97 protein-coding genes (2 of these 97 cut by a window edge) are annotated in these 115343 nt (G+C 60.1%); 53 read left to right on the top strand and 44 right to left on the bottom strand.

The window, feature by feature from the left end:
- From HV782_RS08575 to HV782_RS08520, 13 genes are all read right to left on the bottom strand, one after another.
- A protein-coding gene (locus HV782_RS08575) for a dTDP-4-dehydrorhamnose 3,5-epimerase family protein (RefSeq protein ID WP_186748313.1) crosses the window boundary here: on the bottom strand, window positions 1-258 show its start. Its footprint begins 303 nt before the window's first position; the window shows 258 of its 561 coding nt (coding positions 1-258); it begins with the start codon at window positions 256-258; its stop codon lies beyond the left edge, outside the window.
- Window positions 255-1337 (bottom strand): CDP-glucose 4,6-dehydratase, encoded by a 1083-nt coding sequence (rfbG, locus tag HV782_RS08570; RefSeq protein ID WP_123465706.1) that lies wholly within the window; start codon window positions 1335-1337, stop codon window positions 255-257. The genes HV782_RS08575 and rfbG overlap by 4 nt, the downstream gene beginning before the upstream one ends.
- Window positions 1319-2092, bottom strand: a complete 774-nt coding sequence (rfbF, locus tag HV782_RS08565; protein WP_123465704.1) for a glucose-1-phosphate cytidylyltransferase — start codon at window positions 2090-2092, stop codon at window positions 1319-1321. Before rfbF ends, rfbG begins: the two co-directional genes overlap by 19 nt.
- A gap of 238 nt (window positions 2093-2330) precedes the next feature.
- On the bottom strand, window positions 2331-2456 hold the full coding sequence (locus tag HV782_RS28735) for a hypothetical protein (RefSeq protein WP_259741327.1): 126 nt from the start codon (window positions 2454-2456) through the stop codon (window positions 2331-2333).
- 144 nt (window positions 2457-2600) lie between these two features.
- Window positions 2601-6161 (bottom strand): glycosyltransferase, encoded by a 3561-nt coding sequence (locus HV782_RS08560; protein WP_186748312.1) that lies wholly within the window; start codon window positions 6159-6161, stop codon window positions 2601-2603.
- Between the two features lie 96 nt (window positions 6162-6257).
- Window positions 6258-7823: a flagellar hook-associated protein 3 gene (locus HV782_RS08555; RefSeq protein ID WP_123465700.1), complete on the bottom strand. Its 1566-nt coding sequence runs from the start codon at window positions 7821-7823 to the stop codon at window positions 6258-6260.
- Window positions 7824-7836: 13 nt separating this feature from the next.
- Complete coding sequence (gene flgK / locus HV782_RS08550) at window positions 7837-9897, bottom strand: flagellar hook-associated protein FlgK (RefSeq protein ID WP_123465698.1); 2061 nt, start codon at window positions 9895-9897, stop codon at window positions 7837-7839.
- A gap of 22 nt (window positions 9898-9919) precedes the next feature.
- Window positions 9920-11212 (bottom strand): flagellar assembly peptidoglycan hydrolase FlgJ, encoded by a 1293-nt coding sequence (gene flgJ / locus HV782_RS08545; protein ID WP_123465695.1) that lies wholly within the window; start codon window positions 11210-11212, stop codon window positions 9920-9922.
- Between the two features lie 11 nt (window positions 11213-11223).
- A complete protein-coding gene (locus HV782_RS08540) occupies window positions 11224-12312 on the bottom strand; it encodes a flagellar basal body P-ring protein FlgI (RefSeq protein WP_161794916.1) in 1089 nt (362 codons plus the stop codon).
- Window positions 12313-12339: 27 nt separating this feature from the next.
- The gene (gene flgH, locus HV782_RS08535; RefSeq protein ID WP_007965503.1) at window positions 12340-13035 is read right to left on the bottom strand and encodes a flagellar basal body L-ring protein FlgH; all 696 of its coding nucleotides are present in this window, start codon (window positions 13033-13035) and stop codon (window positions 12340-12342) included.
- Window positions 13036-13087: 52 nt separating this feature from the next.
- Window positions 13088-13873 carry a flagellar basal-body rod protein FlgG gene (gene flgG / locus HV782_RS08530; RefSeq protein WP_123465693.1) on the bottom strand — a complete coding sequence of 262 codons (786 nt, stop codon included), beginning with the start codon at window positions 13871-13873 and terminating at the stop codon, window positions 13088-13090.
- Between the two features lie 45 nt (window positions 13874-13918).
- Window positions 13919-14659, bottom strand: coding sequence for a flagellar basal body rod protein FlgF (locus HV782_RS08525; RefSeq protein ID WP_093439577.1), 741 nt, complete (start codon window positions 14657-14659; stop codon window positions 13919-13921).
- Between the two features lie 362 nt (window positions 14660-15021).
- Complete coding sequence (locus tag HV782_RS08520) at window positions 15022-16584, bottom strand: sigma-54-dependent transcriptional regulator (RefSeq protein ID WP_186748311.1); 1563 nt, start codon at window positions 16582-16584, stop codon at window positions 15022-15024.
- A gap of 374 nt (window positions 16585-16958) precedes the next feature.
- Between HV782_RS08520 and phhA the strand changes: the two genes are divergently transcribed.
- From phhA to HV782_RS08495, 6 genes are all read left to right on the top strand, one after another.
- The gene (gene phhA, locus HV782_RS08515; protein ID WP_123465689.1) at window positions 16959-17750 is read left to right on the top strand and encodes a phenylalanine 4-monooxygenase; all 792 of its coding nucleotides are present in this window, start codon (window positions 16959-16961) and stop codon (window positions 17748-17750) included.
- Window positions 17751-17867: 117 nt separating this feature from the next.
- Window positions 17868-18224: a 4a-hydroxytetrahydrobiopterin dehydratase gene (locus tag HV782_RS08510; RefSeq protein ID WP_003222798.1), complete on the top strand. Its 357-nt coding sequence runs from the start codon at window positions 17868-17870 to the stop codon at window positions 18222-18224.
- Window positions 18224-19417: an amino acid aminotransferase gene (locus HV782_RS08505; RefSeq protein WP_186748310.1), complete on the top strand. Its 1194-nt coding sequence runs from the start codon at window positions 18224-18226 to the stop codon at window positions 19415-19417. Before HV782_RS08510 ends, HV782_RS08505 begins: the two co-directional genes overlap by 1 nt.
- 267 nt (window positions 19418-19684) lie before the next feature.
- The gene (locus HV782_RS28730) at window positions 19685-19816 is read left to right on the top strand and encodes a hypothetical protein (RefSeq protein WP_264082516.1); all 132 of its coding nucleotides are present in this window, start codon (window positions 19685-19687) and stop codon (window positions 19814-19816) included.
- Between the two features lie 69 nt (window positions 19817-19885).
- Window positions 19886-20068: a hypothetical protein gene (locus HV782_RS08500; RefSeq protein WP_123465685.1), complete on the top strand. Its 183-nt coding sequence runs from the start codon at window positions 19886-19888 to the stop codon at window positions 20066-20068.
- Window positions 20069-20183: 115 nt separating this feature from the next.
- Window positions 20184-21371, top strand: coding sequence for an MFS transporter (locus HV782_RS08495; protein WP_186748333.1), 1188 nt, complete (start codon window positions 20184-20186; stop codon window positions 21369-21371).
- On the opposite strand, the gene arfB is transcribed toward HV782_RS08495, so the two are convergent.
- Window positions 21368-21781, bottom strand: a complete 414-nt coding sequence (gene arfB, locus HV782_RS08490; protein ID WP_095050152.1) for an alternative ribosome rescue aminoacyl-tRNA hydrolase ArfB — start codon at window positions 21779-21781, stop codon at window positions 21368-21370. The two genes, HV782_RS08495 and arfB, sit on opposite strands and share 4 nt — an antisense overlap.
- Window positions 21782-22238: 457 nt before the next feature.
- On the opposite strand from arfB, the gene HV782_RS08485 reads away from it, so the two are divergent.
- From HV782_RS08485 to queC, 5 genes are all read left to right on the top strand, one after another.
- Window positions 22239-22502, top strand: coding sequence for a PAAR domain-containing protein (locus HV782_RS08485; RefSeq protein WP_186748309.1), 264 nt, complete (start codon window positions 22239-22241; stop codon window positions 22500-22502).
- Between the two features lie 116 nt (window positions 22503-22618).
- The gene (locus HV782_RS08480; RefSeq protein ID WP_217890340.1) at window positions 22619-27310 is read left to right on the top strand and encodes an RHS repeat-associated core domain-containing protein; all 4692 of its coding nucleotides are present in this window, start codon (window positions 22619-22621) and stop codon (window positions 27308-27310) included.
- Window positions 27311-27318: 8 nt separating this feature from the next.
- The gene (locus HV782_RS08475) at window positions 27319-27915 is read left to right on the top strand and encodes a hypothetical protein (protein WP_128613655.1); all 597 of its coding nucleotides are present in this window, start codon (window positions 27319-27321) and stop codon (window positions 27913-27915) included.
- Window positions 27916-28094: 179 nt separating this feature from the next.
- On the top strand, window positions 28095-28562 hold the full coding sequence (locus HV782_RS08470) for an SUKH-3 domain-containing protein (RefSeq protein ID WP_128613654.1): 468 nt from the start codon (window positions 28095-28097) through the stop codon (window positions 28560-28562).
- A gap of 196 nt (window positions 28563-28758) precedes the next feature.
- Window positions 28759-29457, top strand: a complete 699-nt coding sequence (gene queC / locus HV782_RS08465; RefSeq protein WP_186748517.1) for a 7-cyano-7-deazaguanine synthase QueC — start codon at window positions 28759-28761, stop codon at window positions 29455-29457.
- A gap of 53 nt (window positions 29458-29510) precedes the next feature.
- Here the strand turns inward: queC and HV782_RS08460 are convergent, their stop codons facing one another.
- Together HV782_RS08460 and HV782_RS08455 are read right to left on the bottom strand one after the other, a co-directional pair.
- Window positions 29511-30389 (bottom strand): queuosine precursor transporter, encoded by an 879-nt coding sequence (locus HV782_RS08460; RefSeq protein WP_064119579.1) that lies wholly within the window; start codon window positions 30387-30389, stop codon window positions 29511-29513.
- Window positions 30373-30978, bottom strand: a complete 606-nt coding sequence (locus HV782_RS08455) for a helix-turn-helix transcriptional regulator (protein ID WP_128613656.1) — start codon at window positions 30976-30978, stop codon at window positions 30373-30375. Before HV782_RS08455 ends, HV782_RS08460 begins: the two co-directional genes overlap by 17 nt.
- Window positions 30979-31510: 532 nt before the next feature.
- Here HV782_RS08455 and glyA point away from each other — a divergent pair.
- Window positions 31511-32860: a serine hydroxymethyltransferase gene (glyA, locus tag HV782_RS08450; RefSeq protein WP_186748516.1), complete on the top strand. Its 1350-nt coding sequence runs from the start codon at window positions 31511-31513 to the stop codon at window positions 32858-32860.
- 73 nt (window positions 32861-32933) lie between these two features.
- On the opposite strand, the gene HV782_RS08445 is transcribed toward glyA, so the two are convergent.
- Window positions 32934-34352: an amino acid permease gene (locus HV782_RS08445; RefSeq protein ID WP_123465671.1), complete on the bottom strand. Its 1419-nt coding sequence runs from the start codon at window positions 34350-34352 to the stop codon at window positions 32934-32936.
- 893 nt (window positions 34353-35245) lie between these two features.
- Here HV782_RS08445 and HV782_RS08440 point away from each other — a divergent pair.
- Both HV782_RS08440 and HV782_RS08435 read left to right on the top strand, forming a co-directional pair.
- Entirely contained in the window at window positions 35246-35383 is a 138-nt protein-coding gene (locus tag HV782_RS08440; protein WP_003222780.1) for a hypothetical protein, read from the top strand.
- Window positions 35384-35453: 70 nt separating this feature from the next.
- Complete coding sequence (locus tag HV782_RS08435; protein WP_123465669.1) at window positions 35454-36419, top strand: M29 family metallopeptidase; 966 nt, start codon at window positions 35454-35456, stop codon at window positions 36417-36419.
- Between the two features lie 229 nt (window positions 36420-36648).
- Here HV782_RS08435 and rluB read toward each other — a convergent pair whose 3' ends face one another.
- From rluB to HV782_RS08405, 6 genes are all read right to left on the bottom strand, one after another.
- Entirely contained in the window at window positions 36649-37863 is a 1215-nt protein-coding gene (rluB, locus tag HV782_RS08430; protein ID WP_123465667.1) for a 23S rRNA pseudouridine(2605) synthase RluB, read from the bottom strand.
- 143 nt (window positions 37864-38006) lie between these two features.
- On the bottom strand, window positions 38007-38198 hold the full coding sequence (locus HV782_RS08425; RefSeq protein WP_186748515.1) for a DUF1289 domain-containing protein: 192 nt from the start codon (window positions 38196-38198) through the stop codon (window positions 38007-38009).
- 144 nt (window positions 38199-38342) lie between these two features.
- Entirely contained in the window at window positions 38343-39344 is a 1002-nt protein-coding gene (gene scpB / locus HV782_RS08420; protein ID WP_186748514.1) for an SMC-Scp complex subunit ScpB, read from the bottom strand.
- Between the two features lie 11 nt (window positions 39345-39355).
- On the bottom strand, window positions 39356-40177 hold the full coding sequence (locus tag HV782_RS08415; protein WP_024012074.1) for a segregation and condensation protein A: 822 nt from the start codon (window positions 40175-40177) through the stop codon (window positions 39356-39358).
- Entirely contained in the window at window positions 40178-40807 is a 630-nt protein-coding gene (locus HV782_RS08410; protein ID WP_007966016.1) for an L-threonylcarbamoyladenylate synthase, read from the bottom strand. It abuts the gene before it with no gap.
- 13 nt (window positions 40808-40820) lie between these two features.
- Window positions 40821-41684: a PHP domain-containing protein gene (locus HV782_RS08405; RefSeq protein WP_186748513.1), complete on the bottom strand. Its 864-nt coding sequence runs from the start codon at window positions 41682-41684 to the stop codon at window positions 40821-40823.
- An 87-nt stretch (window positions 41685-41771) separates the two neighbouring features.
- On the opposite strand from HV782_RS08405, the gene HV782_RS08400 reads away from it, so the two are divergent.
- The 6 genes from HV782_RS08400 to HV782_RS08375 all read left to right on the top strand — a co-directional run bounded on the left by HV782_RS08400 (window position 41772) and on the right by HV782_RS08375 (window position 46243).
- A complete protein-coding gene (locus HV782_RS08400; protein WP_123452630.1) occupies window positions 41772-42368 on the top strand; it encodes a septation protein A in 597 nt (198 codons plus the stop codon).
- Between the two features lies 1 nt (window position 42369).
- Window positions 42370-42669 (top strand): YciI family protein, encoded by a 300-nt coding sequence (locus tag HV782_RS08395; RefSeq protein ID WP_016987935.1) that lies wholly within the window; start codon window positions 42370-42372, stop codon window positions 42667-42669.
- A gap of 278 nt (window positions 42670-42947) precedes the next feature.
- Window positions 42948-43358, top strand: a complete 411-nt coding sequence (locus tag HV782_RS08390; RefSeq protein WP_123465659.1) for an SH3 domain-containing protein — start codon at window positions 42948-42950, stop codon at window positions 43356-43358.
- Window positions 43359-43365: 7 nt separating this feature from the next.
- The gene (locus HV782_RS08385) at window positions 43366-44043 is read left to right on the top strand and encodes a response regulator transcription factor (protein WP_123465657.1); all 678 of its coding nucleotides are present in this window, start codon (window positions 43366-43368) and stop codon (window positions 44041-44043) included.
- A gap of 233 nt (window positions 44044-44276) precedes the next feature.
- Window positions 44277-44726 (top strand): LTXXQ domain protein, encoded by a 450-nt coding sequence (locus tag HV782_RS08380; protein ID WP_128616258.1) that lies wholly within the window; start codon window positions 44277-44279, stop codon window positions 44724-44726.
- 176 nt (window positions 44727-44902) lie between these two features.
- On the top strand, window positions 44903-46243 hold the full coding sequence (locus HV782_RS08375) for a sensor histidine kinase (protein ID WP_128616257.1): 1341 nt from the start codon (window positions 44903-44905) through the stop codon (window positions 46241-46243).
- Window positions 46244-46489: 246 nt separating this feature from the next.
- Here HV782_RS08375 and HV782_RS08370 read toward each other — a convergent pair whose 3' ends face one another.
- Window positions 46490-47056 carry a nitroreductase family protein gene (locus tag HV782_RS08370; RefSeq protein WP_186748512.1) on the bottom strand — a complete coding sequence of 189 codons (567 nt, stop codon included), beginning with the start codon at window positions 47054-47056 and terminating at the stop codon, window positions 46490-46492.
- 121 nt (window positions 47057-47177) lie between these two features.
- Here HV782_RS08370 and HV782_RS08365 point away from each other — a divergent pair, with 121 nt between their 5' ends.
- Window positions 47178-48632, top strand: a complete 1455-nt coding sequence (locus HV782_RS08365; protein ID WP_123465649.1) for a TrkH family potassium uptake protein — start codon at window positions 47178-47180, stop codon at window positions 48630-48632.
- Here the strand turns inward: HV782_RS08365 and HV782_RS08360 are convergent.
- A complete protein-coding gene (locus tag HV782_RS08360) occupies window positions 48589-49650 on the bottom strand; it encodes an AraC family transcriptional regulator (protein ID WP_202894582.1) in 1062 nt (353 codons plus the stop codon). The genes HV782_RS08365 and HV782_RS08360 overlap by 44 nt on opposite strands.
- A gap of 164 nt (window positions 49651-49814) precedes the next feature.
- Between HV782_RS08360 and HV782_RS08355 the strand changes: the two genes are divergently transcribed.
- Together HV782_RS08355 and HV782_RS08350 are read left to right on the top strand one after the other, a co-directional pair.
- Window positions 49815-50126, top strand: coding sequence for an Mpo1-like protein (locus HV782_RS08355; protein ID WP_123465645.1), 312 nt, complete (start codon window positions 49815-49817; stop codon window positions 50124-50126).
- A 21-nt stretch (window positions 50127-50147) separates the two neighbouring features.
- The gene (locus HV782_RS08350; RefSeq protein WP_186748511.1) at window positions 50148-50741 is read left to right on the top strand and encodes an HD domain-containing protein; all 594 of its coding nucleotides are present in this window, start codon (window positions 50148-50150) and stop codon (window positions 50739-50741) included.
- 114 nt (window positions 50742-50855) lie between these two features.
- Here HV782_RS08350 and HV782_RS08345 read toward each other — a convergent pair whose 3' ends face one another.
- The gene (locus tag HV782_RS08345) at window positions 50856-51671 is read right to left on the bottom strand and encodes a UDP-2,3-diacylglucosamine diphosphatase (RefSeq protein WP_123465641.1); all 816 of its coding nucleotides are present in this window, start codon (window positions 51669-51671) and stop codon (window positions 50856-50858) included.
- Window positions 51672-51806: 135 nt separating this feature from the next.
- On the opposite strand from HV782_RS08345, the gene HV782_RS08340 reads away from it, so the two are divergent.
- Window positions 51807-52571, top strand: a complete 765-nt coding sequence (locus HV782_RS08340) for an AraC family transcriptional regulator (RefSeq protein WP_128616254.1) — start codon at window positions 51807-51809, stop codon at window positions 52569-52571.
- A gap of 97 nt (window positions 52572-52668) precedes the next feature.
- Window positions 52669-53562: a DMT family transporter gene (locus HV782_RS08335; protein WP_128616253.1), complete on the top strand. Its 894-nt coding sequence runs from the start codon at window positions 52669-52671 to the stop codon at window positions 53560-53562.
- Here the strand turns inward: HV782_RS08335 and HV782_RS08330 are convergent.
- Window positions 53556-53843, bottom strand: a complete 288-nt coding sequence (locus HV782_RS08330) for an Rdx family protein (RefSeq protein WP_128616252.1) — start codon at window positions 53841-53843, stop codon at window positions 53556-53558. The two genes, HV782_RS08335 and HV782_RS08330, sit on opposite strands and share 7 nt — an antisense overlap.
- A gap of 71 nt (window positions 53844-53914) precedes the next feature.
- Here HV782_RS08330 and HV782_RS08325 point away from each other — a divergent pair, with 71 nt between their 5' ends.
- Window positions 53915-56116, top strand: a complete 2202-nt coding sequence (locus HV782_RS08325) for a patatin-like phospholipase family protein (RefSeq protein ID WP_186748510.1) — start codon at window positions 53915-53917, stop codon at window positions 56114-56116.
- Window positions 56117-56188: 72 nt separating this feature from the next.
- On the opposite strand, the gene HV782_RS08320 is transcribed toward HV782_RS08325, so the two are convergent.
- The 3 genes from HV782_RS08320 to recQ all read right to left on the bottom strand — a co-directional run bounded on the left by HV782_RS08320 (window position 56189) and on the right by recQ (window position 60792).
- Window positions 56189-57967 carry a motility hub landmark protein FimV gene (locus HV782_RS08320; RefSeq protein ID WP_186748509.1) on the bottom strand — a complete coding sequence of 593 codons (1779 nt, stop codon included), beginning with the start codon at window positions 57965-57967 and terminating at the stop codon, window positions 56189-56191.
- Between the two features lie 127 nt (window positions 57968-58094).
- On the bottom strand, window positions 58095-58529 hold the full coding sequence (locus tag HV782_RS08315; protein ID WP_027613988.1) for a MarR family transcriptional regulator: 435 nt from the start codon (window positions 58527-58529) through the stop codon (window positions 58095-58097).
- 133 nt (window positions 58530-58662) lie between these two features.
- The gene (gene recQ / locus HV782_RS08310) at window positions 58663-60792 is read right to left on the bottom strand and encodes a DNA helicase RecQ (RefSeq protein ID WP_186748508.1); all 2130 of its coding nucleotides are present in this window, start codon (window positions 60790-60792) and stop codon (window positions 58663-58665) included.
- A 309-nt stretch (window positions 60793-61101) separates the two neighbouring features.
- Between recQ and HV782_RS08305 the strand changes: the two genes are divergently transcribed.
- The 4 genes from HV782_RS08305 (at window position 61102) to HV782_RS08290 (ending at window position 70167) form a co-directional block, all read left to right on the top strand.
- Complete coding sequence (locus HV782_RS08305) at window positions 61102-61689, top strand: UPF0149 family protein (protein ID WP_123465629.1); 588 nt, start codon at window positions 61102-61104, stop codon at window positions 61687-61689.
- A gap of 10 nt (window positions 61690-61699) precedes the next feature.
- Entirely contained in the window at window positions 61700-62086 is a 387-nt protein-coding gene (locus HV782_RS08300) for a YbaN family protein (protein ID WP_128614159.1), read from the top strand.
- A gap of 148 nt (window positions 62087-62234) precedes the next feature.
- Complete coding sequence (locus HV782_RS08295) at window positions 62235-66185, top strand: Ig-like domain repeat protein (protein WP_186748507.1); 3951 nt, start codon at window positions 62235-62237, stop codon at window positions 66183-66185.
- 217 nt (window positions 66186-66402) lie between these two features.
- Window positions 66403-70167, top strand: coding sequence for a hypothetical protein (locus HV782_RS08290; RefSeq protein ID WP_217890339.1), 3765 nt, complete (start codon window positions 66403-66405; stop codon window positions 70165-70167).
- 116 nt (window positions 70168-70283) lie between these two features.
- Here HV782_RS08290 and HV782_RS08285 read toward each other — a convergent pair whose 3' ends face one another.
- Window positions 70284-80360 (bottom strand): retention module-containing protein, encoded by a 10077-nt coding sequence (locus HV782_RS08285; RefSeq protein WP_217890338.1) that lies wholly within the window; start codon window positions 80358-80360, stop codon window positions 70284-70286.
- Window positions 80361-80892: 532 nt separating this feature from the next.
- Here HV782_RS08285 and HV782_RS08280 point away from each other — a divergent pair.
- The 3 genes from HV782_RS08280 (at window position 80893) to HV782_RS08270 (ending at window position 85936) form a co-directional block, all read left to right on the top strand.
- Window positions 80893-82251 carry a TolC family outer membrane protein gene (locus tag HV782_RS08280; protein ID WP_186744659.1) on the top strand — a complete coding sequence of 453 codons (1359 nt, stop codon included), beginning with the start codon at window positions 80893-80895 and terminating at the stop codon, window positions 82249-82251.
- 154 nt (window positions 82252-82405) lie between these two features.
- Window positions 82406-84565, top strand: coding sequence for a type I secretion system permease/ATPase (locus tag HV782_RS08275; protein WP_186744657.1), 2160 nt, complete (start codon window positions 82406-82408; stop codon window positions 84563-84565).
- 9 nt (window positions 84566-84574) lie between these two features.
- Entirely contained in the window at window positions 84575-85936 is a 1362-nt protein-coding gene (locus HV782_RS08270; RefSeq protein ID WP_128615231.1) for an HlyD family type I secretion periplasmic adaptor subunit, read from the top strand.
- A 144-nt stretch (window positions 85937-86080) separates the two neighbouring features.
- Here the strand turns inward: HV782_RS08270 and HV782_RS08265 are convergent, their stop codons facing one another.
- Together HV782_RS08265 and HV782_RS08260 are read right to left on the bottom strand one after the other, a co-directional pair.
- The gene (locus HV782_RS08265) at window positions 86081-86677 is read right to left on the bottom strand and encodes a tRNA-uridine aminocarboxypropyltransferase (protein WP_186744655.1); all 597 of its coding nucleotides are present in this window, start codon (window positions 86675-86677) and stop codon (window positions 86081-86083) included.
- 2 nt (window positions 86678-86679) lie between these two features.
- Window positions 86680-87573, bottom strand: a complete 894-nt coding sequence (locus HV782_RS08260; protein ID WP_007956593.1) for a LysR family transcriptional regulator — start codon at window positions 87571-87573, stop codon at window positions 86680-86682.
- A 396-nt stretch (window positions 87574-87969) separates the two neighbouring features.
- Between HV782_RS08260 and speB the strand changes: the two genes are divergently transcribed.
- From speB to HV782_RS08230, 6 genes are all read left to right on the top strand, one after another.
- A complete protein-coding gene (gene speB, locus HV782_RS08255; RefSeq protein ID WP_003222717.1) occupies window positions 87970-88920 on the top strand; it encodes an agmatinase in 951 nt (316 codons plus the stop codon).
- A gap of 10 nt (window positions 88921-88930) precedes the next feature.
- Window positions 88931-89353: a YybH family protein gene (locus tag HV782_RS08250; RefSeq protein ID WP_186744652.1), complete on the top strand. Its 423-nt coding sequence runs from the start codon at window positions 88931-88933 to the stop codon at window positions 89351-89353.
- A gap of 56 nt (window positions 89354-89409) precedes the next feature.
- A complete protein-coding gene (locus HV782_RS08245; RefSeq protein ID WP_123465607.1) occupies window positions 89410-90912 on the top strand; it encodes a purine-cytosine permease family protein in 1503 nt (500 codons plus the stop codon).
- A gap of 169 nt (window positions 90913-91081) precedes the next feature.
- On the top strand, window positions 91082-92461 hold the full coding sequence (locus tag HV782_RS08240; protein WP_186744650.1) for a sodium:solute symporter family protein: 1380 nt from the start codon (window positions 91082-91084) through the stop codon (window positions 92459-92461).
- Window positions 92462-92548: 87 nt separating this feature from the next.
- Window positions 92549-93274 carry an MBL fold metallo-hydrolase gene (locus tag HV782_RS08235; protein ID WP_128615125.1) on the top strand — a complete coding sequence of 242 codons (726 nt, stop codon included), beginning with the start codon at window positions 92549-92551 and terminating at the stop codon, window positions 93272-93274.
- A 43-nt stretch (window positions 93275-93317) separates the two neighbouring features.
- Window positions 93318-93566: an acyl carrier protein gene (locus tag HV782_RS08230; protein ID WP_128615124.1), complete on the top strand. Its 249-nt coding sequence runs from the start codon at window positions 93318-93320 to the stop codon at window positions 93564-93566.
- Between the two features lie 188 nt (window positions 93567-93754).
- Here the strand turns inward: HV782_RS08230 and HV782_RS28725 are convergent, their stop codons facing one another.
- Complete coding sequence (locus HV782_RS28725) at window positions 93755-93883, bottom strand: PA1414 family protein (protein ID WP_007914492.1); 129 nt, start codon at window positions 93881-93883, stop codon at window positions 93755-93757.
- Window positions 93884-94025: 142 nt separating this feature from the next.
- Window positions 94026-94919, bottom strand: coding sequence for a putrescine utilization regulator PtrR (gene ptrR, locus HV782_RS08225; RefSeq protein WP_123465599.1), 894 nt, complete (start codon window positions 94917-94919; stop codon window positions 94026-94028).
- Window positions 94920-95023: 104 nt separating this feature from the next.
- On the opposite strand from ptrR, the gene HV782_RS08220 reads away from it, so the two are divergent.
- Window positions 95024-96205, top strand: a complete 1182-nt coding sequence (locus tag HV782_RS08220) for an MFS transporter (RefSeq protein WP_186744648.1) — start codon at window positions 95024-95026, stop codon at window positions 96203-96205.
- On the opposite strand, the gene HV782_RS08215 is transcribed toward HV782_RS08220, so the two are convergent.
- The 3 genes from HV782_RS08215 to HV782_RS08205 all read right to left on the bottom strand — a co-directional run bounded on the left by HV782_RS08215 (window position 96150) and on the right by HV782_RS08205 (window position 98636).
- On the bottom strand, window positions 96150-97082 hold the full coding sequence (locus tag HV782_RS08215) for a DMT family transporter (protein WP_128615122.1): 933 nt from the start codon (window positions 97080-97082) through the stop codon (window positions 96150-96152). The genes HV782_RS08220 and HV782_RS08215 overlap by 56 nt on opposite strands.
- Window positions 97083-97349: 267 nt before the next feature.
- A complete protein-coding gene (locus HV782_RS08210) occupies window positions 97350-97754 on the bottom strand; it encodes a DUF2177 family protein (RefSeq protein WP_123465593.1) in 405 nt (134 codons plus the stop codon).
- Between the two features lie 45 nt (window positions 97755-97799).
- Window positions 97800-98636, bottom strand: coding sequence for a CvfB family protein (locus tag HV782_RS08205; protein WP_123465591.1), 837 nt, complete (start codon window positions 98634-98636; stop codon window positions 97800-97802).
- Window positions 98637-98976: 340 nt separating this feature from the next.
- On the opposite strand from HV782_RS08205, the gene HV782_RS08200 reads away from it, so the two are divergent.
- From HV782_RS08200 to HV782_RS08190, 3 genes are all read left to right on the top strand, one after another.
- The gene (locus HV782_RS08200) at window positions 98977-99165 is read left to right on the top strand and encodes a PFL_1563 family small protein (RefSeq protein WP_016985943.1); all 189 of its coding nucleotides are present in this window, start codon (window positions 98977-98979) and stop codon (window positions 99163-99165) included.
- A 216-nt stretch (window positions 99166-99381) separates the two neighbouring features.
- Window positions 99382-100098, top strand: coding sequence for a TorF family putative porin (locus HV782_RS08195; protein WP_123465589.1), 717 nt, complete (start codon window positions 99382-99384; stop codon window positions 100096-100098).
- A gap of 77 nt (window positions 100099-100175) precedes the next feature.
- Entirely contained in the window at window positions 100176-101045 is an 870-nt protein-coding gene (locus HV782_RS08190) for a DUF6279 family lipoprotein (protein ID WP_186744646.1), read from the top strand.
- Window positions 101046-101097: 52 nt separating this feature from the next.
- Here the strand turns inward: HV782_RS08190 and HV782_RS08185 are convergent, their stop codons facing one another.
- The gene (locus HV782_RS08185; RefSeq protein WP_128615120.1) at window positions 101098-101490 is read right to left on the bottom strand and encodes a transcriptional regulator; all 393 of its coding nucleotides are present in this window, start codon (window positions 101488-101490) and stop codon (window positions 101098-101100) included.
- A gap of 175 nt (window positions 101491-101665) precedes the next feature.
- On the opposite strand from HV782_RS08185, the gene HV782_RS08180 reads away from it, so the two are divergent.
- The 4 genes from HV782_RS08180 (at window position 101666) to HV782_RS08165 (ending at window position 104206) form a co-directional block, all read left to right on the top strand.
- Window positions 101666-102400, top strand: a complete 735-nt coding sequence (locus HV782_RS08180) for a DUF899 domain-containing protein (RefSeq protein ID WP_128615119.1) — start codon at window positions 101666-101668, stop codon at window positions 102398-102400.
- Between the two features lie 81 nt (window positions 102401-102481).
- Entirely contained in the window at window positions 102482-102757 is a 276-nt protein-coding gene (locus tag HV782_RS08175) for a hypothetical protein (protein WP_186744644.1), read from the top strand.
- 254 nt (window positions 102758-103011) lie between these two features.
- The gene (locus tag HV782_RS08170; RefSeq protein WP_186744642.1) at window positions 103012-103593 is read left to right on the top strand and encodes a C39 family peptidase; all 582 of its coding nucleotides are present in this window, start codon (window positions 103012-103014) and stop codon (window positions 103591-103593) included.
- A gap of 13 nt (window positions 103594-103606) precedes the next feature.
- On the top strand, window positions 103607-104206 hold the full coding sequence (locus tag HV782_RS08165; RefSeq protein WP_186744640.1) for a hypothetical protein: 600 nt from the start codon (window positions 103607-103609) through the stop codon (window positions 104204-104206).
- Window positions 104207-104269: 63 nt separating this feature from the next.
- On the opposite strand, the gene HV782_RS08160 is transcribed toward HV782_RS08165, so the two are convergent.
- Window positions 104270-105610 carry a DEAD/DEAH box helicase gene (locus tag HV782_RS08160; protein WP_123465575.1) on the bottom strand — a complete coding sequence of 447 codons (1341 nt, stop codon included), beginning with the start codon at window positions 105608-105610 and terminating at the stop codon, window positions 104270-104272.
- Between the two features lie 191 nt (window positions 105611-105801).
- On the opposite strand from HV782_RS08160, the gene HV782_RS08155 reads away from it, so the two are divergent.
- Window positions 105802-107100, top strand: coding sequence for a mechanosensitive ion channel family protein (locus HV782_RS08155; protein ID WP_186744638.1), 1299 nt, complete (start codon window positions 105802-105804; stop codon window positions 107098-107100).
- A 69-nt stretch (window positions 107101-107169) separates the two neighbouring features.
- On the opposite strand, the gene HV782_RS08150 is transcribed toward HV782_RS08155, so the two are convergent.
- Complete coding sequence (locus HV782_RS08150; protein ID WP_123465571.1) at window positions 107170-107814, bottom strand: hydrolase; 645 nt, start codon at window positions 107812-107814, stop codon at window positions 107170-107172.
- A gap of 174 nt (window positions 107815-107988) precedes the next feature.
- Here HV782_RS08150 and HV782_RS08145 point away from each other — a divergent pair, with 174 nt between their 5' ends.
- Window positions 107989-108876, top strand: a complete 888-nt coding sequence (locus tag HV782_RS08145; protein WP_186744636.1) for a LysR family transcriptional regulator — start codon at window positions 107989-107991, stop codon at window positions 108874-108876.
- Between the two features lie 19 nt (window positions 108877-108895).
- Here the strand turns inward: HV782_RS08145 and HV782_RS08140 are convergent, their stop codons facing one another.
- From HV782_RS08140 to HV782_RS08130, 3 genes are all read right to left on the bottom strand, one after another.
- Window positions 108896-109753 (bottom strand): carboxylate/amino acid/amine transporter, encoded by an 858-nt coding sequence (locus tag HV782_RS08140; RefSeq protein WP_123465567.1) that lies wholly within the window; start codon window positions 109751-109753, stop codon window positions 108896-108898.
- A gap of 282 nt (window positions 109754-110035) precedes the next feature.
- Entirely contained in the window at window positions 110036-110635 is a 600-nt protein-coding gene (locus HV782_RS08135; RefSeq protein ID WP_123465565.1) for an FMN-dependent NADH-azoreductase, read from the bottom strand.
- 227 nt (window positions 110636-110862) lie between these two features.
- Window positions 110863-111177 (bottom strand): hypothetical protein, encoded by a 315-nt coding sequence (locus HV782_RS08130; protein ID WP_016985956.1) that lies wholly within the window; start codon window positions 111175-111177, stop codon window positions 110863-110865.
- Between the two features lie 49 nt (window positions 111178-111226).
- Here HV782_RS08130 and HV782_RS08125 point away from each other — a divergent pair, with 49 nt between their 5' ends.
- The 4 genes from HV782_RS08125 to HV782_RS08110 form a co-directional block, all read left to right on the top strand.
- Window positions 111227-112150: a PA3225 family LysR-type transcriptional regulator gene (locus tag HV782_RS08125; RefSeq protein WP_123465563.1), complete on the top strand. Its 924-nt coding sequence runs from the start codon at window positions 111227-111229 to the stop codon at window positions 112148-112150.
- Window positions 112151-112164: 14 nt separating this feature from the next.
- Window positions 112165-112968, top strand: a complete 804-nt coding sequence (locus tag HV782_RS08120; RefSeq protein ID WP_186744634.1) for an alpha/beta fold hydrolase — start codon at window positions 112165-112167, stop codon at window positions 112966-112968.
- Window positions 112969-112971: 3 nt separating this feature from the next.
- On the top strand, window positions 112972-113535 hold the full coding sequence (locus tag HV782_RS08115) for a peptidylprolyl isomerase (RefSeq protein ID WP_186744632.1): 564 nt from the start codon (window positions 112972-112974) through the stop codon (window positions 113533-113535).
- A gap of 87 nt (window positions 113536-113622) precedes the next feature.
- Window positions 113623-115343: the 5' portion of an ABC transporter ATP-binding protein gene (locus tag HV782_RS08110; RefSeq protein ID WP_123465557.1), read on the top strand. 112 nt of this gene lie beyond the right edge of the window; only the first 1721 of its 1833 coding nucleotides appear in the window; it begins with the start codon at window positions 113623-113625; its stop codon lies beyond the right edge, outside the window.

Here is a 115343-nt window from a genome sequence, read left to right as displayed (position 1 = left end):
GTCCCACACTTCACCGCGCAGACAGGTGATCAGTTTGGCTTCCGGCGCATTGGCATTCTGATAATGCAGACCGCGCACACTGCCCTGCTCGCGGGTGCAGGAATGGTTGATCTGGCGGATGTGAAATTCGCGGCCGAACGCGCTCAGGCTACCCTCGCAGAACAGCCGGGCGAAGTGCCCGCGCTGATCTTCGAAACGCTTGTGCTGGACGCTGAACAGTCCGGCCAGCGGCAATGCCTTCAGGGAAAACTCGCTCACAGCGCGCCTCGGTACAGGTTCAGTTGGCCAAGGGTCACGGCGCGCATGTCATCACCGTTCTGCCATGCCAGGTGCCAGTCGAGGGTCTGGGTCAGGCACTGCTGCAACGTCCAGCGCGGCTGCCAACCCAGTACTTGGCGGGCGCGGCTGCTGTCCAGGCGCAGCAGGCCGGCTTCGTGCAATTCGCTTTTTTCGATGCGCAGACCGCGCGCCTGCGGCCAGCGGCTGGCGAGCAGTTCGACCACTTCGCCGACGCTGCACATGTCCGCCTCGCCCGGGCCGAAGTTCCATGCCCCGGCGTATTCCGGGCCTTGTTCGTAGAGACCGGCAGCCAGTTGCAGGTAACCGGCCAGCGGCTCCAGCGCGTGCTGCCACGGGCGCACGGCTTGCGGGTAGCGCAGGGTCACTGGCTCGTCTGCCGTCCAGGCTCTGAGCACATCGGGAATCAGGCGTTCAGGGGCGAAATCGCCGCCACCGAGGACGTTGCCGGCGCGCGCGGTGGCCAGGGCCAGACCGTGCTCGGCGTACTTGTCGGCCGGGAAAAACGAGGCTGCGTAAGACTGCGCCAACAGTTCGCAGCAAGCCTTGCTGCTGCTGTAAGGATCATGCCCGCCGAGGGCTTCGTCTTCGCGGTATGGCCACAGCCATTCCTTGTTGGCGTAGACCTTGTCGGTGGTCACCAGCACGCAGGCGCGCACGCAACCGACCTGACGAATCGCTTCGAGCAGGTTCAACGTGCCCATGACGTTGCTGGAATAGGTGCCGAGCGGGTCGCGATAACCTTCGCGCACCAGTGGCTGCGCAGCCAGGTGCAGAACGATCTCCGGTTCGGTGTCGGCGATGATTTCCAGCAAGGCGCCAAGATCACGCAGATCGCCGCGCTGATCGTTGATGCCTTCGTGGACGCGCGCCAGTTCGAACAGGCTCGGTTCGGTCGACGGATCAAGGGCAAAACCGCTGACTTGTGCGCCGAGGCTTTGTAGCCACAGGGTCAGCCAACTGCCCTTGAAACCGGTGTGACCGGTAACCAGTACGCGCTTGCCGCGCCAGAAATCCGCACTCAGGCCCATTGCTTCCATGGGGCCTCCCCGTTCTGCCACAGCGCTTCGAGATGGTTCTTGTCGCGCAGGGTGTCCATCGGATGCCAGAACCCTTCGTGCTCGAAGGCTTTCAACTGTTCGTCCGCAGCCAGCCGCGCCAACGGCTCGGCTTCCCAAGTGGTGGAATCATCGGCTATGTACGGCAGCACTTTCGGCGACAGCACGAAGAACCCGCCATTGATCCAGCCACCGTCACCGCGCGGCTTTTCAGTGAAACCAAGCACCTGATCGCCTTGCCGCTCGAGGGCACCGTAACGGCCGGGCGGCTGCACGGCGGTGACGGTTGCCAGACGACCGTGGGCTTTGTGGTAATCGACGAGCTGAGCGATGTTGATGTCGGAAACGCCGTCGCCGTAGGTGAAGCAGAACGCCTCTTCATCTTGCAGATAACGTGCGGCACGCAGCAGACGGCCACCGGTCATGGTTTCCTCGCCGGTGTCGATCAGGGTGACGCTCCACGGCTCGCTGTAGTTCTGGTGCACGTCCATGCGGTTTTCGCGCATGTTGAAGGTGACGTCGGAGGTGTGCAGGAAGTAGTTGGCGAAGAAGTCCTTGATCGCATAGCCCTTGTAGCCCAGGCAGATCACGAAGTCGTGGATTCCGTGGGCGGAATACTGCTTCATGATGTGCCAGAGAATTGGCTTGCCGCCGATCTCGATCATCGGCTTGGGCTTGAGGTGCGACTCTTCACTGATGCGCGTGCCGAGGCCACCCGCCAAAATAACTGCCTTCATCGTCTCCCCTCTTGTTCTTCACCGGGTTCGACCCGCGTTTGCAGGCCTTCTGGCTAAACCTTTGCCTGACTGGGCGCGGCAAAATAGCTGCGAGCGCTCGTTTTATGGCGATTTGCGAGGGTCTTGCAGGAAACGCGCCAGCTCCGCAGACGTTGCGTCGCCGAGCTTCAGGCGCAAAAAAAAGGGATGAATCCGACAGTGGATTCATCCCTTCATCGCCTGTCAGGGTGTCAACACATCAACCGAACATGGCAAACGCATCGCCCGTCACCGGAAGATCGATCACGCCATTCATGACACCTACGTGCCCGACGGTGTTGAAACCGGCATACCAGTCATTGAACTGCACACCGTTGTCGGGCACGCCGCTCCCCGTGTCATTGACGCTGTGCAAACAGACGCTTGCGGCAAGTAGTACCTGTCGGCGAAATCACTTCCGCGAACAGTCTGGTTATCGCAATAACTGCCACCCTCGGCGAAACCGGCGCCCAAGTCCTGTGAACTCGGATCAATCCGGCAACCAGCCCCACAACCAGTGATTAAGGTTGTCACCGCGTAACATGAAATCACGGTGCACCGCTTCCTTCAGTTCGTCGCCCATGCGATAGCTGGCGTCCGGGTCGGCGAGATGCATGCGGATCGCCTGCAGCCATTCTGCGGTGCTGTTGCTGTAGACCTTGGTGCACGGCAGATGGCCACGATAGGCCTCGGTGTCGGTGCAGATCACCGGGTAGCCGCAGGCGCCGTATTCGAGCAGACGCAGGTTACTCTTGCAGTCGTTGAAGATGTGAAACTCCAGCGGTGCAAGGGCCAGATCGAGGTTCAGGCTGGCCAGTTTGAACGGGTAGCTTTGCAAGCTGATGGCCGAGTGGAATTCGTGGATATAGGGACGCAATTCCTCCGGGCACATGCCGAAGAATACCCACTCCACTTCGTTCGCCAGTTCACGCACCACATCGGCAATGATCTCCAGATCACCGGTGTGGCTGGTGCCGCCACCCCAGCCGACTCGAGGTTTGCTGGAGGTGCGTCGACGGCTGGTCAGCGTTGCCCACGGTTCCGGTGACAGCATGTTCGGCACAATGCGGATGTCGCTGTGCATGCTCGATAACGCATCCGCCAGCGGCTGCGTCGTCACCACCACGCGATCGCACAGGGCAATGCCCTCGCGCAGCATCTGCTCGGTGTTGACCGGCTTGTTGCGGGCATGGGTATTTTTCTTCGGTGCACTGACCACGTAGTCGTCGAGCTCGAAAATCCGCAGCGCACTGGAGTACTTTTTAATGCGCAGAATGTCGCTGACCGCACCTTCGCTGTAACGGCATTGCAGGATGATCGAGTCAGGCGCCAGACGCTCGATCTCGACCGTCGACGGCGACTCGTAGGCCCAGCGTCCGAGTGCCCGACCACTGCTTTCCAGCTCGGCCAAGGGTCCGGTCACGCGATAGTGGCCGACGGCCGAACTGTTTACCGGCAAGCCGAGGATCAGCGGCAACGCCCGACTGCAAAACGGGTTCCAGTTATTGCGCAGGGACGGTTCCAGACTGAAGCTCGACACGCCGAGACTGAGCGACGGGCTGTACGCCGGATCCTTGATGATTTTACTCATCCACTGCCGATGGAACGCCTCTTCCTCCTGTTCGGGCAGGATCACCGGCGCAGCCTCTGTCAGCGGCGCGATCACCACACTGGCGTAAGGCGTCCAGACCACCAGATAGCCTTCCTTGCCTGCACGCAGACACAGGTCGACGTCACTCAAGCCACGGGTGTAAGTCACCTCATCGAACCGGCCAAGCTCCTCGAAAACCTGCTTGCGCAGCATCAGGCACTGACTGCTGACCGCGCTCCAGTTCTGCGTCACATGTAAACGCTGCATGTAACCGCGACTGCTGGCCGCCTCGCCGGCAAAGGGCGCACCGACCGGCCCGGCCAGGCCCAGAATCAGGCCCGCGCTGACGATAGCCCCCTCGGGGCTGAGCAACCGCGCACCGACCACGGCGACTTCCGGACGCTGGGCATGATTGAGTAACTCATCGAGCCAGTCGCGTTCACAGATGACCGCTTGCGCGTCAAGCAACAGCAGATATTCGCCACGGGACTGCTCGGCGGCGAAGTTGCGGATCGCGGCAGGATTGTTGTCACCGGCGTAACGCAACACCCGCAACATCGACGCCCCGAGCTGGGCCATGGCGCTCAGCCATTCGAGCATCTGCGAATCAGTGACACCGGCATCGACGATGAGAATTTCGTAAAGGGTATAAGCCGTGCGCTCGATCAGGCTCTCGGTGCAGCGCTGCAAGGCGTGCAGCGAATCACCGGCCTGAATGATGATCGACACCTGCGGGCGCGCCGCATGCCGATAGTCGATGCGGTTGATCAGGGGCAATTCGTCATGACGCATGCGGTGATCGACCCCGATCCGCTGCAGATGCGCCGTCACGACGGCCGCGTTGTAGTCGATGACTGGCGGCAGCGACAGCCATTGCGCGTAGGTCAGGCTCGATTCCACCTGGACCTCGGCAATGTGCTCGATGGTTTGCGGACCGGCCTCTTCCACCAGGCGCCAGAGCAAATCATGCGGCGCCAGTTCGCCATGGACCGGATCAAATCCACCCAGCGCCATGAAACGCTGACGCTCGAACGCCAGCGCTCGCCCCACATACGGATAGGCGCGCATCAGATCGAGGTTGAAGTCAGGCTTGAACACTGGTTCGGTCGATTCGCCGTCGACTTGCGCGCCTTCGTCGCTGTAGGCGCACAACAAGCCCGGCGTGCCGGCGATACGCTCGGCCAGAATCAGCAGCGCCGAATCACGCAGGGTGTCGCCGGCCTGCAACAGGTAAAACCAGTGGGTGCCTTCCAGTTGCGGGATCACCGCGTTGAGCTGTTGTGCCCAATCGGCCTGAAACGGCAACTGCAGCGTGCGCTCATCAGCCTCGCACTGCGCATCCGACAGCACCACCACCGCCTGCGCCGGATAGAGTTGCGCCTTGATGCTCTGCAACGTCGTGGCCAGCGCAGCACTGTCGCCAGCGTTGTCGATCACAATCGGCACGATCTGCGGACGCATCGGCCAACTGGCAATGCGTTGCGGCATCAGCCGTTGCTCGACCTCGCTGAAGCGGCGAATCGACAACCACTCACGATAGAAGTCGGCGTAACTTTCGCTTTCGGCACCGACACGACCACTGACCACCGTGTTGCGGTTGCCGAGGATGCGCGTTACGCACAACTCCTGCCAGGCGTGCGGCAAGTCACCGGTATTGGCCAGATCAATGTAACGCACCCAGCCGGCGGCGGGCGCCGCTTCACCACTGCGGGCGGCGAGCATTTGCTTGAGCCAGTCCCATTCCACCTTGGCGGCCTTGAGCATTTCCGGGGTCTTGCTCAGACGCTCCGGATACAGGCGCTCGGTGCTCAGCACAGTGCTGAGCGAGACAAAATTGCCACGACGCATCAAGCACACGAACAAGGCAAAATCGAGCGTGGCGACGAAACCGGCGCCCTCCTGAATCAAGGCCGGCAGCAGTTCCAGCACATCGGCGCGACGCATCAGTGCCGCACTGAAATTACCGACGAAGTTCAGCGGCGTCGATTCGAAGATCGCCAGCATGTCATCGCCTTTGAACAAGGCATCGTTCGGGCTGAAACGGCAGTTCTCGACCCGCGGCGGCAAAAGGAAGTTGCCGGCGTCGCTGAGCATGCGCAGGGCGAACACCAGATTGGCATCGGCATGCTCGATCAGTGCCTGCGCCTGTAATGCGATGCTTGGTGCAAACAGCCGATCGTCATCGCACAACACCTTGATGAACTCGCCCCGCGCCGCTTCGACGCAGCGCAGCAGGTTCTTCTGCAAGCCCAGTCGCTGCGGATTGCGCAGGTAACGGATAGGATGGGCCGGCTCGGCGAAGGACTCGACGATCTCACGAATCCGTTCATCGGCCGAGTCATCGCATATGACGATCTCGACGTTTTCGTACGTCTGCGCGAGCGCACTCATCAGCGCCTGATCGAAGAAGCGCGGATTGAAGGCGGGGATGACGATACTGACGAGGGGGTGTTGATTCACGACGGGAAACTCTCGAGCGGCGGGTTCCTGCCCTCTTCAGGCAGGAACCCCGTAACCGCTTAGGAAAAGACGGTTGGCAGCTCGACAGGCACAGACTCAGATCTTGTTGAACAAGCCCAGTTGCGCAATCTTGCTGAAGGCCAGTTGCGAAGCCTGCAACATGGTTTGCTGCAGGGTCAGACGGGTCATGACTTCGGCCGGATCGGAATCGCGGATCGACGATTGTGTCTGTGCGTTAGCCAGTACCAGCGACTGATTGGTATCACTCTGGGTCATCAGCGACGAGCCACGACCACCGACCGAACTGATCGCGCTGGACAGCTGATCGGTACCGCTGGCGAGGTTGCCCAGACCGGAAGCCAGACCGGCCTGCAACTGCTGGATCGCCAGGGCATTGCCGTTGGTTGGCGTGTTGAGCACGTTTTTCAACTGGTTCACGCTGTCCAGAATGTTCTGGGTTTCGTGCGTGTTGACGGCAATGCTGAACTGATCGTTGGCCGCCGGCGTACCGCTGATGTTGAAGCTCACACCCGATGCAGTGGCGACGCCGGCGACCACGGTGCCGCTCGACACCGGTTTGCTGTCGGCAGTCAACGGCGCGGCGTACAGATCGAAGGCGGTAGCACTGGTAAATTTCATCACCGCCGAACCGGTCGGGAAACTGGCCTTGTAGTCCGTGGAGTTGGTCACGCTGCTGCCGGTGATCTGCGCCGACGACGGGTTACCCGGGCTGCGGGTACCGGTGAAGGTATCAGGCTTGGCCGCGAGGGTGAACGTATGACCTGGCAGAACGGTGCCCGGTACGTCGCCCGCTTGCAGGTTGATGTTCAGCGTCAGGTCTACGCCGCGAAAGCTTACCGTTTGACCAGCCGTGCTTGCCGGATCGAACGCGCCACCCTGGCTGGCTTCGGCAGTGACATCGTTACCGGCCGAGTCCGTGATCTTCAGTTGAGTGCCGCTGACGAACGACACGCTGTACGGTTCGCCACTGCGGAACTTGCTGTTGTAACTGACATTCGACGACACCTGACCGTTGGACAGCACCACACGGTTGTCATTGACCGCCGGCGCCGTCATGGTGACCTGGCTGCGGCTGGTATTGACGGCTTGCTGGAAGGCTTCCCAGCCGGTGGTGTTGGTGGCCATTTTCATGTTGTCGCCAATGGCCAGGTCGAGGGTCACCTGATCGCCGTTGTAGGCGTAGGTGCCATCGTCATTGCGCGTGAACGGCACGGTGTCGCCCTTGGAGCCGGCGAAAATGTATTTGCCGTTCTCGTCCTTGCTGTTCATCAGGCTGAGCAGTTGCTCTTCGATCTGACCGAGCTCGGAGGCAGTCGCCTGGCGGTCGGAGTCCGTGTAACCGGCGTTGCCGGCACTCACGGCCAGCTCTTTGGCACGCTGCAGCACGTTGTTGATGCTGGTCATCACCGCTTCAGCGGTACCCAGAGTGCCTTTGATCGTGGTGGCGTTGGCTTCGTACTGATCGAGCATCGAAGCCTGCTGACCCAATTGCAGCAGACGCGAGGCACCCACCGGATCGTCTGCCGCGGTGTTGACGCGAACCAGGCTGCTCGCCTCTTCGCTGCTCTTGACCACGTTGGCGAAGTTTTTCTGGTAGTTGGCTGCCGAGGACTCGTAAAACTGGCCAGTAGAAATGCGCATGGTTTACGACTCCTTAAAGACTGTTGATCAGTGTGCTGAAGGTTTCCTGCGCAGCCTTGATGATCTGCGAGGACGCGGTGTAGTACTGCTGGAACTTGACCAGGTTGCCGGTCTCTTCGTCGAGGTCGACACCGGACAGCGAGTCACGGGCGCCCTTGGCGTTGGCCAGAATCGCATCGGTGGCGGCACTGTCGAGCTTGCCCTGAGCGGCTTTGGCACCGACGCCTTCGACCAGTTTGCCGTAAGCATCGGTCAGCGAAATGCCTTTGCTGGCAGAGCCGGTGTCGACGGTTTGTTTGGTCTGCAGGTCAGCGAGGACACCGCCGTTGCGGTTGTCCAGCGTGCCCGGCTGGCTGAGGCTGACGTTGACCGCCGTGCCCTTGCCTGGCGAACCGGCAACGGTCATGTCGAAATTGACGGTGTACTGAGTGGCGGGCGCCGGTGGAATCGCCGCACCGGTCGAGTCCTTGAGCGGAATGCTCAGGCTCAGGGTGTTGGTCTGGCCCGGCTTGATGGTGCCGCTGCTGAGCACGCCACCCTTGGCGTCCAGCAGTTGATAGCCCTGGCTGGTGCCATCTGCCGACGGATCACCAAACACCACTTTGACCGGCGTCGAGTACTTCATGCCGTTCTGCATCGCAGTGGTGGTGGTCGGGTCGTAGATGTCGAACTTGGTGGTCAGGGTCGGCTGACCGCTGGCCGGAATAGTCAGCGTGCCGCTGCCTCCCGGAGCAATGGCGGCGCCCAACGGAGCGGCGATGGCCAGACGCTTGGAGTCGGTCATCTCGGTCTTGATGTTGGCTGCGGCATTGCGGGTCGGGGTGATCTTGAACGTGTCGCCCGCCGCTGCCGTGCCGCCAGTGAGATTCAGAGAGAAGCCGTCGATCACCGGAGCCGGGGTGGTGGTGGTGCTGAACGCGCCCATCGCAGTGCCTTCCGGCAGCCGCTGCACGGTGTAGTCCGTGGCGCTGGTGAAGGTCACCTTGTAATCGTTGATGGTCAGTTTGCCGGAGTCTTTGATGCTCACATCGAAGTTGCCGGAACCGGCACTGTTGCCAATGGTAGCGGTGCTGCGCGAAGCCATGCTGGCCGCGGTGTTGATGCTGTTGAACAGGTTGCCGCCGAAGTCACCGTTCTTGTCGATGCCCTGGCCCTGAATCGAGTTCATCTGATCGGCAACGACCAGCGCGACGCGGCCCAGTTCGTTCATCGCCGGGTCCAGCACGGTGCTGCGATAACGCAGCAGACCGCCGATTTCACCACCGGTAATGCCCGAGGTGATGTCGATGGAAGTCGAACCATTGTTGATCTGGATGCCCATGCGCGACGGGTCGGCCTTGGTTGGCGTGACTTCCAGTTTGCTGGCGGTGCCACCCATGACCAACGGCTGACCGTTGCCCAGGTAGATGTCCATGTTGCCGCCACGCTCGACCACCTGCGCACCGGTGAAGGTGGACAGCTGGCGAATGGTCTCGTTGCGCGCGTCGAGCAGTTCGTTGGGCTGGCCGCCGGCGTTGGAAATTTCGGAAATCTTCTGGTTCAACTGGGCCACGGTGGACGCCAGTTTGTTGACCTGATCGGCCATGCTCGACAGGTTGCCGTTGATGTCCTGGTTCTGCGCGTTCAACTGACTGGAAACCGAGTTGAAGCGAGCGCTCAGGGCCTGCGCATCGCTGAGCAGCAACTGCCGCGAAGCATCGTCACCCGGCTTGGCGTTGACGTTCTGCACCGAGGCGAAGAACTTGGTCAGTGCACCATTGAGGCCGGTGCCACTGTCGGACAGCAACTTGTCCAGCGGGGTGACCTGACCCAGGTACGCCGCGGCATCGCTGTTGAGCGAAGTGGTGGTCTGCAACTGGGCATCAATGTAGCTGTTGTACACCCGGCGCACGTCAGCCAGGGTGGTACCGGTGCCGATCCAGAGATTGCCACTCTGAATCGAGCCTTTTGAATTCTGCACGGTTTGCTGGCGCGAGTACCCGGCCGTATCGACGTTGGCAATGTTGTTGCCCGTCACCATCAAAGAAGATTGGCTAGCGGATAAACCCGACATCCCGATGTTGAGCAAACTCATGGTTCAAACCTTACTGTATGTTTTATAGAGGCGTTGTCGAAACGCCCGCCGCAGCGTAGTTCTGGTTAACGTTCATCTGCTTGGCAATCTGCGAAATCTTGCTCGCGTAGTTCGGGTCGGTGGCGTAACCGGCCTTTTGCAACTCGCGTACAAACTGTTCTGGGTTATCGGCCGACTTCAGCACATCTTGATAGCGATTATTGCTCTGCAGCAAAGTCACCAGATCGTGGAAGCTGTCCTTGTACGAAGCGTAGGAACGGAACTCGGCCGTCTCCTTGACCATCTCCCCGTTGCGGAATTCGCTGGTGATCGCCCGGGCCGAATCGCCCTTCCAGTTACTGCTGGCCTTGATACCAAACAGGTTGTGGCTGCTGCTGCCATCCTGGGCGCGCATGACCGATTTGCCCCAACCGGTTTCCAATGCCGCCTGCGCCACCAGATAGCGCGGATCGACGCCGATACGGTCGGCGGCTTCCTTGGCCATCGGCAGCATGGTGTTGACGAATTCGTCGGCAGAACTGAAGGCTTTTTTCGCCGGCGCCAAGGGAATCTGCGCCATTGCGCGGCCATAGACCTGCATCGACCCGCCGGAGGCTTTTTCGTTTTCGGCACGTGCCAGCCAGTCGCCGTTGTACAGCGGTCCGGCGCCGGTCGTGGCGGCGGTCGCGGCGCGTTGCGGCAATTGACTGGCGGCGGTCGGCGTGGCCGACGGCACCAGACCGGCCAGCAACCGATCGGCCAGTTTCGGCGGCAAGGCCAGACGACGCTGGTTGATCAGCGCCATGTCATTACGGTGAGAAATATCGGTGTTCGGCGCATTCACCGAACGCGATGCCCACAACGGACGTTCGCCATTGAGGCGTGACAACGGCCCGTGGGTGGCGACAGTGCCAGCAGCCACCGGTGTGACCACGGCGGCAGCCTTGGCTTTGGCTTCTTCCTGCTTGGCGGCGGACGCCGCTGCAGCCTCACCCGGCGCCATCGGTTTGTTCTTCGACATCTGGCGCATCAACACGTCGGCCAGGCCAATACCACCGCCCTCGCGCGACAACGACACCGCCAATTGCTGGTCGTACATTTCCTGATACTGCTTGGCTGCCGGCGTGTTGAGCGGGTTGTCCTGGCCCAGCGCTTCAGTGGCCGAACGCATCGACTTGAGCATTTCACCGAGGAACAGCGATTCGAATTCCTGCGCCACTTTGCGCATGTTCGCATCGCTGTTCTTGTCACCGACCTTGAGCTGGTTCAGGCGATTGAGGTCCGAGTACGAACCCGAATCGTTGCTGCTGACCAGACCGCTCTTGCGCATATCCATGAGTGTCGGCCTCAGATCACGATCAGGTCGGCTTGCAACGCGCCGGCCTGTTTCAGTGCTTCAAGAATGGCCATCAAGTCACCCGGTGCCGCGCCGACCTGGTTCACCGCCCGCACGATCTCGTCGAGGGTGGTGCCCGGACCGAACTTGAACATCGGCTTGGCTTCTTGCTGGGCATTGACCCGCGAACGCGGCACGACGGCGGTCTGGCCGTTGGACAACGGACCTGGCTGGCTGACGATCGGGTCTTCGGTGATGGTCACGGTCAGGCTGCCGTGGGTCACGGCGGCCGGCGAGACCTTCACGTTCTGGCCGATGACGATGGTGCCAGTACGCGAGTTGATGATGACTTTCGCCACGGCCTGGCCCGGATCGACCTCAAGGTTTTCCAGGATCGACAGGTAGTCGACGCGCTGGCTCGGATCAAGCGGTGCAGTGACGCGGATCGAACCGCCGTCGATGGCTTGCGCCACGCCAGGGCCGAGCATGTCGTTGATCTTGTCGACGATGCGCTTGGCGGTGGTGAAGTCGGAACGGTTGAGGTTCAGCGTCAGGCTGTTGCCCTGGTTGAAACCGCTCGGCACCGAACGCTCGACCGAAGCACCGCCGGGAATACGACCGGCCGACGGAACGTTGACGGTGATCTTCGAACCGTCGCGCCCTTCGGCGTCGAAACCACCGACCACCAGGTTGCCCTGAGCGATGGCGTAGACGTTACCGTCGATACCCTTGAGCGGGGTCAGCAACAGGGTGCCGCCGCGCAGGCTCTTGGAGTTACCGATGGACGACACGGTGATGTCGACCTGCTGACCCGGTTTGGCGAACGCCGGCAGATCGGCACTTACCGACACCGCCGCAACGTTTTTCAACTGCACGTTGCCCGATCCCGGCGGCACCTTGATGCCGAACTGCGAGAGCATGTTGTTGAAGGTCTGCAGGGTGAACGGGGTCTGTGTCGTCTGGTCGCCGGTGCCGTTAAGCCCGACCACCAGGCCGTAACCGATCAACTGGTTGGAACGCACGCCGGAAATGCTGGCGATATCTTTCAGCCGCTCGGCGTGGGCACCAAAGGCTGCGGACAACAGGGCCGCAGCCAGCATGAGGCTCTTGAAATTCAAAGTCGCCACCTAGAAAGGGAACAGCGGGCTGAGGAAGAAACGGTCGAACCAGCCTGGCTGACTCGCATCGGCAAACGAACCGGTGCCCGAGTAGGTGATACGCGCATCGGCGACACGGGTCGACGACACGGTGTTGTCGGTGGCAATGTCATCAGCGCGCACCAGACCTGCGATCCGCACCAACTCGTCGCCGGTGTTGAGGGTCATCCACTTCTCGCCGCGCACGGCGATGATGCCGTTGGGCAGCACGTCAGCCACGGTCACGGTGATCGAACCGGTCAGGGTGTTGCCCTGCGCCGCCTTGCTGTCGCCTTTGGTCGCACGGTCGCCGCTGTAGCCGACGTCCAGGCTCAGGTCGTTACCGCCCAACGGGTTGTTGGTGGTACCGCTGCCGCCGAACAACGACGTCAGGCCGATGCCGGTCTTGCTGTTCTTGGCCACTTGCGAGTTGGCGTTCTTGCTCGCCTGAGTCTTCTCGTTCAGCGTGATGGTGATGATGTCACCGACGCGGAACGCCTTGCGGTCGCTGTACAGGTTCTGCTCGAAGCCGGCCTGATAGATCGAGCCGTTGTTGGCCGCAGCCGGCAATGGCGTGCGCGGCAACACCGGGGCGTAGTAAGGGTCATTGGGCTTGGGCGTCGGCGCGACGCAGCCCGCGAGCGAGACGACCCCACCCAATGCCAGAACAGATACGAAGCGTTTCATGACCCTACCTCACGGTGTTGCTGGCGGCCTCATGGCCGCCTCATAGACTGGATTACAGATTCTGCGTTACGAACGAGAGCATCTGGTCGGCGGTGGAGATCACTTTGGAGTTCATCTCGTAGGCGCGCTGAGTGGTGATCATGTTGACCATCTCCTCAACAGTGCTGACGTTCGAGGTTTCCAGAGTGTTCTGCAGCATGGTGCCGAAACCGTTCAGGCCCGGGGTACCGACTTGCGGCGCACCGGAAGCGGCGGTTTCCAGGAACAGGTTGTTGCCCACCGCTTGCAGACCGGCCGGGTTGATGAAGTCGGCGGTTTGCAGGTTGCCGATCACCTGGGACGCCGGGTTGCCGGCAATGGTGATCGACACGGTGCCGTCGCGGCCTACGGTGAAGGTCTGGGCATCGTTCGGAATGACGATGGCCGGTTCCAGGGCGAAACCGCTGGCGTTGACGATCTGGCCATTGGAATCGAGGTGGAACGTACCGTCACGGGTGTAGGACGTGGTGCCGTCCGGCTGCAGGATCTGGAAGAAACCACGACCGTCGATGGCCATGTCCAGCGGCTGCTCGGTGGTTTGCAGGCTGCCGGCGGTGAAGTTTTTCTGCGTGCCGACGATGCGCACACCGGTACCCACCTGCAGACCGGACGGCAGTTCGCTGTCCTGGGTCGACTGGGCGCCTGGCTGACGCTTGATCTGATACAGCAGGTCCTGGAACTCGGCGCGGTCACGTTTGAAACCCGTGGTCGAGACGTTCGCCAGGTTGTTGGAAATGGTGGTCAGGTTGGTGTCCTGGGCGGACAGACCGGTTTTGGCAACCCATAGAGCCGGAAGCATTCGATTCTCCTCGTGCGCCTGTTTTACGGCGCGACGTTCTGATAATTAGCTGATCTGCAAGACCCGAGCCATGGCCTGGTCGTCGTCTTTGGCGGTGTTCATCATCTTGACGTGCAATTCGAACTGCTTGGCCAGGGCCAGCACCGAAGTCATTTCTTCCACGGCGTTGACGTTGCTCGACTCGAGGAAACCCGACACCAGTTTGACGTTGGCGTCGGCCGGCGCAGGCTGGCCGTCCTTGGTGTAAATCGAGCCGTCGAGGCCCTTGTTCATGTTCTTGATGTCCGGGTTGACCAGCTTGATCCGGTCGACTTCCGCCATGACGCGCGGGCCTTCGCCCATCGCACGAATACTGATGGTGCCGTCTTCGCCGACTTCGATCTGCTGCTCGGGCGGCACGGCGATCGGACCGCCATTGCCCATCACCGGCATGCCGTTGCCGGCGCGCAGCACGCCGAGGGCGTCGACGTTGAGGCTGCCGGTGCGCACGTAGCTTTCGCCGCCGTTCGGGTTCTGCACGGCGATCCAGCCATTGCCGGTGACGGCGACATCGAGGTCACGGCCGGTCTGTACCAGCGAGCCCGGGGTGAAATCCGTGGCCGGGCGTTCGCTCATGGCAAAGGCACGCGCCGGAAAGCTGTCACCGAACACCGGCATCGAACGCGCCTGCTCCAGGTCGCGCTGAAAACCGTTGGTGGAGATGTTCGCCAGGTTGTTGGCATGGGCCTTTTGCGCCAGTGCGTTCTGGCTGGCGCCGGTCATTGCCACATAAAGGTACTTGTCCACACTCTTTCCTCTGCATGCCGGACGTTTGCCGCCCACCGCTGTACTGCTGAGCCATAAGCAATTTGCAGACCAACTTTTTTCTGGCGGCTGGCAGCCCGATAAACAAAGGACTTGAGGGAATCAGAGGGGAAACTTGAAATGTATCGAAGTCGAAAAACCGGCGGTGTTATGCCGCTTGGCGGCAATCCCGATCTCTGCGGCTGAAGGAGAACTTGTGGTGAGGGGATTTATCCCCCGATGGGTGGCGAAGCCGCCCCGCTTTTCCTTCAGGACGACCTCATTCGTAGGTTTTGCGACTGCTACGCAGCCGATCGGGGATAAATCCCCTCGCCACAAAAGCGCTTAAAACCACAGCATTGCTGTTAGTTTTCGGGGTCTTTGCCCACTTCATATTCGCGCAGCTTGTTGGCAATCGTGGTGTGCGAAACCCCCAGCCGCTTGCCCAACTGCCGGCTGCTTGGATGTTCGGAATACAGTCGCTCCAGCACCGCTTTTTCGAAACGCCCGACAATCTCGTCCAGACCACCTTCAAGCGAGAAATCGCCAAGCGGCTGACGCACACCGTAATCCGGCAGGCGAATATGCTCAGCCTTCACCGTGCCGCCCTCGCACAGCGAAACCGCCTGGAACAGCACGTTCTCCAACTGCCGCACGTTACCCGGCCAATGGTAATGACTGAGACGATCCATCGCCGCCGGCGCCAGTTTCGGCAGCGAGCAACCGATCTGCCGACTGGCCTGATCGAGGAAGTGCTCCACCAGTGGCGTCAACCCGTCGAGGCATTCGCGCAAGGGCGGGATGTGCAGCGACAGCACATTCAAACGGTGATACAGATCCTGGCGAAACTCGCCGCGTGCGCACAGTTCGGACAAGTCCACCTGAGTCGCGCAGATCACCCGCACATCCAGATACACCTCTTCATCGCTGCCGACCCGCCGGAAGCAACCGTCCTGCAAAAAGCGCAGCAGTTTCACTTGAAGGCGCGGGCTCATCTCGCCAACGCCATCGAGAAACAGCGTACCGCCCGCCGTCAGTTCCAGCAGGCCGAGCTTGCCTTCGGCGCGCGCCCCTTCGAACGCGCCCGGCCCGTAACCGAACAGCTCGGTCTCGGCCATGGACTCCGGCAAGCCGGCGCAATTGAGCGCCATCAACGGCGATTGCCCACGCGGGCTGGCGAGATGGCAGGCACGCGCCAGCAACTCTTTGCCGGTGCCGGTCTCGCCTTCGATCAACAGCGGCGCATCCAGCGGCGCCATGCGCCGGGCTTCACGCACCACCGCCGCCATCACTTTCGAGCTCTGGAAGATGCTGTCGAAGCCGCGCAACTCCTGTTTGCGTACGTTGTAGATACGCTCGCCAACCCGGTCGGCACGGTGCAGTGTCAGCACCGCGCCGGCCATCGCTTCGCTGTCGTCATGCTCCGATTGCAGCGGCGCGATATCAGCCAGAAAGATGCCGCCCTTGACCTTGACCCGCATGCCATTGATGCGCGACTTGTTGGCGCGCACCAGTTCCGGCAGGTCGAAATCTTCGGCATAACGCGACAGCGGTATCCCCGGCACCTCATCGACGCGCACCCCGAGCAACTGCGCCGCCGCACGGTTGGCGGCGACAATCGAGCCGCCCATGTCGATCGACAACACCGGAAACTCCAGCGCACCGAGCAAGGCATTCAATTCCATGTGCCGACGCTCGCTCGGCATCAAACCGACACGCTTGACACCAAACACCCCGGCAATCGCCTCGAACTTCGGCCGCAGCGCCTGAAACTGGATGTTGATCAGGTTCGGGCAATGCAGATAGATCGCGTTGCCATGCTCGCCACCCACTTCACCGCGCGCCACGTTGATCCCGTAGGCGACCAGCAAGTTGAGAATGTCGCGCAGGATGCCGATGCGGTTCTGGCAATGGACTTTGATGCGCATAAAAATCGTCCGAATAAACGATAAAGAACCTGTAGGAGTGAGCCTGCTCGCGATAGCGGTTTATCAGGCTGTACTGAAGGTGAATGACACACCGCTTTCGCGAGCAGGCTCACTCCTACAGGGGGACTGCGCCAGACTTTTCTGTCGAGGCGCGCAGATAGTTGTCAAGATTATGTGACAGCCATCGACCTTTTCAAACCCACTAATGACCGTAAACGCGAGTTATCCTGCAAAGCGTAACGATTATTTTACGATTTAAAGAGAAATTTCCTACGCAGAGGCGTTTCAACCTGCTGCACATCAATGCGCTCTCGGGTAATCCTGAATCCATCGCTGGACATAACAAGAACGAATTCCCCTAGCAGGAGAGCAGTATGAAGCAGACGCAATACGTGGCCCGCGAGCCCGATGCGCAAGGTTTTATCGACTACCCCGCCGAAGAACACGCGGTGTGGAATACGCTGATCACTCGCCAGCTGAAAGTGATCGAAGGGCGTGCTTGCCAGGAGTACCTGGACGGTATCGAGAAACTCGGTCTGCCACACGACCGCATTCCGCAACTGGGCGAGATCAACAAAGTGCTCGGCGAGACCACCGGCTGGCAGGTCGCCCGCGTCCCGGCGCTGATCCCCTTCCAGACCTTTTTCGAATTGCTCGCCAGCAAACAGTTTCCGGTGGCCACCTTCATTCGCACCCGCGAAGAGCTGGACTACCTGCAAGAGCCAGACATTTTCCACGAGATCTTCGGCCACTGCCCGCTGCTGACCAACCCGTGGTTCGCCGAATTCACCCACACCTACGGCAAGCTCGGCCTGCAGGCCACCAAGGAAGAGCGCGTGTATCTGGCGCGCCTGTACTGGATGACCATCGAGTTTGGCCTGGTCGACACCCCGCAAGGCAAACGCATCTACGGCGGCGGCATCCTGTCCTCGCCGAAAGAGACCGTTTATTGCCTGTCGGACGAGCCTGAGCATCAGCCGTTCGATCCGCTGGAAGCCATGCGCACGCCGTATCGCATCGACATCCTGCAGCCGTTGTACTTTGTCCTGCCGAACCTCAAGCGCCTGTTCGACGTGGCCCATGAAGACATCATGGCCATGGTCAAGCAAGGCATGCAGCTGGGTCTGCACGCGCCGAAATTTCCGCCGAAACCGAAAGCCGCGTGAACCGCGACTTTTGCTGACAATTGAGCCTGTCCGTCGCCGCCACTTTGGTTTAGCGTGACGGCATTGACAGCTCAAAAGCTTTAATAAAAAAAACACTCTCGATTTCAGGAATACATCATGTCCACTTTGAACCAAGCCCACTGCGAAGCCTGCCGCGCCGATGCGCCACAAGTCAGCGATGAAGAACTGCCGATCCTGATCAAGCAGATCCCTGACTGGAACATCGAAGTGCGCGACAGCATCATGCAACTGGAGAAGGTCTTCCTGTTCAAGAACTTCAAGCATGCACTGGCGTTCACCAACGCAGTCGGCGAAATCTCCGAGGCCGAGGGTCACCACCCGGGCCTGCTGACCGAGTGGGGCAAAGTCACCGTGACCTGGTGGAGCCACTCGATCAAGGGCCTGCACCGCAACGACTTCATCATGGCTGCACGCACTGACGAAGTGGCCAAGACCGCAGAAGGACGCAAGTAATGCACTTCGACGCCATCGGCCGGGTACCCGGCGACCCGATCCTCGGTTTGATGGAGGCCTATGCGCAGGACAGCAATCCGCGCAAGTTCGACCTCGGCGTTGGCGTCTACAAGGATGCCCAGGGCCTGACGCCGATCCCCGAAGCGGTGAAAATCGCCGAGGCGCGCCTGGTCGAAAGCCAGGACACCAAGACCTACATCGGCGGTCACGGCAATCCGTTGTTCGGCAAGGTCATCAATGAGCTGGTGCTCGGCGCCGACTCGAAGCTGATCGCCGCACAACGTGCCGGCGCCACCCAGACGCCGGGCGGCACCGGGGCCCTGCGTCTGGCGGCCGACTTCATCGCCCAATGCCTGCCGGGCAAGGGCGTGTGGCTGAGCAACCCGACCTGGCCGATCCACGAAACGATTTTCGCCACCGCCGGGGTCAAGGTCAGTCACTACCCGTATGTGGGCAGCGACAACCGCCTCGACGTCGACGCCATGCTCGCCGTGCTTAACGAAGTGCCGAAAGGCGATGTGGTGCTGCTGCATGCGTGCTGCCACAACCCGACCGGTTTCGACCTGAGCCATGACGACTGGCAACGCGTGCTCGACGTGGTGCGCAGTCGTAATCTGCTGCCGCTGATCGACTTCGCCTATCAGGGCTTTGGCGACGGGCTGGAGCAGGATGCGTGGTCGACCCGACTGTTCGCCGCCGAAGTGCCCGAGTTGCTGATCACCAGTTCATGCTCGAAGAACTTCGGCCTTTACCGCGACCGCACCGGTGCGCTGATCGTCTGCGCGAAAACCGCCGACAAGCTCATCGACATCCGCAGCCAGTTGGCCAACATCGCTCGCAACCTGTGGTCGACGCCACCGGATCACGGCGCGGCGGTGGTCGCGACCATCCTCGCCGACCCGGAGCTGAAAGCGCGCTGGGCCGACGAAGTGGAAGCCATGCGTTTGCGCATCGCCCAGTTGCGCAGCGGTCTGGTCGAAGCGCTGGAGCCACACGGTTTGCGTGAGCACTTTGCGCACATTGGCGTGCAGCGCGGGATGTTTTCCTACACCGGCCTGTCGCCGGAGCAAGTGAAACAATTGCGTGAGCAGCACAGCGTGTACATGGTCAGCTCGGGCCGGGCCAACGTCGCCGGCATCGACGCCACGCGTCTCGCCTTGCTGGCCGAAGCCATCGCCAACGTCTGCAAGTAATACCGCCCCCCCTGTAGGAGTGAGCCTGCTCGCGATGGCGGTGTATCAGTCAACTTAAATGCTGGCTGACACACCGCAATCGCGAGCAGGCTCACTCCTACCGTTGTTTTTGCGGTGACCTTTTGCTTTTGCCCTCCCCCTGCGGCCATCTGTCGCATTAATTTGAATTAAAAGTCTGATTGTCATTTTTCCTGCTGTATCCTGCGCAGGCTTTCAAGAAGCGCGGATCTACCAGATCTATCAACAGACTTAGCGAGGAGCGCAACCATGCACGAGATTCCTAATCTCCCCTTCCCAAGCCTGCACGTACCTGAGCAGACGACCACGCAGCAAGCCGGAGCCCAACAGCCCGAGCCGAAAGAAGCCGTTGACAACCGCCCGGCCGACAACGACGAGTAAAACCCGCCGTACAGACCGTGTGGAAAGCGCTAACATGCGCTTTCCACACTGCCTGAATCCGAGCCCGCCATGACCGACGAATTCTCCGAAAGCCAAGCCGCCGTCCTGATCGGCGCGACCGAGAAAATGATCGAGATCTGGAACCGCCTCTCCCCGGAAAAACGCGCCGCCCTGCTCGCCCGTTTCGGCAGCGAAGAAAATGCCCTCGCCGCCCTGGTCACCACGCAACTGGTCGCCCCGGCCAAGTCCTGATGCCAGCACCCTGCAAATAGTTTTACTGTTGCCCACCTCAGCGTCGTCCGCGCCGCTATCATAAGCAGCCTATCTAATCCTGCTTTGCCGTGGATCGTTTCCCATGTCGTCCTCTATGCCACAACCCCAGCGCCCCCTGGCGGTCACGCTGCAAGTCGTTTCCATCGTCCTCTTCACCTTTATCGGCTACCTGAACATCGGTATTCCGCTCGCAGTGCTGCCGGGCTATGTCCACAGCGATTTGGGCTTTGGCGCGGTGGTCGCCGGCCTGGTGATCAGCGTGCAATACCTGGCCACCCTGCTCAGCCGCCCGTACGCCGGCAAGATCATCGACAACCAGGGCAGCAAACGTGCGGTGATGATCGGGCTGGCCGGTTGTGGCTTGAGCGGTGTGTTCATGCTGATTTCGGCCTGGACCCCGAATCTGCCCATGCTCAGCCTGATCAGCCTGTTGATCGGCCGCCTGGTGCTGGGCAGCGCGGAAAGCCTGGTCGGTTCCGGTTCGATTGGCTGGGGCATCGGCCGGGTCGGCGCGGCGAACACCGCCAAAGTGATTTCGTGGAACGGCATCGCCAGTTACGGCGCACTGGCGGTCGGCGCGCCGTTCGGGGTGTGGCTGGTCGGCCAGTTGGGGCTGTGGAGCATGGGCGTCAGCATCATTCTGCTGGCAGCACTGGGCTTGCTGCTGGCGTGGCCGAAAACCGCCGCGCCGATTGTCGCCGGCGAACGTCTGCCGTTCATGCACGTGCTCGGCCGCGTCTTCCCCCACGGTTGCGGACTGGCGCTGGGCTCGATCGGCTTTGGCACCATCGCCACCTTCATCACCCTGTATTACGCGACACAGCATTGGGACAACGCGGTGCTGTGCCTGAGCCTGTTCGGCGCCAGCTTCATCGGTGCGCGCCTGCTGTTCGGCAACCTGATCAATCGCCTCGGCGGCTTCCGCGTAGCGATCGCCTGCCTGTCGGTAGAAACCCTGGGGCTGCTGCTGTTGTGGCTGGCGCCGGACGCGCATTGGGCGCTGGCCGGCGCGGCACTGAGCGGTTTCGGTTTCTCGCTGGTATTCCCGGCGCTGGGTGTGGAAGCAGTAAATCTGGTGCCGGCCTCCAGTCGCGGCGCAGCGGTTGGCGCGTATTCGCTGTTCATCGACTTGTCGCTGGGGATCACCGGGCCATTGGCCGGGGCGATTGCGGCGGGATTCGGTTTTGCCTCGATCTTCCTCTTCGCCGCCCTCGCCTCGCTAAGTGGATTGGCGCTTAGCGTGTATTTGTACAAACACACGGCGAAGTACCGCGAAGACTAAAAATCCACCTTGCCGCGTCCGGCCTTGATACTGCCGCGCTTGGTTTTCGATTCGAGTCGACGCTTTTTTGAACCGAGGGTCGGCTTGGTTGGACGGCGTTTCTTTTCGACTTTGGTCGCGCTGAGAATCAGCTCGACCAGACGCTCCAGCGCATCGGCGCGGTTGGCTTCCTGCGTGCGGTATTGCTGGGCCTTGATGATCAACACGCCATCGCTGGTGATGCGACTGTCGCGCAGCGCCAGCAACCGCTCCTTGTAGAACTCGGGCAGGGACGAGGCCGGAATGTCGAAGCGCAGGTGCACGGCACTGGAGACCTTGTTGACGTTCTGCCCACCGGCGCCCTGGGCGCGGATGGCTGTCAGTTCGATCTCGGCATCCGGCAGATGCACGTTGTTGGAAATCACCAGCATGGAAAAAGCGTCCGTATTCAGAACGCGCAGGATACTCCGAAACAGACCTCGAACCTGCTGAAGATCCACTGCCGGCCTTCGCCTGTTCGCGATGAGGTCAGTGCAATCAACATCGCTTTGTCAGAAATCGATCAGCCGCCCAACTGCGCAACTTGTTGCGCACCGGTCTTCGAAAAAACGCCCGCCACTCGCCTGTAGCCCTTGTTACACGGCCCCTGTAGCCGAGTGCGCAAGAAGTTGCGCAGCACTGCGCAACTTCTTGCGCACTTTGAGACGGTTTCCCACAGCAAAAAACGATTTATCTCTAAGGCACAGGACGCAAACCCTTACAGCGTAATGGCCATATAGTGGCTGGCACGGATTTTGATATCAAATCGGCACTAACGCGTGCTGAACGCAGGCAGGAAAGACAGGGTAGCTCGCCGAGCCAGCCACCCTCGGTCAAAGGAATGACGTAATGAAAGACGCAATTCGCTTGGGCGACTCCACCACGCACGGTGGCAAGGTCCTCGAAGCCTTCTCCCGCACCGACCTCAACGGCAAGCCGATTGCCGGGGTCGGTCACAAGGTCAGCTGCCCGCTGTGCAAAGGGGTTTTCCCGATTGCCGAGGGCAGCAGCACTTACACCGTCGATGGCACACCCATCGCACTGGACGGCATGAAAACCGCCTGCGGGGCCGCACTGATCGCCAGTAGCCCGAAAGGCGCGGTCGTCAGCTAATCCCGTTTTTTCACTTTGATCCGCACCTCTGAGAGGCGGCTTGCTGTCGCCCGCTCGTTGAGGTCTTCAATTTTTGTCCGCAAAGCCCAGGCCTTGTTGCCGGGTGAGATGCTGTCATGACCACTGAAATCGTAAAACGTGAACCTCAGGTTGCTATCGTTCCACTGAACGCCATCGACATTCAGGACGTTGCCAGCGGTGCGGCAACGTTCGATGCCTGGCTTCAATCCGCCAGTGGTGGGGTGGTCACTCTCGACCGGATCAAGAACGTCGCCGGCGCCTTACCCGTGGTGGGCAACATCATGGCGCTGGTCGATGCGCTGGGTGACATCGTCACGCTGTCGAATGCCCAGAAGCGTGATTTGCTGGCTTGGGCCAGTCTGGGCATCAACCTGATCGGTGTTTTGCCGCTGCCACCGGCGATGGCAGCAGCCCGTATGACGTTGCGCCCAACACTGTTTCTGGTACGTCAGGAGATGAGGGCCAGCAGTAAGATGCTGATCAGTTCGTCGGTCATCGAGATCCTGATCGGGCATTTGAACGAGTCCATCATCGGCACGCTCGACGATTTCGTTGAGCAGGCCAAAGGCAAGCTGCCGGGGATTCTGGCGGACGCTGGCAAGCTGGGTGAGGAAGTCATCAACGAAATTGCCAAAGGCCTCGATACGGTGGCCAATGGCAAGCTCGACGCCAAGGGCGATCTAAAAGCGGCCAGCGCACAAGCGAGTGCGGCAGTTGATCAATTCAAGAATGATCCCCTTGCATCGTTTGGCAACATCTTCGCCGCCGCTTCCAGCGCCTATAAAGCCGCAGGCAAGGGCTTAGCCAACAGTGCCGCTGATCACCTGCTACCCGATGAGGTGAAGAAGCGGGTTGCCACGGAAACCGCAAAACTGCGGGCAATGGGTCCGGAATTACGCACACAGCTGAGCAAGCTGGACGATGAGTCAGTTCAGAACTCCATCGGTTGGTTGCTGCTGATCCTCTCCAGTGCCGTCACTCTATGGCGCAAGCGCAATGCCCACGGGCAGAACGCCGCGGTCCATACAGAGAAGACCGGTAAGGCCACGCACACGGCTTCAGAGGGCCAGTTGGGCGTTAACCAAAAGCAAGTTCCAGCGGAAAAAGCGCCCAATCCGAAGAAAGGCCCCTGTGAATGCGCCACGCCATACAGCATCAATTTCGCCATAGGTTCTGAAAGCCTCAGCCATACCGATTTCAGCCTGCCCGGTCCCTTCCCGATCGAATGGACACGCACCTACAACTCACGCCTCGACGCCTTCGATCAGAGCGAACTCGGCGCTCGCTGGATCAGCGAATTCACCACGCGCTTCGACTGCGTGGACGATGGCCTGACGTTCTGCGACGCTGACGGCCGCGACCACAGCTACCCGCTGCCAAAGGTCGGCCTGTTCCACTACGACGCCATTGAAAACATCACCCTGGTTCGCAGTGGCGAAGACCAGTTGCTGTTGTGCCGTGGCTTCGAACGCAAGGAAACCTACGTCCGCCGTGGCCAGCGCTTTGTGCTGAGCAACATCTCCCTGCGCAACGGCGCCGGGGTCATGCTGCATTACGAGCATCGTCACGGCGAACACTCGCTGCTCTCCGACCTGATCACCTATCAGGAAAACGACTTCACTAAAGTCCATCTGCACCTCGGCACGATGATCGACGATCACGGCCGGTTTATCGGCCTCTGGCAGATCGTTGACGGCGAACCGTTGCGACAACTTTGTGCGTACCAATACGACGCCTATGGCGACCTGATTCAGGCGCAGGACGAGAACGGCGCAGTCTGGTCGTATCAGTTCCAGCATCACCTGATCACCCGCTACACCGACCGCACCGGGCGCGGTATGAACCTGCAGTGGAACGGTTCAAGCGCCAAGGCCAAAGCCGTGCGCGAATGGGCCGATGACGGCAGCTTCGACACGCGTCTGGAGTGGGACGAAAACATCCGTCTGACCTACGTCACCGACGCGCTCGGCAACGAGACCTGGCACTACTACGACATCCTTGGCTACACCTATCGCATTCGCTACGCGGACGAGCGTTCGGAATGGTTCTTCCGCGACGAGGCCAAGAACATCGTGCGCCGCGTCAACGCCGACGGCAGCACCGATCGCTACAGCTACGATGAACGCAGCAACCTGCTCGAACACATCCGCGCCGATCACACGGTGATGCATTACGCGTACGACGATCAGGACCTGCTGATCAAGATCAGCGACGCCGAGGGCGGTCAGTGGCAACGCGCCTATGACGACCAAGGCAACCTGGTCGAAGCGCTCGATCCGCTGGGCAACAAAACCGAATACGCCTACAACAAATCCGGTCAGCCCACCGCGATCAAGGACGCCAACGGCAACGAAAAGACCCTGAACTATAACGACGCCGGGCAGATGGTCGAGTACGTCGACTGCTCGGGCAAAACCAGCGCCTGGGAGTACAACGAACTTGGTCAGATGACCTGCTTCACCGACGCTGCCGGCAACGCCACCGAATACGAATACAAGGCCGGCCAGTTGGTGCTGATCAAGCACCCGGACAAGACCGAAGAGCGTTTTGAGCGCGACGCCGAAGGTCGGCTGCTGGCGCATGTCGACGCTCTCGATCGCTGCACCACCTGGAGCTACAGCGCGGCCGGTTTGATCGCCGAACGTGTCGATGCCGCCGAGCAAACCCTGCGCTACCGCTGGGATCGTCTCGGACGGCTAACGGCCTTGGAAAACGAAAACGAACAACGCGCCCACTTCCACTACGACCCGGTCGGACGCCTGCTGGAAGAACGCGGTTTCGACGGACGCAGCACGCGCTATCAGTACGACCCGCTCACTGGACGCCTCGCGCAATCGATCAACGGCCAACGCGTCATCTCATTGAGCTTCGACCCGATGGGACGTTTGACTGAACGTCGCGCCACCTTGGGCGACCAGTCGCAAAGCGAAACCTTTGCCTACGATGGTAACGGCAACCTGGTGCTGGCCGACAATGCCGACAGCCGCCTGCAATGGTTCCACGACCCGGCCGGCAATCTGCTGCGCGAACACCAGCACTACCTCTGCCTGGAAAAACCCACCGTCGCGATCTGGCAGCACGAGTACGACGTGCTCAACCAACGCGTCGCCACCGTGCGCCCCGACGGCCACCGTGTCAGTTGGCTGACGTACGGCAGCGGCCACCTGCTCGGCCTGCGCCTCGATGAACACGAACTGATCGGCTACGAACGCGACGACCTGCACCGCGAAGTCGCCCGCCATCAAGGCAACCACCTGCTGCAAACCCAGAGCTGGGATCCGGCCGGTCGTTTGCTGGAACAGTTGCTGGGACGCAGCGACGACAAATCCACGCTGCTCAAACGCGAGTACAGCTACGACGTCGCCGGCCAACTGACCGACATCAACGACAGCCGTCGCGGGCCGCTCGCCTATCGCTACGATCCGGTCGGTCGTCTGCTCAGCGCCGCCACACGTCAAGGCATGGAAACCTTCGCCTTCGACCCGGCCGGCAACCTGCTCGACGACAAGGCGACGGAAGTTCGCCGCCCACTGGACCTGACCCCACCGCACAGCAAACTCGTCGATAACCTGCTGCGCGAATACGCCGGCACCCACTACGATTACGACGAACGCGGCAACCAGATCCAGCGCTGGCACAACGGCCAACGCAGTGATCTGCGCTGGGACCTGTTTGATCGACTGGTGCATTTCGAAGACCCGCGCCTGAGCGTGGATTTCGCCTACGACGCACTGGGACGCCGCCTGCACAAAAACTCCCGCGCGCACTACAAACAGCGCCCGGAAGCCGGTTCCCTCTGGAACAGAAACGAACACGCGCGCAAACAACGCGAACTCGGCTGCGGCTTCACCTTGTACGGCTGGGACGGCGACAACCTCGCCTTTGAAAGCAGCCCTTCACAAAGCGATGGCGAACCCGGACGCACGGTGCACTACGTCTTCGAACCGGGGACTTTTGTGCCTGTGGCGCAGGCTGTACGGCATGCGCCAATCGAGCTGATCGGGTTGCCGGATTACAGCGGTGAATACAGCCTTGATGAAGATCCAGTGTGGAATCACAAGGCGACGGCATTACCGTTTGATGCGTTGGCCTGGTATCAGTGCGATCACCTCGGCACGCCGCAGGAATTGACCGACTCCCAAGGCAACATGGCCTGGACCGCGCAATACAAAGCGTGGGGACAGGTGACGGAACAGCGTTCAGAATGGGCGCGGCAGCATGGCGTGATGAACCCGATACGGTTCCAGGGGCAGTATCACGATCATGAGACGGGGCTGCATTACAACCGGCATCGGTACTATGATCCGGGGGTTGGGCGGTTTGTTAGTCAAGATCCGATTAGCTATGCAGGTGGGTTGAATCTTTATTTTTATGGGGCTAATCCTGTCCTGCTCATCGACCCTTTAGGTCTCGCAGGTCATCAAGTAAAAGCGAATACTGCTGGACAAGACGTAACGAATCGAGGTGTTCACGTTAACGTAAAAGGGGATGGTTTGCCTCGATCCGGTGGTCACATCGCCCTCGTACCGAACGCTCAAGGAACCCATGTGGTACTTGAACCATCCGACATGGCAACGCGCGCAATGCCAAAATCCCAATGGGGTAAGGCGTGTGAGTGTGTTTTAAAATACCTCGATAAACCGATGAATGTGGATCGGCTCAAGAAATCTGCACAGGTGGGCATCGATTCAAATCCAAATTCTTCGCGTGTGCCTCAATTGAAACAGGTGGGAACCATTCTAAGTGAGCACCATGCCGCGGGTACGAACCCGTTAGAGCGTAAATAAGGGAATATATGATTTCTACTGATTTTCATCAGCTTGTTGAGTTGTTCATAGAGGGATCGGGTAATCTTCAGCCAAGTATTTTTGAATTGGACAGCTTTTCCGAGTCAGTTTTCATAAGCGCCGGTTTTGAACTGATCGGCGATCCGAATGGTTTTCATTCTTTCGAGAAAGCATACGACGTCCCTTATTTTCGTAGAAAAATAACGGTAGTGTTCAAGCAGTATTTTTTTGCGCGTGAGAGTTTGGGGGGAGGTCTTGGTATTGCAGGTGGGGTAAGGCTGACATCGCTTTTGAGAAAACAGCCATTTGCTACATCAATGGGGCATGTCGATACGAATCGTATGGTGTTCTTTTTCTTCGAGGATAAAAGTGATGGAGCACTGATTTTCGATGAAAAAATCGTCATAAGGTTTGACCAGTGGTCCAAGCGCAATTCTTATATGGTTTCAACAGTAGAGTGTGATTTTGATAATGTGCAGTTCAATGAAATAGCAAAGAAAGCGGTTCGCGAAACGTTTGAACCGTCCACTCACGATTCGATGATCAGAGATGCAAAGCAACGAGGCTGCTCACGTGCATTTAATCGTTTGATTGAAAAGCTTTAGCTCGACATGCACATGCGGTAAACCAATAGAGACTCCAGGCCGGCCAGCGTTTGGGGTTGAGGAGTGGAGACACCTCTCAGAATCGTGGCATCCCAGTACCACCAGAAGTCGACAAACGATTCAGCGCAATGAAAAAAAGACCGTTAATGCAGAACGCTGCCTACGCCTGGACGCTCCCAATGCACCCGTTGATCGAACTTCCCGAGACTCTCCACCCACTGTTCCTGGCTGCCGGTTGGCCTGTCACCCATATCGAGCCATTGCCGGATTTCGTCCCGCGCGAGCATCCAGCCGCTGCTCTGCTCGAACAACTGGCTGGCCTGACCGTCGGCACCTGTGGCACAGGCGAAGACTGCGCTACCAGCGATGTAGCGTTTGGCACGTTTGAGCACCTGCATGGAGATGAAGACTTCTTGGCTTGGCAGCAACGCTTGGGCAGCTCTTTGGTGAGCATCGCCGAAATTCATCATGGCCACGCTGCACTGTTGATGGACGAAAAAGGTCGCTGCTATGCCTTCAGTTTCATTCATGACGGGTTCTGGCTGCAGGGCAGAACTTTTGTCGAGGCGATGGAAAAGCTAGTGTTTGGGCGCAAGTGCGGTGAGCAAGTGGCGCTGGCCACACCGGACGCCGTGCCAGTTGTTTAAATCCCTCTGCTTTTGCACCGGTCTAAAAACGGTTCCTATTTAACATGCCTATTATTCAGGGATTGGAGCCTCACTCCACCTTAAAATAGCCGCTCACGGACTCACGAGCGCCTCTGGACTCTGCACCGAGCTCCAGCCCTATTTCGAGTATCATCTCCACCTTTGCCCTCAAGACCTCAATGCAGGAAGCATACCCATGACCAACAAAGCAGTTATCGTATTCAGCGGCGGGCAGGACTCCACCACGTGTTTGATCCACGCCCTGACCCACTACGATGAAGTCCACTGCATCACGTTCGACTATGGTCAGCGTCATCACGCAGAAATTGAAGTGGCGCAGCAGCTGTCGAAAAAGCTCGGCGTGGCCGTGCATAAAACGCTGGATGTGTCCTTGCTCAACGAACTGGCCATCAGCAGCCTGACCCGCGATAACATTCCGGTGCCGACCGTGAACAGTTCTGGCGAGAGCCTGCCAAGCACCTTCGTTCCGGGGCGGAACATTCTGTTTCTGACCCTGGCTTCTATCTATGCCTATCAAGTCCAGGCCAAAACGGTCATTACCGGTGTCTGTGAAACCGACTTCTCGGGCTATCCCGATTGCCGGGATGAATTCGTCAAGGCGCTGAATAAAGCCCTTGAATCAGGCATGGATTACAAGCTGCAACTGGAGACGCCGTTGATGTGGCTGAACAAGGCAGAAACCTGGGCCTTGGCTGATTACCACCATCAACTGGATCTGGTTCGCGAAGAAACACTGACTTGCTACAACGGTATCAAAGGCACTGGATGTTCCGATTGTGATGCCTGTAATCTTCGCGCCAAGGGCTTGAATGAGTTCCTGAATAATAAAGCTCAGGTCACTCAAAGCTTGAAAGATAAACTTGGCTTAAAGTAAAACCGCAACAAGATGCGCTCACTCAAGCATGCTGAGTGAGCGCCCTCCTCTCTTTATTGCGTCTGCGCACCCGTCAGGTATTTCTTGAACAAAGACCTTGCCCCGTAGGCCGGCAAGATATTAAAGAATGCAAAACCTACCTTGATTGCGATCTGAACGTAGATCATGCCCAGTATCGCGCTATTTTCCATCGTTCCGTAAAAAGCGATGTAGCAGAACAGAAAACTGTCGATAATCACGGCAAACAATGTGCTTAAAAACACTCGCAAAAACAGAAATCTGGAGTTTGTGAGCTCTTTAATCTTGCACAACAGGTACGAGTTTATGTTCTCGGAAACCAGGAACGATACAGAAGACGCTACCAGAACTGCTGACAACTGACTGATAACATCATTGTAAGCCCCATCGAGCTTCCAACCCGGCAGGCCCGGAAGATGGGTAGTGATGGCCAGCAGAATAATAATCGCCGCATTGCTGATGAACGCGAACAGGATCGCTTTTCGCGCGAGCCTCAGGCCAAAGGTTTCGTTGAGCAAGTCGACGATCAGAAACGTCAGCGGATAGAGGAAAGTACCCGGCGTGACGACAATATCGAAATACTCCAGATAGATCGGTTTTGTCGCAGCAATACTGGTGAAAATGTACAGCGTGAACAGCATCAGGTTCAGGATGATGTAGATCATCCAGGAACTCTCATGACGGTCATTGATTTCGTAAGCGGTGAGTGCTCCGCCTTGGGAGTAGAACTTCTTGTAGAGGTTTTTTACTTCGATTTTATTCAGATTATCCATAATCTCACTATTCAACACTTCACTTAGCTTTATTTTAATTATTTTGCCTGTCGCGATGACCATGATGACGGCCAGGCTTTTTCCATTTTCGAACCCCAGCAACTTGTACTTGCTGTTTTCCAACTCAACACTGCAATCCATTAAATCGTTCCTCGATTACATCTCCGATCACGCATACACGATCCGTATCAAAGTTGCCTTCATGGCTTATAGATAACTTCGCTGTGATTTTGTCATACACCAGCTTTTCCCTGTCGCTGGTCGATGCTCCTTTCTGCACGATCAATAGATCGCCGGGTTCATTCATGCCACTGATTTCATTCTCCAGAAGCACGCCAATCAGGTTAAAGGACGCGCCAAAATAGTAAGTCAGCGGGTAAATAGTGGCCAACTCACCAATTCTTTTATCCAGACTTTGCAGCAGCATACTTTCTTTAATCACCGGAACAGCTGCGGGATTCATATTCCCCTGTGGCGAAATACTGCTTTCGATGATTTCTTTTTCTTCAAAATCAATCGTCTCTATTTCTTCGTAAGACACCCCGAAGAAATCAGAAATCTTGCGCACAGTGGACTGTTGGACATTGACCACCTTGCCTTCAAGGATGTTGTAGATGGTCGTTCGGGTCAGACCACTGGAGTGGCACAGGGACAACTGCGTTTCCCCGCGACTCTTTATCAGATACTTGATGTTGTTCTTCAGATTCTCCGATCTTTCTCTTCTGTGCATCACATGCTTATCATCCATTTTTAACTGCAATCATTGTCACGTCCCGAATGATCATTCCGGACATACACAAGTGAGGTAGGAAATTGCAGTTATATCCCTGTCAGTGCCGCGCAGGATCATAGCATTCTCCCTCCCTGGGTTCGGTATAAAAAGTCAGCTTTCACAGGCTGCTTCCGCCAACATGCGGGGTCATTTCAGCCTCCGTACTGACTCGTCAGTTCCTGTTGCCTTCGACCCGGCGCTTGAAAAGCGACACCGGGTAATGCCTGTTTTACACCCGCAACGACTACAAAAAGAATCATTTTCTTTGAAGAATGTTCATTTTTTTGATTAATTCTGTGGTGTTCCTCACTGAAAAATCTATGATGCGTCAATCCGGCGTCTCATTCTCGCGAGTGAAAGAACGAAAAAACGGGTGGCCTGTACAGGGTTTAGTTTTGCGCGCACAGCGGTCAAAACACGGATTCGCCTGTACAGATCTGGCAAGCAAGGACATGCGCAAATCACGCAAAACCAGGGAAGGAAAAAAGCAATGGCAGTCATTACTGAACCGCTCAAGAACCAGGCTGACGTGTTGCGTCGTGGCCTCGCGGATCTCCGCGCAGAAGATGCCGAACTGGCGGCCATTCTCGACGCTGAGGTGACGCGTCAACAGCACACCCTTTCATTGGTCTCCTCCTCCTGCGCAGTTCAGCCGCGAACCTTGGCGGCCTCTGCTTCCGTGCTGGTCAACGTGACCGCTGAAGGCATGCCCGGCAAGCGCCACAGCGCGGGGTGCGAGAACGTCGAACTGGTCGAGTCGCTGGCCATTCGCCGGGCGCGGGAAATGTTCGGCGCGCAATACGCCAACGTGCAGCCACACTCGGCGTCGAACGCTGTTTACCAAGTGCTCACAGCCTTGCTTGAGCCTGGCGATACCTTGCTGGGCATGGCGGTGGAACACGGTGGTCATCTGACGCATGGCAGCCTTGCCGCGTTTTCCGGCGCCTACTACAAGGCGATCCAGTACGGCACAACATCCGACGGCCTGATCGATTACGACAAGGTACGTCTGCTCGCACTCGCCCATCGCCCACGCGTCATCCTCTGCGGCGCCACCGCCTATTCGCGCGTGGTGGACTTCAAGCGGTTTCGCGACATTGCCGATGAAGCAGGCGCTATCCTGCTCGCCGATATGTCGCATATCGCCGGGCTCGTCGCTACCGCGCGCCATCCAAGCCCGATCAACGCCGCACACGTCACCGTCACGTGCACGCACAAGCAACTCGCCGGGCCTCGCGGTGGCCTGATCCTCAGCGGTGCTGATGCGAACACCAAGATTCCCGGCTTGCGGACCACCTTCAGTCGTCTCCTTGAGCAAGCCGTTTACCCGCGAATGCAGGGCGCGCCCGCCGCCAACATGATCGCTGCGAAGGCTGCCGCGCTGGGTTATGCAATGTCCGCAGAGTTCGATGCCTGCATGGCGCAGATCCGCAGTACGGCGGATGAAATGGCCAAAGCGTTTCAGGCCAAGGATTATGAGGTGGTTGGCGGCTGCAGTGAAAACCACACGGTGCTGGTTCGCTTGCGTGGCGGCGTTACGGGCGCCATCGCGGAGGCGGCGCTGGGGCACTGCGGGATCATCGTCAGCAAACATCGCGTCCCCGGCGATCACCGCTCGGCACTCGTTACCAGCGGGCTGCGCATCGGCACGGGCGCTCTGGCGCAACGCCGGGTCGATGTCCACGGCAGCCGCCAGATCGTCGATTTGATCGTCCGGATTCTGAATACCGTCGCGCCGCTCGGTGAGCAGGACTACACACTGGAACCCCTGCTCCTTGCGCAGTTTCGTTCAGAGGTCGAAACCTTGTGCAGGGACTATCCTGTCGCCGACTACCAATAGCACCCGACTCACAGCATTTGTACCCATAAAAAACCCGGCACTCAGGCCGGGTTTTGTGTTTCTGCGTCAGCGCTTACTTGGCAGCACCCGCTGCGTGCAGCGCCTGTTGCGCACCGCGCTTGTTCTTGATCACGTAGCAGACCCACATGAACACGACCCACACCGGAATCGCGTACACCGAGATCTGGATGCCCGGGATCAGCAGCATCACGCCCAGAATGAACGCGACGAACGCCAGGCAGATGTAGTTGCCATACGGATACCACAGAGCCTTGAACAGCGGCGTCTGCTTCGTCTTGTTCATGTGCTGGCGGAACTTGAAGTGCGAGAAGCTGATCATCGCCCAGTTGATCACCAGGGTCGCTACCACCAGCGACATCAGCAGTTCCAGTGCGTGCTGCGGAATCAGGTAGTTGAGCAATACAGCCACCAGTGTCACCGCCGCCGACGCCAGGATCGAACGCACCGGCACACCGCGCTTGTCGATCTTCGCCAGGCCTTTCGGCGCATCGCCCTGCTCGGCCATGCCCAGCAGCATGCGGCTGTTGCAGTAGGTACCGCTGTTGTACACCGACAGGGCCGCGGTCAACACCACGAAGTTGAGGATGTGTGCGGCGGTGCTGCTGCCGAGCATCGAGAACACTTGCACAAACGGGCTACCGCTATACGAATCGCCGGACGCGTTGAGGGTTTCCAGCAGGCTGTCCCATGGGGTCAGCGACAGCAGGATCACCAGTGCACCGATGTAGAAAATCAGGATCCGGTAGATCACCTGATTGATCGCTTTCGGGATCACGGTTTTCGGCTTGTCGGCTTCGGCGGCAGTGAAACCGAGCATTTCCAGACCGCCAAAGGAGAACATGATGATCGCCATGGCCATCACCAGGCCGCTGACGCCATTCGGGAAGAAACCACCGTGCGACCACAGGTTGCTCACCGATGCCTGCGGGCCGCCATGACCGCTGACCAGCAGGTAGCTGCCCAGGGCGATCATGCCGACGATCGCCACGACCTTGATGATCGCGAACCAGAACTCGGCTTCACCGAAGACTTTGACGTTGGCCAGGTTGATCGCATTGATCAGCACGAAGAACGCCGCTGCGGTGACCCAGCTCGGGATCTCCGGCGCCCAGTAGTGAATGTATTTGCCGACCGCGGTCAGCTCCGACATGCCCACCAGGATATACAGAATCCAGCAGTTCCAGCCCGACAGGAAGCCGGCGAAGCCGCCCCAGTACTTGTGCGCGAAATGGCTGAAGGAACCGGCCACCGGCTCTTCGACGATCATTTCGCCGAGCTGGCGCATGATCATGAAGGCGATGAAGCCGCAGATGGCGTAGCCGAGGATCATCGACGGGCCGGCGGATTTCAGCACCCCGGCCGAGCCGAGGAACAATCCGGTACCGATCGCGCCACCGAGGGCGATCAGTTGAATATGGCGATTTTTCAGGCCGCGTTTCAGCTCGCCTGATTGCGAGGGTTGTCCACTCATGAAAAAGGTCTCACGCAAGGTTTGATGATGTTCAGTAGACGTTGCTGCAAGGTTGCGATTTCAGGCAGCCCCGATCAAACCCCAGCGCAGGCACCAGGAGTTCAGCTTATTTACAACGGTCATGCGTCACCTGTTTGTTTTTATCTGTGACGAAATCGAACCCGACACGCTTATGACGCGGCGGAGTGAACAAGGCGGATAGCCTTGAGGTTTGCGCGATTACGCAGAGGGTCACAGTTAAAACGCGGCGCATTGTACACCGCTAACCCCCTGCTGCCAGACCCCGCTGGATCAGCGTGGCGGTTGCCGGGATTGCGTGTGTCCGCCTCGAGACGCTCGGGCGGCAGCAATAATTGAGTCAGGCCTTTGCAGGCCATCGACGGGGACGGGGAGAAAACCGTCCCACGCAGAGAAGTGGAGATCAGTCACGGCGTTCATTGCGCCTCCTTCTTGTTATGCACCTGCACGACAGGCATGGGGCGCATCACACCCTTCAAACGACGCTGAAACAAGCGCGCCAGAGCCTTGCATGAAGCGCTCGCAGCCGGGCTTCGGCAGGTTTTCCTTACAGCCTCTGGAGAGACGTGGTTCCACTGGGTTACGCCGCGCTTTTCGTAAACATTTCTTTACGTCGCGTAACGCAGATTTTCCATTTCAGAAATTTTCGAAGGATGTCTACAAATTGACGGTAGCAAGCTTGCTAACGAAGTTGGCGGCTTAGTTTTTTGTTTTCAAATAAGAAAACCCTTGGCGAAAAACAGAATAAAAAGTTTATTTAAATTTTAAATAAATAATTTTTTGCATTACAAAACACCCTGAACTAGGTTTTTCACGTCTTGCCGGCCACCTCGACCGGCCAGTCATAACCGTGAAAGTCATCTAGGAGATCGACCATGCAAGCACTGGAAAAAGACTTGGATACCGAACTGCAACTGGACGAATGGTTTGAAGCACCGACCCACGAGGCGGCTGTGGAAATGATGCAAGCCGACGCGGTCGTTCCGTTCGGCACGGCGATGTGGCCTCTGTAAGACATCCCGGGCAGGCACGGTCCGGCCGGTCGTGCCTGCCGCTTCCTTCACGGTCAGTCAGGGAGTACTCATGGATAAGCCCCGTGCGATCTCGCATTTCCTTTACTACCTCGAACATCACCCCGCCCTTGCCGGCCTGGAGTCGGCAAAGGTATTGCTCGGCCACACCGCCGATTACGAAGCCCTGACCGGCGCCATCGCCGAACAGGCCGGCGATCACCCGCGTTTCACCTTCAGCGCAAGGCGCCTGGATCTGGAAAGTACCGCAACGCTGACCGCAGCGATTGCCGATAGCGATCTGTACATTTTCTTCTACGACTCTTCCACCTTGCCCAACCCGCGTCCCGACGGCCCGGAGTTTGTCCGCGCGCTGCAAGGCGTGATGGCGGAAAACTGGAAGAAGTCGCTGCTGTTCAAGGATTACGGCGACTATTTCTACGACACCTTCAGCATCACCCCGCAGCGCATCGCCGGGCTCAACAGTCATCTGATCCAGCGCATGTCCCAGGCCACCACGCTGAGCTTCAGGGACGACCACGGCTCATGGTTCGAAACGCCGCTGAGCAGCATCAAGAAGTGGACCGACATCAACGGCGTCGGCAACTTCGACCTGGCCCCCGGCGAAATCGCCACCCACAGCGAAGCCATCAACGGCCATGTGAAATTCAAGGGCACCTTCCTCAGCACCATCCCCTTTGCGCGCAAGTACGGCGTACTGGAATCGCCACTGGAACTGTGGATCGAGAACTCGACCATCAGCCGCATCGCCACTGATGTGCCGGGGCTGGAGCATGATTTCAACAAATACCTGGACGCCAACCCGTCGAACCGGCGGATCGAGGAATTGGGGATCGGCACCAACGAAGGCGTGAAGGATCTGTATGCGCGCAATGCCGGGTTCGAGGAGCGGCACTGCGGGTTGCACCTGGGCCTCGGCGGTGGCGCCAAGGGTAGCCATCACCTGGACCTGATCTTCTCGGGTGGGGTGTTGGCGCTGGATGACAAGCCGGTGTTTGATGGGCGCTTCGTCTTTTAAGGCTGAAATAGAGGGTGAAGCCTCTCGCCCTATCGCGGGCAAGCCCGCTCCCACAGGTTTCATTGTTGTACACGAATTCTGTTAACGACAAAAAACCTGTGGGAGCGGGCTTGCTCCGAAGAGCCGGGTCAGAAACTACATACCTTTCGCCAGACGAAAAAAAACGCCAACCCTGCGGTTGGCGTTTTTCATTCAGCTTGAAGCTTATCGCTCAAAGCTCACAGCTGCTTCACTCAGGTTTCTTGCGACCAAAACCCGGACGCTGGCCCGAACCACTCGGTGCACCGCGACGGTTACCCGATGGCTTGTCACCGTCGACCAGCTTGATACCAGGACGCTTCGGCGCTGGCTTGGCCGGACGCTTATTGGTGGTGTCCGCCGGACGATCCGCCACTGGCGTACCGCGACCGGCCGGTGCACGACCTTCGCCACGCTCAGTACGACCGCGTGGCGCGCGCTCGCCATCCGGGCGCGCTGCAGGCTTGCGACCCGGACGCTCGCCTTCGATCTGCGGCTCGCGGCTTGGGCGTGGGCCGGTCGGTGCGCCAGCGGCTGGACGCAGCGTGCGCACGCGCTCGGTCTTGGCCATTGGTCGAGACGATTTACGCTGCATACGCTCAAGCTTGTCTTTGCTCTTGGCGTTGAGTTGCGGCATCGCTACCGGCGTCAGGCCGACTTCAGCACTGAGAATGTCGACTTCGTACTGACTCATTTCGCGCCAGCGGCCCATCGGCAGGTCGGAGTTGAGGAACACCGGACCGAAACGCACGCGCTTCAGACGGCTGACCACCAGCCCTTGGGATTCCCACAGACGACGAACCTCACGGTTACGACCTTCCATCACCACGCAGTGATACCAGTGGTTGAAACCTTCGCCACCTGGCGCCTGCTTGATGTCGGTGAACTTGGCCGGGCCGTCTTCCAGCACGACGCCGGCCTTCAGGCGTTCGATCATTTCGTCGTCGACTTCACCGCGTACACGCACGGCGTACTCACGGTCCATCTCGTAGGACGGGTGCATCAAACGGTTGGCCAGTTCACCGTCGGTGGTGAACATCAGCAGACCGGTGGTGTTGATGTCGAGACGACCGATGTTGATCCAGCGCCCCTCTTTCGGACGCGGCAGCTTGTCGAACACGGTCGGACGGCCTTCCGGGTCGTCACGGGTGCAGATCTCGCCATCGGGCTTGTTGTACATGATCACGCGGCGCACCGATTCGGCCGCCTCTTCGCGCTTGATGACCTTGCCATCAATGGTGATGGCGTCGTGCATGTCAACGCGCAGGCCGAGGGTGGCGTCTTTGCCATTGACCTTGATCCGGCCCTGGCTGATCCAGGCTTCAACGTCACGGCGCGAGCCGACGCCGATACGGGCGAGGACTTTCTGCAGCTTTTCGCCTGCTGGGCCGATTTCCTGGTCGTCTTTCTGATTGATGTCACTCATCTGGGCACCTCCCGGTGTGGTCTGTTCAGGCGGCGCCTGAAGCATTGAAATCTGGGTCTTCGGGCGAAGGGATCGCCGAAGGGTCGCGAATCATACGCGGATGTGCGCCATCGCGCATCAGAGACTAGCTGATCGTTCAACAGTTATTTCTTTTTCCGCCGACCGGCGCCACCGAGTTTGATCAGACGCAACGCGGCTTCAGCCAGCACTGTGCGCTTGTCATCCTTGTCGAGTTTCTTCCAGGCTTTGATTTCGCGCTTGCTGCGGCCGCAGCCGAGGCAGATGTCGTCGGAGAACTTGCAGAGGCTGATGCACGGGTCTTTTGCCGAACTCATTTGATATTCCTGGTTCACACTAAACCCTGTGGGAGCGAGCTTGCTCGCGAAGGCGGTAGGTCAGATACATCATCTTTGAATGACACTCCTCTTTCGCGAGCCAGCTCGCTCCCACAGGGGCCGTCTTTGTTCTCCGGATTTCGGTCAGTCGTCGAATTCGCGGCGCTCGGCTTCGATGGCTTCGGCCAGGGCGCGGGCTTCGGCTTCTTCTTCGCTCAATTCGGGTTCTGGCGCTGGCGCGGGTTGCTCAAGGGCGGCGACGGCTGCCAACAGTTTTTCCCGTGCTTCGGCGACGCCGAGGATGTCTTCCTCCGGTTCGGCTTCTGGCTCGGCTTCACGTTCAACTTCAATGGCCGGTTCGGCGATCGCGGTTTCAGGCTCAGGCTCGATCTGAGTCACTGCATCGGGCGTCGACGTCTCACCGTCCGCCGCGTCGCGCAGCAAGTCGTCGAAATCGGTCTTGATCCCCTCCTCCATGCTGTCCAGCTCCAGCAACAGCGTATGGAAGCTGGTCTCCTCCTTCTCCTCCTCCGGCTCGGCGCTGGCGTCGGCCAGTTCCTGCAAGCCTTGCGGTACCGGCGCGTCGTCGAAATCGAGCACCGGATCGGTTTCCATCTCGCGCAATTCGGCCAATGGCGGCAGGTCTTCGAGGTTCTTCAGGTTGAAGTGATCGAGAAAGGCCTTGGTGGTGGCGAACATCGCCGGCTTGCCCGGCACGTCGCGGTAACCGACGACGCGGATCCACTCGCGCTCCAGCAGGGTCTTGACGATGTTGCTGTTCACCGCCACGCCACGCACGTCTTCGATCTCGCCACGGGTGATCGGCTGGCGATAGGCGATCAGCGCAATGGTTTCCAGCAAGGCACGGGAATAACGCTGCGGGCGCTCTTCCCACAAGCGGCCAACCCACGGCGAAAACTTCTCGCGGATCTGCAGACGATAGCCGGAGGAGACTTCCTTGAGCTCGAAGGCGCGGCCTTCGCAAGACTTGCCCAACAGGGTCAGGGCTTTCTTGAAAACCGCAGGTTCGGGGCGTTCGCCTTCTTCGAACAGTTCAAACAGGCGCTCGAGGGATTGCGGCTTTCCCGAGGCCAACAGAAAGGCTTCAAGCAGGGGCGCCAGCTCGCGGGGTTCAGTCAGGTTCATGTTTCGACTCGTTATTCGGCTCGGGCTCGCACGTGGATCGCGGCGAACGGCTCATTCTGCACCAGCTCGACCAAAGATTCCTTGACCAGTTCAAGGATCGCCATAAAGGTCACCACCACTCCCAACCTGCCTTCTTCGGCGGTGAACAGCTCGACGAACGGCACGAAACCGCCGCCCTTGAGCCGTTCCAGCACATCGCTCATGCGCTCGCGGGTGGACAGTGCCTCGCGGCTGACCTGGTGGCTTTCAAACATATCGCCACGGCGCAGCACCTCGGCCATGCACATCAAAATCTCTTCCAGTGCGACATCCGGCAACAGCTTGCGCGCCCGGGCTTCCGGGGCGTCGAGCTTGGGCACGATCACATCGCGGCCGACCCGGCTCAAGCCGTCGATGCCTTCGGCGGCGGCCTTGAAGCGTTCGTATTCCTGCAAGCGGCGGATCAGTTCGGCACGCGGGTCGTCTTCTTCGTCTTCGACGGTTTCAGCCCGAGGCAGCAGCATGCGCGACTTGATCTCGGCGAGCATCGCGGCCATCACCAGGTACTCGGCGGCCAGCTCCAGACGCACCGACTGCATCAACTCGACATAGCCCATGTACTGGCGGGTGATTTCCGCCACCGGGATGTCGAGAATGTTGATGTTCTGTTTGCGGATCAGGTACAGCAGCAGGTCGAGCGGACCTTCGAAGGCTTCGAGAAAGACTTCCAGCGCATCCGGCGGAATGTACAGGTCCAGCGGCATTTCCATGACCGCCTGGCCATAGACCATGGCAAACGGCAGTTCCTGCTGGGCGCCGGCCTGGGGATCGACAACGGTTTCCACTGCGGACATTCAGGCTTCGACCATGAACGGCGCGGGGTCGCCGCAACCGACGCGGATCACTTCCGGATCGTCGCCGGTCAGGTCGATCACCGTGGACGCCTTGATCCCGCCGAAACCGCCGTCGATGATCAGGTCCACCTGGTGTTCAAGCAATTGACGCATTTCATAGGGATCGCTCAGCGGGTCTTCGTCGCCGGGCATGATCAGGGTCACGCTCATCAGCGGCTCGCCGAGTTCGGCCAACAGCGCCAGGGCGATTGGATGGCTGGGCACGCGCAGGCCGATGGTGCGCTTCTTCGGATGCAGGAGCAGCCGAGGCACTTCGCGGGTAGCGTTGAGAATAAAGGTGTAAGGCCCCGGCAAATGCGCCTTTAGTATGCGGAACGTGCCGGTGTCGATCTTGGCGTAATTGCCCAGTTGCGACAGGTCGCTGCAGATCAGCGCGAAGTTGTGCTTTTCATCCAGCTGACGCAGGCGCCGAACCCGCTCGATGGCGGTCTTGTCGCCGATCTGGCAACCAATGGCGTAGGAAGAGTCGGTAGGGTAAATCACCACCCCGCCCTTACGGATGATCTCGACCGCCTGTTTGATCAGGCGCGCTTGCGGGTTTTCCGGATGAATCTGGAAAAATTGACTCACATTCTCTACCTGTTCAGACGGCGGCAATAACTGTGTCATGTTTGAACCGACACCACAGGGGTGGAAGGTCCTCGGGAACCGGCCGGTACTGGCCGATCTCGGACCAGCCTCCAGGGCCATGGAAATCACTGCCGGCGCTGACCAGCAGACCGAACTCACGGGCAAGGATCGCCAGGCTGCCCACCTGTTCTGCGGGCTGAAAGCCATTGACCACTTCAATCGCGTGCCCGCCCGCTTGAATATAGTCGGCAATCAGCTTTCGGCGCTTGCTGCGGGTGAAATCGTAGTGCCACGGATGCGCCAGGCTGACCCACGCATTGGCGGCGCGCAACGTGTCGACAGTGTCTTCCAGTGTCGGCCAGTGCAACTTGACGTCGCCCAACTTGCCAGCGCCGAGCCACTTGCGAAAGGCTTCGGCGCGATCCTTTACAAAACCTTCACGTACCATCCAGTCAGCGAAATGCGGACGGGCCGGCGCATTGCCGCTATCGCCCAGTTCCAGCTGAATCTGCCGGGCGCCATCGAGGGCGCCGGGCATGCCCTTGAGCGCGAGCTTGCGGCTTATTTCTTCCGACCGCAGCCAGCGGCCATCGTGCAATTTGGCAATTGCCTCGACCAACGGCGCGGCGTTGACGTCGAAACCGTAGCCCAGCACGTGAATGGTCGCGCCGCCCCAGGTGCAGGACAATTCGACGCCGTTGACCAGTTGCATGCCCAATTCATCGGCGGCCGCGCGCGCTTCGGCGAGGCCTTCAAGGGTGTCGTGGTCGGTCAACGCCAGGACTCGCACGCCGTTTTCGAACGCACGCGCAACCAGAACCGCAGGCGCCAGGGCGCCATCGGAGGCCGTGCTATGGCAGTGCAAATCAACATTCACGGGGAGTTGTAACCTCAAATCAGCTGACGCTATCGCGCGCCCATATGTTTGTTATTATGCCGCCACATCCAGCTTCTGGCTCTTACTGTGAAACAATTCATCGATTTCATCCCGCTTCTGCTGTTCTTCATCGTTTACAAACTTGATCCACGGGTCGTCGACATCGCTGGCCATGAAGTGACTGTAGGCGGTATTTACAGCGCCACCGCGATGCTGATCATCAGCTCCCTCGTGGTGTACGGTGCGTTGTTCATCAAACAGCGCAAGCTGGAAAAGAGCCAATGGCTGACCCTGATCGCCTGCCTGGTGTTCGGCAGCCTGACGCTGGCCTTCCACAGTGAGACCTTCCTCAAGTGGAAAGCGCCGGTGGTCAACTGGCTGTTCGCCGTGGCCTTCATCGGCAGCCACTTCATCGGTGACCGCCTGCTGATCAAACGCATCATGGGCCACGCACTGACCCTGCCGGATCCGGTCTGGACCCGCCTGAACATCGCCTGGATCGGCTTTTTCCTGTTTTGCGGGGCCGCCAACCTGTTCGTCGCCTTCACCTTCCAGAGCATCTGGGTGGACTTCAAGGTGTTCGGCAGCCTGGGCATGACCGTGCTGTTCCTGGTCGCTCAGGGCATCTACCTGTCTCGTCACCTGCACGACGCCGATACCACAACACCAAAAACCGAGGACTGACATGCTCTACGCCATCATTGCCACCGACGTCGCCAACTCGCTGGAAGCCCGCCTGGCCGCGCGCCCTGCGCACCTGGAACGCCTGCAAGCGCTCAAGGGCGAAGGCCGCATCGTATTGGCCGGCCCGCACCCGGCGGTCGACAGCAATGATCCGGGCGCAGCGGGTTTCACCGGCAGCCTGATCGTCGCCGAGTTCGATTCGCTGAGCGCCGCGCAAGCGTGGGCCGATGCCGATCCGTACATCGCTGCTGGCGTGTATGCCAATGTGATCGTCAAACCGTTCAAGCAAGTCCTCCCGTAAAAGACCAGAAGCCCCAGTGGCGAGGGGATTTATCCCCGTTGGGTGGCGAAGCCGCCCCAAAGCCATCCGATGCGGTGTGCCTGTCACACCGCAGTCCCTGTTATTGAGACAGCTTCGCTGTCCATCGGGGATAAATCCCCTCGCCACAAAGTCACCTGCACTACAAACCAGTCTTCCCCGGCACTGAACCTTCTCGGTTCTTGCTGCTCTCAATCGCTCATTATTCTCGTTTGTCTGCCGACAACCTGCCCAATATCCATTTGGAAGCAGGTGTCGCGATGCGCAAGGGTCCGTTGTGTCTGATGTTGGTCACGTTGTCGATCATGGCGCCCGCCCATGGTGAGGAAACCACCGAAGGCGGCAGCTCCACGCCATTGTCATTGAGTGCCGGCAGTCAGATCACCGAGTTGCAACAGCGCCTCAAGGTCAGCGAACAGCAGCGGGAAGAACTGAGCAAACAATTGCAAAATGCCGACAACACCCGCGAAAGCGCCCAGCTCGCCCGGTTGCGCCAGGAGAACCAGCGTCTCAAGCTGCAACTCAAGGAAGCCCAGGCCAGCCCGCTCCCGCGTCTGTTGACCGAACAGCAGCAGTGGTTCGTCACCGGTGCCGGAGTAGCGCTATTGGCGCTGCTCTGCGGTATCTTTGCCAGTGGAGCAAGCCGAAAACGTCGGCAATGGCTAAATTGAGTGAGTCATGAGCGAGCTGTTACTGATTGATGATGACCAGGAGTTGTGCGAACTCCTGAGTAGCTGGCTGAGCCAGGAAGGCTTCCAGGTGCGCGCCTGCCACGATGGCCAGAGTGCGCGCAAGGCGTTGGCCGAATCGTCGCCCGCGGCGGTGGTGCTGGACGTGATGCTGCCCGACGGCAGCGGCCTGGAACTGCTCAAGCAACTGCGCAACGATCACGCCGATCTGCCGGTGCTGATGCTTTCGGCCCGAGGCGAGCCGCTGGACCGCATCCTCGGCCTGGAACTCGGCGCCGATGATTACCTGGCCAAGCCGTGCGATCCCCGTGAACTGACCGCCCGCCTGCGCGCCGTGTTGCGCCGCAGCCATCCGGCAGCGGTGTCGACTCAACTGGAACTGGGCGACCTGAGCTTCAGCCCGGTGCGTGGCGTGGTCAGCATCGACGAGAAAGAACTGACCCTCACCGTGTCCGAAAGCCGCCTGCTCGAAGCCCTGCTCAAGCAGCCCGGCGAGCCGCTGGATAAACAGGAACTGGCGCAACTGGCCCTCGGCCGCAAGCTGACCCTGTACGACCGCAGCCTGGACATGCACGTCAGCAACCTGCGCAAGAAGATCGGCCCGCACCCGGACGGTCGTCCACGGATCGTCGCCCTGCGTAGCCGCGGTTACTTCTATAGCCTCTGAACCTGCCACCCCCTGTAGGCGTGAGCCTGCTCGCGATGGCAGTGTGTCAGTCGACACTTTCTTGCCAGATACACCGCTATCGCGAGCAGGCTCACGCTTACAGGGGTGTGTTTGTAAGGTTGGGCACAAAGCGTCTTTACCCAAGCTTTACGCAGCGCTGACCGCCGCTGACCTTGATCTCCGTAATCTGTACTCATCCGGAACGTACCGGGAACGAGACAAGGAGATACACCATGCGCAAGACTCTTATCGCTCTGATGTTCGCTGCCGCTCTGCCAACCGTCGCCATGGCCATGCCGCAGGATGGCGGCCCGATGGGTGGCCCAATGGATGGCGCTCGCCACGGCGGTCAGATGCACGGCATGCACGGCAAAGGACCGTACAGCCAACTCGACCTGTCTCGCGAACAGCGCGAGCAGATCCGCAAGATCATGGGCGAGCAGATGCACGAGCGTAAGCAAGTGGTCGAGAAGTACCTGGAAAAACTCTCGCCGGCTGACCAGAAAGCCATGAAGGACGAGATGGCGGCCAACCACAAGAAAGCCGAAGCCGACGTACGCAACCTGCTGAAGCCGGATCAACAGAAGAAATTCGACGAGATCCAGAAGAAACAGGCGGAACGCCGCGCCGAATGGGCCGAGTTCAAGGCGTGGAAAGCGCAACAGCCGCAAAAAGCGCAATAATGTTCTAATCACAGGCCCGGCGGCATATTCCGTCGGGCCTGTTTTTACCGATCCAAATGCAGGAGTGAGCCTGCTCGCGATAGCGGTGTGCCAGTCGACAGAATCGTGTCTGGCCCAGCGCTATCGCGAGCAGGCTCACTCCTACAGGGGTTTTGTGTTTGTTCTGAGGAATTTCTGTGCGTTCATTGTTCTGGCGTATTCTCGCGAGCTTCTGGCTGGCCATCGCTCTGGTGGCCGGGTTGTCCATTCTGCTCGGGCACATGCTCAACCAGGACGCGTGGATCCTCAGCCGTCACCCGGGCCTCAACACATTGGCCAGTGAATGGACGCAAACCTACGAAGCCCAGGGCGAAGAAGCCGCCCAGACGATCCTCGAACAACGCAAACGCCAGTACCACATCGACGTTCAGGTGCTCAACGAAAGCGGTGATCCGGTGGTCCGCGGCACCTTCCCGCGCCGCGCCGCCGCCTTCGAAGCCCGCCAGAACAACGATGACCGCCGCCTGCCCTGGCGGCGCCTGACCGACGAGTTCACCAGCGAAAAAACCGGTGACACCTATCTGTTCATCTTCCGCATCCCGCACCCGGAACTCGACGCCTGGCACCGCGATAGCCTGCTTTGGCCGCTCAGTGCGCTGGGTATTGCGCTGGTGGTACTGACCCTGTTCAGCCTCTTGGTCACGTTCTCCATCACCCGCCCGCTCAGCCGTTTGCGCGGCGCCGTGCATGATCTGGGGCAGACCACGTATCAGCAGAACAGCCTGGCGAAACTGGCCAACCGCCGCGACGAATTCGGCGTACTCGCCACCGACTTCAACCGCATGGGTGCGCGCCTGCAAAGCCTGATCGGCAGTCAGCGGCAATTGCTGCGTGATGTGTCCCACGAACTGCGCTCACCGCTGGCACGGTTGCGGATTGCCTTGGCGCTGGCGGAACGGGCCAACCCAGAGGAACGCGAGAAACTCTGGCCACGACTGACACGCGAGTGTGATCGGCTGGAAGCGTTGATCAGTGAAATTCTGGTATTGGCGCGAGTCGATGCCGACAACGCCAGTGCTGAAGAGGTGGATTTGAATACGTTGCTCGGCACGTTGCAGAAGGACGCGAAACTGGCATCGCCCGAACAGATCGTGCGTCTTGATGCCGAACCGCAGCTGAATCTGAAGGGCTGGCCGACCATGATCGAGCGCGCCGTCGATAACCTGCTGCGCAATGCCCAGCGCTTCAATCCGGAAGGTCAAGCGATTGAAATGCAGGCCTCGCGTCAGGGCGAAAAAATTGTCGTGAGCGTGCGCGACCATGGCCCGGGGGTGCAGGCTGAGCATTTGAGCCAGTTGGGCGAACCGTTTTACCGGGCGCCGGGGCAGACGGCGGCGGGACATGGCCTGGGCCTGGCGATTGCCCGGCGAGCGGCGGAACGCCATGGTGGGAGTTTGACGCTGGCCAATCATCCGCAGGGCGGGTTTATTGCGAGTCTGGAATTGCCGCTTGTACCCGGCGCCGTCGTCCAACCCTAAAGGCCACCCTCACCCCAGCCCTCTCCCGGAGGGAGAGGGGGCCGACCGAGGTGTCTGGCGCCCTGCATCGACCTGACAAACCGAGTTGATTATGGATGCTGAATCCGTAATCAACTCTGTATCCGAATTGAACCGAAGTCGATTATGGATTCAGCGAAGAACGTTCAGGTCGGCGTATCTCTACAACATCCCCCAATCAGTCCCCTCTCCCTCCGGGAGAGGGTCAGGGTGAGGGGCTTTTGATCTTCAGGCTTTACCCGGCCAGGCGCTGACGAACTCGGCCAGGTCAACCTTCTCCGCCACACGCGGCTCTTTCTGCGGGGTGCCCAGGTACAGGAACGCGATCACCTTTTCCCCTTCCGCCAGCCCCAGCCCTTGGGCCACATGCTTGGAATACGCCAGATCACCGGTGCGCCACACCGCGCCAATCCCCTGCGCATACGCCGCCAGCAAAATCCCGTGGGCGGCACAACCGGCCGCCAGCAACTGCTCGGCTTTCGGGTATTTGGAGTGATCCTGCAACTTCGCAATCACCACAACCACCAACGGAGCACGCAGCGGACCGTTGCGTGCCTTGTCGATCATCGCTTCAGTGACTTCGCCTTCCTGCATTTGCGCGGCTTCGGCCAGCAACTCGCCCATCTGCTCGCGCGCCGAGCCTTCGACGGTCAGGAAACGATAAGGCTGCAAGTGCCCGTGATCCGGCGCACGCAGGGCCGCGGAGAACAACGCTTCGCGCTGTGCGGCGGTGGGGGCCGGTTCGACCAGTCGTGGAACGGAAACACGGTTGAGCAAAGCGTCGAGAGCCTGCATCGGCCACCTCCTGAGAAAAATGTGCAGCTATTCTAGCGGTATCTGCCAACCGGGTGCCGGTTTACATGCCTGCCCCCACGGGTAGAATGGCGCCCTTCCCACATCAGCCCGAGCGGACTTCATGGCGTTGCCGACCTTACGGATCATTGGTTTCATCATCGGCATCTTCCTGATCACCCTGGCCGTGGCCATGGTCGTGCCGATGGCCACCCTGGTGATTTTCGAGCGCACCAGCGACCTGCCGTCGTTCCTCTGGGCGAGCATGATCACCTTCGTCGCCGGCCTCGCGCTGGTGATTCCCGGCCGGCCGGAACACATTCATCTGCGCCCCCGCGACATGTATTTGCTGACCGTCAGCAGCTGGCTGGTGGTGTGTATTTTCGCCGCACTGCCATTTCTGCTGACCCAGCACATCAGCTACACCGACTCGTTTTTCGAAAGTATGTCCGGCATCACCGCGACCGGTTCGACCGTGCTCAGCGGGCTCGACACCATGTCCCCGGGAATTCTGATGTGGCGCTCTCTGCTGCACTGGCTCGGCGGCATCGGCTTCATCGGCATGGCGGTGGCGATTCTGCCGTTGCTGCGCATCGGAGGCATGCGCCTGTTCCAGACCGAATCCTCGGACCGTTCGGAAAAGGTCATGCCGCGCTCGCACATGGTGGCGCGGCTGATTGTGGCAGCGTATGTCGGCATCACCATCCTCGGCAGCCTGGCGCTCTGGTGGGCCGGGATGAGCCCGTTCGATGCAATCAACCATGCGATGTCGGCGATCTCCACGGGCGGGTTCTCGACCTCCGACCAGTCCCTGGCCAAGTGGACACAACCGGCCGTGCACTGGGTCGCGATCGTGATCATGATCCTCGGCAGCCTGCCGTTCACTCTCTACGTGGCGACATTGCGCGGCAACCGCAAGGCGTTGATCAGGGATCAGCAGGTGCAGGGTTTATTGGCGATGTTGCTGGTGACCTGGCTGGTACTCGGCACCTGGTACTGGTGGACGACCAAACTGCACTGGCTGGAGGCGTTGCGGCATGTCGCGCTGAACGTGACCTCGGTGGTCACCACCACCGGGTTTGCCCTGGGCGACTACAGCCTGTGGGGCAACTTCTCGTTGATGCTGTTCTTCTATCTGGGTTTTGTTGGTGGCTGTTCCGGCTCGACAGCGGGCGGGATCAAGATTTTCCGCTTCCAGGTCGCCTACATCCTGCTCAAGGCCAACCTTAACCAGCTGATTCACCCACGCGCGGTGATCAAGCAGAAATACAACGGCCACCGCCTAGACGAAGAGATCGTGCGCTCGATTCTGACCTTCTCGTTCTTCTTCGCCATCACCATCTGCGTGATTGCCCTGCTGCTGTCGCTGCTCGGCGTCGACTGGATGACCGCGCTGACCGGCGCCGCGAGTACCGTGTCCGGCGTCGGCCCGGGCCTGGGTGAAACCATCGGCCCGGCGGGCAACTTCGCCACCCTGCCGGATGCCGCCAAGTGGATTCTGTCGTTCGGCATGCTGCTCGGCCGCCTGGAAATCATTACGGTGTTTGTGCTGTGCATTCCGGCCTTTTGGCGTCACTGACCGCGTTCGGCGCCTGCAACAACCGCGTCCGGTAATCGCCGGGCGTGGTGTCGAACCAGCGGCGGAAGGCGCGGAAGAAATTACTCGGATCGGCAAATCCCAGCAGATAAGCGATCTCCAGCAGGGTCATGCTCGGTTGCGCCAGATACTGTTCGGCCAGTTCGCGGCGGGTGTCATCGAGCAACTGCTGAAAACTGGTGCCCTCCTCCTGCAAGCGGCGCTGCAAGGTCCGTTGCGACAGGTGCAGGGTCTGCGCCACGGTGTCGCGCTTCGGTTCGCCTTGTGGCAACAACCGGCACAACACCTGCCGCGCCTTATGGGTCACGCGGCTTTCGGAAAAGCGCGCCAGATATTCCCCGGCAAACCGGTCGTGCAGCAGCGCCATCGCTTCATTGGCCGTCGGTAGCGGCGCTTCCATATCCGCGCGTTCGAAGATCAGTGCGTCATACGGTGCGTTGAACACCAGGGGCGCGTGAAAGGCTTGTTTATAAGGCTCCAGATCGGCGGGCTGATCGCCCTGCACCAACACTTTGACCGGGTGCAGCGTGCGCCCGGTCAACCAGCCGCACAGGCCCAGCGCGCAGGCCAGCGAGGCTTCGGCGCTTTGTCGGGTCGGCGGCAGATGATCGCCGTGCACGGTCAGAATCAGCGCATAACCTTCATCGAGCAGGCGAAAACTCAGGTCGGCACTTTCGGCAATGATCCGTTGATAACGCACCAAGCGTTGAAAGCCTTCGGCCAGCGTGTTGCTCGACATCAACGCGTAGCCGGCGACGTGAAACGACGCCGGCCGCACCACTTTTCCCATGTTCAGGCCGATCGCCGGGTTACCGGACAACTCGACCGCCCTTTGCCACAGGCGGGTCATGGAATCTTGCGGGAAACGTGCATCCGGATCATCCAGAGCCGCGTAATCGAGCCCCAGTTGCTTGAACAGAGCCCGGCAATCCAGGCCGTCCATCTCCAATGCTTTGACAATCCCCATCGCCCAGCTTGCAGAAGTCGTTCGTTCGCTCATGGCGTTTTTCTTTTACATGATGGCCCGCATGCTACGGCCCGATTTGCGAAGGATACTAAAGTGGCGCCGATTGTCACTGGCCCACCCCCATGATCACTCTAGACTCAAATAGGCTACCCGCAGAACAACTCGTCGCCAGAACAATAACCACAGAGAACGCGGTCGTGGAAAACATAAAGCATTTCAACAGCTTCGCTGAGTTCTATCCGTATTACCTCAGCGAGCACAGCAACAGCACCTGTCGGCGCCTGCATTTCATCGGCACGACACTGGTGATTCTTATTCTGGCCCTGACTCTCGCCAAAGGCGCCTGGCTGCTATTGTTGGCCTTGCCGCTGGCCGGCTACAGCTTCGCCTGGATCGGGCATTTCTTTTTCGAGAAAAACCGCCCGGCGACGTTTCAGCATCCGCTGTACAGCCTGCTCGGCGACTTCGTCATGTACCGCGACATGATCCTGGGTCGCGTGGCGTTCTGAACAACCCGACGAGGATCGCCGATGAGCGCCAACGCCCGTTTCACCCACATGAAAGACGGCACCCACGAAGACTGGGCAATCATTGCGGCGGATTTCAGTGCCTACGCCAGACAATTGCCGGCGCGGATCATGACCCACCTGAAATTGCTCGAAGGGGATTTCGGCGGCTTCCCGGTGGACCGCCTGACCCACTCGCTGCAAACCGCAACCCGAGCCTTGCGCGACGGGCGCGATGAGGAATATGTGGTGTGCGCGCTGCTGCACGACATTGGCGACACCTTGGGCTCCTACAACCACCCGGACATTGCCGCAGCGATCCTCAAGCCGTTCGTCAGTGCCGAGAACCTGTGGATGGTCGAGAAGCACGGCATCTTTCAGGGCTACTATTTCTTCCATCACCTGGGCATGGATCGGCATCTGCGCGAGCAGTTCAAAGAGCACCCGCAGTTCCAGGCGACCGCCGAGTTTTGTGCCAAGTACGATGCGGCGGCGTTTGATCCAGCCTATGACACCCTGCCGCTGAGTTTCTTCGAGCCGATGGTGGAAAGGCTGTTTGCGCAGCCGAAGAACTCGATTTACAAAGCCGCAATGGAAGAACACACCACCACCGCTTGATGTTGTTTGTACTGGCCTCATCGCTGGCAAGCCAGCTCCCACAGGTTGTGTGCCGTTCACAAAACCTGTGGGAGCTGGCTTGCCAGCGATGAGGCCCTCTAAACCACCCGAGACTCAGGCCAGTTCCGCGACTTTAGCCGCCTTGAGCTGCGCTTCGCGCGCCTGGGCATCCGCCAGGCGATACAACTCGATCGTGCCGTCCCAATGCTCGATCAACGCCGTGCACGATTCCACCCAGTCGCCGCAATTGAGGTAATCGACCTCGCCAACCTTGCGGATCTCGGCATGGTGAATATGCCCGCAGACCACACCATGCAGCTCGCGCTTCACGCATTCATGGGCGATGGCTTCTTCGAAGTCGCTGATGAAGCTCACTGCGGTTTTCACCTTGTGCTTGAGATACGCCGACAACGACCAGTACCCGTAGCCATACCGCGCACGCCAGTGATTGAGCCAGCGGTTGAGGGTCAGGGTGAATTCGTAGGCCGAGTCGCCGAGGAAGGCCAGCCAGCGATGATAGCGGGTGATCACATCGAACTGATCGCCGTGAATCACCAGCAAATGCCGCCCGTCTGCCGTGACATGCACCGCCTCGTCGACCAACTGGATATTGCCCAGAATCAGCTTCGAATAGCGGCGCAGGAATTCGTCGTGGTTGCCGGTGACGTAAATCACTTCGGTGCCGCGCTTGCTCATGGTCAGCAAGCGGCGGATCACGTTGGTGTGCGCTTGTGGCCAATACATGCCGCCACGCAGTTTCCAACCGTCGATGATGTCCCCGACCAGGTAGATCTTGTCGGCGTGATAGCCCTTGAGAAACGTCGACAAGTGTTCCGCCTGGCAATCCCGCGTGCCCAGGTGCACGTCGGAAATCCACAAGGTGCGCACTCGCTGTTTACGGCTGGGTTTGGCAAGCTCGGCGCTGGTCATGGGCAACCCTCTACGATGTTTTCGCCAGAGTGCGCCCGTCCGGTTAATCGACCATGACAGGCGCGAGTCAGTCCTGTGACAACGCATCCGGCGCGGGCCGGTGTAGACTGGCGATCACTTCGGAGACGAACTGCGATGCGACCGATCCTCACCCTGCGCGACTACACCCATGATCTGATCGTCCACAGCCACGAGCACGCTCAACTGGTGTTCGGGTTATCGGGCGCGCTGGATTTCGAGGTCGAGGGCCAGGGCAGTCAGGTGCGCCAGCAGAGTTTCGTGGTCGTCCCGTCCGGCGCCCATCATGCCTGCGGCAGCCCTGATGGCAGTCGCTGCCTGGTGCTCGACATCCCTGAGGGGCCGTGGGTAACAGAGTCATTGGGCGAGCATGCCGAGGCCAGTCGCCGCCTGCTCGACAATCCGGCGCGCCGGACACTGGATACCGGGCAAAGCCAATTGGTCAGCTGGCTGGCCAGCAGCCCCATCAGTGATCCGCTGATCGCTCGCCAGGGTGCCGTGTTGCTGCTGGCCAGCCTCAATCATGCCAGGCCGGCCGAACTCGCCGCGCGCCGCCTGCCCTACGCAGCGCTGGACGCGCACATCGAGCAATACGCCGCCTATCCACTGCAAGTCGCCGACCTGGCGCGCATCGCCGGCCTGTCCAGCGCGCGCCTGCATGCGCGGTTCATGGCCGAATGCGGACAGACGCCGATGGACTACATTCGCAGCCGGCGCCTGCATCTGGCGGTGCGACTGTTACGCGACACTGCACTGCCGATCGGCGAAGTAGGCAGCCGCGTAGGCTATACCTCGCAAAGTGCTTTTTCAGCCGCAGTCCTGCGTGAGTTCGGTTCATCACCCGGCCAGCTTCGACGCGAGTCCTGCAACAAAAGACGCTAGTCTGCCGACAGACTTATCAGCCTGCATACGATTCAATGTGCAGGCGCCGCCGAAGGCTGCGCCTACCGTTGAATATGTGCCTGAATTAAGGATTGCGATGACCCCGCGTACCGCCCTTGGCGCCCTGCATATTGGCGCCCTGATGTTCGGCCTGACCGGTGTGTTCGGCAAACTCGCTGCGGCATCACCTGCCGTGATCGTGTTCGGCCGTGCCGCGTTCGCCGTGCTCGCCCTGGCTTTTTTTGCCCGTTTTGCCAGCCAGAACGGCTGGCAAAAACTCCAGGCCGTGGACTGGCGACGCCTCGCCCTCAGCGGTGTGTTGCTGGCCGGGCATTGGGTGAGCTTTTTCGTTTCGGTAAAAATCGCCGGGGTGGCGATTGCGACGCTGGGCTTTGCCAGTTTCCCGGCGTTCACGGTGATTCTCGAAGGGCTGATCTTCCGCGAACGCATCCGCGCCAACGAGATCGTGCTGGTGGTGCTGGTCACGGTCGGCCTGGTGCTGGTGACGCCGGCGTTCGATCTGGCCAGTGGCGCGACCACCGGCCTGCTTTGGGCGGTGCTGTCCGGCCTGTTGTTTTCCCTGCTGTCACTGACCAATCGCGCCAGCTCCGGGCGCATCCCGGCGGTGCAGGCGGCGCTGTGTCAGAACGTCGTGGTCGCCGTGTGCCTGCTGCCGGTCGCGGCGCCGCAACTCAGCGAAGTGCGCGCACTGGACTGGCTGTGGATCGGCCTGCTCGGGGTGTTCTGCACCGGGGTGGCCCACAGCCTGTTCGTGGCCAGTCTGGCGGTGATCAAGGCGCGCACGGCAGCGGTGGTGTTTGCGATGGAACCGGTTTACGGCATCACCGTTGCCTGGCTGCTGTTTGATGAGAACCCGACACTGCGGATGTTGCTCGGTGGTGCACTGATCATCGTCGCGATCGTCGTGTCGGCGCGGATGTCAGGCCATGCGGACAAGAAAACCGTCGCCGCCGAGGCCGCGTCTCACTGAGTGCGGTCGTTGTGGCCGAGGTCGCGGTCAGGGTCGATCTGATCGCGCACCCGTTGCTTCAACACCTTGGCTTCGGGAAAGCCACCGTCGGCCTTGCGCTCCCAGATCTGCACGCCAGCGCAGGTGATGTGAAACACCCCGCCGGTGCCCGGCACCAACGAGACTTTGCCGAGGTCGTCGGCAAAGGTGCTGAGCAACTCCTGGGCCAGCCATGCGGCGCGCAACAGCCATTGGCATTGCGTGCAATAGGTGATGACAACTTCTGCTTTTGCGGCGGTCATGTTCGCTGAAACTCCTGAGACAGAGGGCGCCGCTATAATAGCCGGCTTTACAGTTTGCCCCGAGACTCACAATGCGCCGTCTGCTGCTCTGCCTGCTGCTTGGTTTCCTGCCCTTGTTCGTTCACGCCAGCGCCCCTGCCAACGAAGCTACGCGGCCAAAAGTCGGCCTGGTGCTGTCCGGTGGCGCTGCGCGTGGCCTGGCGCACATCGGCGTGCTCAAGGCGCTGGAAGAGCAAGGTATCAAGATCGACGCGATTGCCGGCACCAGCATGGGCGCGGTGGTCGGCGGCCTGTATGCCTCGGGCTACAAGATCGACGAGCTGGAAAAACTCGCCCTGAACATCGACTGGCAACAGGCGCTGTCCGACGCCCCGCCCCGGGAAGACGTGCCGTTTCGGCGCAAGCAGGATGACCGCGACTTTCTGGTGAAACAGAAACTGAGCTTTCGCGACGACGGCAGCCTCGGCCTGCCGCTGGGGGTGATTCAGGGGCAGAACCTCGCACTGTTGCTGGAGAGCCTGCTGGCGCATACCAGCGATACACGGGATTTCGACAAGCTGCCGATCCCGTTCCGCGCCGTCGCCACCGACATCGCCAATGGCGAAAAAGTGGTGTTCCGCAAGGGTCACCTGCCCCAGGTGATTCGCGCCAGCATGTCGATCCCGGCGGTGTTCGCCCCGGTGGAACTCGATGGCCGGTTGCTGGTGGACGGCGGCATGACCGACAACATCCCCCTCGACGTGGCGCGGGAAATGGGGGTCGACGTCGCCATCGTCGTCGATATCGGAACGCCCCTGCGCAACAGCAAGCAGCTGACCACCGTGGTCGACGTACTGAACCAGTCGATCACCCTGATGACCCGGCGTAACTCCGAAGAGCAACTCGCGGCCCTGAAACCGTCGGATGTCCTTATCCAGCCGGCGCTGGCGGCGTTCGGCGTCACCGACTTCGGCAAGGCGCAGGACATGATCGACGCCGGTTACCGCGCGACGCGAATTCTCGACGCCCGCCTCGCCGTGCTCAAACCCGCCGAATCCCAGGATGCCGAACTCAACGCTGCCCGCTCGCCGGGCCAGCGCACACCGATCATCACCGCGATCAAGGTCGAGAACAATTCGAAAGTCGATGACGATGTCATTCGTTACTACATCCGCCAGCACATCGGCGAACCGCTGGACCTGGGGCGCCTGCACTCGGACATGGGCACCCTGTATGGCCTCGACTACTTCGAGCAGGTGCAATACCGCGTCGTGCACAAGGGGCAGGATCACACCTTGGTCATCAGTGCCCGTGGCAAGCGCAGCGGCACCGATTACCTGCGGGTCGGCCTCAACCTGTCGGACGATATGCGTGGCGACAGCGCTTTCAACCTCGGTGCCAGTTACCGGGTCAACGGCATCAATCGGCTCGGCGCGGAATGGCTGACCCGCGCGCAAATTGGCGATAAACAGGAGCTGTACAGCGAGTTCTACCAGCCGCTGGACGTCGGCTCGCGCTACTTCATCGCCCCGTCGGTGGTGTTCGAAGCGCAGAACGTCGATGCCGTGCTCGATAACGATCCGATCGCGCAGTACCGCGTCGAACGCTATGGCATGGCGCTGAATGTCGGCCGGCAGATCGGCAACAACGGTGAAGTGCGCTTTGGCGTCGGCGAGGCGTGGGGCAAGGCTGACGTGCGCATTGGCGATCAGGACCTGCCCAGCGAGCATTTCAACGAAGGCTTCTATTCGCTGAAGTACTCCTACGACTCGCTGGACAACGTCTACTACCCGCACGAAGGCAAGGACATCAGTCTGACACTGCTGCAATTCGAACCGAGCCTGGGGTCAGACACACGCTACCGGCAATGGGAATTCAAACTCGATAAAGCCATGAGCCGCGGGCCGGACACGCTGATACTCGGCGGGCGTTACGGGCGCACACTCGACGACACCAACGTGGTCACTTCCAGCTTCCTGCTCGGCGGTGCGCGGCAGTTGTCGGGCTTCCGTGAGGATGCGATTTCGGGACAGAACGTCAGTCTGTTGCGGGCGGTGTATTACCGCCGCCTGACCCCACGCGCCTACCTGCCGCTGGACTTCCCGCTGTACGCCGGTGCTTCGCTGGAGCGTGGCCGGGCATGGAACAACGACAATGAATTCGACAGTGGCTACATCAATGCCGCCAGTGTGTTTATCGGGTTCGATACACCATTGGGGCCGTTGAATTTCAGTTACGGGCTGAATGATGCCAACGAGCAGGCGGTGTACCTGAATCTCGGCCAGACCTTCTGATCAATCAGGTCTGACAGGCTCGCTCGCGAAAGCAATCATCCAGCGCCCCTGAAAATACCGGTGACTCAACAATCAACGAATCCCCGCCAACAAGGTTCGAGCGGTTTGCCTGAGGGGTTCGTCGCCCTCCTTGAGCAATTCATTGAGCAACGCAATCGCACTGTCGATGTCTCCGTCATCAATGCAGGTCTGTGCCTGCTCGAGCTTGCCGGCGCCTGCCTCGCCCTCCTCTTCCGGCATCTGCAGCTCCAGCGTTTCCAGGGGCAGCGACGGCGGCGGATCAGCAAACTCGTTGAGAAAGTCATCGTCCAGCGGCTGAGCTTCGGGCTCGGGGATCCATTCCAGCTCCGCTTCTTCGCTGGCCGCCGGAAGCTCAAAGTCCTGCGGCAGCACTTGCAGACGGCTACCCTGCGGTGCTTCGTCCAGCGTTGATCGCGGCGGCGCCGCACGGCTGTCCTCCAGATCCCAACTGGCGGCCGTCGACAATTCATCCAGCTTCAGCTCGAAATGATCTTCGGGCGCTGCCGGCTCAGGCTCAGCGACAACCACCGGCGCGACACTGGCAGCCACCGGCGCAACAGCCGCCAATGGCGCAGCACTCGACAGTTTCGGATGACGCTCGCGCACGGCCTGCAGCTCTGTGGCCTCTACACCGAGTTCACGCAGGTGCTGTTCCTGTTGCTCATACGCTGCGCTATCACCCTGACGCCCGAGCACTTCCAGCAGTTGCAGGTCGAGGTCGATGCGTTGCGGTTCTTTGTGCAAAGCCTCGCGCAGCAGGCCAACCGCTTCACCCAGCCGTCCGTACGCCAGATAAATCCCCACCGCTTCCAGCACATCGCCCGCCGCGGGTTCTTCGCGATGCTCGGCTGTAGCGTGGGGCCTGACGGGATGACTGTCGGCCACTTCCTCGATTTGCTTGTCGTTGCCGGATGGCCACAATGGCAGCGGTGTTTCATCCTGTTTTGACTGACGACGACGGCGAATCACTACGCCGGCAATCAGTCCGCCAAGCAACAGCAACAAACCACCCAGCCACCAGCCATTCGGGGAGTCGTCAGCCGCGGCGACCGGCGCAGCCACCTGGGCCGGCGTCGGCGTCACCACCGCAGGCGGTGGCGGTTTCTGCAGTTCGGTCAGTCGGGTCTGCAGTTCACCCAACTGCTTCTTGCCATCGGCGATGAGCGCCTGCTGTTCCTGCAGTTTTGCGTTCAATTCATCGACGGTTTTTTGCAACTGCTGGTTGTGCAGGGTGCTGGCGGCCAGCTGTTCGGCAAGCGCATCGCTGGCCGCTGCGGCGGGCGGTGGCGGCACCGGCGCCACTGCGCGTTTGCCCTGGGCTGCCTGAGTCGGCGCGGTGGTCGGTTCGACCGTGGGGAATTCAGAGGATTGCGGGCGCGGGTCCGGCTCATCGGTGGCCGGTACGATACCGGGCGAGCCCGGCGGGTCGATCAACACGGTGTACTCGCGCAGCAGGCGCCCATTGGGCTGATTGAGCTGCACCAGAAAATTCAGAAAAGGTTCGTTGACCGGTTTACTCGAGGTCACCCGGACCAGTTGGCGACTGCCGTGCAGAATCGGCGTGAATTTGAGGTCGTTGAGGAAGAACACCCGCTCGACCCCGGCGCGACCGAACTCATCCGCCGTCGCCAGGCTGATCGACAGATCGCTCTGGGTGAGCGCGCCGACATCCACCAGCGCGATGTCGGCCTTGAGCGGCTGATTGAGGGCTGAATGAACCGTGATGTCACCCAGCCCAAGGGCCACCGACGCGGTCGAATAGCTGAATACACCAGCGACCAGCAACCTTTTGGCGCCACCGCGCAGTACCACGTGCCAACTTGCGAGCATGAGCATCCCTTAAATAAGCAAAACCGGTTTCTATGCGTTCGCACATCCGGTACGAACACGATATTGCCCAGTAGTTCTTATAGTCTGCTCAGCGCGATCCCTCAAAAAACCGGCACGCGGTTATGCCTCAAGACTTTTCCAGATTGCCCAGAATGTGCCCGTGAACGCGCATGCACACCTTCAGATCCGCTTCGTCGACGCCTTCGAACAATTCGTGGCGCAGTTGCGTGGCAATGGTTTCGATTTGTTCGATCAGCGGCAAGGCGGGCGCGCAGAGCACGATTTTTTTCGCCCGACGGTCTTCCATCACGGACTGGCGTTGCACCAGGCCCTGGCTTTCCAGACTATCGAGCAAGCGTGCAAGGGTCGGCCCTTCGACACCGACGCTTTGCGCCAGCTCACGTTGCGTCGGCGCGTCTTCAAAGCGCGCCAGGTGCAGCAGCACCAGCCAGCGTGCCTGGGACAGGCCCAGCCCCGCGAGGCGACGGTCCAGTTCGGCACGCCAGCCACGGGACATCTGGGCCAGTTGCATGCCAAAGCGGTGTTGATCGGTTAACGGCATAAAACACTCATGGTTAGACTGACAAATAGAGAAAAACTAATTATTAGTCAGCTAAGCATGGCCTGCAGTTATAGGCAAGAGTCGACCTGTACTGAATCGTTACAACTGTCTGGCGTCTGGCGCAATCGCCCTCTCACATTTCAAATTCAGATTGCAGCGCAGCCCGCACGCAGTACAGCACGCCCTCCGGCACACGCCCGGCAAACAGCTCGGCCACCTCGGCGACCGACGGTAACTCGCCCTCGCCATCAAGGAAGGCATCCTGCACTTCGCCCATCAAGTCTTCCGGCAAATCCAGCGCCTGCTCCAGCGACAACTGTTGCTTGCCGATGGCTTCAGCGAGCATGGCGTAGACGTTCTTCTCCGAACACTGCAACTGCCCGGCGATCTGCAACGGCGTCATGCCGGCGCGGGCCAGGGTGATCAATTCGTGGCGCACGTCGGCCACCGCTTTGGGTGCCTCGGCCTCGCCGCCGAGCACCTCGAGGAACGCCTCGCCATAGCGTTCCAGTTTGCGCGCGCCGACGCCGCTGACCCGGGCCATCTCCGCCAGGGACGTCGGCTGGCTGCGCAGCATTTCCAGCAAGGTCGAGTCGGGAAAGATGACGTACGGCGGCACGCCGTGTTCTTCCGCCAGTTTGCGCCGCAAGGCGCGCAACGCTTCCCACTGCTCGCGCTCCTCGCCGCGCACCAATTGGCTGGCCGGGCTCTTGCTGGTGGTCTTGGCGGTGACTTGCGGCTTGAGATCGCGGCGCAACTCCAGGGTCACTTCACCCTTGAGCAGTGGTCGGCAGCTGTCGTTCAGACGCAGCCCGCCATACCCTTCGTGATCGACATCGGCCAGCCCGCGCGCAACCAACTGGCGAAACAGCGAACGCCATTCGCTTTCGCTGAGCGCCTTGCCGACGCCGTACACCGACAGATGCTGATGGCCGAAGCTGCGGACCTTTTCGTTGTCCTTGCCCAGCAAAACATCCACCAGATGACCTACGCCATAACGCTGGCCGGTGCGGAAAATCGCCGACAACGCCTGACGTGCCGGCTCGGTGGCGTCCCAGGTCTGCACGCCATCGACGCAGTTGTCGCAATGGCCGCACGGCTCGGGCATGTCTTCATCGAAGTAGGCCAGCAGCGTCTGGCGACGGCAGCGGGTTTCTTCACACAGCGAAAGCATGGCGTCGAGCTTGTGCTGCTCCAGACGCTTGTGCCGCTCATCGCCTTCGGAGTTCTGCAGCATCTGCTTGAGCATCACCACGTCTTGCAGACCGTAGGCCATCCACGCATCCGCCGGCAGACCGTCACGGCCACCACGCCCGGTTTCCTGGTAATACGCCTCAAGGGATTTCGGCAGATCGAGGTGTGCGACAAAGCGCACGTTGGGCTTGTCGATACCCATGCCGAACGCGACGGTGGCGACCATGATCAAGCCTTCCTCATTGAGGAAACGCTTCTGGTGATAGGCACGCAGATCGTTGGGCAGGCCGGCGTGATACGGCAGCGCCGGGAAGCCTTGTTCGCTGAGGAACGTCGCCACTTCCTCGACCTTCTTGCGCGACAGGCAATAGACAATGCCGGCATCGCTGCGCCGCTCGGCGAGGAACGCCAGCAACTGCTTGCGCGGCTGCTCCTTGGGCACGATCCGATAGAAGATGTTCGGCCGGTCGAAGCTCGACAGGAAACGCTCGGCGTTCTGCAGATGCAGGCGGGTAACGATTTCTTCGCGGGTACGCTTGTCGGCGGTGGCGGTCAGGGCAATGCGCGGCACGTCGGGAAACATTTCCGCCAACTGGCCCAGTTGCAGGTATTCCGGACGGAAATCGTGGCCCCATTGCGACACGCAGTGCGCTTCGTCGATGGCGAACAACGCAATGTTGAGCCCTTGCAGGAACGACAACATGCGCGGCTGCACCAGACGCTCGGGCGCCAGATAGAGCATCTTCACTTCGCCACGCTTGATACGGGCTGCGAGGTCGCGCTGTTGCTCGGCGCTGAGCGTGGAGTTCAATGCGGCGGCCGCTACGCCCAGTTCTTCGAGGGTGGCGACCTGATCGTCCATCAAGGCGATCAACGGCGACACCACCACCGCCAGGCCTTCGCGCAGCAGCGCCGGCACCTGGAAGCACAGGGACTTGCCGCCACCGGTAGGCATCAGCACCAGCGCATCACCGCCGCTGGCCACGCGCTCAATGATTGCACCCTGACGGCCACGGAAACTGTCGTAGCCGAAGATGTCCTTGAGGACGCGTTGAGCCTGTTCGAGCATAAAAACTCCAAAAATCTACCGAAACATCCCTGCACAGGCTGGTTCAGGACAGCCAAGGCTGCTTAAACAAAACGTAAGAGCGCATTGCCAGACAACCGCAATACGAGCAGGGAGCGCAAAACGCGGCAGTATACCCGAGCCCTCCCCGGCAGGGGGTGCCGCTGAGAAGACACCCTCAAACCTGTCACATAAATCCCACAGGGTTATTGGTGTTGCCTGTAATTACGGCAAATCTGCCGTGCGGCTGGCTTGAGCGCGCAAGAAGGCCTAGAATTCCCGCATTGTTTATTCCCCCAAGGTAGCCCCGTAATGTCCTTCGCTGAGCAACTGACCCGCCTGCAAGTTTTCCTCGATGCCGACGAGCTGCATGACGAGGCGCTGGATTACGTGGCCGCCCACGGGTACCTGACCGCGCTGTCGATCTGCGCAGAAGAGGTACCGGAGCGTGAGTGGATCGACGCCCTGTTCGCTGAAGAGCCACATTACAGCAGCGACGCCCAGCGCGAAGAGATCGAAGCCACCCTGATCGGCCTCAAGGCGCACATCGCCCGTCAACTGGCGTCCGACGAAGAATTCGAGCTGCCATGCGAACTGGATCTGGGCGACGAGCCGGACGACTCCGAACTGCGCGGCTGGTGCATCGGTTTCATGGAAGGCGTGTTCCTGCGTGAAGCGGCCTGGTTCGAAACCGCCGAAGAAGAGGTCAGCGAAATGCTCCTGCCGATCATGGTCGGCTCGGGTCTGTTCGACGAACAGCCAGAGTTCGAAGACATCGCCAAGGACGCCAACCTGATGGACGACATGATCGTGCAAATTCCGGAAGCCCTGACTGCGTTGTACCTGCTGTGCCAGGCGCCTGACGAAAAACCGGCGATCCTCAAGCCACGTCACCACTAAGCTCCGGCCTATGGACAACCCCATAGGCAACCGCCCCCTGATGTTGCGCTACATCCTGCTGGCCATCGGCTGGCTCAGCGTGGCATTGGGGGTGATCGGGATCTTCCTGCCCGTACTGCCTACCACTCCTTTCCTCCTGCTGGCGGCCGCCTGTTTCGCCCGCAGCTCTCCGCGTTTCTATCGCTGGCTGGTCGAACACCCGAAACTGGGTCCGTGGATTCGCGACTACCTCGACGGCAACGGCATTCCGCTCAAGGGCAAGGTCTACGCGATCGGGCTGATGTGGGCGAGCATTCTGTTCTCGTGCTACCTGGTACCGATGCCATGGGCACGGGGGTTCATGCTGACCAGTGCGGTGTTGGTGACGGTTTATATTCTTCGGCAAAAGACGCTGTAAAAACCCTGATTTCCCTCTGCCGCATTCAGACCATTCGTCCGAAAAGCGCACCAACCTGTCAGATCTGACAGTAGCCGACACGCTTTGATTCAGCCTACAACAGGGCAACTGTTTCTCACCCTCAATGTTTGCAGGCGGAGTTGCCCCCATGACTTCTTTCAGATTTTTCCTGTTTCCTGCGCGCAAGGATTTGTCGTCCCGCGTAGCACCGCTGCAAAATTTTCCGTTGTACATCCCCGGTATGATTCGTCCGATTGTGGACGGTGATGGCGGTATCGGTATCGAGGTGTTTGAAGAAAATGAGAACGGAGTTTTTTGCCTTATCGATCCTTACTCCGGGATGGGCGAGGATGATTTGATACTGGTGTTCTGGAATTCGACACAGATTATCGAACTGAAGGTCAAAGACACGGAGGTCAATCAACGCCTGTTCTTCTTTCTGCCAAAAGACAGGATTGTCCCCGGCTGGGCCGAAAGCTATTACCAGGTTACTCGCGCTGGTCAGCCTGCTCCCGACGAGCCCTCCGCCATTCTGAAACTGCTGGTCAAGCTCAATCGCCCCGCCGGCGATGACAGACAGCAGCATCTACCCTGGCACTCGGAACTGGACATCGTTGGCCTGCCGGAGGATGTCATCAACAATGGCGTCACCAAAGAATGGTCAGCCAAAGGTGTACCAATGACCATCAAGCACTATCCCGACATCCGCGAACGGGACGTTATCTGGATCAAATGGGGCAGCATCTTGCTCGCACCGCACGAGGTGACGCCCGCCGAAGCCGACGGCACCGTCGCGATTGTCATCACCGCCCTGCCGGGTGACATCCTCACCGCCGGTGACAGTGCAAAGTTGCCGATCCGCTATGAAGTGCATGATGAGCTTTGGAATTACGCCGAAGACTGGTCAAAGGAAACCACAGTATCCGTAGAGGCTGGTGCTGCTCGCCTGGGCGCAGCCATTTTCAAAGACGCCGAAGACGGCAAACTCCATCTCGACAGGCTCGACCATCAGGCCACCAACCTGCTGATCCTCATCGAGAGTAATGACGAATTCACAGCGGGCGACACGATCACCATCAGGGTTATCGGGATCGCCGGCCCGGGAGTTGCGCCAAGGACATTCACCAAAGAAGTCATCGTCGGCAACCCGCCTTACATTCTGCAACAACCTATCCCTTATGAATTCGTCAGCCTGTTCGCCACCGGCACCCTCGATGGTGCTTACGTGCTGCACAAACAGGATGGCAGCGATCCGCTTTCCTCAAAACGTACGTTTGTCGACGTGATCGGCAACCCGTCACAATTACCGGCACCGACAATCAGTGAAGTGATCGGCGCCATTCTGCCGGCCGATAGTCTGCTCGCGACCGTGACGGTTGATTACCCAGCGATTGACTTAGGAGACACCATAAATCTGATCTGGGAAGGTACCCGGTCCGGCGGCGCACCCTATTTACATGAACAACAATATGACGTCAGCAGCGACGATCAGGAGGCCGGTTTCACCCGGATTACCGTCGACCGTGAACATATCGAGGCATTGGCCAACGGCATCCTCAAGCTTTTTTACCGGGTGTACAACGAAAAGACCAAACAATACGGCATCAGCGAGTCGGACTTTCTCAGGGTAGAGGTGCGTGATGTGCGTGCAACGCTACCTGCCCCTGAAGTGGAAGAAGCCAAAGACGGGGTGATCGATCCAACACAGGTTTACACACAGGCCCACGTACTGGTGAAACCGGTCAATTGGGTCAAGGGCGATATCCTGACCTATCACTGGACGGGTTATAACGCCTTTGGCACGACCAAGGGCAGTGTACCGATTACCCAACTGTCGATCGGCGAGACCATCCGTTTCCGGGTGGATGAGTACTACGTCACGACCAACATCGGCTTTACGGTGACGGTGCGCTACACCCTCCTGCATGCCGCGACTGGCCAATACAGCTATTCGGCGCCTCTGACCGTCATCGTCGGCGTCCCACTCGGTCGTTTGCTGCCCCCCACAGTTCTCCAGGCGACTGACAGCGCACTCGATCCCATGAAGGCACTCAACGGTGTCGATATTGAATGCCGCTATGACACGATGGACGAAAAACTCGATGTGTTGAAACTGCTATGGATCGGCACCTCGGGGGCAGGTACCTCAGATGACCTTGAGAAACCGGGCGAAACTGCGGGCACGGTCACCTTCCACCTTCCCTCCTCGGTGGTGGGGGCCAACATCCTCAACACCGTTTCGCTCAAATACGCCGTGCAGCGCCATAAGCTCTGGACGCAATCGGAAGAGCTTGCGCTAAACGTACTGGGCTTCCAGAACCCGGAAACCGAACTGCCAAGGCCTGAGGTTCCGCAGGCAGTCAAGGCCGTTCTGGATCTGATGGAGTTCAGCGGCGACGCCCGGGTTCTGGTCAGCCCTTGGCCTTTCATCGCCAAGGGGCAAACCGTCGATGTTTATCTCGAAGGCAGAACCAGCACCGGCACCTACGTCATTGACGTGCTCAAGGGTCATGAAATCAACGAGCAGCAAGCCGTTACGGGTCTGAATGAAGCACTGATGAGATCCGAGTTACTGAAACTGCTACACAGTTCTCCGGCCACGGTGACGTGCAAAGTGATTTTCGATGGCAGCAAAGATCAATCCGCAGCGATCCTGTTTCCACAATTGCCACTGACCATACGGACCCGCTACGACTACGTGACACCGATCATTACCAGTGTGAAAGACCAGCAAGACAAGGAAATTCCCGAGGCGGGCCTGACCTACGATAAGCGCGTGGCCATTCAGGGCACGGCCACACGGGGCGAAAAGGTCAATATCAGGATCAACAATGATGCGCCACGGACTGTCGATGTCATTGCCCCCGGCACTTGGGGTGTTACTGCTGGCAATCTGACTGAAGGTTTGCAGAGCATAACGGTCGAGGCTTTGTATGACGCAGATCCGGCGATCAGCAAGCCACGAACGTTCACCATTGGTATCGCCACCCGACCGAGCATCACCGCCGTCACCGACTCTCTGGGGCCTGTTGCCGATAACGGAAGCAGCTACGACACTGACATCGACGTGTCGGTTATAGCCGATCCGAATCAAGGGGTTCAGTTATACGACGGCGATACGGCGATTGGCTCGCTCATTCCCCTTGATGGCAAAGGAGAGGGATCGACGACGCTGACCAATCTGACGCGTAAAACCTACGCGATCAAAGCCCGGGCACTCTATGGTGATCGGCTGGAATCGCCTGTGCACAGGTTTACGATCAAACCACACGCCGCTATAACGCTGACCTCGGTCAAGCATTCAAATGGTGAACTGGTACAAGGAGGAAACACCTATGACAACACAGTCACGCTGACAGGTGCATTCACACCGCTGTATGAGGTGCAAGTTTATGACAATGATGTTCCCCGACAGATCGTGAGCACCCTACAAAATGGAACCTGGACAACCAGTCTGGCGGTGGATCTGGGTAATCACGCGGTATACGTCAAAGCGGTAGCAACGGACCTGCAATCCACTAGCCGAAACTTCACCAGAGTTCTCCTGCCGCCTCTGACCATCGCGCCGACCGAGGTTACCATCAGCGGCTATCTGGTCAGACGCACAGACAGAGCGGTGACTCACCCGCACGCGGGCACTCATGCCACTCGTGTAGCCACAGGCGGCGTACCGCCCTATCGTTACAGCACTGATACGCCTCAGAGACTTCAGGTCGATGCTTCATCAGGGAGAGTGATCGGCATTCGAAACGGTAGCGGTCGGGTGATTGTGACCGATAGCAGGGGCAGTACGGCTTCGTATCCGGTCACTATCCAGAACGTCTGGTACATCGCCAATTACGGAGGCGGTCGCCATAATCTGGCAACCATGAACGCGACAGCCAACAATGCAGGCGGCAAAATGCCGCGCATCAGTGACTACGGCAATATGCGCACGGCCTACGCTGGCGATCCCGGCGGGTATGCCAACGACTACTACTGGGTAGAAGATACCCATGCGTGGGGATCACACTGGTTGTGTCGCCCAACAGATGGAGTGACGTTTGGATCAAATGACAACCGCGGAGTGGGTTGCATAGGTGTTCTATTGCGCACCTGACTCAGACTGCCTTGTGCAAAGGAGAGCGGACAAATGAGGACTCATTTGTCCGCTCCGGCTTTTTGCTAGCCCCGCACCACGACAATTCTTGAGTTATTTCGCGGAGGTCTCCGTCCGTCGCAAACCCCAACGCACCTGTCAGATCTGACAGGTGCCAACTTCGCCTTCCCGGCGCCTAATCACTCCATCGCCCCCCCACTCGGCAGGAGTGCCTTCAATGCTCGTCCAACCCCGCAAAGACATCAACACACTCGCCTTGAACGATCCGGAAATCACGGGCGGCGTGCTGTTGCCCGACGGCATCTGGGGGGTCAACCTCGCGGCCGCGCGACTCAACTTTCCCGACAAGGGGTTGAAGTGCCAGATTCCACCCTGGAACAACATGGACGAGGGCGACAAGGTCGAACTGCTGCTCCATGGCGCGGTGATGGATCAAAAAACCATCTACGACGCCAGCGAAATCGGCGAGCGTGTCACCCTGTTCGTGCCGCCGAAGCGGCTGCTGACCGGGGCCTCGACACTGTCCTACAAAGTGACCCGCTTTTCCCAGCGACCCGAGGAAGGCCCGACACTCACCCTCTTCGTCAAACTCGAACTGCCCGGCGGCCAGGACACCGACCCTGACTATGGTCACTCCGAACTGGCCATCGCCTTCCTGCCAGAGAATGTCGTGCGCGACGGGGTCGACAAGGACAACGTCAAGGACGGCGTGGTGGTGATTGTCGCTCCCAAATCCGGCTCCGGCCTGCCCTACCCCAATGCCGCCGTGGGGGATGTGATCCATGTCGGGTGGGCCGGTCAAACCGTATTGTCCGCCCCCCTCACCCAGGCCCAGGTCGACGCCCCTGATGCCAACCCGGTCAGGATCCTCATCGACGAAGCCACCCTGCTGGCGGCCGGGGATTCGGACCTCGCCGGCCTGTCCGTCAGCTACATGATCCGCGACCGCGTGCTCAACCAGTCCGAAGACTGGTGCAAGGAGGCGCGCATCATCGTCGACACCGGTAATTCGCGGCTGCTAGCGCCGATCCTTGAACAGGCTGACGGGCTTATTCTGGATCTGGAAAAACTCGGTGATGACCTCCCGGTGCTGAAGGTCTGGGCTGAGGATCCAAATGAGTTCAGTCAGGGCGATGTCATCGTCATGCGCCTCACCGGCACCACGGCCGAAGACAAATCCGTCGACATCGTCGTGCGCCAGAGCATTGATAAAAACCCGCCGGTGGAGGTCGATATCCTGCACAGCAACCCTGGCCTGCGTTCGCTGGGGACACGCTCAGCCATTTATTCCTACGAACTGGAGAGCGGCAGCGACGGCAAGATCATCCAGCGCTCCAAGTCACGCACCATCACTGTCGTCGGCGAACCGACACGTCTGGCGGCACCGATTGCGCTGGATGCGCCGCAGGGGGCACTCGACCCGGACGCAGCCAACTACCGCATCCGCATTCCCTACGATCTGTCGATCACCGCAGATAATGCCATCGAACTGAAATGGTTCGGCACCCGCCCCGACAACACCAGCTACGACCCGGCACTGGACTGGTATTTTCCCACGGAGGAAGAAGCCAGCGCCCCGGCCGGTTTCATCATCACCGTCGAAGGCCGGCACGGCAAAACCCTGGAAGGCGGCTCGCTGGATCTGTCGTACAACCTGCTCAGCGCAGGGGAAAACGACGAGATCATCAGCCGCGCCTCACAACACGCCGCGCGCTTGATCGTCGGCGAACCGAAATTCGAACTGGTGCCACCGATCGTCCTCGGCGAAAAGGACGGCGCGCTGGAACCGGCTGATCTGCCCGGCGGCGTCGGCAAACTCACCGCTCCGCGCCCGGTGGCCAGGCCGACCGAAGCAAACGATATCGTCACCTACACCTGGTTCGGCGAAGTCAGCGGCGAGAAGGTAGATTTCAAAAAGCTCAATGCACTGTCCAAGGACAAGGACGTCGACTTCACGCTGGATGCGGCGTTTGTGGCGCAACACATCGAACCCAACCGCGGGAAGAAGGTGACGGTGCGGTATCGGATTTTTCGGGATGCGAGCAAGGACACAAGTTATTCCAATGTGCTGGAGTTTGTGGTGGGGCAAGCTGAATCAGCGAAATTGCCCGCTGCCGTCATCAAGGAAGCCAAGGGCGACCAATTGAACCCGGACGATGTAACCGATGGCGCCACCGTCGTGATCGCGGCCGAAGCTCAGTTGAAGTCCGCCGATGAAGTCAGCGTCACCGTAGAGGGGCAAAATACCGTCCCTCTTCCTGCGTACACCGTAAAGCCTGACGAAGCCGATAAAGAGCTGTCGTCGATCAAAATCCCGCACAGTGTAATCAACGCCGAACAAGGCAATCGCATCGCGTTAAGTTACACCGTCAAACGCCTGGCAGGAGGAGTGGACGGCCCCTCAGATCCGACGATATACGACGTCACCGAAGTGTTCGTACCCATCGAATTGCAACTGCCATTTCTGGTGGCGCCGGCGGTCGACCCCATCGATGTACTGGAGTATCCGCAGGGCGTGACGATACGCATCGAGTACCTCCAGGCACTGGACGATGATCGGGCACAGCTGGTCGAGGTCAATCCACCCGCAGGTGCGCCGGAGTTTCCACTGGTGCCGTTCAACGCCAACAAACGCACCAACACCCTGCTGACAAAGGCTTTTCTGATCGCACGACAAGGCAAGCCCATGGTGTTTCGCTGGCACCTGAATCGCAATAATGCAGAGGTTGCCCGATCGCTTGAGCTGAACCTGAGCGTGTCGAAGATTAACGAGGGCGATACGCGTTTGCCGACGCCGCTCATTGATGGCAAGACCGGCAATGAACTCGACATCCTGCTGTTGCTGCCCACCGCCCAGCTCACCGTTGCGACCTGGCCGCACGTCGAGGGTGAGCGACTGTGGTTGCAGTACGAAGGCAAGGACAATCAGGACCAGACCGTGACCTTCGACGACCTTCGCGGTGAAGTGGGCGTGGGTGCATCAGGCTTGAGCCGGACGGTGCCGCTGGACTGGTTGAAAGACTTGAAAGATGGCAGTGAGTTGAAGGTGACGTTCAAGGTTAATTTTGATGGGGTGGCGAATGCGGCGACGGCGGTTGGGTTTCCGGTGCGCCGCTATAGCGTCCGAACCGTCAAACAGGTGGATCCGACCATCATCTCGGTGAAAGGTCATTCCGCCAGCGGCCCGGAGATCCCCGACGGTGCGACTACCACCGCAACCACACTCATGCTCACGGGCGAGGGCACTGCCAATCAGGCAATCACGCTGCGTGACAATGGTATTGCCATAGTCACATTCGACGTAAACCCTCAAGGCGACTGGAGCCGTACGCTGACTGAACAGGATATTGGAGACCATCGCTATACGGTCAGGTCAGCAGATGGCTCGACTCCAGAGTCTTCGGCGAGAACGCTGACCCTCTCGCACATGACCGACTTTCAGGACAGCACTTACAACGGCTGGGACCTCTACACGGGAGCCCGAAGCGGATCAATTCGCGTCCATGCAGGCGAGAGGGCGTTCTTCAACTTCACTGACGTAGCCCCCTCCACAGGCTATTCGGGTGCCATTTTTTACCAGGACTTTGTGCTGGCGCCCGGCACCTACACGTTCACAATGAAGGCTTGTCACATCCGCGAGTTTCCCAACACCAATCTGGTCAATCCGATTCTGGCACTCACCACCAGCTTGCCGAATAGCCCGCAAGTCGTTCGTGAACTTCCTAAAAACGGCACCAAATATGACTTCTCGCTTACGTTCACGGTTGCCGCTCGTCAATCTGTCAGGCTCTATATCGTCAATCACCAGGACAATGGCATCGGTAACGATTTTGGCATCTTCACCATCGGCCTGAGCAAAGGAAGCACAAATGTGAATGGCGCGATGGAAACCCTCAATGAACTGCCACCCTACACCGGAGCACTGCAGACAATCGTGTTGCCCCAGCCGTCGGGAGTGGCCTCTGATAGCGGGCAATCATAGATTCTGTTTTTTGATACCCGCCATGATGTCAGCAAGGACGAGCGCCCTGGCGTAAAGCATGAAAAACCCGCCGCCCCGATCATCGGAGCGGCGGGTTTTGTCGTTTCGGACTTTGCTTACACCGTATCCACCTTCAACGAATGATCATTTAGCATCCCGCTGATGATCGTCGCCGTGTCGTGTCCGCCAGCGACCAACCCGCCCGCCCCCGGCGTTACGCCGTAATGGCTGGCGAGGTTGACACCGGCCAGGTCGATGGTCTGGTTCGGCGTGGCGCCAGCCAGGGCGCTGACGTCGATGCTGGTGAGCACCGAGGCGCCGCTGCCGGTGACGGTGAAGTGCAGGTAGTCGTCGAGCGACGCGGTGCTGCCGTTTTCACCTTGCAGCAGTTGCGACAGGTCGAGCTTGTCGGTGCCGGGGGTGAAGTCGGTGATCGTGTCGTGGCCACTGTTGCCCTTGAGGTACTGGAAGGTGTCCGCGCCCGGCCCGCCGGTCAGGGTGTTGTTGCCCAGGCCGCCGATCAGCAGGTCATCGCCACCGCCACCGTTGAGGATGTCGTTGCCCAGGCCGCCATTGATCACGTTGTTATTGTTGTCGCCGGTGAGGGTGTCGTTGAAGTTCGAGCCGATCAGATTTTCGATGTTGCTGAGGGTGTCGGTGCCGGCGCCGAGGGTGTTTTGCGCACCGAGCAGGCCGAGGTTGACCGTGACCCCGGCGGTGGCGTGGGCATAGCTGACCGTGTCGATGCCGGTGCCGCCGTCGAGCAGATCATTGCCTGGGCCGCTGTAGAGCAAATCGTTACCCGCGCCGCCGTGCAGCTCGTTGTTGCCTGAGCCTGCGGTGAGCACGTCGTTGCCGTCGCCCGCGTTGAGGATGTTGTTGCCGGTGCCGGCCACCAGCACGTCATCCCCAGAGGTGCCGGTGAGGGTGTGGCCGTCCTGATAGCTGATGGTCACATTGGCCGTGTCGCTGCCACCGTGGTTGTCGTTGGCGGTGTAGGTGCCGTTGAAGTCCGGCGTCACGTCGTGGGCGCCAGCGTAGTTGACCGTCATGGTCAGTTGATAATTTTCCGCCGCCGTCGGGCTGCTGCCGCTGGTGTTGCTGATGTTGGTCACGTGGATCTGGTACGTGCCATCGGCGCCGGCGGTGATGGTGCCCCCATCGGCAATGCTGGTGAACGCGCCCCCGTTGACCGAGTACTCCAGCGTGATATGCCCGGCCGCCAGGTTGTGATCCAGGTTCAGCGTCTCGCCCTGTTTCAGTTTGACGGTGATCAGGTCTTCATCGTTGGCATTGGCGTTGGTCACCGCACCGAGGTAGCCGCTGATCACCAGCACGGCGGTCATGGCGGCGGTGTTGGCAGCGAACGCATTGCGCACGTCGGCCAGGGTCTGGTTGGCGGCGTTGTTGCCGGTGCCATTGAAAGTGATTGCGCCGCTGCCGGTGAAATCTGCGCCCCTGGCCACCCAACCGGTGTTGAAGGTGGTCGGTGAGGCGTTGAGCGTATCGCCATTGGGGTCGGTGTCGTTGGCCAGCAGCAACTCGCCCGGCACCGTGACGCTGCTCGACAGCACGTTGGTGATGACGTGGTCGTCCATCGCCACTGGTGGCGCGTTGGGGATCACTTTCACGGTCAGGGTCGAGCTGGCGAGGTCGCCGTCGTTGTCGCTGAGGGTGAAGCCGATGTTCTCGGTGATCACCGTGGTCGTGGTTTTCTGTGAGGTGTAGCTGTAGTCACCGGTGTCGAGGTTGATCACCAGCGTGCCGCTGTTATTGGTGGCAATGCTCAGGCTGTTGTTCACCGTATTGAACGTGCCGTGGTTGGTGCCGCCGCTTGCGGTCAGCGACCCCTGACCGCTGTTGGCGCGCGGGTCATAGGTGTAGGTGGTGCCGTCGACCACGATGGATTTGATGAAGCCGCCATCGGCGCCGAACGTCCCGCCCTCGCCCAGCAGCGAACCGGTAACCGGCGCGCCTTCAACGGTGCCGGACAGCACCGAGTTGAGTTGATTGAGGTCGGTGACCACCACCGCGTTGGTGTTGGTGTGGCTGATGCCGTCATACGCCAGCGGGTCGAGGTTGGCGTTGCTCACGCCGCTGCCGAGGCCGATCGCGTAGTTCTTGATGTTGTTGGCATCGAGGAAGGCTTTGAGCGTCGCTTCGTCGGCAGTACCAATATCGCCCTCGTTGGGTTTGCCGTCGGAGAAGAAGTAACCGACGTTCTGCGCCCCGGTGAGTTTGCCCGAGGTGTTGAACGCGTTGTACATGGTCGCCACGGCAGCGTCGTAGTTGGTGCCACCGCCAGCGGTGAGTCCGGCGAGAATGGTTTTCGCTGTGGCCACATCGACCCATACCGTGGTTCGGTCGGTGGCGTTGCTGCTGAAGGTGACGAGCTGCACTTTCACATCGCCGAGGTCGTCGTACTTGTCGAGCAAGGCGCTGATGGCTTGCTTGGCCAAGGCCAACCGCGACAGGCCCGGTACGCCAGAGGCGTCGGCCATACTGCCGGAGATGTCGAGGACGATAAGGATGTTGGAGTCGATCTCCACCGCCGCCACCGAGCGATCCGAGGCTACGGCTTTGGGCACGTCGTCGACGATGTTGACCACGATCGTACTGGTGGTGCTGTTGCCCAGCGCATCGGTGGCTTTGTAGGTGAAACTTTCGCTCAGGGTGTTGGCACCATCGTTGGCGTTCGGTGTGGTTTTCGGTGCCGAGGTCAGGGTGTAGGTGTAAGTGCCATCGGCGTTGAGCTGGATCTGACCGTACGTGCCGGTGGCGCTGCCGACCAGGGTGTAAGTGATCGCGCCGCTGCCGCCGGTGACTGCACCGACCAGCGTGCCGGTGGTGGTTTCGCCGGTATTGGTCGGGTCGCTGCCGGTGACCGTACCGGGGGCCAGATCCTGGCCGTCCTTGGTCAGGTCGAGGGCTTTTTCGTAGACCGTCACGTCCTGGTCCACCGACGCCACGAGTTTGCTGTCGGCGACGTTGATGGTGATGGTGGTGGTGCTTTCGTCGCCATCGCTGTCGCGGATGGTGTAAGTGAAGGTGTCAGTGGCGCCTGGTGGGCTCACCGAGTTCGGGTTGCTGTGATAGACGGCGTTGCCGGCCGCATCGAGGGTCAGGTAACCGAAGTTGCCATTGATGTTGCTGTTGAGACCGCCGATGGCCGAGGTGCCGGTATTGCTGCCGGCACGCACACCGACCACCGTGGCCGCGCCATCGGCCCCGCTGATGTCATTGCCGAGCACGCTGACGTTGACCGTACCGCCCTCCGCCACCGAACCGGTGTCGGGTTTGGCGGTCGGCAAGTCGTCGATGATGTTGACGTTGATCTGCCCGCTGGCGGTGCTGCCATCGGTATCCGTCGCCACCACGTTGAAGTTTTCGGTGAGGCTGTTGGCACCGCTGCCGGTCGGGTGGGCTTCGTTGTCGACCAGGGTGTAGCTGTAACTGACGACACCGGTGGCCGGGTTGTAACCGGTGACGGTGAAGGTGCTACCCAGCGGCGAAACCACCGATTGCGGGAAGCCTGCGGCGACACCATTGGTCACCACGGCAATGCCACCGACGGTGAGGGTTTGCAGACCATCGAGAGCGGTGACGGTGAAGGTGCCGCTCTGAGTCAGCGCCGGGGTGTCGGGGCTGGTGCCGTCGCTGAGGTTTTTCTCGTAGACGGTGAGTTCGCCGCCATTGACGTCGAGACCGTTGAGCAGCACCGGATCGTCGTTGTTGTGGATGTTCAGCACCAGGTTGGCGGTGCTGGTGTCGCCGTCGGCATCGGTCAGGGTATAGGTGAACGTCTCGGTGCCGTTGCCGCCGCCATGCAGGTTTTTGAAGTCGGCATCGTTGGGGTTCAACGTGTAGGTGTACGTGCCGTTGGCGTTGAGTACCAAGGTGCCGTACGTCCCGACGACAGTAGCGGGAGTGATCGGCCCGGCATTCGGTCCGGTCGCGACCATATCGGCGCCTTGCACATCGTTGGTCAGCACATTGCCGGTCAGGGTCAGTTGCGTTTCCGAGGCGCTGTTGGCGTTGCTGTCGTTCACGGCTTTCGGCACGTCATCGACGATGCTGACGACGATGGTGCTGTTGACGATGTTACCGAGCGAATCGGTGGCCTGATAGGTGAAGGTTTCGGTCAGGGTGTTGGCGCCGTCGTCGGCATGCGGTGTAGTGGTGGCCGCTGAGGTCAGTGTGTAGGTGTACGTGCCGTTGGGGTTGAGGACGATCTGCCCGTAGTTGCCAGTGGCGCTACCGACCAAGGCATAGCTGATCGCGCCGACCGCACCGGTGACCGAGCCGACCAAGGTACCGGACGCGGTTTCGCCGGTGCTGGCCGGATCGCTGCCGGTGACCGTACCGGCGGCCAGGTCCGCGCCGTCCTTGGTCAGGTCCAGCGCTTTTTCGTAGACAGTGACGTCGGTGTCACTGGTTGCATACAGTTTGCTGTTGGCGACATCAATGGTGATGGTGGTGGTGCTTTCATCACCGTCGGAATCGCGCACGGTGTAGGTGAACACATCCACCGCGCCCGGGCCATTCACCGCATTCGGATTACTGTGGTAGACGGCGTTGCCGTTGGCGTCCAGGGTCAGGTAGCCGTAGGTGCCGTTGATGTTGCTGTTGAGGCCGCCGATGGCCGAAGTCGAGGTGTCGGCGCCGGCACGCACGCCGACCACCGCACCGGTTACGGCCGGGCCGTCGGCGCCGCCGATGTCGTTGTCCAGAACGTTACCGCTGACCGTCCCGCCCTCCACCACCGATGCAGCATCAGGATGAGCGCTGGGCAAATCATCGACGATGTTGACGTTGATCTGGCCGCTGGCCGTGCTGCCATCGGTGTCCGTCGCCACCACGTTGAAGTTCTCGGTGATGCTGTTGGCACCGTTGGCGTTCGGATGGGTTTCGTTGTCGACCAGGGTGTAGCTGTAACTCACAACACCCGTGGCCGGGTTGTAACCGGTGATGGTCAAGGTACTGCCCAGCGGCGTGGTGACCGATTGCGGGAAACCGGCGGCCACGCCACCGGTGACCACGTTGATGCCGCCCACGGTCAGGGTTTGCAGACCATCGAGGGCGGTCACGGTAAAGGTGCCGCTCTGGGTCAGCGCCGGAGTGTCGGGGCTGGTGCCGTCACTGAGATTTTTCTCGTAGACGGTGAGTTCTCCACCATTGACGTCGAGGCCGTTGAGGTAGACCTGATCGTCGTTGTTGTGGATGTTCAGCACCAGATTCGCCGTACTGGTATCACCGTCCGAGTCAGTGATGGTGTAGGCGAAGGTTTCCGTGCCGCTGCCACCGCCGTGCAGGTTTTTGAAGTCGGCATCGTTGGTGTTCAGGGTGTAGGTGTACGTGCCGTTGGCGTTGAGCACCAAGGTGCCGTACGTCCCGGTGAACGTGCCCGGGGTTACCGGCCCGGTCGGTACGCGATCCGCGCCTTGCACGTCGTTGGTCAGGACGTTGCCGGTCAGGGTCAGCAAAGATTCCGACGCGGTGCTGGCGTTGCTGTCATCCACGGCTTTCGGCAGGTCATCGACGATGTTTACGTCGAGGGTGGCGTTGGCAGTGGTGCCGTTGTCATCGACAACGGTGACGGCGAACTGCTCTGGCAGATTGTTCGCGCCGTTGGCGCTTGGATGGGCTTCGTTATCGACCAGGGTGTAGCTGTAGCTGACCACGCCGGTCGCCGCGTTGAAACCGGTGATGGTCAACGTGCTGCCCAACGGCGTGGTGACCGATTGCGGGAAACCGGCGGCCACGCCGTTGGTGACGACAGCGATGCCGCCGACGGTCAGGGTTGTGACGCCATCGAGTGCGGTGATGGTGAACGTGCCGCTTTGGGTCAGCGCGTTGGCGTCCGGTGCGCTGCCGTCAGTGAGGTTTTTCTCGTAGACGGTGAGTTCTCCACCATTGACGTCGAGGCCGTTGATGATCACCGGATCGTCGTTGTTGTGGATGTTCAGCACCAGGTTCGCGGTGCTGGTATCACCGTCCGAATCGGTAATGGTGTAGGCGAAGTTTTCCGTGCCGTTGCCGCCACCATGCAGATTTTTGAAGTCGGCATCGTTGGTGTTCAGCGTATAGGTGTAAGTGCCGTTGGCGTTGAGCACGAGGGTGCCGTAAGTGCCGGTGAACGTGCCTGGAGTGACGGGGCCGGTCGGTACGCGGTCGGCGCCTTGCACGTCGTTGGTCAGGACGTTGCCGGTCAGGGTCAGCAAGGTTTCCGACGCGGTGCTGGCGTTGCTGTCATCCACGGCTTTTGGCAAGTCGTCGACGATGTTCACGTCGAGGGTGGCATTGGCGGTGGTGCCATTGTCATCGACCACGGTGACGGCGAACTGCTCAGGCAGATTGTTTGCGCCGTTGGCGCTTGGGTGGGCTTCGTTATCGACCAGGGTGTAGCTGTAACTGACGACGCCGGTCGCCGCGTTGAAACCGGTGATGGTCAACGTGCTGCCCAACGGCGTGGTGACCGATTGTGGGAAACCGGCGGCCACGCCGTTGGTGACGACAGCGATGCCGCCGACGGTCAGGGTGGTGACGCCATCGAGTGCGGTGATGGTGAACGTGCCGCTTTGGGTCAGCGCGGTGGAATCCGGTGCGCTGCCGTCAGTGAGGTTTTTCTCGTAGACGGTGAGTTCGCCGCCGTTGACGTCGAGGCCGCTGATGACCACAGGATCGTCGTTGTTGTGGATCTGCAGGACGAGGTTGGCGGTGCTGGTATCGCCGTCCGAGTCAGTGATGGTGTAGGCGAAGGTTTCCGTACCATTGCCGCCACCGTGCAGGTTTTTGAAGTCGGCATCGGTCGGGTTCAGCGTGTAGGTGTAGGTGCCGTCGGTATGCAGTTCCAGGGTGCCGTAGGTGCCGGTGAAAGTCCCGGCAGTGACAGGACCGGTGGGCACACGGTCGGCGCCTTGCACGTCGTTGGTCAGGACGTTGCCGGTCAGAGTCAGCAAAGATTCCGACGCGGTGCTGGCGTTGCTGTCATCCACGGCTTTTGGCAAGTCGTCGACGATGTTCACGTCGAGGGTGGCATTGGCGGTGGTGCCATTGTCATCGACCACGGTGACGGCGAACTGCTCAGGCAGATTGTTTGCGCCGTTGGCGCTTGGGTGGGCTTCGTTATCGACCAGGGTGTAGCTGTAACTGACGACGCCGGTCGCCGCGTTGAAACCGGTGATGGTCAACGTGCTGCCCAACGGCGTGGTGACCGATTGTGGGAAACCGGCGGCCACGCCGTTGGTGACGACAGCGATGCCGCCGACGGTCAGGGTGGTGACGCCATCGAGTGCGGTGATGGTGAACGTGCCGCTTTGGGTCAGCGCGGTGGAATCCGGTGCGCTGCCGTCAGTGAGGTTTTTCTCGTAGACGGTGAGTTCGCCGCCGTTGACGTCGAGGCCGCTGATGACCACAGGATCGTCGTTGTTGTGGATCTGCAGGACGAGGTTGGCGGTGCTGGTATCGCCGTCCGAGTCAGTGATGGTGTAGGCGAAGGTTTCCGTACCATTGCCGCCACCGTGCAGGTTTTTGAAGTCGGCATCGGTCGGGTTCAGCGTGTAGGTGTAGGTGCCGTCGGTATGCAGTTCCAGGGTGCCGTAGGTGCCGGTGAAAGTCCCGGCAGTGACAGGACCGGTGGGCACACGGTCGGCGCCTTGCACGTCGTTGGTCAGGACGTTGCCGGTCAGAGTCAGCAAAGATTCCGACGCGGTGCTGGCGTTGCTGTCATCCACGGCTTTCGGCAAGTCATCGACGATGTTCACGTCGAGGGTGGCATTGGCGGTGGTGCCGTTGTCATCGACTACGGTGACGGCGAACTGCTCAGGCAGATTGTTCGCACCGTTGGCGGTCGGGTGGGCTTCGTTATCGACCAGGGTGTAGCTGTAGCTGACCACGCCGGTCGCCGCGTTGAAACCGGTGATGGTCAACGTGCTGCCCAACGGCGTGGTGACCGATTGCGGGAAACCTGCGGCCACGCCGTTGGTGACGACAGCGATACCGCCGACGGTCAGCGTGGTGACGCCATCGAGTGCGGTGATGGTGAACGTGCCGCTTTGGGTCAGCGCGGTGGAATCCGGTGCGCTGCCGTCAGTGAGGTTTTTCTCGTAGACGGTGAGCTCGCCGCCTTCGACGTTCAGGCCATTGATGACTACCGGATCGTCGTTGTTGTGGATCTGCAAAACCAGATTCGCCGTACTGGTATCACCGTCGGAATCGGTGATGGTGTAGGCGAAGGTTTCCGTGCCGTTGCCGCCACCGTGCAGGTTTTTGAAGTCGGCATCGGTGGTGTTCAGGGTGTAGGTGTACGTGCCGTTGGCGTTAAGCACTAAGGTGCCGTAAGTACCGGTGAACGTGCCCGGGGTTACCGGCCCGGTCGGTACGCGGTCCGCGCCTTGCACGTCGTTGGTCAGGACGTTGCCGGTCAGGGTCAGCAAAGATTCCGACGCGGTGCTGGCGTTGCTGTCATCCGCGGCTTTCGGCAAGTCGTCGACGATGTTCACGTCGAGGGTGGCATTGGCGGTGGTGCCATTGTCATCGACTACGGTGACGGCGAATTGCTCAGGCAGATTGTTCGCGCCGCTGGCGGTTGGATGGGCTTCGTTATCGACCAGGGTGTAGCTGTAGCTGACCACACCGGTCGCCGCGTTGAAGCCGGTGATGGTCAACGTGCTACCCAGCGGCGTGGTGACCGATTGCGGGAAACCTGCGGCCACGCCGTTGGTGACGACAGCGATGCCGCCGACGGTCAGGGTGGTGACGCCATCGAGTGCGGTGATGGTGAACGTGCCGCTTTGGGTCAGCGCGGTGGAATCCGGTGCACTGCCGTCAGTGAGGTTTTTCTCGTAGACGGTGAGCTCGCCGCCTTCGACGTTCAAGCCATTGATGACTACCGGATCGTCATTGTTGTGGATCTGCAAAACCAGATTCGCCGTACTGGTATCACCGTCGGAATCGGTGATGGTGTAGGCGAAGGTTTCCGTGCCGTTGCCGCCACCGTGCAGGTTTTTGAAGTCGGCATCGTTGGTGTTCAGGGTGTAGGTGTACGTGCCGTTGGCGTTAAGCACCAAGGTGCCGTAAGTACCGGTGAACGTGCCCGGGGTTACCGGCCCGGTCGGTACGCGGTCCGCGCCTTGCACGTCGTTGGTCAGGACGTTGCCGGTCAGCGTCAGTTGAGTCTCTGACGCCGTGCCATTGCTGTCATCGAACGCTTTCGGCACGTCGTCGGTGATGTTGACGTCGAGCGTGCCGGTCGCGGTGTCGCCGTTGCTGTCGCCGGCAATCACCGTGAACTGTTCGCTGAGGTTGTTCGCGCCGTCGCCGGCCGCGTGGCTTTCGTTGCCGTTGAGGGTGTAGCTGTAAGTGACCACGCCCGTCGCCGGGTTGTAACCGGTGATGGTCAGGGTGTTGCCCAGTTGCGTGGTGACCGATTGCGGGAACCCGACCGCGACGCCGCCGTTGATCAGGTTGATGCCGCCGATGCTCAGGCTGGTCAGACCGTCCGGCGCCGACACGGTGAAGCTGCCGCTTTGCGTCAGTGCGCCCGGGTTGGCCGACGAACCGTCAGGCAGATTGGCTTCACTGAGGTTCAGTTCGCCGCCCGCCACATTCAGGCCGGTAAGGGTCACCGGATTGTTCACCGGTGGCGGCACCACGACAGCCGGGGTGTCATTGCCGTTGTCGATCACCGCGTTATGGCGTTCTTCAGGGAATTCGGGAATACCGCCGAACCCGGCGGTGGGGAAACCGATGATCGGGTCGACGCGTCCGCCGACTTCGGTCAGCAGGACAAAACTGTGACCGCCGCCCGCCTCTCCCGGTGCGCCGCCCGGGGCATTCGGACCTGCCGCGGTGGCTTCAGCGGTTTTGCTCGGATCATCACCGGCGGCGATGGCTTTCTGGATCTGCTCGACATCGGTCAATTGCGCGTCGCTCGGTGTCACAGCCTCCGCGGCATTTACATGCGCCGCCTGACCCGCCAGCAGTTCACCGGTCATGGTCATGCTGCTGCCGCGTCCGAGGGTCAGTTCCTGGCCGTTTTGCAGATGAACGGCGACAGCGCCTTCCGCGCCGGTGATCAGTTGATCGCCGACAAACAGGCGATCCCCCTCAACCAGTGCGCGCTTAGTACCGTCGGCCGACTGAGCGAAAACCTGGCCAATGACTTTAGTGACTGTGCCAATGAGCGTTGCCATGTGAAATCCTCCGCTGCCGACCACCGTCGGCACTGGTAAGCGAAGCAGCCCATGGCTCAATCGGGTTGTTGGAGGCGACGCTCGCACCTTCAACAGTTCGTTTCGCAGGTGGCTTTTTTCGGAAACATCAGTGCTATCAAGCACTTCCGCATCCTGATCAAAGCCATACGCCCACTAACGCTACGTAACGGTGGTGAATCACCCGAGTGACAAAAAACTGTCACTCATCTGCCGCTACGCGTCCCTCCCCTTCAGCATTACTTCGCCGTATGTCGCAAAGTGAATGGAACTTTCCTCAAGCCTTTTTGTGCTCCCTAAAGCGCATGAAACAAAGGCTTTCGTCCTGAACAATGTGCCGGTTTTCGCCAAGCGCATAAGTTTTTTTCGGCATAAGCCTTATGAAAATTTTTTCTTAGCTACGCTTCAGGATGTTCTTAGCTCTGTTGTTACAAGAGTGAAACGCTTACACCTTAAAAGTTCGTCAAATATTTGGCGACAGTAACACACCATCAGGACTCAGGGAGATGCACCCATGCGCGTTCTAACCCCCCTCTGCAGCGCGGTTTTGCTGGCCATGGCTTGCACTTCTCAAGCCCAGGCAATGAACCTCACCGAAGCGATCCAAAGCACCATTGCCACCCACCCCGAACTGGCCTCGCGCGTGGACGCAAAACTGTCGGCCGACGAACAAGTGAAAGTCGCCAGGGGTGGCTTCTATCCGTCCGTCGATCTGAACGCCGCTTATGGTCGCGGCTACAGCGACAACACCAACACCCGGGCCCTCGGTAATCACCACACCGCCATCCTCAATTACACCCAGTCCGAGCTGCGCCTGCGGCAGATGCTGTTCGACGGGTTCAACACCGCCAACGAGGTCGAGCGCACCAAGGGTGTGTCCAACTCGCGCGCTTATTACGCGCAAGGCACCGCCCAGGATCTGGCCCTGCGCACCATCGAGGTCTACCTTGAAGTGCTCAAGCGTCGCGAACTGGTGAGCCTGGCCAAAAACAACCTGCAGGCGCACTTGCGGGTCAACGATCAGATCGGCCTGCGCACCCAGCGGGGCATCGGCAGCACCGCCGACTCCGACCAGTCGGTGGCCCGTAAGGCGCTGGCACAAAACAACCTCGATACCGCCGAAGTCGATCTGGCCGACGCCGAATCGAACTTCTATGCCGTGGTCGGGCGCATGCCCGATGAGCTGGAAGCTCCGGCCTCGACCCGCGGCGAATTGCCCGCCAGCCTGCCCGAAGCCCAGCAGAGCATGGTCGAGAACAACCCGTACCTGAAATCCGCCCAGGCCGACGTGCAATCGGCCGAGAGCCAGTACGAAGTCGCCAAGTCGCCGTTCTATCCACGCTTCGATGCCGAAGCCGCGGTGGGTGCGAACAACAATGTGCAAGGTGATGAAGGCCACGACAACGAATGGCGCGTGGGCGTGATCATGAACTACAACCTGTTCCGTGGCGGCAGCGACAAGGCCCGTCTGGCCTCCGATGCGCACCAGATCAACCAGGCGATGGACATCCGCAACAACGCCCTGCGTCAGTTGAACGAGAACATTCACCTGGCCTGGAACGCCATGGTCAACGCGAAGAAACAGACCCCGACCGCCCGCGAATACGCCGAGACCACCAAACGCGTGCGCGCGGCGTATCAGGATCAGTTCGGCCTCGGCCAACGCACCCTGCTCGACTTGCTCGACAGTGAAAACGAGCTCTACAACGCCAACCGCCGCTACACCGAAATCCGCTACACCGAGGAATATTCGATGTACCGCGTGCTGGCGAACATGGGCCAGTTGCTGAGCAAACAACGGGTGGTGCTGCCGGCGGATGCGATTGCGGCGACCGAAGTCAAAAACGAAGCACGCCTGCCTGAGCTGAAATAAACGAAAACCCATGTGGCGAGGGAGCTTGCTCCCGCTGGGTTGCGCAGCAATCCCAAAGATTTGAGCAGCAATGAGATCCATGGGACTGCTGCGCAGCCATCGGGGATAAATCCCCTCGCCACAGGTTGGACCAGTCATTACAGGGGCGATCAATATGACCAGCATGGAACCCGGCCACTCCGGGGTCGATCCGCGGCTGAGCTTCGATGATCCGTTACTCGACGGTCTGTTGATCCTCTGCAAACTCCACGGCGCAATCGTCAGCCGCGCCAGCCTGAGTGCCGGGCTGCCCCTGAACAAGCAACGCCTGAGCCTCGACCTGCTGCCTCGCGCCGCCGCCCGGGCCGGGTTGCAGGCGCGCGTGTTGCGCCGAGAGTTGAAAGATATTTCGCCGCTCAATCTGCCGATTCTGCTGCTGCTCAACGACGGCCGCACCGCTGTGTTGCGGCGCTTCGCTGAAGACGGCAAAGCGCTGATCCTGCCCAGCGAAGCCGATGGCGGCGAGCAATGGATCAACCGTGAAGAACTCTCCGAGCACTACAGCGGCCAGGCCTTGTTCGCCCGTCCGCGCCACGAACTGGAAGACTTGCGTTCGCCGCTGGTGCCACGGGTGCATGCGTGGTTTCGTGACACCCTGAAACTGTCGAAATGGCTCTACAGCGATGCGATTCTCGCCAGTTTCCTGATCAATCTTTTAGGCCTGATGGTGCCGTTGTTCGTCATGCAAACTTACGACCGCGTGGTGCCGAATCAGGCCACTTCGACCTTGTGGGTGCTGTCGATCGGTTTGCTGATCGGCACCGGGTTCGAACTGGTCCTGCGGGTAGTGCGCGCGCACCTGCTCGACACCGCCGGCAAGAAGACCGATGTGATCCTTTCTGCGACTTTATTCGAACGCATCACCGGCATGTCGATGAAGGCGCGCCCGGCGACCATCGGCGGATTCGCCCAGAGCATTCATGACTTTCAGGGCCTGCGTGAATTCCTCACGGCGGTAACCCTGACCAGCCTGATCGACCTGCCTTTCGTGGTGTTGATGCTGGTGGTGATCGGCCTGCTCGGCGGCTGGCTGGTGGTGATTCCGCTGCTGGCGTTTCCGATCACGATCATCTTTGCCCTGGCGATTCAGGTGCGCCTGCGCGACACCGTGCAGAAGAGCCTGAGCCTGGGTGCCGAACGCCAGGCGCTGCTGATCGAAACCCTCGGCGGCCTGGAGACCCTCAAGGCGTGCAGTGCCGAAAGCGAGCGCCAGCACAAATGGGAAAGCACCCATGGCGCCCTCACCCGCCTCGACAGCCATGCGCGCAACCTTTCGGCGCTGGCGACCAACGGCACGCTGTTTATTCAGCAGTTTTCCGGGATGGCGACGATTGTCGCCGGGGTCTACAGCATCATCGCCGGCAACCTCAGCGTCGGTGCACTGGTCGCCAGTTACATGCTCGGCAGCCGCGTACTCGCGCCACTGGGGCAAATCGCCGGGCTGATCACCCGCTACCAGCAAGCGCAACTGACCATGAAAAGCACCGATGCGCTGATGGGCCTGCCGCAGGAGCGCGACGGCAAGCAACGGCCACTGGAGCGCACCCAGTTGCAAGGTGCACTGGACGTCAGTGGCGTGACCTTTCACTACAACGGCCAGAACGCGCCGGCGCTGAGCAACGTCAGCTTCAGCCTCAAACCCGGCGAACGGGTTGGCATCATCGGCCGCAGCGGCTCGGGCAAAAGCACCCTGGCGCGATTGCTGATGGGCTTCTACGAACCGGAAGAAGGCCAGCTACTGCTCGACGGGCTCGACCTGCGCCAACTCGATGTCGCCGACCTGCGCCAGCAGATCGGTTACGTCGCCCACGACCTGCCACTGCTGGCCGGCAGCCTGCGTGACAACCTGACCCTCGGCGCGCGCTATATCAGCGATTCGCGCATGCTCGAAGTCGCTGAACTGACCGGCGTCACCGAACTGGCTCGCCAGCACCCGCAAGGTTTCGACCGCCCCGTGGGCGAGCGTGGGCAATTGCTCTCCGGCGGCCAACGTCAGGCCGTGCTGCTGGCCCGGGCGTTGCTGCTCGACCCGCCGATCATGCTGCTCGACGAACCCACCAGCGCCATGGACAACAGCAGCGAAGACCTGCTGCGCCAGAAGCTGCACGGCTGGGTGCAAGGCAAGACGCTGCTGCTGGTCACCCATCGCACCTCGATGCTCAGTCTGGTGGACCGGCTGCTGGTGCTGGACAACGGCCGGGTCGTTGCCGACGGTCCGAAAGAAGCGGTCATTGATGCACTGCGCAAGGGCCGCGTCGGCTCGGCGGCGGTCTAGGAGTTACCCATGTCAGCTGCATCCGATGGCAAATCACGCGGCTACTTCGACAGTTTCGGCAAAAGCGCCGAAGCCGAGTTCATGCCGGAAACCGCCGGCGCCTCCTTGCAGGATTCGCCACGCTGGTCGCGGATTACCGTGTGGCTGGCCGCAGCGCTGCTGATCAGTGCGTTGGTCTGGGCCAAGTTCGCGGTGCTCGAAGAAGTGACCATGGGCGAAGGCAAGGCGATTCCGTCGAGCAAGGTCCAGGTGATCCAGAACCTTGAGGGCGGGATCGTCACCGAGATTTTCGTGCGTGAAGGGCAGATGGTGAACAAGGGCGACAAGCTATTGCGCCTGGATGACACGCGCTTCCTGTCGAACAAGGGTGAGAGCGAGGCCGACCGTTACGCCCTGACCGCGCAAGTCGAACGCCTTTCCGCCGAAGCCGAGGGGCGCCCGTTCAAGCTGTCTGACGAGGTGATCGCCAAGGCGCCACAGGTCGCCGAAGACGAACGGGCACTGTACGACCAGCGCCAACGGCGGCTGGCCAGCGAGCAACGGACCCTCACCGAACAACTGCGGCAGAAGACTCAGGAACTGGCGGAGTTCCGTTCCAAACAGGGCCAGTACAGCTCCAGCCTGGCGTTGCTGCAGCAAGAGATGAACATGTCGGCGCCGCTGGTCGGCACCGGTGCGGTATCGCCGGTGGAAATCCTGCGGCTCAAGCGCAGCGCAGTGGAGATTCGCGGTTCGCTCAACGCGACGACGCTGGCCATCCCCCGGGCCGAATCGGCGATCAACGAGATCAAGAGCAAGATCGACGAATCGGAACAGACCTTCCGCTCCGACGCCGCCAAGGACCTCAATCAGAAGCGCACCGACCTGTCGAAAATCACCGCGTCGAGCATCGCCATCGACGACCGCGTCAGCCGCACCACCGTGACCTCGCCGGTGCACGGGGTGATCAAGCAGCTCAAGGTCAATACCATCGGCGGCGTGGTGCAGCCTGGCAGCGACATGGTGGAAATCGTGCCACTGGAAGACAACCTGCTGATCGAGGCCAAGGTTCGTCCGCAGGACGTCGCGTTCCTGCATCCGGGCCAGAAAGCCATGGTCAAGTTCAGCGCCTACGACTACACGATCTACGGCGGGCTGAGCGCAAAACTGGAACTGATCGGCGCCGACACCATCACCGATGACAAAGGCAACAGCTTCTACCTGATTCAGGTGCGCACCGATAAAAACCATTTGGGCGGGGATGCGAAGCCGTTGCTGATCATTCCGGGAATGGTGGCGACGGTGGACATCATTACCGGGGAGAAAAGCGTGCTGGATTATCTGCTTAAACCCGTGCTGAAGGCGCGGACCGAGGCGATGCGCGAGCGCTAGAAATGTCTGGATTTTGTGGTGAATTGACTGGCCTCATCGCTGGCAAGCCAGCTCCCACAGTGTCCGTGTCGAACACAAACCTGTGAATACCACAGAAACCTGTGGGAGCTGGCTTGCCAGCGATGAGGCCAGCAGAAGCACCGATTATTTTTCAGCATGATTGCGCTGAAAGGTCTCCTCCCCCATCGCCGCAATCTGCCCCTCGATCAACGCCTCGAACGGCTTGAGCAACGGCGCGAACGTCGCCGGCGCTTCGAGGGTTTCCAGCGCCTGCACAATCGCCTCGATGGTCGACAACGCCCCCGGCCCCGGAGCCTTGCGCAAGCGATAACGCGACACTCCGCCCTCGGCCAGCGTCACCCGGGGCAGCGCCGCCAGCAGCGGATTGAGATGGAGCATCTTGCGCGCCTTGCGCCAGGTGCCATCCGGCACCACCAGCAACAACGGTTGATCAGATTCACGGTAAGCCTGCATCGGCTGCGCATCGTCGGCGGGAAACAACAATCGCGCCTGATACCCCGGCCGGTTCAACAGCGTCGACAGATCCTCGAAAACTTCACCGACAATCAGTTCGGCATTGGTCAAACCCAGCGCCGCCAATCGTGCGGTGTTGAGCGCGTGATTGACCTCGCTCGGATGCTGCAACAGCAAGACCCGGGTGCGGCTGTCGAGGCGCGGGATCAGCGGGCACAGGCAATGGGTTTGGGGGCGCAGGCAGCGCGGGCATTGAGGTCTGGACATTCTTAAGCCTGATTGAGCTGTGCTTTGAGCAAATCACGAAAGGTCTGGATCAGCGGCTCGCGGCTGCGGCCCCGGCGCATGATCATCGAAAATGGCGCCTGGTAACCGAACGTCGCCGGCAGCAACACGCGCAAGTCGCCCTTGTCGGCCCAGGCCTGAGCGTAGTGTTCCGGCAAATAACCGATGTAGGCGCCGGATAGCACGAGAATCAGCTGCGCCTCCATACTTTCCACCGTGGCGGCGCTGTGTTTGAAACCGTGGCGCGCCAGTTCCGCCTGGCTCCAGTACCCACGACCGACCATGCGCTGCTGGGTGATGACCTGTTCGGGAATGCGCCGCTCGTTGAACAACGGATGCCGGCTGCTGCAATACAGCCAGTGCTGTTCGCGGTACAGCGGCATGTAGACCAGCCCGCTCATGCGCGTGGAAAACGCACCGATGGCCAGATCGAGACGGTTGTCCTGCACGCCGAGCTGCAGTTCGTACGGGCTCATCACCGACAGGTGCAAATGCACCGCCGGGTGTTCCTGGCTGTAGGCGCCGATGGCTTCGGCGAACGGCAAGGCCTTGTCGCTGACGGTGGAGTCGATCACCCCAAGGTTGAGCGTACCGCGCAGTTCGCCCTTGAGCGCAGCGGCGTATTGCTCGAAACCTTCGAGCTCGGCCAGCAGGCGCAGGGTTTCCTGATGGAACAGTTCACCCTTGCTGGTCAGGCTGAACCCGCCGCGTCCGCGATGACACAGCACCAGCCCCAGCGCCGCTTCGAGCTGACTCATGTAAGTGCTGATCGCCGACGTCGACAGGTTGAGTTCCTGCTGCGCATTGGCGAAGCCTTGATGGCGCACGACACTGACGAAGATGCGCAACAGTTTCAGGTCGGGTAAAGCGTTGGCCATGTCTACTCCGGGCTTTAGAGATGTATCGCCTGATAGAACCTTCCCTCACCCCAGCCCTCTCCCGGAGGGAGAGGGAGCTGATCTCCATGGCTTTCAAATCCTGAGTTCGACTCGATTTTTCAGGTCGATACAAATTCCGCTAACAACACGCTCGGCCCCCTCTACCTCCGGGAGAGGGCTGGGGTGAGGGCAACAATGTTCAGCCTGGCCAGAATCCCGAGACCGCAAAGTCTAATCCCGGCGTCGCCATTAGTTTAGAAAAATCTGAACTAAGTTTTTGCCCGTAGCGATTCTTCCGCCGCACTACATTTCGCAGAATCGGTCCCACAGCGGCGCCCGGACCTCCCCTGCACGGCGCGCCGACATAAATAAAACAAAGACGATGAGGCCCTACCCGTGGACAAGATTCTTCACCAACCACTGGGCGGCAACGAAATGCCGCGCTTCGGCGGCATCGCCACCATGCTCCGACTCCCCCATGTACCGACTGCTGCCGGCCTGGACGCGGCCTTCGTTGGCGTGCCCCTGGACATCGGCACGTCGCTGCGCCCCGGCACCCGCTTCGGGCCACGCGACATCCGCACCGAATCGGTGATGATCCGCCCGTACAACATGGCCACCGGCGCCGCCCCGTTCGACTCGCTGTCGGTCGCCGACATCGGTGACGTGGCTATCAACACCTTCAACCTGCTCGACGCCGTGCGCATCATCGAAGAAGCCTACGACAACATCCTCGAGCACAACGTGATCCCGATGACCCTGGGTGGCGACCACACCATCACCCTGCCGATCCTGCGGGCGATTCACAAGAAGCACGGCAAGGTCGGTCTGGTGCACATTGATGCGCACGCTGACGTCAACGATCACATGTTCGGCGAGAAGATCGCCCACGGTACGACCTTCCGTCGCGCCGTCGAAGAAGGCCTTCTGGACTGCGACCGCGTGGTGCAGATTGGTCTGCGCGCGCAGGGCTACACCGCTGACGACTTCAACTGGAGCCGCGATCAGGGCTTCCGCGTTGTTCAAGCCGAAGAGTGCTGGCACAAGTCGCTGGCGCCACTGATGGCCGAAGTGCGCGAGAAAGTCGGTGGCGGTCCGGTGTACCTGAGTTTCGACATCGACGGCATCGACCCGGCGTGGGCACCGGGCACCGGCACCCCGGAAATCGGTGGCCTGACGACCATTCAGGCGATTGAAATCGTCCGTGGCTGCCAGGGCCTCGACCTGATCGGTTGCGATCTGGTAGAAGTCTCGCCGGCTTATGACACGACCGGCAACACCTCGCTGCTGGCCGCCAACCTGCTGTACGAAATGCTCTGCGTACTGCCTGGCGTGGTCCACCGCTGAGGGTTCGGCCATGAACGAACGTGATCAGGTTCTGAAAGCGGCTGCCGATCTGGTGTCCGCCTTCGCCCGCAACGATCGCGAAGCTTACTTCGGCGCGTTCAGCGCCGATGCGAGTTTCGTGTTCTACACCCTCGAACAGCCCCTGCTGTCGCGCGATGCCTATCAGGCCTTGTGGGACCGCTGGCGCACCGAGGATGGCTTTGAAGTGCTGTCGTGCACGTCGAGCAACGCCTTCGTCAGCCTGCAAGGTGATGTGGCGATTTTCATCCATGACGTGGCCACCGAGCTGCGCATGCAAGGGGAGCAACACTTCAGCCAGGAGCGCGAGACGATTGTTTTCAAGAAACAAGCGTCGAGCCTAGAACAACAAGGCCATTGGCTGGCCTGCCACGAACATTTGTCCGCAATGCCGGAAGGGCTGCCATCCCCTTAGCCAAACAGGTGACGCCACACGCACGATGAGGCGCGCCTTTATGATCGGAGCAGATCATGAATAACAACAACAACGACCAAAGCCTTACGCAAATCGAAACCCACGGGGTCGAGCAGATCCCGGACCACGAACGCACTGCAGGCCCGACGGACTTGTTCCGGATGATCTTCGGTGGTTCGAACACCTTTGCCACCGCCGTGCTCGGCAGTTTCCCGGTGCTGTTCGGCCTGTCTTTTCAGGCTGGCGTCTGGGCGATTGTGCTGGGCGTGCTGCTGGGTTCGCTGATCCTCGCACCGATGGGCCTGTTCGGCCCGATCAACGGTACCAACAATGCCGTGTCCTCCGGTGCGCACTTCGGCGTGCACGGGCGGATCGTCGGTTCATTCCTGTCGCTGTTGACCGCTATCGCGTTTTTCTCGCTCTCGGTGTGGAGTTCGGGGGATGCGCTGATCGGTGGTGCGAAACGCCTGATCGGTTTGCCGGAAACCGACCTGACCCTGGGCCTGGCCTACGGTCTGTTCGCGATTCTGGTGCTGACCGTGTGCATCTACGGCTTCCGCTTTCTGCTGTGGGTGAACAAGATCGCGGTGTGGAGCGCCAGCCTGTTGTTCCTGCTGGGCATCTTCGCCTTTGCCGGTCCTTTCGACGTGAATTACGCCGGCACAGTGAGCCTCGGTCAACCGGGCTTCTGGGCGGCGTTCATCGGCGCTGCGCTGGTGGCGATGAGCAACCCGATTTCCTTCGGTGCGTTCCTCGGCGACTGGTCGCGCTACATCCCGCGTGACACCTCCAAGCAACGGATCATGGCCGCCGTGGTGCTGTCGCAGATCGCCACGTTCATCCCGTTCCTGTTCGGTCTGGCCACCGCGACCATTGTCGCGATCAAGGCGCCGGACTACATCGCGGCGAACAACTACGTGGGCGGTTTGCTGGCGGTGTCGCCGAGCTGGTTCTTCCTGCCGGTGTGCCTGATTGCGGTGATCGGTGGCATGTCCACCGGCACCACTTCGCTGTATGGCACCGGGCTGGACATGTCCAGCGTGTTCCCACGCGTGCTGTCGCGGGTCAAGGCGACGCTGCTGATCGGCGTGCTGTCGATTGCCTTCATCTTCATCGGGCGCTTCGCGGCGAACCTGGTGCAGAGCGTGTCGACCTTCGCTGTGCTGATCATCACCTGCACCACCCCGTGGATGGTGATCATGATCATCGGCCTGCTGGTACGTCGCGGCTTCTACTGCCCGGATGACTTGCAAGTATTCACCCGTGGCGAACAGGGCGGCCGCTACTGGTTCAACCACGGATGGAACTGGCGTGGTCTGGGCGCGTGGATCCCGAGCGCGGCGGTTGGCCTGTGCTTCGTCAACCTGCCGGGGCAGTTCGTCGGCCCGCTGGGCGAGATGGCCGGTGGCATCGACATCAGCTTGCCGGTGACCCTGGGCCTGGCGTCGGTGGTGTACCTGACGCTGCTGAGCCTGTTCCCGGAACCACGGGAAGTGTTCGGCCCGAAGGATGCCCGCAGCCAAGTCGGGGAACCGTCGACTAAAGCGCAAGCCGCCTGAGTAAACGCCTATCCCCTGTGGGAGCGAGCTTGCTCGCGAAAGCGATCTTTCAGTCACATCACTTTTGAATGTGCCGACGCCTTCGTCGGATCGCCGCCCGGAGCGAGCTCGCTCCCACAGGAGACTGAATTCAGCCTCACATAAAAAAGACAATCGGAGACACGCCATCATGGCTTTGGATTTATTCGTCGTCCTCATCTACGCCGCCGGCATGCTCTTGCTCGGCTACTACGGCATGCGCAAGGCCAAGACCAACGAGGACTTTCTGGTCGCCGGGCGTAACCTCGGCCCAAGCCTGTACATGGGCACCATGGCCGCGACCGTACTCGGTGGCGCGTCCACCGTCGGCACCGTGCGTCTGGGCTACGTGCACGGCATCTCCGGTTTCTGGCTGTGCGCGGCACTGGGCTGCGGCATCGTCGCGCTGAACCTGTTTCTCGCCAAACCGTTGCTGAAACTGAAGATCTACACCGTTACCCAGGTCCTGGAAAAACGCTACAACCCGATGGCCCGCTCGGCGAGCGCGGCGATCATGCTGGCCTACGCGCTGATGATCGGCGTGACCTCGATCCTGGCGATCGGCACCGTGCTGCAGGTACTGTTCGGCCTGCCGTTCTGGATCTCCGTGCTGCTTGGCGGTGGTGTGGTGGTGATCTACTCGGCGATTGGCGGGATGTGGTCGCTGACCCTGACCGACATCGTCCAGTTCATCATCAAGACCGTCGGCCTGATGTTCATCCTCTTGCCGATCTGCCTGTACCGCGTTGGCGGGTGGGACGAACTGGTGCTGAAGCTGCCGGCAGCGGCGTTCAACCTCACCACCATCGGCTGGGACACGATCATCACCTACTTCATGATCTACTTCTTCGGCATCCTGATCGGTCAGGACATCTGGCAACGGGTGTTCACCGTCAAGACCGCCAAAGTCGCCCAATACGCCGGCAGCATCGCCGGTATCTATTGCATCCTCTACGGTCTGGCCTGCGCGCTGATCGGCATGGCTGCGCACGTGCTGATCCCGGATCTGGACAACGTCAACAACGCCTTCGCCGCCATCGTCAAACTGTCGCTGCCGGACGGTATCCGGGGCCTGGTGATCGCCGCTGCGCTGGCGGCCATGATGTCCACCGCCAGTGCCGGCCTGCTCGCGGCGGCCACCACCCTGACCGAAGACCTGCTGCCGAAACTGCGTGGCGGCAAACAATCGAGCCTGGGCATCAACCGCCTGTTCACCTTGCTGACCGGTGTCGTGGTTCTCGGCATCGCGCTGGTGGTGAACGATGTGATCAGCGCCCTGACCCTCGCCTACAACCTGTTGGTGGGCGGCATGCTGATCCCGCTGATCGGCGCGATTTTCTGGAAACGTGCGACCACCGCCGGCGCCATCGCCAGCATGGGCCTGGGTTTCGCCACCGCGCTGCTGTTCATGTTCAAGGACGGTCTGGATGCCAACACGCCGATCTACTACAGCCTGGCGGTCGGCCTGGTGAGTTTTGTAGTGGTCAGCCTGGTCTCCCCTCGTCCGGCAACCGCGGCGAGCGCGATCTAAGCTTCGATGTAACGACTTGATGCTTTCTTCGACGGGTGTGGCGTCGGTTGCCACACCCGTTTTTTTGGGTCTGGAGAAACAGTGAATATGAAGATCGTTCCCCGCGATCAATGGTTTGAAGTGCAGACGTTGAGCGATGGCATCCGGCTGATTCATGAGCCGTACATTCGCCCGTTCTATCGCTGCAACCTTTGGCACGTTCAGGGCCGCGACAAAGACTTGTTGCTGGACAGCGGCTCGGGACTGGTCAGCCTGCGCGAGCAGTTGCCGTGGATCACCGAGCGGCCGCTGGTGGCAGTGGCCAGTCATTGCCACTTCGACCATATTGCCGGGCATCACGAATTCGCCGAACGTCTGGTGCATCCGGCGGAGGCGGATATTCTCGCCGCGCCGGATGGCGAGAATGACTTGAGCCGCGCCTTCGTCGGCGACGACATGTTCGAGGCGCATCCCGATTGCCCGTTGTGCTACGCCGAATACCGGGTCAAGGCTGCGCCGGCCACCGGATGGGTCGAGGACGGCGACGTGCTGGACCTGGGCAACCGCACGCTGCAAGTGCTGCACACACCGGGGCATTCACCGGGCGGAATCAGCCTGTACGAAGCCGCGACGCAAACCCTGTTCAGCGGCGACATCATCTACAACGGGCCGTTGATCGAAGATGCCTACCACTCCAATCTGCACGATTACGCCGCCAGCCTGCGCCGCTTGCAGGCATTACCGGTCCGTACCGTTCATGGCGGGCATTTCGGCAGTTTTTCCGGCGAGCATTTGCGTTCGATGATTGACGAATGGTTGCGCGGCCACGCATGAGGCCTGCTGTACTCAAGCAAGAAAACAACTAGAAATATCTGCCATGAGAAGAGCTGCCGTGCGTGCCGCCGTGCACCGATACATTCGGCGCCTGCTGGAGTCGCGTGAATTCACCGACAACACCAGCCTGGTGCAATTGGGCCTGGAAAAGGCGGATATCGAAGATCTGATCTTTCATCTGGAGGATGAATTCGGACTGACGGCATTCACCGCCGAGGAAGACCGGATGCTCAAGACCGCGAAAACGGCGAAGGACTTGAGCCGGTTTTTGCTGGAGATTGGCAGGCATTGAGAGGATTTGCCAAACACGTCCACAGGGCTGAGATAAAACCCTGTGGCGAGGGAGCTGGCTCCCACCGAGCTGCGCAGCAGCCGCCAATTGTGCCTGACAGACGTTGCTCACTGACTTTACGACTGCTGCGCAGCCGACCGCGAGCAAACTGCCTCGCCACAACTAGTGGCACTCACAGGCTGATTTACCTACCGGCGCCGTTGTTGACGGCGGCGCTGCTCGTCATCGGTGCGAATCGGTACAGGTTGCAGAGGCGGTTCGATCAAGCCGAGGGCGACACCCAAGTCGTGCAGCCAGTTTTGAATTTTCTCTTTCATCGTCATGCCCCCTTCAGGGTGGTGCTGAGCGGCCGGAATTCTGAGGCCGCTTCGCACTGATAATAGTCCGAAGTCCTACGCAATGCTCGGGCAAATCCGCAATGATCTGTTACTGAATTGAACAGAATTCGCGGGCATGGGTTCACGCCGTTTCTCGCGCTTCAATCTGAGCCGCAGGATAGACAGCCTGCTGCACCTCGACCCACGCGTTCAGGTTGGCGCCGACCATGCCCTTGCGCCACATGAGCCATGTTGTCGCACCCACGAATGGCTCGGCCAACAGGTGCGCGGCGACACTCTCGCGCCCAGGCAGACTGGCGAGCATCGACTCCGACATCAGCGCGACCCCACTGCCGGCAATCACGCAGGCGAGCATGCCCTGGTAGGACTCGATCTCCATCGCGCGGCCCATCGTCGCGTGATAGTGCGAAAACCACGCCTCCAGGCGCATGCGGTAGGAACAGCCACGACGAAAGGTAAACACCGAGCGCCCTTCCACATCCTTGGCGCTGCGTACCGGCGGGTGATCGGTTTCGGTGATCAGCACCAGACGTTCCTCGCACAGCGGCACGCCATCGAGCCCGGCCAGTTCCAGCGGGCCGTCCACCAGCGCGGCGTCGAGGCGCCCGGTCAGCAAACCTTCCAGTAATTCGCCGCTCGGCGCCGATTGCACCTGCAGGTTCACCGCCGGGTATTGCTTGTGATAACGCGCCAACAGGGCCGGCAGATGAATCGCCGCCGTGCTGTACATGGTACCGAGGACAAAGTCGCCGGCCGGTTGCCCGCCCATCACCGCCGCACTGGCCTGATCGCGCAGGGCAAACAGCTTGCCGGTGTAGTCCAGCAGGACTTTTCCCGCAGGTGACAGCTGCAAACGCTGACGCTCACGCACGAACAGTTCGACGCCCAGCTGTTCTTCCAGCTGTTTAAGGCGCGTCGACAGGTTCGACGGCACTCGGTGCAAGCGTTCGGCGGCGCGGGTGATCGAGCCTTCTTCGGCGACCGCCTGAAAAATCCGCAGCTGGCTGAACTCCACAAGCCTTCTCCTTAACTGAACAAGTTACTCACTATTATTCAATTTTAAAGAAAGTCAATCAGTCCTAGCCTGACGGTCATTGATCCTTCAACGGAATCCCGACCATGTCGCCACTGATTCGCTTATCCGCCTGCTTCGTCGCCCTGATGATGGCCATGGGCATCGGCCGTTTTGCCCTCACCCCGCAAATGCCGCACCTGCTCAGCGAAGGCCAGATCGACCTGACAGCCGCCAGTCTGATTGCGGCGGCCAATTACCTTGGTTATCTGCTGGGTGCGGTGGATGCGATGTTCGCCCATCGCCCGCAACAGGTGCAGCGGCGTCTGCACGGCGGCTTGTGGTTGTGCGTGTTGCTGACCCTGGCATCGTTCTGGGCCAATGGTTTCTGGTCACACCTGGTGTTGCGCTTTGGCACCGGGGTGGCCAGTGCCTGGGTGCTGGTGATGATCACTTCCCTGAGTCAGCCCCTGGCGGCGGCAGCGGGTCGCCCACGTCTCGGAGCGCTGGTTTTTGCCGGGCCGGGTCTGGGGATTGTTCTGACGGGATTGCTGGCACTGATCTCACATCTGTTGCAGCAAACATCTTCGACGTTGTGGCTGATATACGCAGCGGCCGCACTGCTGATGATGCTGGGCGTCTGGCGGCTTCTGCCGCAGCCGGTCGCGGCGCAAGCGGTCACTGCGGCGAGCGGTAGCGCCTCACATCGCGGCATCGGGCGTCTGGGCGTGATCTACGCCCTGTACGGCATCGGCTACATCATCCCGGCGACGTTTCTTTCGCAGATGGCCAACGCGCAGTTTCACGGACAGTGGCAGGCGGATCTGTTCTGGCCGTGCTTCGGTCTCGGCGCCGCGATCGGCGTGGTACTGGTGAGCTTGCGCCGGCACGATCCGCAGACCACGCGGCACTGGTTGATGGCGACGTTGTGGCTGCAGGCCGCCGGGGTGTTTGCCTGTCTGCTAGGCAACGGTCTCGGCCTGGCACTCGGCGTGATGCTTTGCGGAACACCGTTTCTGGCGTGCATGCAACTGGTCATGCAGCGCTCGCGGGAACTGGCGCCCCACGCGACCCAGCGCAACGCCGGCCTGCTGACCGCCTGCTTTGCCGTCGGTCAACTCAGCGGTCCGTTACTGGCGGCGTTGAGCACACATTTCAGCGCCAGCCTGCATCCCGCGCTGGTGATCGCCGGCAGCGGTTTGCTGATCGCCGGCGGGCTGGCCATGCACTCGACTAACCCTGGCCGAGCGCTTTGCGCAAACGCCGACGCACCCACTGCTCAGCGCTGACAAAGGTGATGCCGAGCAACACCAGCACGGCGCCGATGACGAAGTTCACGCTCAGCGGTTCGCCGAGCAACAACACGCCGAAGGTGACGCCGAACAGCGGCGTCATGAACGAGAACACCGCGAGGTTGGCCGCCAGATAACGGCGCAGCAGCCAGAACCAGATCAGGTAACTGAAGAATGACACCACCAGGCCCTGGAACAGCACGCTGGCCACTGCCACGGGTGTCAGGCTGACATGGCTGATCTGGCCGCTGAACAGCGCGATCAACAACAGGCCGAGGAAGCCGACGATCAACTGATAGAACAGGGTCAGCGTGACCGGCGCTTCCGACAGCCGCGAGGCACGCACTACGACAGTGGTCGCCCCCCAGCAGGCGCCCGCGAGCACACCCAAGGCATCGCCGAGCAGCATGCGGTGGTCGAGGTTATCCCACGACACGCCGCCGGCGAAGGCTATCGCAATACCGATGAACGCGAGCAGGATGCCCAACCATTGCAACGGCCGCAGGCGTTCGCTGGCCAACAGAAAATGCACGCCCAGTGCGGTGAAAATCGGCGCGGTGTAGAGGAACACCGACATGTGCGCCGCGGTGGTCAGCTGCAAGCCTTCGGCGATGAAGAAGAACTCCAGACCAAACAGCGCACCGGCCAGCAAGCCGCCACGCCAGGTGTTGCCGACCTGCTCCCAACCGCCCTTCCAGCAAATCAGCAAGCCCACCAGCAGCGCGGAAATCCCCGAGCGCCCCGCCGCCTGCATCACCGGGGCAATGTCCGCTGCAGCCCACTTGATCATCACCTGCTGCACGCCCCAGATCAGGCACAGGCCGATCATCACCTGCAGGGCAAAACGATCGGCATTGCGCCGATCGACACTCACGGCAACACCTCGATTACACACAACATGGCAGGCCATCCAATGGTCACAAATCAATGTCGGGGATTATCAATCAGCCAGACAGAAAAAGCCGTCTGGAAAAGACATTCAGTTTGTCTGTTGCGTCAGCGGGGAATGGTTGTCGGCTGCGCCGCGAAGCGCTGGCAAGCCAGCTCCCACAATGACCGGTTGCTCACTGAGCCTTTGTTCGACACAAAACCCTGTGGGAGTCTGACTTGCCAGCGATGACGTCAGCTCAATCAACCCAGCTCAAGAGGCTGAATTGAGCAGTCGTCTGGTCAGCAAAAACCCGACAGTACAAGCCACAGCCGTGGCAAACGTCCCCCACGCCCAATCCATCAGGGTTACCTGCACCGACCACCCGCGCAACGTCGCCCAATTGGTCAGGTCATAGGTGCCATACGCCACCAGCCCCAGCAAAGCCCCGCGCTTCGCCGCCCATTGCCACGTCGCCGCCGGCAACACCGCAAACACCACGCAGCCAAAAACATACAGGCAATAAAAAACCGCTGCCGGAACCAGCAACGGTTTTTCGAGCATCAGCGCACCGAGCAACTCGCGATAGGTCGGCGCCATCAACAGGCCGAGCCAGATACCGTCGAGCAGCAGAAATGCCAACAGCGTGGAGATATAAGCAAGCAGCGTTTTTTTCATTTACCCGACCTCGAATGAGCCCATGCAACATGGGCTCCGAAAGGCTCAGGTTAGTTCAATGCGATCGGCATGAATGACGATCTTGCCATCCTTGTACAACGAACCGATGGCCTTCTTGAAGTTGCCCTTGCTGACGCCGAACAGGCTGCTGATCAGTGCCGGATCGCTCTTGTCGCTGACCGCCAGGGTGCCGTCGTTTTCGCGCAACTTGGTGAGGATCTTCGAACTCAGGCTGCTGGCCGCTTCCTGACCCACCGGTTGCAGGCTGAGACTGATTTTGCCGTCGGCGCGCACTTCCTTGATGAAGCCCTTCTCGCGCATGCCGGAACGCATGAACTTGAAGATCTCATTCTTGTGGATCAATCCCCAGTGCTTGTTGTTGATGATCGCCTTGAAGCCCATGTCGGTGGCTTCGGCCACCAGCAGATCGACTTCCTGCCCGGCACTGTAGTTGGCCGGGGTTTTGTCGAGGTAACGATCCAGGCGCGCGGTGGCGGTGATGCGCCGGGTGTGCTTGTCGAGGTAGACGTGCACCACGCAGTACTCGCCGGCCGTCATCTGCCGTTTTTCTTCGGAATACGGCAGCAACAGATCCTTCGGCAAGCCCCAATCGAGGAACACACCGATGCTGTTGACTTCAACAACTTTCAGGCTGGCAAATTCACCGACCTGAACTTTTGGTTTTTCCGTGGTAGCGAGAAGTTTGTCTTCGCTGTCCAGATAAATAAATACGTTGAGCCAGTCTTCATCTTCGCTGGGAATATCTTTGGGGATATAACGGTTGGGCAAAAGAATTTCGCCGTCGGCACCGCCGTCCAGATATAAACCGAAGTTAGTGTGTTTAACCACTTGCAAACTGTTGTAACGCCCGACTAAAGCCATTTCCAGAACCCTCATTGCGTGGGCGGCATTCTACCCGGTTTTACCGACAACGTCGGGCGGCAGATCGGCACGTTGCGCAAAATCTGCGCGGAGTCTTGATTTTCCTTGGCTGCGCACGCGCCAGGTGCCGCTCGTCAGTCGGGTGCGGTCCATGCCCGCGTGATATCAGCGCGCCCCAAAGCATCAATGTTCTTATTTAAAACAGCAGGTTAGGCAGATATTCCAAGTAATTAATCGACAATAATGCAGTAACCCAGTGGGTTATTCCGGGGGATATTTACCAAGCAATTGTCAAGTTATTCCTGTACGATGCCTGGCCGAGTTACTTTTCTACAGGTTAATGGCCGCCATGCGTGTAAAAGCATCCACCAGCAAAGCAAAGCCAGCTCCAGCCGTTGAAACCAGCGAATCGATCAACGATCAGATCGCAGCGTTCCTCAAGTCCGGCGGCGAAATTCAGCAAATTGCCAAAGGCGTCAGTGGCCAGACGTTCGGTCCGTCCAAGCAGATCAGCCTGGGCAAGAAGTAACACCCGGTTTCACACCCGTCCAGAGGCGCTTTGAGCTTCGAAGCGCCTGGACTGGCACCGCATCAGACCCTCCTCGCTTTAAACAAATCACACAGCAAATATTCAGTAATCGACGAACGGCCATCAATGCCGATCATTCGCCGGTATCCTTGCACGCGTCTAGATCAAGCGTTTCAGCAGGCCCGCCGCCTGCGCTCGCTGTTCATGGAGTGACGCATGCGCACATCTTCCCGTTTATTGCTTGCAGGCCTGCTGGTCTGCTCGACCGTGCACGCGCAGATCTTCCAGCGGGAACTCGGCGATTTCGACCTTAAACTGGGCACCACTCCCGCCCGCAGCATGGCGCAAGGCCTGGTCAAACCGGCGGCGGTCGGCTCGTTCCACGGCGGCCTCGACCTGAGCCACAACAGCGGTCTCTATTTCGGCCAATATGCACCCAGCATGGGTATCACCCCGGGCAAAGACCTCGAAGTCGATTCCTACATCGGCTTTAAACAACCCTTCGACCAGACGCTCGGCTACGAAGTCGGGATGATTCACTACAGCTATCCCGAAGTGGACACCCTCGACAGCCAGGAGCTGTTCGGTGGCCTGACGCTGCTCGGCAGTCGTTTCGGCGTGGCCCTGAGCAACGATCCGGATAAACAGAACAACACGTTGTTTGCCGATCTTGGCGGCAATCAACCGTTCGGCATTGGTGTCAGCATGAAATACACCACCCACCAACTGAACACGCCGGTCGCCGTCGACGGTGGGTATGTCAGCAGTTTTACCGACTGGTCAGTGAAACTGTCCCGGCCGTTCATGGGCGTCGATCTCGACCTGATCTACAGCAACTCCAGCCTCAGCGGCAGCGATTGCTCGGCTTATTCCGGGCACAACAGCCAGTGCGACGGCCTCGTTACCCTCAAGGCTGCGCGCGCGTTCTATTGATCGGCTGAACTGCCGGGTTCATTCTGCGTTCACATAAGAATCAGATTCCCCAGGCTGGCCATCGCAAGGATTCGCCCATGTCTCGCTGGTTCAAGCACATTACCGCACTGTTGATCTTCACCCTCGCCCTTGGCGCCTGCAGCCGCGTCGGCCTCGCGTACCGCAACCTCGACGTGATCATTCCATGGTCGCTCAGCGACTACGTGGACATGAACGGCGAGCAGAAAGACTGGTTCAACGAACGCCTCAAGACCCACCTGAGCTGGCACTGCACCACGCAATTGCCCGGCTATCTCGACTGGCTGGATCGTTTGCAGACCATGGTTGAAACCAATCAGGTAAGCGACGCGGCACTGCAAGCGCGAACCGCAGAAGCCAAACAGGCCATCGCCGATACTGCGCGCCAGATCACGCCGTCGGCCATTGAACTGCTGCAAGGGCTGGACGATAAACAGGTCGCGGAAATGAACGACGCCTTTGCCAAGGACCTGCGCAAACGGGAACGGGAATACGTCAAACCCCCGCTGGCCCAGCAGATTGCCGAACGCGGCGCACGCATGGACAAGCGCTTGACCGATTGGCTGGGCCCGCTGAGCGTTACCCAGGAACAACGGGTGATGGCCTGGTCGACCGCACTTGGCGATCAAAACGCCCAGTGGATCGCCAACCGCGCGCACTGGCAGCAGCAATTCAGCGCCGCCGTGGCCCAGCGCAACAGTGCCGAATTCCCACAGCGCATCGAAACGCTTCTGGTCAATCGCGAACGTTTATGGACACCGGAGTACCAGAAGGCTTACGCCAATACCGAAGCCCAAGCGCGTGCGTTGTTTGTGGATCTGATGGCCGACAGTACGCCGCAACAGCGCCAGCGGTTGCTGAAGAAGATCGAGGGAGTGCGCAAGGATTTCAACGACCTCAAGTGTCTCAAGGCCGCACAGAGAAACTGAAAAAACAGAGACCCAATGTGGGAGCGGGCTCGCTCGCTCCCACACAAGACCTTCAGGCGATCTGCGCCTTGGAAGCGACGACATCGAACGTCGCCTCAGCCAGCGCATCTTCCTGCTCATCCAGCACCTGGCGCGGATGGTCATTACCGGGAATGCTGCTGTCGATCAGACTCAACAGGCTCGATCCGCGCGGCGTCAGCACAAAATTGTTCCCCGTGCTGCCCTCCTCATCCGGACGCGGGGCGATGTAGCCACGCAACAGCAGCAACCTTTCATACTCGCAGGCCAGCGTTTTCAGATGATCCAGATTCTCGATCGGTTCGCCGGCGCCGGCTTTCTCCGCCGCATAGTCTTCGGCATAGGCCCGCGGGGCAAAACTGTGGCCAGCGCTGTTCTGCACTTCGTGCAGCAAGCGCTCAATCAAATCCCAGTTATAAGTCGTCATCCTGATTCAACCTCCGGTGCGCGTGATTATTGGCGCGTTCATAGGTTGTGACCGAGGCCGTCCGCAGCCGTTCAGCCGCATTTTCCGCGCCGACCGACCGGCGGTCTGTCGATTGCTCCCAGGGCTAAACGACTAGTCTGAAACACACGGTTTCAACCCCGCAGGAGAAATCATCATGAACGTTGAGAATCATCCGGTGGTGTCGCGCGAAGAATGGCTCGCTGCCCGCAAGCAGCACCTGGCGGACGAAAAGGCCTTCACCCGGGAGCGCGATCGCCTCAGCGCCAAGCGCCGCGCATTGCCGTGGGTGAAAATCGACAAGGACTACCGTTTCCAGGGCCCGGACGGCGAGCTGAAACTGGCCGACCTGTTCGGCCAACACAGTCAACTGGTGGTTTACCACTTCATGTTCGCCAAGGGCTGGGAAGAAGGTTGCCAAGGCTGCTCGTTCCTCAGCGACCATATCGACGGCGCCAACCAGCACCTGGCCCATCACGACATTGCCGTGGTCGCCGTTTCACACGCACCGTTCAGCGAGTTTCAAGACTTTAAACGGCGGATGGGCTGGAAATTCGCCTGGGTGTCGTCAGACGGCTCCGATTTCAACTACGACTTTGCTGTCTGCGCTCGGGCCGAAGACGCCGAGGCCGGAAAAGCTACGTACAACTACGAAAAAACTGACAGCTGCGAAGAAGAAATGCCCGGGCTGAGTGTGTTCTATCGCGATCAGGCAGGAGAGATTTTCCACACCTATTCAACCTATGCCCGTGGGCTGGACATGTTGGTCGGCGCCTATCACTACCTCGACCTCACACCCAAGGGCAGGAACGAAGACGAGATCATGGAATGGGTGCGGCATCATGACCGGTATGAGGGACAAACCCCTTCAAGTTGCTGCCATACGAGCTGAAAGCCTGCGCAGACTGAACTTTTCATCGCAGCGAGGCCTCCACCGGTTAACCCGCCTTACCCGGACCGGAGGCCTGCCCCGATGAAAAACCTGATCAAGCTCACCCTCGCCGCTACCCTCGCCTGCGCCCTGCCCGTCTGGGCCTGCACGCCGGAAGAAGCCACTGCCAAGCGTGAACAACTGGCCAGGGAAGTCGCCAAACTCACGGAGCAGAATCCGGCCAAGGCCAAGGAGATCAACGCCGAGTTGCAGAAGATGGACCTGGGTACGGCCAGCAAGGATTTGCCGGACAAGTGCCAGTTGATTGATCAGCGGTTGAAAGAGTTGGGCACCACCGAGAAAAAAGCCGAGAGCTGAAAAACCAGGATCGCAGCCTGCAACAGCACCTACCCCGATCACCGTAGGAGTTGTCACAGGCTGCGATTTTTTGCCTTCGAAAATGCATTAATGCATTTATTTTCTTGCATAAATGCATATCAAGACTAAGGTTACGTTGAGCGAGGAGATCGGCACCGTTCATCGAAGATGAAAACCGTTAGCCACCGATTGCTCGGCAACATCGCGACACCACACAAGCTGGACGCTTGTTTTCACTCATGGAGGATTGAAAGATGTTAACCACTGAAGCAACCCGATTTACCGGCGAAACCCTGCCAAGGTGCCTTATCGGCGCTTTGCTCGACCCACAACTGGTCGAAGCCGAAGCCGCTGAACAGGTCAGCGCCCTGGCCGCCAGTCTCAACTTCAACATGCAGCAGCAAACTCAGACCAATTGGTGCTGGGCCGCCGTTTCCGCCTCGGTCGGCAACTATTACGGCACGGGGTCCTGGACCCAGTGCGGGGTGGCCAGCGCGGCGCTGGATCGCAACTGCTGTAATCAACCCGGCCCGTGCAACGTCTACGGCTATCTGGACACCGCGCTGCGGATCACCCGCAGTTACAACGGCATGAATCAGGGCTCGTTGCAGATGTCAGCCATTCGGAACCAGATCAGCATGGGCCGCCCGGTCGGCCTGCGCTGCGCCTGGTACGGCGGCGGTGCGCACTTCCTGACGATCTATGGCACCAACGGCGACTACGTGCTGGTGGCGGATTCGATCTACGGCTACTCGACTCGTGCACTGAATGCCTTCCCCCGTTCGTACAACGGTGGCGGCAACTGGACCAACACTTATTTCACCGTGAAAAACTGAGGAGGGCGACATCATGCAACTGACGTATCCAAAGGCGCCTTCCAACGGCGTACAGACTTTGCGCCCGGCGCTGCAAGCCGCGCTGCAAACCCGGGGCTTTGGCGCCAACCGCCAGTTCGCCAACGCCGCAGCGGCGAAGATCAGCCTCAGCGAGGCCTACCGCGGCTATTCGCTGAGCCTGGATGACCTGAGCGCCGGCAAAGGTCTGCGCAACGCGCGGATCGGCGACTGGCACTACCTGGTGTTCGCCGATGACGTAACGATCGCCGATGCCCAGTTGGCCGAAGTCCGGGGTCACGTCGAGTTCGCTTCGTTGAACCACGGCAACCTCGCCGCCGCCACGGTAGGGGCGCTGAAACTGGCGGAGCAAGCGCCGCACCTGCAAGGCAAGACCGTTGAGCTGCGGGTGTTGTTTGTATCGGCGCTCAACGTTGTGGCGATCTGGCTGCACGCTGATGACGAAGACGTGCTGATCCCGATCGAGCCGACACCCAAGGACCTGGCCGGCACCCGGTTATACAGCGAGGCCGCCCTGCTCGCCGCGCTGAAACCGGCGGCAGATCAGGCAAAACGCCGCTTCGACGCCGACACCAGCGGTCTGTTAGGAAACTGATAAACGCTGGACGAAAAAAAACCCGGACATTATTCCGGGTTTTTTCTGCGTGCCTGAAAAGCCTTACTCAGCGGCAGGCGCGGCCGGCTTGCGGCGCTTGAGCGGGGCCATGCCATCGCTGCTCACCAGCGAGTCCGGTTTCGGCCGGTTGACGCTCTTGCGCTTGGTCGGCGTCTTGGCGGCGGTTTTTTTCTTGTCGCCCTTGGCGTCGGTCTTTTTCTTCTTCACGCCAACGGCTTTACCCGAGGCCTTGACCTTTTTCGGTCCACCGTAGGTGCCTTTGACTTCCTTGATCGTGCGGCGCTCGAAGCTTTGCTTGAGGTAGCGCTCGATGCTCGACATCAGGTTCCAGTCGCCGTGGCAGATCAGCGAGATCGCCAAACCATCGTTGCCGGCACGGCCGGTACGACCGATACGGTGTACGTATTCGTCGCCGCTGCGTGGCATGTCGAAGTTGATCACCAGGTCCAGACCATCTACGTCCAGACCTCGGGCCGCGACGTCGGTCGCCACCAGGATCTTCACGCCGCCCTGCTTCAGACGGTCGATCGCCAGTTTGCGATCCTTCTGGTCTTTTTCGCCGTGCAGCACGAACGCCTTGTATTCCTGAGCCACGAGGCGGCCGTAGATGCGGTCGGCCATGGCACGGGTGTTGGTGAAGACGATGGCCTTCTGATAGGTCTCGTTGGCCAGCAGCCAGTTCACGATCTGTTCTTTGTGCTGGTTGTGGTCGGCCGTGATGATCTGCTGACGGGTGGTCGAGTTCAGCTGGCTGACCGCGTTGAGCTGCAGGTGCTCAGGGTTGTTCAAGACCTTGGCGATCATCTCGCGCAGGCCGGAACCGCCGGTGGTGGCGGAGAACAGCATGGTCTGCTGACGGTTCGGGCATTCGTCGACCAGACGCTGTACGTCTTCGGCGAAACCCATGTCGAGCATGCGGTCGGCTTCATCGAGCACCAGCACTTCGACTTCTTTGAGGTCGAGGTTGCCGGCGTTGAGTTGCTCGATCATCCGCCCCGGGGTACCGATGAGGATGTCCGGCACCTTGCGCAGCATGGCAGCCTGGACCTTGAAGTCTTCACCGCCGGTGATCAGGCCCGACTTGATGAAGGTGAACTGCGAGAAGCGCTCGACTTCCTTCAGGGTCTGCTGGGCCAGTTCGCGGGTCGGCAGCAGGATCAGGGTCTTGATGCTGACGCGGACCTTGGCCGGACCGATCAGGCGGTTGAGGATCGGCAGGACAAAAGCGGCGGTCTTGCCGCTACCGGTTTGCGCCGTCACCCGCAGGTCACGCCCCTGGAGCGCCAGCGGAATGGCCGCAGCTTGCACAGGCGTTGGCTCGACAAATTTCAGCTCGGCCACGGCTTTGAGCAGGCGTTCGTGCAGGGCGAATTGGGAAAACACGGGTGCTACCTCGAAGATATGCAAAAAAACAGCTGCATAGGTTACCGGTTTCGAGCGCTCAGGCCGAGTTTCTTTATACAAACGGGCGTAATCAGTGGCTTTTTTGTTGCTCGATTTGTCTCCAACGGTAATACACGGCGTCTTAAATGCTCTAATCGCCCATCGCGTCTTACAGAAGAATCGTTGCTCACATGGATTTCAAACAGCTCTGGCTCAAAGCCCAAGACCTCTGGGGTGTCCTCGAACAGCACCCGCTCCTGCAATCCGGCCTGGCGCTGATGCTGCTATTGGTGATCGCACTGGTCCTCGGACGAGTGGCGCGTTATCTGATCCTGCACGCCAGCCGCATGCTCGGACGCCAACCGGCCCTGCACTGGATCAACGACTTTCGCCACAACAAGGTGTTTCAGCGCCTGGCGCAGATGACACCGTCGCTGGTGATCCAGTTCGGCCTGCATCTGGTGCCGGAACTGAGCAAAACCGCGATGACCTTTCTCGGCAACGTGGCATTGTCGTTCACCATTCTGTTCCTGTTGCTGTCGGTGAGTGCCCTGCTCAATGCGCTGCTGGACATCTACGCGCGCACCGAACATGCCCGTACCCGCTCGATCAAGGGCTATGTGCAACTGGCGAAAATGGTGCTGTACGTGTTCGGCGCGATCATCATCGTCGCCACATTGATCGACCGTTCGCCACTGTTGCTGCTCTCCGGTCTGGGTGCGATGTCGGCGGTGATTCTGTTGGTCTACAAGGACACCCTGTTGTCGTTTGTCGCCAGCGTACAACTGACCAGCAACGACATGCTGCGGGTCGGTGACTGGATCGAAATGCCCCAGGTCGGCGCCGATGGCGACGTGGTCGACATCACCCTGCACACGGTCAAGGTGCAGAACTTCGACAAGACCATCGTTTCAATCCCGACCTGGCGCCTGATGTCCGAGTCGTTCAAGAACTGGCGCGGCATGCAGCAGTCCGGCGGTCGGCGGATCAAGCGCAGCCTGTTCATCGACGCCAGCGGCGTGCGCTTCATCCGCGACGATGAAGAAGAAAAACTCTCCCAGGTGCACCTGCTGACCGACTATATGAGCCGCAAGAAAGCCGAGCTCAAGGCATGGAACGAGGCGCAGGGTAATGTCGCGGCAATGTCGGCGAATCGTCGGCGGATGACCAATATCGGCACCTTTCGCGCGTATGCATTGGCGTATCTGAAGAGTCATCCGGAGATTCAACCGAACATGACCTGCATGGTCCGCCAGATGCAGACCACGGCGCAGGGCATTCCGCTGGAAATCTACTGCTTCACCCGCACCACGGCGTGGGCCGATTACGAGCGGATTCAGGGGGATATTTTCGATTACCTGCTGGCAGTGCTGCCGGAGTTTGGCTTGAGCCTGTATCAGCAACCGAGTGGCGGGGATTTGCGCTCGGGGTTGTTGCCGGCGGTGTTGGGTTCCGCGCACATTCCCGTGCCTGAAAAACACCTCATGTAACGCACGATCCGTGCAGGAGCTGCCGCAGGAAAAAAAACGCAACCGAAGTTGCGTTTTTTCTGCCCAGGGTTATTTGGCCTGCCGTTGCGGCGCCTTGTGCACCATGGTGTAGGCGTAATCGACGCCCATGCCGTAAGCGCCGCTGTGTTCCAGCACCAGTTCCATCACTGCTTCATAAGTCTCTTTATGCGCCCAGTCACGCTGGAATTCGAGCAGCACTTGCTGCCAGGTGACCGGCACCGCGCCCGCCTGAATCATCCGTTGCACCGACATGTCGTGGGCTTCTTTGCTGGTGCCGCCGGACGCGTCGGTCACGATGTACACCTCATAACCTTCCGCCAGGGCTTCGAGGGCCGGGAAGGTCAGGCAGACCTCGGTCCACAGCGCGGCAATGATCAGCTTCTTGCGCCCGGTGGCTTTGACCGCGTCGACCAGCGCCTTGTCTTCCCAGGAGTTCATCGAGGTGCGCTCGATCGGCTTCTGCTCAGGATGAACCGCCAACAGCTCAGGCCAGATGTAACCGCTGAAGCTCTCGGTTTCCACCGAGGTGTAGATCGTCGGCACGTTGAAGATCTTCGCCGCCTTGGCCAGGCCCACGGTGTTGTTCTTCAGGGTCTGACGGTCGATCGACTGCACGCCGAAGGCCATTTGTGGCTGGTGGTCGATCAGGATCAGAGCGGAGTTGGTTGGGTTGAGCAGTTCACGAATAGACATGGCGCGTTCCTTTTGATGTCGATGATGTCGGGTCAGTAAGGGTTGGTCGACGTTGCCGGGGTCGACGTTGCCGGGGTCGGCGTTGTTGTCGGCTTGGATGTCACTTTAGGGGCTGGCAGATAAAGGGACAATTCCCTAAAATCGAGAATCATTGATTCTAAAAAAGGGACAATCATGGATCGCATCGAATGCATGCGCGCCTTCGTGGTGACAGTCGGCGAAAACGGCTTCGCCGCCGCGGCACGCGCCATGGATGTGCCGCGCTCGAAAGTCAGCAAACAGATCCAGGCGCTGGAAGAAGCCATCGGCGTGCAACTGCTGCAACGCACCACGCGCAGCCTGCACCTGACCGAAGCCGGCGCCGAGTATTTTGAAGCGGCGCGCGAGGTCATTGCCGCCCTGGACGAGGCCGAGCAGCGCGCACGTGACGGGATTGGCGAGTTACGCGGCGTATTGCGCGTGAATGCGCCGATGTCGTTCGGCTTGCGGCGCTTGGGCAAACTGATCCCGCTGTTCCATGAGCAACACCCGAACATCGAGCTACAACTGGTGCTCAGCGATCAACAGGTCGATCCGGTACGGGGCGGGTTCGACGTGACGATCCGCATTGCGAGCATGCCCGACTCGACCATGATCGCCCGGCAACTGGCGCCGGCACCGCGAATCATGGTCGCCTCCCCGGCCTACCTCGAACGCGCCGGGATTCCGCAGACGCCAGAGGATTTGCGCACACACCAATGCCTGAACTACGGCTATCTGCAAAGCGGTGTGAGTCTGCAACTGTGCAATGGCAAGGAGACACAGCGGGTCAACGTCACCGGGCCGTTGCACGCGAACAATGGCGACTTGCTCGCGCAGGCGGCCGAGGCCGGAATGGGAATTGCGCTGCTGCCGGACTTCATCGTCGAAGAAGCCTTGGCGGCGGGTCGGCTGGTACCGGTGCTGTGCGAATGGCAGGCACCGGCGATCAGCATCAACGCGGTGTATTCCTCGGCGCGGCGGGTGCCGCAGAAGACCCGGGCGTTCATTGAGTTTCTGGTGACGCAACTGGCCCTGCGCTGACAACAAAATTCCCAGGGGGTCATGCGGTGCGTTTGATCCCCAACCGGCTAATCCATACAGCGGCGAGGATCACACTGCCGCCGAGGAACAACCGCCCAAGTTCTTCGTGCTGGTTCCAGATCAGCAAATTCAGCAGCAGCCCCACCGGCACGTGCAGATTGTTCATCACCGCCAGCGTGCCACCGTTGACCATGCACGCGCCTTTGTTCCACCAGTACAGGCCCAATGCGGTCGAGACCAGACCAAGGAACAGCAACACGCCCCACTGCAGCGGTGCTTCGGGCAGGAAGTTGGCCTTGCCGAACAGCAGGAACGCCGGCAACACCACCGCCAGTGCGCCGAGGTAGAAGAAGCCGAAACGCCGGTAATGCGGCAGGTCGCTGGGGTGTTTCGCCACCAGATGCTTGTACAGCACCTGCCCGGCGGCATAGGTGAAGTTGGCCAGTTGCAGCAGCAGGAAACCCATGAAGAAGTCCGGGTTGATCCGGTCGAAGCGGATCACTGCCGCGCCCCCTACCGCGACCAGCGCGGCGATCAGCGCCCATGGATTGAAGCGGCGGTTCAGTGCGTCTTCGATCAGGGTTACGTGCAGCGGCGTGAGAATGGTGAACAGCAACACCTCCGGCACCGTCAGCACGCGGAAGCTCAGGTACAGGCAGACGTAGGTCACGCCGAACTGCAACGCGCCGATCAACAGCATGCCGCGCATGAACGCCGGTTCCACCGAGCGCCAGCGCGTCAGCGGGATAAATACCAGTCCGGCCAGCACCACGCGCACCAACACCGCGAAGTAACTGTCGACGTGACCGGCCAGGTATTCGCCGATCAGACTGAAGGAAAACGCCTGGATCAGCGTGACAAAAAGTAGATAGCCCATGCTCGCCTCTGTTTCGAATGGCGGCGACGATAGCGTTTTTTTGGCCCGACCGCGAACGTGTGTCTACTGACACTCCGCAATCGCGGGCACGCCCGCTCCCACTGGGGATTTTTGGTGCTCTGGTAAATCGCGGGCAAAAAAAAGCCCGATCTCGCTAATGCGTTCAATCGGGCTACAGCACTCAGGAGCAACAAGTGCAAAGGGAGGTTCGATGCGCGTAGAGCCTTGAAGGGGTTGCGCCAGGTCACTAGAACAATCGGCGATTATCTGGCGATTAACATATCAAGCGACCTGGGACAGTTTGGCGTTGGCCTGATTCAGGCCCTTCTCCTGGAAGTCGCCACCCAGGTTCATGCCTTCGGCGTGGATGAAGGTCACGTCGTGGATGCCGATAAAGCCCATCACCTGACGCAGGTACGGTTCCTGATGGTCGGCCGGGCCGCCGGCGTAGATACCGCCGCGAGCGGTCAGCACGTAGGCACGCTTGCCGCTGAGCAGGCCTTGCGGGCCGGTTTCGGTGTACTTGAAGGTCACACCGGCACGCAGCACGTGGTCGAGCCAGGCCTTGAGGGTGCTCGGGATGGCGAAGTTGTACATTGGCGCGGCCATCACCAGCACGTCGGCTGCCAGCAGCTCATCGGTCAATTGGTTGGAGCGATCCAGCGAGGCTTGTTCGCTGTCGTTACGCTGCTCGGCAGGCTTCATCCAGCCACCCAGCAGGTTGCTGTCCAGGTGCGGCACCGGGTTCACGGCAAGATCACGCACGGTGATCTGATCAGCAGGATGCGCCGCTTTCCACTGGTTGATGAAGGTCTGGGTCAGCTGACGGGATACCGAGTCTTGCTGGCGGGCGCTGCTTTCAATGATCAGAACGCGGGACATGGTGTGTAGCCTCCATCCGAGAATGTTGTAGGTCGATGGAGTGAAGGTTAAACAGTGTCCAATCGATGAAAAAGCGCAAATAATTGCTGCAAAACATCGAATAATTAGTTTAGATGCTGATCCATAGCCTGCTGGAGTCAGCCTGCTCGCGATAGCGGGTGTCAGAGCAATCATTATTGACTGACACGCCGCTATCGCGAGCAGGCTCACTCCTACAGGAACAGGTGTTATTTCGGGGTGCAGGTCAGTTTGATACGCAGCTTGATAATCTCGCGGGTGAATTTGGCCGTGGCGTTTTTATGTTTGCCGGCTGCCACTTCGATGTTACGGGTGCGCGGTGCTTCCGGGCCATTGGTAAACACAGCCTTGCAGACGGCATCGACATCGCCGTAGTTGGCTACCCGAATGGAGCCGATGTCGTTGTCGGTATCGAAAGTCTCGTAGTCGATCTTCATGCCGTTGAGATCTTTCTGCACATCAATCGGATAAGCAAAAGCAGTCAGCGGAAGCAGCGCCAGCAGCACACAACAGAATTTTTTCATTCGGCAGTCTCCATGAGGGACAGCCAGCTTAGGACAAGAGGAGCTATTGATGAAAGCGCCCCGCGTGACCCTGGATCAATGGCGAACACTGCAGGCTGTGGTCGACCACGGCGGATTCGCCCAGGCTGCCGAGGCCCTGCACCGTTCGCAATCGTCGGTGAGCTACACCGTGGCGCGCATGCAGGACCAGCTCGGCGTACCGCTGTTACGCATCGACGGGCGTAAGGCGGTACTCACCGAAGCCGGCGGCGTATTGCTGCGGCGCTCGCGCCAACTGGTAAAGCAGGCCAGCCAGCTGGAAGACCTCGCCCACCACATGGAGCAAGGCTGGGAAGCCGAGGTGCGGCTGGTGGTCGATGCGGCCTACCCGAGCGCCCGCATCGTCCGCGCGCTGACCGCGTTCATGCCGCAGAGCCGTGGTTGCCGGGTACGTCTGCGCGAAGAAGTGTTGTCGGGGGTCGAAGAAGTGCTGCTTGAAGGCGTCGCCGATCTGGCGATCACTGGCCTGAGCATTCCCGGCTACCTCGGCGCCGAGTTGAGCGACGTCGAGTTCGTTGCCGTCGCCCACCCTGACCACGCCCTGCATCGGCTCAATCGCGAGCTGAGCTTTCAGGATCTGGAAACCCAGATGCAGGTGGTGATCCGCGATTCCGGCCGGCAGCAGCCGCGCGACGTCGGCTGGCTCGGCGCCGAACAGCGCTGGACCGTCGGCAGCCTCGCCACCGCCGCCACCTTCGTCAGCAGCGGCCTGGGGTTTGCCTGGCTGCCGCGGCACATGATCGAGCGGGAATTGAAGGAAGGCACGCTCAAGCTGCTACCGTTGGATCAGGGCGGCAGCCGCAACCCGAGTTTTTACCTGTACTCGAACAAGGACAAACCCTTGGGCCCGGCCACGCAAATTCTCATCGAACTGCTGCGCACCTTCGATACGTTGCCTCTGGATGCGTCGTACGCCGCCCCCGAACAAGCCTGACACGGAGTTCACCGATGGCCTATTTCGAACATGAAGGTTGCAACCTGCACTACGAAGAATATGGCCACGGCACGCCGTTGCTGCTGGTTCACGGGCTCGGTTCGAGCACCCTTGACTGGGAAATGCAGATCCCGGCCCTGGCCGCGCACTACCGGGTGATCGTCCCGGACGTTCGCGGTCACGGTCGCTCGGACAAACCCCGCGAGCGCTACAGCATCGCCGGGTTCAGCGCCGACCTGCTGGCGCTGATCGAACACCTCAACCTCGGCGCGGTGCATTACGTCGGGCTGTCGATGGGCGGGATGATCGGTTTTCAGTTCGCCGTCGATCAACCGAAAATGCTGAAAAGCCTGACCATCGTCAACAGCGCGCCCGAAGTCAAAATCCGCAGCCGCGACGATTACTGGCAGTGGTTCAAGCGCTGGAGCCTGATGCGCCTGCTCAGCCTCGCGACCATCGGTAAAGCGCTGGGCGGCAAGCTTTTTCCGAAACCCGAACAGGCCGGTCTGCGGCAGAAAATGGCCGAACGCTGGGCAAAAAACGACAAACGTGCTTATCTCGCCAGCTTCGATGCAATTGTTGGCTGGGGCGTTCAGGAACGACTTTCCCGGGTGACCTGTCCAACCCTCATCGTCAGCGCCGACCGTGACTACACGCCGGTCTCGCTGAAAGAAACCTATGTAAAACTGCTGCCCGATGCGCGGCTGGTGGTGATCGCCGATTCGCGCCACGCCACCCCGCTCGATCAACCCGAACGCTTCAACCAAACGCTGCTGGATTTTCTTGCCGCAGCCGATACTCAATCTCAGGATCACTGACCCATGCTGAAAAAACTCGCCCTCGCCGCCGGCACCGTGCTGTTTGCTGCCAACCTGATGGCTGCCACCCCGGCCAAAGCGCCACACGTGCTGCTGGACACCACCAACGGTCAGATCGAAATCGAACTGGACCCGGTCAAGGCGCCGATCAGTACCCAGAACTTTCTCGACTACGTCAACAGCGGCTTTTACACCAACACCATTTTCCATCGGGTGATCCCGGGCTTCATGGCGCAGGGCGGTGGTTTCACCCAGCAGATGCAACAGAAAGACACCAAAGCGCCGATCAAGAACGAAGCCAGCAACGGCCTGCATAACGTTCGCGGTACCTTGTCGATGGCGCGCACCTCCAATCCAGACTCGGCCACCAGCCAGTTCTTCATCAACGTGGCTGACAACGCGTTCCTCGATCCGGGCCGCGACGCCGGTTATGCGGTGTTCGCCAAAGTGGTCAAGGGCATGGACGTCGTCGACATCATCGTCAACTCGCAAACCACCACCAAACAAGGCATGCAAAACGTGCCCGTCGACCCTGTGATCATCAAGTCGGCCAAAGTCATCAACTAAGCTGTACAGGGCGTATCGAGCGGCGTGAGTTCTACCCCACGCCGCTCACACCGATAAAAGGAGAGCCCGGCTCCGGGCGGTTATCTGATGCTCTATCGCCGTTTCGAACAACTGATCGACATATTCCGTGACGCCCCGACGGCGTCTCCGCCGGACCGCGTTCTCCCCTTCTATACCTATTACCTCAAGCAGGTCTGGCCGAGCTTTGCCGCCCTGCTGGTGGTCGGCCTGTTTGCCGCGCTGATCGAAGTGGCGCTGTTCAGTTACCTGAGCCGCATCATTGACCTGGCCCAAGGCACGCCCAACCCGAATTTCTTCAGCGATCACGCCCTCGAATTGACGTGGATGCTGGTGGTCGCCCTGGTGCTGCGACCGATCTTTTTCGGCCTGCACGACCTGCTGGTGCACCAGACCCTGAGCCCGGGGATGACCAGCATGATCCGCTGGCAAAACCACAGTTATGTGCTCAAACAGAGCCTGAATTTCTTCCAGAACGATTTCGCCGGGCGCATCGCCCAACGCATCATGCAGACCGGCAACTCGCTGCGTGATTCGGCAGTGCAGGCGGTGGATGCGCTGTGGCACGTGGTGATCTACGCGATCAGTTCGCTGGTGCTGTTCGCCGAAGCTGACTGGCGCCTGATGATCCCGCTGCTGACGTGGATCGCCGCCTACATCGGCGCACTGTGCTACTTCGTGCCACGAGTGAAAGAGCGCTCGGTGGAAGCTTCCGACGCACGCTCGAAACTGATGGGGCGGATCGTCGACGGCTACACCAACATCGCCACCCTGAAGCTGTTCGCCCACACCAACTTCGAACAGCACTACGCCAGGGAAGCCATCGAGGAACAGACGGTCAAGGCGCAAATGGCCGGCCGTGTGGTCACCAGCATGGACGTGGCGATCACCACCATGAACGGCCTGCTGATCGTCGGCACTACGGCGCTGGCGCTGTGGTTGTGGACACAATCGCTGATCACGGTCGGCGCTATCGCTCTCGCCACCGGTCTGGTGATTCGCATCGTCAACATGTCCGGCTGGATCATGTGGGTGGTCACCGGCATTTTCGAAAACATCGGCATGGTCCAGGACGGTCTGCAGACCATCTCGCAACCGGTCAGTGTCACCGATCGCGAGCAGGCCAAACCCTTGGCCGTGGCCCGTGGCGAAGTGCGTTTCGAACATGTGGATTTTCACTACGGCAAGAAGCGCGGCATCATCGGCGACCTCAATCTGACCATCAAACCCGGGGAAAAGATCGGTCTGATCGGCCCGTCCGGCGCCGGCAAGTCGACCCTGGTCAACCTGCTGCTGCGCCTGTATGACGTCGAGGGCGGGCGCATTCTGGTCGATGGGCAGAACATCGCCGAAGTCGGTCAGGAGAGCCTGCGCGCGCGGATCGGCATGATCACTCAGGATACCTCGCTGCTGCACCGCTCGATCCGCGACAACTTGTTGTATGGCAAACCCGACGCCACCGATGCAGAGTTGTGGGATGCGGCCCACAAGGCCCGCGCCGACGAGTTCATTCCCTTGCTGTCGGACGCTGAAGGCCGTACCGGTTTTGACGCGCATGTCGGCGAGCGCGGGGTGAAACTATCCGGCGGTCAACGTCAGCGCATCGCCATCGCCCGCGTGCTGCTCAAGGACGCGCCGATCCTGATCATGGACGAAGCGACCTCGGCGCTGGACTCGGAGGTCGAAGCAGCCATTCAGGAAAGCCTGGAAACCCTGATGCAGGGCAAGACCGTGATCGCCATCGCCCACCGCCTCTCGACCATCGCGCGCATGGACCGGCTGGTGGTGCT

Origin of the sequence: Pseudomonas monsensis (assembly GCF_014268495.2) — a bacterium.
Classification (GTDB): domain Bacteria; phylum Pseudomonadota; class Gammaproteobacteria; order Pseudomonadales; family Pseudomonadaceae; genus Aquipseudomonas; species Aquipseudomonas monsensis.
The sequence above is the reverse complement of the archived record's forward strand: the minus strand, read 5'-3'. Positions and strand labels throughout refer to the sequence as shown.

Coding starts and splice junctions, on each gene's coding strand:
- flgG (WP_123465693.1), bottom strand. CDS start 13,873: ATGCTTCCGGCTCTATGGGTTGCCAAAACCGGTCTGTCCGCCCAGGAC.
- HV782_RS08370 (WP_186748512.1), bottom strand. CDS start 47,056: ATGCAGGCTCTCGACGCTTTGCTCAACCGTGTTTCCGTTCCACGACTG.
- HV782_RS08210 (WP_123465593.1), bottom strand. CDS start 97,754: ATGAAAAAAACGCTGCTTGCTTATATCTCCACGCTGTTGGCATTTCTG.
- HV782_RS08320 (WP_186748509.1), bottom strand. CDS start 57,967: ATGCTCGCAAGTTGGCACGTGGTACTGCGCGGTGGCGCCAAAAGGTTG.
- HV782_RS08235 (WP_128615125.1), top strand. CDS start 92,549: ATGAAGATCGTTCCCCGCGATCAATGGTTTGAAGTGCAGACGTTGAGC.
- HV782_RS08305 (WP_123465629.1), top strand. CDS start 61,102: ATGTCCTTCGCTGAGCAACTGACCCGCCTGCAAGTTTTCCTCGATGCC.
- flgH (WP_007965503.1), bottom strand. CDS start 13,035: ATGAAACGCTTCGTATCTGTTCTGGCATTGGGTGGGGTCGTCTCGCTC.
- HV782_RS08470 (WP_128613654.1), top strand. CDS start 28,095: ATGCACCCGTTGATCGAACTTCCCGAGACTCTCCACCCACTGTTCCTG.
- HV782_RS08395 (WP_016987935.1), top strand. CDS start 42,370: ATGCTCTACGCCATCATTGCCACCGACGTCGCCAACTCGCTGGAAGCC.
- HV782_RS08435 (WP_123465669.1), top strand. CDS start 35,454: ATGGATAAGCCCCGTGCGATCTCGCATTTCCTTTACTACCTCGAACAT.
- scpB (WP_186748514.1), bottom strand. CDS start 39,344: ATGAACCTGACTGAACCCCGCGAGCTGGCGCCCCTGCTTGAAGCCTTT.
- HV782_RS08195 (WP_123465589.1), top strand. CDS start 99,382: ATGCGCACATCTTCCCGTTTATTGCTTGCAGGCCTGCTGGTCTGCTCG.
- HV782_RS08390 (WP_123465659.1), top strand. CDS start 42,948: ATGCGCAAGGGTCCGTTGTGTCTGATGTTGGTCACGTTGTCGATCATG.
- HV782_RS08175 (WP_186744644.1), top strand. CDS start 102,482: ATGAAAAACCTGATCAAGCTCACCCTCGCCGCTACCCTCGCCTGCGCC.
- HV782_RS08510 (WP_003222798.1), top strand. CDS start 17,868: ATGTCCACTTTGAACCAAGCCCACTGCGAAGCCTGCCGCGCCGATGCG.
- recQ (WP_186748508.1), bottom strand. CDS start 60,792: ATGCTCGAACAGGCTCAACGCGTCCTCAAGGACATCTTCGGCTACGAC.
- HV782_RS08330 (WP_128616252.1), bottom strand. CDS start 53,843: ATGACCGCCGCAAAAGCAGAAGTTGTCATCACCTATTGCACGCAATGC.
- HV782_RS08555 (WP_123465700.1), bottom strand. CDS start 7,823: ATGCGCATTTCTACTGGCCAGTTTTACGAGTCCTCGGCAGCCAACTAC.
- HV782_RS28730 (WP_264082516.1), top strand. CDS start 19,685: ATGCACGAGATTCCTAATCTCCCCTTCCCAAGCCTGCACGTACCTGAG.
- rfbF (WP_123465704.1), bottom strand. CDS start 2,092: ATGAAGGCAGTTATTTTGGCGGGTGGCCTCGGCACGCGCATCAGTGAA.
- HV782_RS08260 (WP_007956593.1), bottom strand. CDS start 87,573: ATGGCCAACGCTTTACCCGACCTGAAACTGTTGCGCATCTTCGTCAGT.
- HV782_RS08290 (WP_217890339.1), top strand. CDS start 66,403: ATGCTCGTCCAACCCCGCAAAGACATCAACACACTCGCCTTGAACGAT.
- HV782_RS08480 (WP_217890340.1), top strand. CDS start 22,619: ATGACCACTGAAATCGTAAAACGTGAACCTCAGGTTGCTATCGTTCCA.
- HV782_RS08245 (WP_123465607.1), top strand. CDS start 89,410: ATGAATAACAACAACAACGACCAAAGCCTTACGCAAATCGAAACCCAC.
- HV782_RS08220 (WP_186744648.1), top strand. CDS start 95,024: ATGTCGCCACTGATTCGCTTATCCGCCTGCTTCGTCGCCCTGATGATG.
- HV782_RS08460 (WP_064119579.1), bottom strand. CDS start 30,389: ATGGATTGCAGTGTTGAGTTGGAAAACAGCAAGTACAAGTTGCTGGGG.
- HV782_RS28725 (WP_007914492.1), bottom strand. CDS start 93,883: ATGAAAGAGAAAATTCAAAACTGGCTGCACGACTTGGGTGTCGCCCTC.
- HV782_RS08455 (WP_128613656.1), bottom strand. CDS start 30,978: ATGCACAGAAGAGAAAGATCGGAGAATCTGAAGAACAACATCAAGTAT.
- HV782_RS08230 (WP_128615124.1), top strand. CDS start 93,318: ATGAGAAGAGCTGCCGTGCGTGCCGCCGTGCACCGATACATTCGGCGC.
- HV782_RS08540 (WP_161794916.1), bottom strand. CDS start 12,312: ATGCTGGCTGCGGCCCTGTTGTCCGCAGCCTTTGGTGCCCACGCCGAG.
- HV782_RS08520 (WP_186748311.1), bottom strand. CDS start 16,584: ATGCGCATCAAAGTCCATTGCCAGAACCGCATCGGCATCCTGCGCGAC.
- HV782_RS08145 (WP_186744636.1), top strand. CDS start 107,989: ATGGATCGCATCGAATGCATGCGCGCCTTCGTGGTGACAGTCGGCGAA.
- HV782_RS08485 (WP_186748309.1), top strand. CDS start 22,239: ATGAAAGACGCAATTCGCTTGGGCGACTCCACCACGCACGGTGGCAAG.
- HV782_RS08270 (WP_128615231.1), top strand. CDS start 84,575: ATGTCAGCTGCATCCGATGGCAAATCACGCGGCTACTTCGACAGTTTC.
- HV782_RS08350 (WP_186748511.1), top strand. CDS start 50,148: ATGAGCGCCAACGCCCGTTTCACCCACATGAAAGACGGCACCCACGAA.
- HV782_RS08180 (WP_128615119.1), top strand. CDS start 101,666: ATGAACGTTGAGAATCATCCGGTGGTGTCGCGCGAAGAATGGCTCGCT.
- rluB (WP_123465667.1), bottom strand. CDS start 37,863: ATGAGTGACATCAATCAGAAAGACGACCAGGAAATCGGCCCAGCAGGC.
- HV782_RS08345 (WP_123465641.1), bottom strand. CDS start 51,671: ATGACCAGCGCCGAGCTTGCCAAACCCAGCCGTAAACAGCGAGTGCGC.
- glyA (WP_186748516.1), top strand. CDS start 31,511: ATGGCAGTCATTACTGAACCGCTCAAGAACCAGGCTGACGTGTTGCGT.
- HV782_RS08140 (WP_123465567.1), bottom strand. CDS start 109,753: ATGGGCTATCTACTTTTTGTCACGCTGATCCAGGCGTTTTCCTTCAGT.
- HV782_RS08380 (WP_128616258.1), top strand. CDS start 44,277: ATGCGCAAGACTCTTATCGCTCTGATGTTCGCTGCCGCTCTGCCAACC.
- HV782_RS08150 (WP_123465571.1), bottom strand. CDS start 107,814: ATGTCTATTCGTGAACTGCTCAACCCAACCAACTCCGCTCTGATCCTG.
- HV782_RS08190 (WP_186744646.1), top strand. CDS start 100,176: ATGTCTCGCTGGTTCAAGCACATTACCGCACTGTTGATCTTCACCCTC.
- HV782_RS08300 (WP_128614159.1), top strand. CDS start 61,700: ATGGACAACCCCATAGGCAACCGCCCCCTGATGTTGCGCTACATCCTG.
- HV782_RS08155 (WP_186744638.1), top strand. CDS start 105,802: ATGGATTTCAAACAGCTCTGGCTCAAAGCCCAAGACCTCTGGGGTGTC.
- HV782_RS08440 (WP_003222780.1), top strand. CDS start 35,246: ATGCAAGCACTGGAAAAAGACTTGGATACCGAACTGCAACTGGACGAA.
- HV782_RS08285 (WP_217890338.1), bottom strand. CDS start 80,360: ATGGCAACGCTCATTGGCACAGTCACTAAAGTCATTGGCCAGGTTTTC.
- HV782_RS08115 (WP_186744632.1), top strand. CDS start 112,972: ATGCTGAAAAAACTCGCCCTCGCCGCCGGCACCGTGCTGTTTGCTGCC.
- HV782_RS08500 (WP_123465685.1), top strand. CDS start 19,886: ATGACCGACGAATTCTCCGAAAGCCAAGCCGCCGTCCTGATCGGCGCG.
- HV782_RS08415 (WP_024012074.1), bottom strand. CDS start 40,177: ATGTCCGCAGTGGAAACCGTTGTCGATCCCCAGGCCGGCGCCCAGCAG.
- HV782_RS08340 (WP_128616254.1), top strand. CDS start 51,807: ATGCGACCGATCCTCACCCTGCGCGACTACACCCATGATCTGATCGTC.
- arfB (WP_095050152.1), bottom strand. CDS start 21,781: ATGCTGGTGATTTCCAACAACGTGCATCTGCCGGATGCCGAGATCGAA.
- HV782_RS08135 (WP_123465565.1), bottom strand. CDS start 110,635: ATGTCCCGCGTTCTGATCATTGAAAGCAGCGCCCGCCAGCAAGACTCG.
- HV782_RS08385 (WP_123465657.1), top strand. CDS start 43,366: ATGAGCGAGCTGTTACTGATTGATGATGACCAGGAGTTGTGCGAACTC.
- HV782_RS08280 (WP_186744659.1), top strand. CDS start 80,893: ATGCGCGTTCTAACCCCCCTCTGCAGCGCGGTTTTGCTGGCCATGGCT.
- HV782_RS08275 (WP_186744657.1), top strand. CDS start 82,406: ATGACCAGCATGGAACCCGGCCACTCCGGGGTCGATCCGCGGCTGAGC.
- HV782_RS08475 (WP_128613655.1), top strand. CDS start 27,319: ATGATTTCTACTGATTTTCATCAGCTTGTTGAGTTGTTCATAGAGGGA.
- HV782_RS08185 (WP_128615120.1), bottom strand. CDS start 101,490: ATGACGACTTATAACTGGGATTTGATTGAGCGCTTGCTGCACGAAGTG.
- HV782_RS08250 (WP_186744652.1), top strand. CDS start 88,931: ATGAACGAACGTGATCAGGTTCTGAAAGCGGCTGCCGATCTGGTGTCC.
- phhA (WP_123465689.1), top strand. CDS start 16,959: ATGAAGCAGACGCAATACGTGGCCCGCGAGCCCGATGCGCAAGGTTTT.
- HV782_RS08130 (WP_016985956.1), bottom strand. CDS start 111,177: ATGAAAAAATTCTGTTGTGTGCTGCTGGCGCTGCTTCCGCTGACTGCT.
- HV782_RS08325 (WP_186748510.1), top strand. CDS start 53,915: ATGCGCCGTCTGCTGCTCTGCCTGCTGCTTGGTTTCCTGCCCTTGTTC.
- queC (WP_186748517.1), top strand. CDS start 28,759: ATGACCAACAAAGCAGTTATCGTATTCAGCGGCGGGCAGGACTCCACC.
- HV782_RS08265 (WP_186744655.1), bottom strand. CDS start 86,677: ATGTCCAGACCTCAATGCCCGCGCTGCCTGCGCCCCCAAACCCATTGC.
- HV782_RS08335 (WP_128616253.1), top strand. CDS start 52,669: ATGACCCCGCGTACCGCCCTTGGCGCCCTGCATATTGGCGCCCTGATG.
- HV782_RS08365 (WP_123465649.1), top strand. CDS start 47,178: ATGGCGTTGCCGACCTTACGGATCATTGGTTTCATCATCGGCATCTTC.
- HV782_RS08200 (WP_016985943.1), top strand. CDS start 98,977: ATGGCCGCCATGCGTGTAAAAGCATCCACCAGCAAAGCAAAGCCAGCT.
- HV782_RS08120 (WP_186744634.1), top strand. CDS start 112,165: ATGGCCTATTTCGAACATGAAGGTTGCAACCTGCACTACGAAGAATAT.
- HV782_RS08505 (WP_186748310.1), top strand. CDS start 18,224: ATGCACTTCGACGCCATCGGCCGGGTACCCGGCGACCCGATCCTCGGT.
- HV782_RS08295 (WP_186748507.1), top strand. CDS start 62,235: ATGACTTCTTTCAGATTTTTCCTGTTTCCTGCGCGCAAGGATTTGTCG.
- HV782_RS08425 (WP_186748515.1), bottom strand. CDS start 38,198: ATGAGTTCGGCAAAAGACCCGTGCATCAGCCTCTGCAAGTTCTCCGAC.
- HV782_RS08495 (WP_186748333.1), top strand. CDS start 20,184: ATGCCACAACCCCAGCGCCCCCTGGCGGTCACGCTGCAAGTCGTTTCC.
- HV782_RS08205 (WP_123465591.1), bottom strand. CDS start 98,636: ATGGCTTTAGTCGGGCGTTACAACAGTTTGCAAGTGGTTAAACACACT.
- HV782_RS08240 (WP_186744650.1), top strand. CDS start 91,082: ATGGCTTTGGATTTATTCGTCGTCCTCATCTACGCCGCCGGCATGCTC.
- rfbG (WP_123465706.1), bottom strand. CDS start 1,337: ATGGAAGCAATGGGCCTGAGTGCGGATTTCTGGCGCGGCAAGCGCGTA.
- HV782_RS08165 (WP_186744640.1), top strand. CDS start 103,607: ATGCAACTGACGTATCCAAAGGCGCCTTCCAACGGCGTACAGACTTTG.
- HV782_RS08125 (WP_123465563.1), top strand. CDS start 111,227: ATGAAAGCGCCCCGCGTGACCCTGGATCAATGGCGAACACTGCAGGCT.
- flgK (WP_123465698.1), bottom strand. CDS start 9,897: ATGAGTTTGCTCAACATCGGGATGTCGGGTTTATCCGCTAGCCAATCT.
- HV782_RS08445 (WP_123465671.1), bottom strand. CDS start 34,352: ATGAGTGGACAACCCTCGCAATCAGGCGAGCTGAAACGCGGCCTGAAA.
- HV782_RS08360 (WP_202894582.1), bottom strand. CDS start 49,650: ATGAGCGAACGAACGACTTCTGCAAGCTGGGCGATGGGGATTGTCAAA.
- flgJ (WP_123465695.1), bottom strand. CDS start 11,212: ATGGATATGCGCAAGAGCGGTCTGGTCAGCAGCAACGATTCGGGTTCG.
- HV782_RS08170 (WP_186744642.1), top strand. CDS start 103,012: ATGTTAACCACTGAAGCAACCCGATTTACCGGCGAAACCCTGCCAAGG.
- HV782_RS08315 (WP_027613988.1), bottom strand. CDS start 58,529: ATGCCGTTAACCGATCAACACCGCTTTGGCATGCAACTGGCCCAGATG.